The organism is Rhizobium sp. Leaf311 (assembly GCF_001423445.1).
Taxonomy (GTDB): Bacteria; Pseudomonadota; Alphaproteobacteria; order Rhizobiales; family Rhizobiaceae; genus Agrobacterium.
Map to the genome: position 1 here is coordinate 183,463 of NZ_LMNZ01000020.1, position 115,343 is coordinate 298,805.

Consider the following 115,343-nt stretch of genomic DNA (forward strand, 5'->3'; position numbering starts at 1 on the left):
TCCAAACAAAAAAGCCGCCCGCCAATATTGCTGGCGAGCGGCTTTCAAATTCTAATGTCACCGAATGGTGCCTAGAGGTCGACGTCGAGGATCGCCATGGAGAAATTGTAGGAGCGGTCGCCGTCTTCGTCATCGAGATATACGACGCCGAGGAATTCTTCGCCGATATACACTTCCGCCGAATCGTCCTTGCGCGGACGAGCCTTCACAACCATTTTGTCGCTGAAGGTGCGCTTGAAATAGGCGTCGAGCTTTTTGATTTCTTCGGCTTTCACCACTGTTCTCCTGTGCGGTTCACGTTGCGCCGCTTTTGGCATGGCTTAAAGGCGAAAGTAAAGTCTAGGCGAAAAAACGTCGCTGTGATCCACCGACGCGAAGCGATTGTCCGCAGGCCTAGATGTCTGCGCCGACGATCTGGTCCATGATGCGCGAAGGCTCCCTGCAGCCAGCCTCACCAACCACCTTGGCCGGTACGCCTGCAACCGTGGCATTGGGCGGTACGGGCTTGAGCACGACGGAGCCTGCGGCGATGCGCGAGCAATGGCCGATCTCGATGTTGCCGAGAATTTTGGCACCGGCGCCGATGAGAACGCCGCTGCGGATTTTCGGATGGCGATCCGAGCCCTCCTTCCCGGTGCCGCCCAGCGTGACACCATGGAGGATGGAGACATTGTCGCCGATGACTGCCGTTTCGCCGACCACCAGACCGGTGGCGTGATCAAGGAACATGCCCTTGCCAAGTTGCGCAGCCGGATTGATGTCGGTCTGGAAAACGCTTGAGGACCGGCTTTGCAGGTAAAGCGCAAAATCGCGTCGCCCCTTGTTCCACAGCCAGTGGGCCAGACGGTGTGTCTGGATGGCGTGGAAACCCTTGAAGTAGAGGACCGGCTCGATAAAGCGGGTGCAGGCGGGGTCGCGGTCGTAGACAGCCTGAATATCGACGCGCAGGATAGCGCCCCATTCCGGCCAGTCTTCGAGCATCTCCTCGAAAGTCTGTCGCAAGAGGACCGACTGCATGTCGGGATGGTCGAGAAGCTCACAGATACGGTAGATGACGCATTCTTCCAGGGAATGATGGTTCAGAATGGTCGAGTAGAAGAAAGCGGAGAGGAGGGTATCCTGCGCTGCCGCTGCCCTTGCCTCATTCTGCAAACTTCCCCAGATGGGATCGACAACGGAAAGCTGATCCTGCTGGCGTGCCTCTGTGCGTGCGACCATGACTGGTCTCCCTTGATTGGTGCCGTTCTTTTATACAGAAAAATGCGTCACCTTGAAATGGTGATTTAATAACGCGGTTAAAGACGCGAAAGCATCAGTTTTTCTGAAAGCTTTTTGGAAAATGATTCGCCTGACAGGCAATTATTCAGCAATACCCCGGTAAAACTCCAGAACCGCAGCCTTGAACACACGATCACCCACGGCCAGCATATGGTCGCGGCCGGGAATATCGATGGCCCTGGCATGTGGCATCAGATCGGCAAGCTCCTGGCCCGAACCGGCAATATCATCCTTCGTGCCAACGGCAATCAATGTCGGGACATCGATTTTTGCCGCCTCTTCGCGGGTGACGAGAACGCGCGACGTTTCGATGCAGGCGGCAAGCGCAATACGGTCGCTCCTGGTCTGGTCGGCAAAGGCGCGGAACATGCGGCCACGTTCATGGGTGACGACATCGAGCGAGGGCGCGCGCAGGGCCTCGGCAATCGGGTCCCAATCGCCCACGCCATCCACCATGCCGATGCCAAGACCACCGAAGACCAGCGACTGAACGCGCTCAGGATGCGCCATGGCGACGAAGGCGGATATGCGTGCGCCCATGGAGTAACCCATGACATGCGCCTGAGGAATGCCGAGATGGTTCAACAGGCCAACCGCATCATCCGCCATGATGGCTGGGTAATAAGCGCCTGGATCATGCGGCTTGTCGCTGTTGCCATGTCCGCGATTATCGATACCGATGACCCGGTAACCGGCTTCTCCCAAAGTCTTTACCCAGCCGGGGTGCACCCAGTTGACGGCGGCGCTGGAGGCAAAGCCGTGAATCAGCAGCACCGGCGCACCGGAAGGGTCGCCCTCATCGAAGTAGGAAAGCTGAACGCCATCGCGAAGGAAGTGAGAATAGTGCGGAACATTGAGATTCATCAAGGACATCCTTTTTGGCGCAGCATATGTCAGGAAATCGCAAGGTTGAACAGATTCTGCAATGTTTTCTGTGGAGGTGGCGCGCATTTGGCGCTACATATCCGCAAAAGCAGAGCATCGCTCAATCACGATTTTGCATTTGGAGACGAACATGGCCGGTCATACCATTCCCCACTTCCAGAACGATGGCGGACACAGCGCGATCGAAATCGGGGTCAAGGAATTCATGTGCACGGGCGCGTCCGTTCCTTTCGATCATCCGCATATCTTCATCGATATGGGCGATGACAACGAAAAGGTCTGTTCCTACTGCTCGACGTTGTACCGCTACAATCCGTCGCTGAAGGCAACGCAGACAAACCCGCCCGGCTGCGTCTTCCACGTTAAGGCAGCTTAACTCACATTCAAGACTTGGGGCTTTCCATGCCCGTGAAATCGGTTGCGATCATCGGTGCCGGCGTTGCCGGATTGACCGCCGCTCTTTCTTTTGCCCGCTATGGCGTGCGCTGCGATATCATAGAGCAGGCGGAAAGCCTGGAAGAGGTTGGGGCGGGCCTGCAGGTCTCTCCCAACGCAGCGCGCATCCTTTCTGCGCTGGACGTGCTGCCCACGCTCGAAGCCCAGTGGCTCGAGCCGGAAACGGTCGATCTTCAATCCGGACGTTCGCTGAAGCGTCTTGTATCGTTGCCGATGCGGGAAGTTGCACGCAGCCGGTGGGGGGCGCCCTACGGCGTGCTGCACAGGGCAACGCTGCAGGCGGCACTTCTTCGCGCCGTGCAAGGCAATCCACTGTGCACCCTGCATCTGGGCAAGCGCCTGGATGCCGTCAATAAATCGATCGTTGCCGCCATCACCTTTCAGGAGCATGACCTGATTGTCGGAGCAGACGGGGTCTGGTCCTGCGCACGTTTTGCCGTGCCCGCAAGTCCGGTGGCCACCTTCTCTGGCAACATCGCCTGGCGCTTCACGGTTGCCCAGAGCGATGTGCCTGACTTTCTGTTAAGTCAATCGGTCAAGGGTTTCCTCGGGCCCTCCGCGCATCTGGTGGCTTATCCACTGGCGGAAAAGAGCGGCTTCAATATTGTGGCAATCGCCGCAGGGGCCAATCCGGGAGATACCTGGAAGGCCGAAGCCCAGGGCAAGCAGCACACGCTTCTTCTCAACCAGTTCCGGCGCTGGAACCCGGCCTTTGCCGAAATGCTGAAGACCATTTCAAGGCCCACCTTCTGGCCGCTGTTTCACGCGGGGCAGGGCAGGTGGCATAATGGTAGCGATACGGTGATCATCGGCGATGCCGCCCACGCAATGATGCCCTTTGCCGCCCAGGGTGCTGCCATGGCCATGGAAGATGCCTTCGAGCTTGCGGCTTTCGTCCATCGCCACGCCTCGCTTGGCGAAGCGCTGCAACGCTTCGAAGCGCATCGCCTTCCACGCATCGAAAAAGCGCGCAAACGGGCAGAACTCAACAAATTTGCCTATCATGCCAGCGGCCCATTGCGTCTGGGCCGCGATATTCTGCTGTCGATAAGACCGCCAGAAGCGTTTCTGGCGGACCTCGACTGGCTTTACGGATATCGCGCGGAAGGGCTTTAAAGAGCGCTTCCTTCAGGCCAGCGCTGCAGCGGCAAAGCCCGCCTCCAGATCGCGCTTGATGTCTGCAACATCTTCAAGGCCGATTTGCAGGCGGATAAGCGGACCGTCCGTCGGTCCTTTCGCAACTGTGCGGTCGCGCAATGAGACCGGCACCGCAAGCGATTCGTAACCGCCCCAGGAAAAGCCAAGTCCAAAGATCGACAGAGCGTCGAGAAAGGCGTGCGATTTTTCCCTGAAGCGACCTTCTGGTGCCTTCAGCACGAAGGAGAATACGCCGCTCGAACCCTTGAAATCGCGCTTCCAGAGATCGTGGCTGGCGAAGCTTTCCAGCGCAGGGTGCAGAACCTGCGCCACGTCATCGCGCCCTTCCAGCCATTGCGCAATATCGAGCGCGCTCTTGCGGTGGTGTTCCAGCCGCACGCCCATGGTGCGCATACCGCGCAGCACCTGGTAGGCATCGTCGGACGTCACGCACAGGCCAAGGTCGCGGTTCGCATCGTGAAGCTTCTGCCAGTGCTTTTCATTGGATGAGACGAAGCCCATGAGGACATCCGAATGGCCAGCCGGATATTTCGTGGCGGCGTGGATGGATACATCGACACCGTGATCCAGAGGTTTGAAATAAAGCGGTGTTGCCCAGGTATTGTCCATGGTCACCACGCAATCATGGGCGTGGGCGATGGAGGTCATGAGCGACACATCCTGCATCTCGAATGTGTTGGAGCCGGGTGCTTCCAGATGGATCAGACGCGTGTTCGGCCGGATCAGGGTTTCGATGTCCGCACCGATAGCCGGATCGTAATATTCCACCTCGACACCGAGCCGTTTCAGCATCGTGTTGCAGAAGCGGCGGGTGGGAAAATAGACGGAATCAACGATCAATGCGTGGTCGCCTGCCGACAGATAGGCAAGGAACGGCACGGTGACGGCAGCGAGCCCGGATGGCAGAAGAATGGTGCCGGCTGAACCTTCCAGACTGTTGACCATGTCGCACAGCGCATCCGTTGTCGGCGTGCCATGCGTGCCATAGGTATAGGCCTGATCCTCCGCAACCAGGGTTCGGGCATCGGGAAACAACACGGTGGAACCGCGCGCGATAGGCGGGTTTACAAAGCCGTGGTAGCTGGCCGGATCGTTGCCAAGATGAGCCAGGCGGGTATTGGTGCCGGCGGCGTTCAGGATCGCGTCTTTATGTGTCATGCTCACTTCATCTTTCACTCATCGATGCAGCGGAAGATGGTCTTCAAAACCGCTTGCGGTCAAGACTTCGTTATTTCGAACGTTTGATGTGCACACAGAAGCCGGAATTGATACTCAACATTGTACCGGCTCCAAATTTCGCTCCCGTTTGCTACTTCAGGAGGAGTCGGGAGGGGATATTTCAGTCTACCTGCCTGACAGCCTGAGCAGATTTTAGCCCTTTTAAGCGTAAATATTGGACATTTGCCCATAAAAAGGTCGTTTTTTGAAAAAATCCGTTTTTTGGACACAATTCTTGTGGGCGAGACTTGACCGTGACGGCAATTGCGATTGTGATAGAAACGCGCACCGGGAGGTGAAGCGGGGAGCCGGTCGTATGCGACAAGATATGCGGCATCTTCTATTACGAATAAGAAACAAAGGTTGGGAAAAAATGAAAAAGGCACTTCTGACAGCCGCCATTGGCGCAGCGGTTTTCGCGGCTGCATCGGCTGCATCTGCCGCCACGCTCGCAGACGTCAAGGCAAAGGGTTTCGTCACATGCGGCGTGAGCTCTGGTATTCCAGGCTTCTCGAACCCTGACGACAAGGGTGAATGGTCCGGTATCGATGTTGATTACTGCCGCGGTATCGCTTCCGCCGTCTTCGGTGACCCATCCAAGGCGAAATTCGTCGCCCTGTCTTCCAAGGACCGCTTCCCTGCGCTTCAGTCCGGCGAAATCGACGTTCTCACACGTAACACTACCTGGACGATCAGCCGCGACACATCGCTCGGCTTCAACTTCCGCACCGTCAACTACTATGACGGCCAGGGCTTCATCGTAAAGAAGAGCCTGAACGTGAAGTCTGCGCTTGAGCTGTCCGGCGCTGCCGTCTGCGTTCAGCAGGGCACGACGACCGAGCTCAACCTTGCCGACTACTTCAAGACCAACAACCTTCAGTACAACCCGGTCGTGTTCGAAAAAGAATCCGACGCCACTTCCGCTTATGACAGCGGCCGTTGCGACGTTTACACCACCGACCAGTCGGGCCTCTATGCCATCCGTCTGAAGATGAAGGCTCCGGACGAGAACGTCGTTCTGCCTGAAGTCATCTCCAAGGAGCCGCTTGGACCAGCCGTTCGCCAGGGTGATGAGCAGTGGTTCGACATCGTCAGCTGGGTTCACTACGCGATGATCAACGCTGAAGAACTTGGCGTAACATCCAAGAACGTTGACGAACAGAAGAGCGCCAACAACCCCGACCTGAAGCGTCTGCTCGGCACGGAAGAAGGCACCAAGATCGGTACCGATCTCGGCCTGACCAACGAGTGGGCTTACAACATCATCAAGAAGGTTGGTAACTACGGCGAAGTCTTCGATCGCAACGTTGGCGCCGGTTCGCCGCTGAAGATCGAACGCGGCCAGAACGCTCTGTGGACGAAGGGCGGCCTGCAGTACGCTCCGCCAATCCGCTAATAGCCGCTTCACGGCAGCTTTATGCGGGAGGCGGGACGAATGTCTTGCCTCCCGAATAGCATTGGCATGATGGTCGAGAGCTGTTTCCGTACCGCTCGACCCGCAATGCAAAAAAGTTAAAAGAAGCTCGCAAAGAGCACACAGAGGGAAAGGTGCCGATGGCAGGCAAAGCGCTCCACCCGGAGTCCAGCTCAAAAAGCGCGACATCCATTATCAATGATCCGCGTATGCGCGGGATATTCTATCAAGTTGTGACCCTGGCTATTCTGGCTTTCTTTGTCTGGATAATCACGAGCAACACCATTCATAATCTTCAGCGGTCCAATATTTCTTCGGGCTTCGGCTTTCTAAACGGCAGAGCGGGCTTCGATATCGGTCAGTCGTTGATTGACTACAACAATGACAACACCTTTGGCCGGGCCTTTCTCGTTGGCCTGCTGAACACGTTGCAGGTCGCTATTCTCGGTATCATAACGGCATCGATTATCGGTTTCATCGTTGGTATCGCCAGACTGTCGCACAACTGGCTGATCTCGAAACTGGCGCAGGCCTATGTCGAAATCTTCCGTAACCTGCCGCCGCTGCTTGTCATCTTCTTCTGGTACAAGGGCGTCATCACCATCCTGCCTCAGGCGCGGGACTCTGTGGCCATGCCGCTTGGGACATTCGTCAACAATCGCGGCCTGTTTTACCCGAAGTCCGTGTGGGGCGAAGGCGCGTGGCTTATTCCGGTGGCGTTTCTTGTCGGCATCGTCATCACCTATTTCGTCTATCGCTGGGCAAAGGCGCGGCAGATGCGGACAGGCCAGCCATTTCGCACCGGACTGGTCGGAACGGCGATCATCATCGGCCTGCCGGTGCTGACATTTCTGGCGCTCGGCGCACCGCTGACCTTCGACTATCCTGTCGCTGGCCGTTTCAACCTGACGGGCGGTGCGGTTGTTGCACCTGAATTCCTGTCGCTCTACCTGGCACTTTCCTTCTACACGGCCTCCTTCATCGCCGAAATCGTGCGCGGTGGCATCAAGGCTGTGCCAAAGGGACAGACAGAAGCCGCCAATGCGCTTGGTCTGCGCGGCAACACCACGACGCGCCTGATCATCGTACCCCAGGCCATGCGTATCATCATTCCGCCGCTGACCAGCCAGTATCTCAACCTGACCAAGAACTCGTCGCTCGCGGTTGCCGTCGGCTTTTCGGATCTGGTCGCGGTTGGTGGTACCATCCTCAACCAGACTGGGCAGGCCGTCGAAGTCGTGGCCATATGGTTGCTGGTCTACCTTTCATTGTCGCTTACGACTGCGCTGATCATGAACTGGTTCAACGCGAAGATGGCGCTGGTGGAGAGATAAGCAATGACAACCAATCAAATCTCCTATGTTCGCCCGACCATGGTTCAGCCAGAGCCCGCTCCGTCCAGTCAGGTCGGCGTCGTGCACTGGCTGCGTACCAAGCTGTTCGCTACGCCCAAGGACGTGATCTTCACGTTGCTGGCGATTGCGTTTCTGGTCTACATCATTCCGCCGATGATCCAGTGGCTGTTTCTTCATGCCACATGGACCGGCACGGACCGTACTGCCTGCCTGACGGTTGCGCAGGGCGGAGCCTTGCCGGACGGCCAGTCCGGGGCGTGCTGGGCCTTCGTCAATGCCAAGTTCGAACAGTTCATGTTCGGCCGTTACCCGCTCGAAGAGCGCTGGCGTCCGCTGCTGGTTCTCGCAGCCTTCGTCGTTCTGCTCATTCCGATGCTGATCCCCAAGGCGCCGCACAAGTCGCTGAACGGCATTCTTCTGTTCATCGTTCTGCCCTTCGTTTCGTTCTTCCTGCTTGTCGGCGGCTATTTCGGCCTGCCACAGGTGGAAACGCAGCTCTGGGGCGGCTTGATGGTAACGCTGATCCTGTCGTTTTTCGGGATTACCGTGTCTCTGCCTCTCGGCATTCTTCTAGCGCTCGGTCGTCGTTCGACCATGCCGGTCATCAAGACGCTTTGCGTGACCTTCATCGAAGTCATCCGTGGCATTCCGCTGATTACGGTGCTGTTCTTCGCCAGCATCATGCTGCCGCTGTTCCTGCCCGATGGCTGGACCTTCGACAAGTTCCTGCGCGCGCTTGTGGGTGTGTCGCTGTTTGCGTCTGCCTATATGGCGGAAGTCATTCGCGGCGGCTTGCAGGCCATTCCGAAGGGACAGTATGAAGGTGCGGATTCGCTCGGCCTGAACTACTGGCAGAAGACGCGTCTGATCGTTCTTCCGCAGGCGCTGAAGCTCGTCATCCCGGGCATCGTCAACACCTTTATCGGTCTGTTCAAGGATACATCGCTCGTGTCGATCATCGGCATGTTCGACCTCTTGGGCATCGTCAACCTCAACCAGTCTGATGCGAACTGGGCCACCCCCGTGACGCCCGTCACCGGCTACATCTTCGCCGGCTTCGTATTCTGGATCTTCTGCTTCGGCATGTCGCGTTACTCGCTGTTCATGGAACGGCACCTCGACACCGGACATAAAAAATAAGGGAAAAACTCATGGCAGAAACCCAAGCAAAGAAACTGGCCGTTTCCACGACCGACGTTGCAATCGAAATCACCGGCATGAACAAGTGGTACGGCGATTTCCACGTGCTGCGCGACATCAATCTGAAGGTCATGAAGGGCGAGCGCATCGTTATCGCCGGTCCTTCGGGTTCGGGCAAATCCACGATGATCCGCTGCATCAACCGTCTGGAAGAGCACCAGTCCGGCAGGATCGAAGTCGATGGCATCGAGCTGACGAACGACCTGAAGAAGATCGATGAAGTGCGCCGCGAAGTCGGCATGGTGTTCCAGCACTTCAACCTCTTCCCGCATCTGACCATTCTTGAAAACTGCACGCTGGCGCCGATCTGGGTTCGCAAGACGCCCAAGAAGGAAGCAGAAGAAATTGCGATGCATTACCTCAAGCGCGTCAAGATTCCCGAGCAGGCTCACAAATATCCGGGCCAGCTTTCGGGCGGTCAGCAGCAGCGCGTGGCAATTGCCCGTTCGCTCTGCATGAAGCCAAAGATCATGCTGTTCGATGAGCCGACATCGGCGCTCGACCCGGAAATGGTCAAGGAAGTGCTCGACACCATGGTGAGCCTTGCCGAAGACGGCATGACCATGCTGTGCGTGACGCATGAAATGGGCTTTGCCCGCCAGGTCGCCAACCGCGTGATCTTCATGGACCAGGGCCAGATCGTCGAGCAGAATTCGCCTGCCGAGTTCTTCGACAACCCGCAGCATGAGCGTACAAAGCTGTTCCTCAGCCAGATCCTTCACTAGGATTACAGGCGGCCATTTCGGTTAAGTACCGAGGTGGCCGACCGCTTGAGCTGAGCTGCGCCGACAGGCACAGCATTTGTCTCGGGTGACGCGCGTGACGAGAGTGGAAAGGGTCGCCTGTTCGGCTTTTTTCGAAAAGGCGCCTCACTTATGTGTCGGGCCTGAGAATGCCGAGAAAGCCCTGTCGAGATGCTCCATCGCCGATATCTGGCGCCGGATCAGAGACCATTGGCGGCGCTTTTGAGGTCCACAAATCTGTCGCGATCGAGGACTTGATCGCACTGAATCCCGCATCAAGTGGGGGATGGCGGAGGACTTGGAGACTTGTTTCACTGCCATATTCGCCGATGCGAAATGAGAAAGTTTGAAGACCCGTCAGTGCTCTGGCGGGTCTTTTTTGTGGCGGTTCCGGGTTTCTTTACCTGGAGAGCAGGGTGAGGGCGGTTGTCTTTTCGAGAACCGAGCGGGTTACGCCGCCAAACAGCATTTCCCACCACCGCGAGTGCCCGTAAGCCCCCATGACCAGCAGGTCGATGCTGTTGTCGAAGAGGCGTTGCTCTATGGCCTTTTCAGCGGACATGCCGTGGGCCTTTTCCTGTGACGTCACAGACACGTTGATGCCGTGGCGGGCGAGGGTGGATGCGATTTCCGTGCCTGCGAGCGTGTCCGACTGGTCGTCGCCCTCTTCCTTGCCGACCGTGAAAATCTCCACGCTTTTGGCGGCAATCATGAATGGCAGGGCATCGAAGACGGCACGAGTCGCTTCTCGCGAGCCGTTCCAGGCAACGAGCACGCGTTCAATGGGCTTCGGCTGCTGGAGGACGTGGGGCACGAGAAGGACGGGACGGCCGCTTTCGTAGAGAAAGCTGTCGAATTCGGCGCGGCTGTCGGACATGGCGGCGGCTTTGGTCTGACGCACGACGACAATATCTGCGCAGCGGGCGCTTTGAACGGCGCTGTTGGATGAGTAGCCGATCGACGAAACGAAGCTGCGCCACTCGTGCGAGACGCCCTCACTCGCCATCTTCCGCTCGAAGATGGCGCCGATATCGGAGGTTTCCTTCTGCGCGACTTCCTGCATGGCCTGAACTGTTGCCGGATCCGGCATTTCCATGGGCGCGACAAGCGGAACGGCGGCGAATGCCTCCATGTGCAGCCCGATGACGTGAGCAGAAAAACTATTCGCAAGAGACGTCGTAAATTCGCCCAGCGTCCTCGCATTTTCGGCGGTGTCCATGACGGCAAGTATCGTTCTGTAACCCATGGTCGGGCTCCTCGTTGTGGCAAAGCGAGAAGGCATGGCCGCCTTCCGCTATTGTTTACGCCTGCAGAGTGCTTTCCTTGGCAAGACGTCACCTTGATTGTGATCAAATGCCGCTGCGAAAGCTGCCTGCGTGAGAATCAACGCCCGAACGATACAAGCGTTCAATTGGCCTGTGCGGCCTTCTGACGGCCGATGCTCTCTATCATGGCCGCCACGTCTTGCGCAGCGGCGTCCACAGCCGCAATATCGCGCGCACGCACCACGATTTCGGTTGAGAATTTCTTCCCGTCATATCGTGGGTATGAACCAATGCTGGTTTCCGGATGCGCCTTTTGCACATTTGCGAGCAAGGTGCCAATATCGCCTTCACCATAGGGCGACGACACCGCGTGCGAGAGGATTTTAGAACCCGTCTTCAAAGTCGGAATGACATTGTCCAGCATGGCCTGGAACACCTGTGGGACGCCCGCCATCACATAGACATTGTCCACGATGAAACCCGGCGCGACTGAAACGGGGTTTGCGATATGGGCCGCGCCGCGTGGCATCCGTGCCATTCGTTTGCGCGCATCGGTAAACTCCATCTCACGCGTGCGGTACATATCGCCAAGCAGACGCATGGCCTCGGCATCGTGTTCGCAGGGCAGACCAAAGGCCGCTGAAACGGCATCTGCCGTGATGTCATCATGGGTGGGGCCTATGCCGCCGGAGGTGAAGACATAATCATATCGCTTGCGCAGCGCATTGAGCGCTTCAACGATGTCTTCCTCTTCATCCGCAACAATACGGACTTCCTTGAGATCGATGCCGGACATGGTCATCACATCGGCCAGATGCCCGATATTCTTGTCTTTCGTCCGTCCTGAGAGAAGCTCATCGCCAATGGCGAGCATGGCAGCAGTAACGACGGATGCGGGGGAGGTAGGTGCGGACATGGAGGTCACTCACAAGGGGATATCTGCTGAAGTTAGCGCCCGCAGCGCCGAATGCAAGAAGCCAGCGCGGGAAAAAATCCATGCGACACGCGTTTCGTTTCCGCAGCATGGTTGCGAGGAATAGCCAGCGCCCTGCGCTATCTGCGACCTTTAAACCTGTCCATCGAGTGATAAATCCCAAGCCACTCGCCACCGATCCTGTCGAACCACCGCACGGGCAAGATGCCGCGGAGCAGGGGCACGAAATTGATGATGGAAGGCAGCCGCAGGAAAATGCGATCAGACTTCACCGCCGCAATGATGCGGCGCGCAACGTAATCGGCGTCGAGTATGGGGATGAAGGGCGAGCGGACCCCGTCGAACATGCCGGTGTTGATGTAAAACGGGTTGACGGTGGTGACCTTCACGCCGGTTTTGGCCTGCTCCATTTCTATCCGCAGCGAGTCCGACCAGCCCGTGACCGCCCATTTGCTGCCGCAGTAAACGGACATTTTCGGATTGGAAACGAGTGCTGCTGCCGATGCAATGTTGACGATGTGCCCTCGCTTGCGGGCGATCATGTTGGGCAGGAATTGCTTTGTCATGTAGATCGGAGCGAGGACGTTCACGTCGATGGTCAATGCAATATCGGCATCGGTATGGTCGACAAATGTTTTGCCAACGATCACACCGGCATTGTTTACCAGTATATCGACGGTAATTGCCTTAGCCTTCATTTCCGCTGCGGTCTTTGCGATGGCTTCCGGGTCTGCGAGGTTAACCACATAACCGCTCGCGCCATAACCGGCGGCACTCCACTCGGCTATAGTGTCGTTCATGGCCTGTTGGTTGACATCCCAGATGACGATGTGGGCTGCGCCATCCTCCAGGAATTTGCGCCCCATGAGACGCCCGATTCCCGATGCCCCTCCGGTGATGAGAACCGTTACGCCATCCAGTTGCCTCATGCTCACCCCGCCGCGAGACTTTAAAGCACCCGTTATCGGATCTTGCTGGTGAGCCGTCACCCTTCAGATTAAGGGGGCTAGCGAGAATTTACGGTGGGAGTGGCCTATGCCGAAAAAGCAAAATGCGGCTGAAAAGCCGCATTTTTGATTCTGCCGTTTTACATTGGCAGCAAATCTGGTTCTGTGAGAAAATATCAGATGATAGGATTAACCATCATCAAGCAGGTAATGACAACAAAACCTAGCAATGAAACTTCAAGAATACTGTTGAGACCGTCGCGCATCGCTTTACCCTCCATGTTTGTGGAAGAAGAACGTGCAAATCTTAACGGGGTTCCGTGACGTGAGCGTGAATTGTTGGGAAAAGAGGCGCGTGTCGCCAAATTTGGTTTTCAGTCCTCATCAATCCCGGCAATCCAAATCTCACGTCACAAGAAGGGCAAAGATCCAGTGGCCGACGATGCTGAGCAGCAGGCAGGCAACGAGCAGGATGAAAATAAACTTCTTCATTCGGGAATGGGCCTCAGCAATCTTGATTTTCGTCATATCCTATAGCTGTTCACAGCGGAGGATAAGCCGACAACTTCACCTGCGTCACTATGACTTGACGTCAAGGCCTGCTTCGATTGCGGCATCGACAAAGGCTTTTCGCGCCTCTTCCGGTGTTTTCTTGCCAGCACCGACAGCCGCAAACACAAGAAGGGCGCGGTCCAGCATCTCGCCGTCTTCCTCGGGCCAATCCTCAATGAGCGCCCAGGATGCCGCCTGGGTCGACTCGATGCTGACATAGACGCCCGGCTCTTCCAGAGCGATAAGGACTGGCTTCTTCCAAGGCGTTTGCAATGGCTTTTCCCGTAACAGTGGACAATCAGCGCGGTTTAAAAGGTTACGGACCGCTGTTCAATGCCAATCTGTGCCGTGTCCGCCTGGCTGGCGAAAATCTCAATCATCCCGTCCGAAGAACGACCAGTCTCTGATGATGCGGCGGTCGATAATCTTGAGCGAGCGGTCCGGCTGGATCTGATAGGTTTCGATGACGCGATCGTCGAAACGACGGAAATTATGCGTGAATGTGCTGCCGATGGGCGATTTGGTCAGTTTGGTGCGCGGCTGGCCGCGATAGGTGATGCTGCCGGGAATAGGCTCCAGGCTGTAGGACGAGATGGATCTTTCGGCAAACCCACTCGCTGTACATCCCGCCAGGCCCAGTGCCAGACCTGCACTCAAGGCTGCAACGATCAATTTCATGATGCTCTCCAGATATAATGCCTTTGCGGCAAATCGATTCTCTGAGGCTTTAACTCCTCGATATCTCCGATGTTCCGCACCGGGAAGCCTGCGCTCCGGGGGACGATGTCTCAAAAGCGCCCGATCTCACCAGCTTGACGATGAGACGGCTCGCGCCTGGCAGTCAAGCCTCGTCTCCGGTAACGGCGCGCTCTGCATCCGGCACCCATCCTCTTGTATATCCTCGTCCCATAGCGACCACCGCGAGATTCAGCTGGTGCTGAAGATGCTCGATCTCATCCTGCATCGCCTGAATGGCAGACTTTGCGTTGCCGTCGTGGCAAAGCAAAATATAGTCTGCAACATCTACCAGTGTCTGTCCTGTTTTCGGGCGCACGTTCTCATTCTCCATATTCCAGAGCCATAAATGCCGCATGATGTGAACAAGGTACCCGCCCCGGCACCCGCTATGTTCTTATTATGTTCTTCTCATGAAGGGAGTCAATACGGGTAGGAATACAGGCTGTGAAGAAAGGCATCTTTTGTCACGCCGAAGCCCAGATACTAAGCAGCCAAATTGCGATCACACGGAGGAGACTGCTAGCTAGCGGACATACGGGCAATTCGAAAATCTGGGGGAGTGGCTTTAAGTTTGGAGGCCTCGCCCGGAATTGAACCGGGGTACAAGGATTTGCAGTCCTCTGCGTCACCACTCCGCCACGAGGCCTCACGGGCTCGATGTCTCGAGCCGTGGCGGGGATTTAGAACGAATCCATTTTCCACGCAATAGGGTAGGTTTGAAAAAGCGGAAGAAGTTTTGTGGAAAAGCCGCGCTCCAGCAATGCTGCGCGCGGCTTTTCCAGATGCGTCAAATTCGGCCGAGAAGGACCAGGATCAGCACGATGACGAGGACGAGGCCGAGGCCGCCCGAGAGGCCATACCCGTAATTGTGGTAGCCCCAGTTTGGCAGGGCGCCGATGAGGAAGAGTACGAGCAGGATGATGAGGATTGTGCCGAGCATTCTGGCCTCCTGATGTTGTTGAGCGTTTCCAGTCGCTTATAAATGATTAGGCGGATAAAAAGTTCCTGATCGAAGACGTTTCGCAGGTGTGAAGCGCAAAAAGGCGGGTGGTGAATGCCGCAGCGCGTCTTTTTCCACGATCTGCGGCTTGCTTGCGCTTGAAAGCCAACGCTGACGCAATTAAGACGGTAGCCCACGGCACCCGGAGTTCCGGGCTGCTCTCGAGCTTGTATTTGAGGCGAAAACGACATGATGGATTTCGAGACCGCACGCGGCAAGATGGTGGACAGCCAGTTGCGCACCACCGATGTGACGTCACATTCCGTGCTGAAGGCATTTCTGGCCGTGCCGCGGGAAGAGTTCGTGCCCGCCAACGTCAAGCAGATTGCCTATGCGGACGAGGACCTGCAGATCTGTCCTGCAAAGGACGGGCTTGGTGCCCGTTACGTCATGAAGGCATCGCCACTGGCCAAGCTGCTTCAGCTGGCCGCCATTACCAAGGATGATGTCGTACTCGAAATCGGTGGCGGACTGGGCTATGTCACGGCGATCCTTTCGCAGCTCGCCGGTTCCGTCGTTTCGCTCGAGTCGGACGAGGAATTGAGCGCTGCTGCGACGGCCACCTTGTCATCGCTGGGCTATGACAATGTCGCGACCGTCACGGGCCCGCTGAACAAGGGACATGCGGCGGAAGCGCCATATGATCTCATTTTCATCAATGGTTCTGTCGAGGACGTTCCTGCCGCGCTGCTGGACCAGTTGCATGATGGCGGACGCCTGATTGCTGTCGTCGGCTATGGCAATTCGGCCAAGGCGACCGTTTATCGCCGGGACGGGAAGGGCACATCCTCCACGTCGTTCTTCAACGCTTCCGTCAAGCCGGTTCCAGGCTTTGCCAAGGCCCGCGATTTCGTATTCTGATCAAGCCACCTCATAGAGGTCGATGCGATGCCGGGCCGCTCAGCCCGGCACTTTTGTTTTGTGACACGCGAATAAAGCTGTGTAACAAGCCACTTAGTGCGCTTCACCCGATTCAATTCCGTTCCCGACTGCCCTACACTCATGGTGATTCGGAGTGCGTATTTTGCTCCGTGCCCTCTTGAACGTGAAACCGGGGATAAAAATGGCTCAGCCAAGTGTAGCGCGCGAACCATCCATGGAAGAAATTCTGGCGTCCATTCGCAGGATCATTGAAAGCAATGAACCTGCGTCTCCCGATGCCTTCTCAGCGCAGTTGCCCCCGGTTTACGACGAGGAAGAAGAAGAGGGGTCGCCCTTCTCTGCCGAGCTTGCTAGCCCTCCGGCGCATGTGCCTCCGGCTGCCAATCAGGGTTATGGTGCACGCCAGCCTGAGTTCTCCTATGCTGAGCGCCAGGATGCAGCATCCGTATCGGACGGCGCGGACAAGTCCATGTCGCTTGCGGATGTCGCGGCCCGTGTGCGCGCCGCCGCCGATAGAAATGCTGCCCTCGGACCCCAGGGCTATGCAGCCCAAAGGCTGGTTGAGCCTGCGCCTGTTTCGCACCCCCCGTTCCAGCAGGAACGCGCGGCTGCAGCGGCTGCCACGCCCATCCGGCCAACGGATATGCGCCCGCTTCTGAATGCTGCGCAGGCACCTTCGCGACCACAGCAGGAGTTGCCGGCTGCACCGGTGCCGGCTTCGAATTTTGCACGTCCTGTCGCGGTTGCACCAGAGCCCCAACAGCACGCGCCCTTGTGGGAAAACATGGCGCTTCGCGGTGCCGTCGAGCCTGAGCAGCCGGTGTCTGCGCCGATTCCAGCTGCTGTGCAGAGAGAGCCGGTCGCCGAAGAACGGATGCCGCAGCCGATGATCGCGGAAGAGCCGCGCCGCCAGTCGGAAGAGAGTGGCCTTTCGCTCAACCTCATCTCGGCCGCCGCTGGCGCCCAGATCGCACAGTCCTTTGGTGAGCTGGCTGATATTTTTGATGGTGTGGAGCGTCCAACCGTTGAGGAAATGGCGCAGGACATGTTGCGTCCGATGCTGAAAGACTGGCTGGAAGACAACCTTCCAACACTGGTCGAGCGCCTTGTGCGTGAAGAAATCGAACGCGTGGCGCGCGGTCCACGCCGCTAAGCCAATCGCAGATATATTGGCGGTTCGTGCCGCCAATATATGCCCTTCGTGCAGATCCACACCTTCCGATGGGTCAGTGATCTGTTGGATGTTTTTCAACATTCCCGCTGAGCTTTGCCAGAGGCGACTGTCAACCTCCACGCCGATTCTCTTTATGGCCGACGCTGAGCAAAGACGGGGTCACTTTTGCGCCACGTCTGGTGTCTCAAGCCCGCGAATCGGGGTGGGGACACTATATCGCATCCGCACCGTGCGGCGTTTGGCGGGCTTTACCGTTGAAATATCCGGTTTCTGTTGACTCTCCCCCGCCCATCCTTATTTAAAAAATCAAGATTACGGCGCATCGCGATCTCCAGCGGTCGGGGCGCGCCGTGAACAGATCCTATTGTCGCATGTCGTTTTCGCAAAACCGCTGCACATTTTGCGCGATATGCTCCAGAACTCTAAAATTCAGGTCAGTAAATGCTCGAAAAGACCTACGATTCCGCATCTGTAGAACCGAAAATCGCCAAAGCCTGGGATGATGCCAACGCGTTTCGCGCTGGCGCAAATGCCAAGCCGGGCGCGGAAACCTTCACGATCGTCATTCCGCCGCCAAACGTGACGGGCTCCCTGCATATGGGCCACGCGCTCAACAACACGCTTCAGGACATCATGGTCCGGTTCGAGCGTATGCGCGGGAAGGATGTGCTGTGGCAGCCGGGCATGGACCATGCCGGTATCGCAACGCAGATGGTTGTCGAGCGCAAGCTGATGGAAAACCAGCTTCCAGACCGTCGCACGATGGGACGTGAAGCCTTTGTCGAGAAAATCTGGGAGTGGAAGGACGAATCCGGCGGATTGATCTTCAATCAGCTGAAGCGTCTGGGCGCGTCCTGCGACTGGTCGCGTGAACGCTTCACCATGGACGAGGGGCTTTCGCAGGCCGTTCTCGAGGTCTTCGTTACGCTTTACAAGCAGGGTCTGATCTACAAGGACAAGCGCCTTGTGAACTGGGACCCCAAGCTGCTGACGGCGATTTCCGATCTGGAAGTCGAGCCGCAGGAGATCAAGGGTAATCTGTGGCACTTCCGCTATCCGCTGGAAAAGGGCGTAACCTACCAATACCCGTGTGCTTGGGATGACCGTGGAGAGCCAACAGAATACGAGACCCGCGACTATATCGTCGTTGCGACCACCCGGCCCGAGACGATGCTGGGCGATACCGGCATTGCTGTCAATCCGGAAGACCGGCGTTACATGGGTATCGTCGGCAAGCATGTCATTCTTCCAATCGTCGGTCGCAAGATCCCGATCGTCGCGGATGACTACGCCGATCCGGCTGCCGGAACCGGCGCGGTCAAGATCACGCCTGCGCATGACTTCAACGACTTTGAGGTCGGAAAGCGCACGGGTCTTCGCGCCATCAACATCATGAATATCGATGGCACGATCTGCATCAAGGAAAACGAGGATTTCCTCGAAGGGCTGGATCATCCCGCCGCGCTGCATGGCGCATGGGACCGTCTGGAAGGGCAGGACCGTTTTGCCGCGCGCAAGATCATCGTTGAAATCTTTGAAGAGGCCGGTCTTCTCGACAAGATCGAACCGCACAAGCACATGGTGCCGCATGGCGACCGTGGCGGCGTGCCGATCGAGCCGCGCCTGACGGAGCAGTGGTATGTGGACGCCAAGACGCTGGCAAAGCCTGCGATTGAAAGCGTGCGCGAAGGCCGCACCAATTTCGTGCCGAAAAACTGGGACAAGACCTATTACGAGTGGATGGAAAACATCCAGCCGTGGTGCGTTTCCCGCCAGCTGTGGTGGGGGCACCAGATTCCCGCATGGTATGGTCCCGATGGTCAGGTTTTCGTTGAGAAAACGGAAGAAGAGGCGCTGAACGCAGCAATCCAGCACTATATTTCCCACGAAGGCCCATGGAAGGCCTGGGTCGAGGAGAAGCTTGAAAACTTCAAGCCGGATGAAATCCTGACCCGTGATGAAGACGTGCTGGATACGTGGTTCTCGTCTGCGCTCTGGCCGTTTTCGACGCTCGGCTGGCCGGACAAGACGCCGGAACTGGCGCGCTATTATCCGACCAATGTTCTCGTTACCGGCTTCGACATCATCTTCTTCTGGGTTGCCCGCATGATGATGATGGGCCTTCACTTCATGAAGGACGATGCAGGCCACGCTGTTGAGCCGTTCAACACGGTCTATGTTCATGCGCTGGTTCGCGACAAGAACGGCCAGAAGATGTCGAAGTCCAAGGGCAACGTCATCGACCCGCTGGAGCTGATCGATGAGTACGGTGCCGATGCGCTGCGCTTTACGCTGGCTGTGATGGCCGCGCAGGGCCGCGACGTGAAGCTGGACCCGGCCCGCATCGCCGGTTACCGCAACTTCGGCACGAAGCTGTGGAACGCAACGCGTTTTGCCGAGATGAACGGCGTCAAGCGCGATCCGCATTTCCTGCCGGAAGCGGCAACGCTGACAATCAACCGCTGGATTCTGACGGAACTCGCCAATACGGCAAAGGACGTCACGACCGCGATCGAGAACTATCGCTTCAACGATGCCGCAAGTTCTCTGTACCGCTTCGTCTGGAACCAGGTCTGCGATTGGTATCTGGAACTGCTGAAGCCTGTTTTCAGCGGCGACGACGAAGTTGCCAAGGCAGAGGCGCAGGCCTGCGTGGCCTATGTTCTGGAAGAGATCTACAAGCTGCTTCATCCCTTCATGCCGTTCATGACGGAAGAGCTGTGGGCGCATTCGGCAGGTGAGGGCGAAAGCCGTGCGGACCTGCTGTGCCACACCGACTGGCCAGCCCCGCAGTTCCGCGATGATGCGGCTGCGGCGGAAATCAACTGGCTTGTGGATCTCGTCTCGGGCATTCGCTCGACGCGATCGGAAATGAACGTACCTCCGGGTGCGACAGCGCCGCTGGTTATCGTGGCTGCCAATCCGACGACAGAAATGCGTCTGGATCGTCATTCTGCTGCTATCCGCCGTTTGGCGAGAGCAGACGAAATTCTGGCGGCCGACGTGGCTCCCAAGGGTTCGGCACAGCTGGTGCTGGGTGAGGCGACCGTGTGCATTCCGCTCGGCAATCTCATCGATATCGCTGCTGAAAAGTCGCGCCTTGAAAAGGCGATTGGCAAAGCAGACGCCGAACTGGAGCGGATCGACAAGAAACTGTCGAACGAGAAGTTCGTGGCCAATGCCGATCCGGAAGTCGTGGCTGCAGACCGCGAGCGCAAGGCCGAGCTTGAGGTCCAGATCAAGAGCCTGAGAGTGGCGCTTGAGCGCGTCAACGAAGCGGGCTGAATTCATCGCCAGACCAGAATTGGAGCCGCCCTTGTTTCAGGGGCGGCTTTTTTGTGTCTCCACGACCGTTCGATCCGTGTGAAATGGGATGGATTCGAAGATGCAAAGCTGGGAGATGGTCAGGTATCTCTGACCGTTCCGTTCCAAAAAGGCGAATGCGGTGTTTTTGCGTGTGAAAATTGTGGATGTTGTGAGATGGTCACACTAATTCGCGGGATTGATATATCTTTCTCCGAAATAAGGATTAATCCGTAGGAATTAGAAAAATCGCCTATATTAGACAGATGTCCCTATGTTCATCAGCATTTTACGTAAATTCTTTTTGCACTGCAAAATCAATGCACTGTCCTGCGACAGATTGTCTTTTTTTTCAAAGCCCTTCAGTTTCACTGCCACGACATTGCCTTGATTGGGGAGAGAGATGGCAACACAAAATCATATCATAAAAGGCGCATTGAGCCTTGCTATCGGTATCACGTCGATCACACCTGCTTTCGCGGGCGGTCTGGACAGAGGCGGATACAATATCGACCAATTGTTCGATGCATCGCCTTTCACATTTTCCTCCGGCGTTACTTACGTAATGCCGCAGCGGAAGCTGAAGAACGCACGTGACACCAATCCGTTTGACGGATCTGGCACAAACGGATTGGGTGCAGGCACCACCTATGCTGATGATTCCGAGAATTATGCGATTCCCTATGTAGGGATAAAGGGCGGCTATGACGCCATTGACTGTTTGGTGGATTACTCGCAACCTTTCGGTGCGCATCTGGAGCCCGGTGCGGGATGGATTGGCGTACAAAGCAACATCGAAACAAAGGTTCGCACCGATAATTACGGTCTGACCTGCTCTTACAAGTTTGATGTCGGTCCGGGACAATTCCGCGTTATCGGCGGCGGTTTCTATCAGGAAATCGAAGGTTCCAAGACGAGGTTGGTCGCCCCAATTCCCGCGCCGGCGTCAGCCATTTACAACGGTGTCGGCCGACTGGAGATGAGTGATGAAGCGCCGGGCTGGCGGGCCGGCATCGCTTATGAGATTCCCGAATACGCATTGAGGGCGAGCCTAGTTTACAACAGTCGCGTCAAGTATGATAATCTTTCCGGTACCTTGGATCTGACCCAGATACCTCTTGGTACTGGCGGTAGCCCGTGGGCAGGTCGCCGGTTTAACGTTGTGGGCTCGGCCGAGGCTCCGGACTCTCTCGAACTGAAGGTACAAAGCGGCATTGCACCCGACTGGCTTGCTTTTGGATCCGTTAAGTGGACCAATTGGAGCCTGATTCAGTCCATCGGATTCTGCCCTGTAGCGTCCTCCGGTCTACCATGTCGTCCAGGCGGAGTGACGTCGCTCGACCTGCTTTATCGTGATGGCTGGACCGTATCTGGCGGTATCGGGCACAAGTTCAACGATCAATGGTCTGGCGCTGTCAGCCTGACGTGGGACAGAGGCACGAGCACTGGCGTTGGTACGCAGACCGACAGCTGGACCCTCGGTACAGGCGTGTCCTATGCTTTCAACGAGAATGTGGAACTGCGTCTTGCTGGCGCTGTCGGCCTTCTTACGAGCGGAAGCTCTGGTGCGGTCACTCGTGGCGGCGTCGTCTATGGTAATGACGTTTCATACGACTTCGGCAATGATATCGTCACCGCAGTATCGACCTCGCTCAAAGTCAAATTCTGAGGCAATTCCGAGAAAATTCAACCCGGCCTTTCGAGGCCGGGTTTTTTGTTGCCTGCTCGCAATATTGTGACGATTTGGCAACATATTTCTGCAACCTTCACGTAGCGTAAGAATGCGGGCTTATTTGTCCATTTCCCGCCACAAACAAGTTGCTTGCTTGTTTTTGAGATCGCGGGAATGGGAAGAATATGCAGGCTTCGAAAGTGGTTCTGCGGAAGTGGTTAATGTGAAAACTGGTGTAGATTCAGTATCTAAGCAAGTAGAAACGGGAAAGGTTCTCCCTCTATTGCTTGGATCGATTCAAACGGCTGCTAAACGCCGTGATGTTGCCGGAAACGGCGCTTACATTCGTTCTCATGCAAATACTGATCGACCGCCGCAAATGATCACTGGCAGCACGATGAAAAGTGCGGCTGGAAAGACGCAGTGTGTTCTAAATTCGCAGCCCGGCCTCGAATTGGCTTTGCAGTATCGCGCAAGTATTCGCTATACGCCGGGAAGAGTGAGAGAAGTCCGTTGAAATGCTGAAATGTGACATCAACGTTTTTAGGCCACTGTGTACGGGCATGTTGCTGGCGGTGCTTGCAATGCCCGCTGCGGCTTTCGATATCAATTCCGGCGTGACGAAGGAATCCGGCCCTTTCGACCTGTTCAAGTTCGGCTTCAAGTCCTACAAGAGCGGCAAGAAGGAAGATGCTGTCGAGGCCTATCGTTACGCGGCGGAAAAGGGTCATACCGGCTCTCGCTGGGCGCTGGCCAATATGTATGCCTTCGGCGACGGCGTGCCGAAGAATGATTTTGAAGCCTTCAAGATTTACAGCGAAATTGCCAGCCAAGGCGTGGAGCCCGGTTCCGAGGATACCGGCTTTTTCGTCAACGCGCTGCTCTCGCTGGCCGACTACTATCGCCATGGCATTCCTGGCAGCCCGGTCAAGACCGACCTGTCGCAGGCACGCCAGCTCTATTTCCAGGTTGCTTCCACCTTCGGCGTGGCTGAGGCCCAGTTCGAACTCGCACAGATGATACTGGCGGGCGAGGGTGGGCGCGCAGACGCGCAGCAGGCCAAGAAATGGCTAAACCAGGCGCGCAAGCACGGCCATGCCGGTGCCATGTCCATCTTCGGCAATCTGCTGTTTCAGGAAGGCCAGACCGTGCGCGGGCTCGCTTTCATGACGGCTGCGCTGGACAAGTGTTCCGCCGTCAATTGCAAGTGGATACAGAACCTGCAGGAACAGGCCTTCTCTGTTGCAGCCGAAGACGATCGCCGCGTGGCGATTTCGCTAGCGCAGAATATCGCGCTGGGTGATGCGGACTGACGCTACGCGAGGTTAGCCAGCACTGGCACCGTGTGCCGCTGGCTGTGCTCCTCAGACGGGCTTGAAATCGAAATAGCCACAGACGGGAACATGGTCTGATGGCTTTTCCCATGCGCGGACATGCTTCTCTACCGAAACGGATTGCAATCTGTCCGCAGCCTCCGATGACAGCATGAGGTGATCGATGCGGATGCCGTTGTTCTTCGGCCAGGCCCCGGCCTGATAATCCCAGAACGTATAAAGACCGGCCTCATCCGTTGTGGCGCGGGCAGCATCGGTAAAGCCCAGATTTTCAAGCTTGCGGAAAGCGGCGCGGGTTTGCGGCAGGAAGAGTGCGTCTCCCTCCCATGCGCGCGGATCGTAGCAATCGAAGGGTTCTGGGATGACGTTGTAGTCTCCCGCGAGGATCAGCGGTTCCTCGAGCAGCAGCCGGTTCTCGGCAAATCGTCTCAACCGTTCCATCCACGCCAGCTTGTAGGGGTATTTGACGGGATCATCCGGAGGATTGCCATTGGGAAGGTAGAGCGAGCACACACGGATGACGCCACCGGACACAGAGAAGACGCCTTCGATGAAGCGCGCCTGTTCATCGCTCTCGTCACCCGGCAAGCCGCGATTGACCTCGTCCGGCGTCATCTTGGAAAGCAGTGCCACGCCGTTGAAGCCCTTCTGGCCATGCGTCTCCACATGGTAGCCAAGCGCCTCGATTTCCTGGCGCGGAAAATTCTCATCGACGGATTTGATTTCCTGAAGGCAGGCGATATCGGGGTCGGAATCCTTCAGCCATTGGCAAAGGTTTTCGATGCGCGCCTTGACGCCGTTAATGTTCCAGGTGGCAATCTTCATCGGATGTTCCATTCTCAGATAGAAACCGTTTTAACCGATGCGCAGCCGAATGCCACCCGTTTTCACGGTATCAACAGGCGCGATATGTATTTGGCTCAGATGGAAAAGCTGGTTCCGCAGCCACAGCTTGCAACGGCGTTGGGGTTCTTGATCTGGAAGGACTGGCCGAGAAGATTGTCGACGAAATCGATTTCGGAACCTTCCATGTAGATCACGGACATGCTGTCGATCAGCACCTTGGCGTTATCGCGCGCGATGACGAGGTCGTCCTGGGTCGGTTCTCCGTCCAGGTCGAACTTGTAGGAAAAACCGGAGCAGCCGCCGCCCTCGACGGAGACGCGCAGGGAATGCTTGCCCTCTTCTGCGGCGACAATCTGGGCGATTCGCTTTGCGGCGGATTCTGAAAGTGTAATGGCTGTGGTCATGTCGTTTCTCCAACCGGGGTCAAGAACCGGAGAGCTGTGTTTTGTATAAAGTCGATTATAAACCAGTCAAATTAACGGTCTATAGCCTTGTTGCGCTGCGATGACGCTTTGCGGCAACCTTCGGGATAGGTATGAAGGGTAGATGAAAAGGTCAATGGCAAGACCGCGTGATAAAAGTCAGCAGGATATGGAATGATAATCGATCAGCGTGCATTGGGGTTCGGAAGCGGAGAGAGGGCGGTCTATGCCACCGATCCATGGACCACGCGCGGCCGCCTGTTCCCGGAAGCCTCCAGCCTGACACGGTCTGAATTTCAGCGCGACCGCGACCGTATCGTTCACACGACGGCTTTCCGTCGCCTGAAGCACAAGACGCAGGTTTTCATCAGCCCCGATGGCGACCATTATCGCACCCGGCTGACGCACACGATCGAGGTTGCGCAGATTGCCCGCGCTCTCGCCCGCGCCCTGCGGCTGGATGAAGATCTTGCCGAAGGCGTGGCGCTGGTTCACGACTTCGGCCACACGCCCTTCGGCCATACGGGCGAGGACGCGCTGGATGCCGTGCTGAAGCCCTATGGCGGGTTCGACCATAACGCCCAGTCGCTTCGCATCGTCACGAAGCTTGAGCGGCGTTACGCGGAATATGACGGTATCAACCTGACATGGGAAACGCTGGAAGGCTTGGTCAAGCACAACGGTCCGCTGGTAAGCAGAAGCGGGCAGGGCACGCATGGGGCCGTGCCGCTGCCCATCCTTGAATATTGCGAGATGCAGGACCTCGAGATTGGCACCTTCGCGAGCCTGGAAGCGCAGGTGGCGGCCATTGCCGATGACATCGCCTACAACACCCATGACATCGATGACGGCCTGCGGGCGGGATATCTGACCTTCGACATGCTTGAGGAAGTGCCTTTCCTTAGCGGGCTGATGGCGGAAGTGCGCGCGAAATACCCCAAACTCGATGATGACCGGTTTGCCCATGAAATCATGCGCAGGCAGATTACCCGCATGGTCGAGGATGTGATTGGCGTCGCCCAGCACAATCTTTCCCTGCTGAAGCCGACATGCGCGGCAGACATTCGCGCGGCCGACCACACGATCGCGACATTTTCCCCCGCGATGGCGGAAACGGACAGGCAGATCAAGAAGTTGCTGTTTGCACATATTTATCGCCATGCCGAAATCATGCGCATCCGCGCAGGCGCGACGCAGATCGTGACCGACCTTTTCCACCGCTACATGGAAACGCCAGCCGAAATGCAAAGTCACTACTGGGTAGACAGCATTCCGGGCATGACTTCGCCCGCAAAAGCCCGGCATGTAGGCGATTACCTTGCCGGCATGACCGACAGTTATGCACTGAAAGCCCATCAGCGCCTGTTTGACCACACACCCGATTTGCGATAGGCAGCGCCAACCGCGAACCGACTATCCGGATTGCCCGGAATGAGATGCAAGCCTTTCGCGCAGGTATATGATCATGAACCTTTTTGCCGATTTCGACACCAGAATCAAAAACGCGCTCGAGACGATAGACCTCGTCAAAGCCCATCGCGATACTGTCGATTTCGGGCGCATTACGGTGGAATCTCCACGCGATCCCAGCCACGGCGATGTTGCCACCAATGCCGCCATGGTGCTGGCGAAGTCGCTTGGCACCAACCCCCGGGCGCTGGCCGAACTGATCGTTCCCGCACTTGAGCAGGATGCGGACGTGGACAGCGTCAATGTTGCGGGCCCCGGCTTCATCAATATCCGTGTCTCGGTTGCCTACTGGCAGCGTCTTCTTGCCGGCATGATAGAGCAGGGCGTCGATTACGGTCGCTCCACCGTTGGAACCGGCAAGAAGATCAATGTCGAATATGTTTCCGCTAACCCGACCGGACCCATGCATGTCGGCCACTGCCGCGGCGCTGTCGTGGGCGATACGCTGGCCAATGTTCTGGCCTTCACCGGCTATGAGGTGACGAAGGAATATTACATCAATGATGCGGGCTCGCAGATTGACGTGCTGGCACGCTCTGTATTCCTGCGTTACCGCGAGGCGCTCGGCGAAGATGTCGGCGCCATTCCGCCGGGTCTTTATCCGGGTGACTATCTGGTGCCCCTTGGCAAGTCGCTGGCCGAGGAATTTGGTATCAAGCTGCGCGCCATGCCGGAAGAGCAGTGGCTGCCAATCGTCAAGGATAAGGCCATCGACGCGATGATGGTGATGATTCGCGAGGATCTGGCCGCCTTGAACGTAAAACACGACTTGTTCTACTCCGAGCGGACGCTACACGCTGGCAATGCCGGGCCCATTCTGTCTGCCATCAACGATCTGACCTTCAAGGGCCACGTCTACAAGGGCACCCTGCCGCCACCAAAGGGCGAATTGCCGGATGATTGGGAAGACCGCGAGCAGACATTGTTCCGCTCCACCGAGGTCGGTGACGATATGGATCGCGCGCTGATCAAGTCAGACGGTTCCTATACCTATTTTGCCGCAGACGTTGCCTACTTCAAGGATAAGTATGATCGTGGCTTCGGCGAAATGATCTATGTTCTGGGTGCCGACCACGGCGGTTACGTGAAGCGTCTGGAAGCGGTTGCGCGCGCGGTCTCCGAGGGCAAGTCAAAACTGACGGTGCTTCTGTGCCAGATGGTCAAACTTTTCCGTGATGGCGAGCCGGTAAAAATGTCGAAACGCTCCGGCGATTTCGTGACATTGCGCGATGTCGTCGACGAGGTCGGCCGCGACCCGGTGCGATTCATGATGCTCTACCGGAAGAATTCCGAGCCTCTGGACTTCGATTTTGCCAAGGTTACGGAGCAATCCAAGGACAATCCCGTATTTTATGTGCAGTATGCACATGCGCGCTGCAAGTCTGTTTTCCGCCAGGCTAATGAAGCGTTTCCAGATCTTGACGTATCGCAAATCAACATGGCGGCCAGCACTGCTTTGATTAGCGATGTCAATGAGTTGCAGCTGATTGCTAAACTGGCTGAGTACCCTCGTCTGATCGAGTCCGCGGCCCTCAATCATGAGCCGCACCGCCTGGCATTTTACCTGTACGATCTGGCCAGTTCTTTCCATGGCCATTGGAATAAAGGTAAAGATCAGCCAGAATTACGTTTTGTTAACGATAAAAACCGAGAATTAAGTGTTGCCAGACTCGGGCTGGTGAATGCTGTCGCTAATGTACTGAAGTCTGGACTGACGCTCCTTGGGGCAAACGCACCTGACGAAATGCGATGACATCTCACCATTATTTGCTCACAATACGCTGGCAAGTGCTGTGATGCGTAGATGGTGGAACACGTAATGGTCGAAAAAAATGTCGCGTATAACCGGGATAACCGGGCAGATGAATTCGCTGACAACGATCCCTTGGCGCAGCTTGCGCGCCTAGTCGCTCAAGAGGATCGTCCTTCCCATGTCGCTTCCCCGGCTGCGCCACAACCGGGCGCACGTCGGGAGCCGGAGTTCAATCTCGAAGACGAGTTGCTTCGCGAATTCGCGATCTATGATTCGCCCCGTCATGAGCCGGTCGTGCTGGATGCCGCCAACGATGTTCGTTCGCCGGTTCCTGCCGGTGAGTTCATGCAGCGGGTCGAATCTGTTTTCGCTCGCAGAGAGCCCGAGGTTGCGGAACCTGCTGCTGCGCCCGCCGAGCACTATGCACCGGCTGAGACAGAAGATTACCTCGTTGCAGACCATGCCGCAGTCCCGGCTTCCAATCTTCGCGACGATTTCAGTGACGATCCAGAATCGGTTGCGGCCCTGTTCGATGTCGCGCATCGCAATGCGCCATCGCATGATGAGGTTGAGCGCGTTGCTTCACATGCTCCCGTGCACGTCGAGGCACCAGCTCACATCGAGCCTGAGGCCTATATCGAGCCGGTCAGCTACGCCGACGTTCCAGAGCCGGTAGCAGCCTATGAGCAGCGCATCGATGCGGCTGCTGTGGAGGTTCCTGCCGAGGCCTACGTGGAGCCATCGGCATCCTACCAGCCAAACTGGGAGCATATGGCCGAGACCTCCGGCGAAGTGGCCATAGATCTTGCCAGCGAACTGGAAATGTCGGTCGCTGACGAAGCTCCAGCGCCGCTCCAGTCATCGCCGCCCATCGCACGACGGTCTTCGCTGGATTACTCCAGCCTTCGCCTGCCGCTTGCCAATTTCGGTGCGCCACGTGCGACGCCGGTTGCGCCGAAAGTCGAGCCTGCAATGGCTGCTCCCGCACCCGTAGCCGCGCAGTTCACGCAGCCCATCGAAGCGCCCGTCAGCCATGCCGAACCTGCAGCGCCCGTCGGTCAGAAGCTGTCGGCCATGGACGAGCTGATCTACGATGTGTCCAAGTATGAAATCGGAACGGTGACTGCTCCGGCAGCTCGTTTCGAGCCCACAGTGCCTGTTGCGCCGCCCGTCGCTGCTGCAAAGCCAATGGTTGCTGCACCAGTCGTCGCTGCTGCTCCCGCGCCTGTGGCTGCGCAGCCGGTCGTTGCCAAGCGTGCCGAGCCCGAGTTCCAGCCCGCAGCCGTAAAGCAAGAGCCTGATCTCGATCTGGGCGACTTCGACGGCTTCAAGGATGATGATTTCGAGCTTGCTCTCGATGATATCGACTTTGATATCGATCTTTCCGAAATTGCCAATATCGACGTGCCCGTGGCGCCAGCACCGGCACCCGTTGCCAAGCCTCAGCCTGCACCGGTAGCGCAGGCCCCTGTCGTGGCACCAAAGCCTGTCGTTGCTCCAGCACCCGTTGCGGCTGCTCCGGCCCGTCCGCAGCCTGTTGCGGCAGCTCCTGTCATGCGTCAGGAAGCACCACGGCCCGCCGCGCCGGTTGTCGCTGCACCGCCAGCCACATTGGAAAGCTTGCCATTCGATCCTTCGCAGATCGGCGAAACGGAAGACCAGCCCGAGACCATCACGGAGATGGAAGTTCCGGAACTGCCGGTCGGCGTTTTCGAACCGAAGCCTGCGCCGCGCCGTCAGGAAGAGGATCTCGATCTGGACACCGAGCTTGCGACCCTGTTTGCGCCGGTCGTTTCTGGTGGGCTTGATCGCAACCGAAATACCGCGCCGCGTCAGCCTCAGCCAAGCCAGGAAGAGGTCGACGAATTCGAGCGCGCTCTGGAGCAGGATTTCCGCCGCAGCATGCAGGAAGCCGCAGAAACGCGCGCGTCCGGCGAAAGAATGGCGCCAACCGATCTGGCAAGCCAGGTGCGTTACACAGATGAAGATCGTGGCGGTATGCGCCGCTGGTTCGTTCCAATGGCTGCCGTTATCGGCGTTGTCCTTGTCGGTGGCGGTACATACGCTCTGATGTTCGGCGGTGCGGGAAGCCAGGGTTCCAGCGGAGCGCCCGTCATCATTTCTGCCGATAGCGAACCAACCAAGGTCGTGCCGGAAAATCCCGGCGGTCGTGTTGTGCCTAACCAGGACAAGGCGGTTTATGACCGTGTTGCCGGTGGCGCGCCCGCAGACCCCAAGCAGCCTTCGCTGATTTCCACCAATGAGCAGCCTGTGGATGTCGTCCAGCGCACGCTCATTCCGGAGCAGTTGCCGCTTGAAGGCGAAAACGAAGATATGGAAGCTGCGACGTCTACTCCTGTTGGTGAGACGGAAGATCCACGTCTGCTCTCGCCGGAAGAAAAGGCGCAGGAAGCACAGAACAACGGCGGATCGCCCGTCAATGTTTCGCCTCGCAAGGTCCGCACCATGATCGTCAAGCCTGACGGCACTCTGGTGGCGCAGGAAGTGCCTGCACCGGCAGCTTCTGCCCCACAGGCCGAAAAGGTCGAGGAACTGGCGGCACCGCAGGCAAATACGCCAGCAGAAAATGCTCCGGCTGTCATCGCTGCATCGCGTGTGCCGGTTGCTCCAGAACAGCCAGTGGCGCAGGCACCTGCGCCCGCTGCTGCTACCCCGGCTGCGCCCGTAGCCGCCGCGCCAAAGCCAACCCAGACGGCGGCACCGATGCCTGCATCGCGCCCGGCCTCGCAGCCTGCCAATGTGGTGGCGACTGTGACCAACCAGGGTAATGTCCGCCCGGCGCCTGCATCGCAGCCCGCACAGGAAACTGCAGCCGCTCCGACGGCTGCGACGAACAGCTCGTCTACCGGAGGCTACTTCGTGCAGGTCGCATCCCTGCCAAGCCAGGCTGAAGCGCAGAAGTCCTATGTGAACCTCTCCGCGAAGTTCGGCTCCGTCATTGGCGGACGCGGCGTCGACATCAAGGCAGCGGAAATTGCTGGCAAGGGTACGTTCTACCGCGTTCGCATCCCAGCAGGCGACAAGAACGAAGCCGCCGCATTGTGCGAGCGCCTCCGCTCTGCAGGCGGCAGCTGCCTGATTGCGCGCTGATTTTTAGGCCTTACAAGAATTGGAGCCGGGATAGTTCTGCTGTCCCGGCTTTATTGATGGCAGGTCTCGCCGCGTCTCCCCAACTGCGACGTCATCCTCGGGCTTGTCCCGAGGATCCGACCACGTTGAATGTTGTGGTTCGTTAGATCCTCGGGACAAGCCCAAGGGATGACGGGACAAAGGGAAAGGCCTTGGGCCCGGATCGCTATCGCTCTCGACACTTACGCCCCAGAACCAGCAGGACACATCCATGACCGACACGAAAGCTATGATCCTTGGCTGTAGCGGCCTGACACTGACGCAGGACGAAATTGCGCTGTACAAGGCAGAACGTCCGTGGGGCTTCATTCTGTTCGGACGCAACATCGGCGATGCGCAGCAGATCACAGACCTCGTGGCTTCGATGCGTGATGCTGTCGGTCGCCCCGACGCGCCGGTGCTGATCGATCAGGAGGGCGGGCGCGTTCAGCGCATTCGGCCACCTCTGCTGCAATCCTATCCCAACGCCCAGGCGCTGGGAGAAATCTTTCTGCGCGACAAGGTTCAGGGCCTGCGCGCCGCATGGCTGATGTCGCGCCTTCACGCCTTCGATCTGATGAAGTTCGGGATCAACGTCGATTGCCTGCCGGTTCTGGACGTGCCGGTGGAGGGTGCAAGCAATGTCATCGGCAACCGCGCCTATGGTTTCGATCCGGCGCTTGTTGCCGCCATGGGGCAGGCGGCAGCGGACGGGTTGAAGGCAGGCGGCATGTTGCCTGTGATGAAGCACATGCCCGGCCATGGCCGGGGCCTTGTCGATTCGCACCATGAGCTGCCGGTGGTGGATGTGAGCATCGACGATCTGGACGCCCACGACTTCGTGCCGTTCCGGGCACTGAACCGGGAACTGATGGCCATGAGCGCGCATCTTGTCTTCACCGCAATCGATGCGGAACGCCCGGCAACGACCTCGCCAACGGTCATCGATGAGATCATCCGTGGAAGGATCGGCTTTGACGGCCTGCTCATATCGGACGACAGCTCGATGAATGCCCTTAAGGGCACACTGGGTGAACGCGCCGCCAATATTGTTGCGGGTGGTTGCGATATAGTCTTGCATTGCAATGGCGTGATGAGTGAAATGCTTGAGGTCGTGAAGGAAGTGCCTGTTCTTTCCGGCAAGGCTCTGGAGCGTGTTCGGGCTGTCGAGGCCGGTTTCCCGGCGGTTGACGGTTCCGATGAAGCGGCGCTCAGGGACGAATTCAACGCCATGCTGGCGGTTGCCTGATCCGCAATCCAGCCGGGCGGTATCCAAGATTCAGGCCCGGTGGACAGGTGAATGGCAGCAGATAAATCGCGCGGCGGCGCGCCGATGGAAAAGCTCTGGGAAGATATCAAACCTGAGCGTGCCACCGGCGAATCTGCCCTGATGATCGATGTTGCGGGCTTTGAAGGCCCGCTCGATCTGCTGCTGCATCTTGCCCGCACGCAGAAGGTGGACCTTTCGCGTATTTCCGTGCTGGCGCTGGCTGAACAATATCTCATTTTCGTTGAGCGGGCGCGGCGGGTGCGCATTGAGCTTGCTGCCGATTACCTCGTCATGGCCGCATGGCTGGCTTTTCTCAAATCCAAGCTGCTCATCCCACAGCAAAGCAAGGGTGACGGACCAAGCGGCGAGGAAATGGCTGCGACGCTGGCCTTCCGGCTGAAGCGGCTGGAAGCCATGCGCGAAGCAGCCGAAAGGCTCGTCAACCGCCACCAGCTGGGCCTGGACGTGTTTGCGCGCGGTGCACCGGAGCATATTCCCCACAAAAGCCGCTCCTCCTTCGAGGCCAGTCTTTATGACATGCTCAGCGCCTATGCGACGCTGCGCCAAAGGCAGGCCATTACCCAGGTCACGATCGAAAAGCGACAGGTCTGGTCGCTGGTCGATGCGCGCGAATTGCTGACCTCCATGTTGGGCGACATCGGGGACTGGACCGAGCTTGACCGCTACCTTCTGCAATATGTCCCGGAACCCGCCATGCGTGCCACGGCCATGGCCAGCGCCTTTGCCGCATCGCTCGAGCTGGTACGGGAAGGCACGCTCGAGATTCGCCAGGACGGCGCCTTCCAGCCCATCTATATGCGCAAGGGAACGCGCGCGGGCGAGCGCATGACGAAAAGGACACAGGATGTCGATTGAGACGGAAGCGGACCATTTCGCCGCACCGAACGAGGAAAACGCAAGGGCATCAGGCATCGGCGAACGGCAGATGCGCGAAGCAGAGCGCATTGCGGAAGCGCTTGTGTTTGCCTCCGCACAGCCCGTGACCGAAGCATTTCTTGCTGAGCGACTGCCGAAGGGCGTGGATGTCGCGGCGATTATGGCGAGGCTCAAGGCGCTCTATAGCGACCGTGGCGTCAACCTTGTGCAGGTGGGTGGAAGCTGGGCGTTCCGGACGGCGGGGCATCTCTCCTTCGTCATCCGGGCGGACGAAAAGGAGCCGAAGAAGCTCTCTCGCGCAGCCTTGGAAGTTCTGGCGATCATCGCCTATCACCAGCCGGTGACGCGTGCCGAAATCGAGGATATCAGGGGTGTCCAGACGTCACGCGGCACGCTGGATGTGCTGATGGAGGCTGGCTGGGTGAGATTTCGCGGACGCCGCAGGACGCCGGGACGGCCTGTGACGATGGGAACGACCGTGGAATTTCTGGACCATTTCGGCCTTGAGGAATTGCGCGATCTGCCGGGTCTCGATGAATTGAAGGGGGCAGGGCTTCTGTCCGGCCGTATCCCGTCCAATTTCGGGATTCCCCTGCCGTCGATGAGCGACGAACTGACAGAAGACGAGGATCCCATCACCCAGCTCGATCTGGAGGAGCTGGGCCTGCTTGCACCACGTGGTGATGAACCGGACAGATGATCTCGCCCCGATTGCAGCATGATCACAAAGAGTTGCCAACATTTGACAATCTGCCGATTTATAGTGCGCCATCGTTTGTTGAATAGCCATTTTGGTGTTTGAAAAACCTCCGCAAACGTCTTACATCGGTTCAAAGCAAAATTCAGGGAGTTTGCGTTATGGGTTCTTTTAGTGTGTGGCATTGGCTGATCGTTCTGGTCATCGTGCTGGTCCTTTTCGGTCGCGGCAAGATTCCCGAACTGATGGGCGATGTTGCAAAGGGCATCAAGAGCTTCAAGAAGGGCATGGCCGACGAAGACACGACTCCTCCGCCGGCAGACCCTAACAGCAACGTCAATTCCAGAACGGTCGACCACAAGGCTGACGAGATCAAGTGATGGATCTTTCGGCGCGGCCTGTTCAGCAGGCCGCACCCTCAGGCGTGTCAGGAGCTTTGTGATGTTAGATATCGGCTGGAGCGAGCTGCTTGTGATCGCGGTCGTGCTGATCGTGGTCGTGGGCCCAAAAGACCTGCCGCCCATGATACGCGCCTTCGGCAAGACGATGGCCGGGCTGCGCAAGATGGCGGGCGATTTTCGCTCCCAGTTCGATGAGGCCTTGAAAGAGGCCGACATGGACGATGTGCGCCAGACGATCTCGGACGTTCGCAATCTCAACCCTACGAACTCGCTGCGCGATGCCATGAACCCGCTTCGCCAGCTGGGAAATGAAATCCGCTCCGATCTGCAGGGTGCAACGACACCGCCAAGCTCGCCAGCAACCAGTGCTCCAGCTGATCTATCCGCTGTCAGCCTCTCCGAGCCTGAAATGAAGCTGCCGGATGGTCCCCCGCTGATTGCGACAGAGGCTTCGACCGCAAGCGCCACGCCTGCAACGGGTCCGGCCACGGCTGCTCCTGCCACGGTCCCGGCGACCGTTGCGCCCGCAGCCGTCGCCGCAGCCACAGCCCAGGTTCAGCCCGGTATTGCGGAAAAGCCAAAGGCTGTGCGCAAGCGCGCTCCCGCCAAATCCGTGCAGGAAGTCGAGGCTGAAAAGGTGGCAGCAAAGCCGAAGCGGGTGGCGAAAACCGTTTCCGCCAAGGCCGATGCTCTGGACACGACAAGTGCAAAGACGGTCGTTCCCAAAAGCAGCAAACCGAAGACGCTGACTGAGGCCGGTGCGAAGCTTGGCAAGGTCAAGGCCGCCAAGGCAACGGTCGCGGCTGGCAAGCCGATGGTTGAGTTGGCCAAGGCCATTGTCGATCAGGGCAGTGCGGAGACAATAGCGGGTTCGACGCCTGCGAAAACAGCAAAGACGGCGAAGGCCAAGAAGGGTGAAGCATGAGTGAGGACACCGAAGATAAGCCACAGCCGCTTATCGAGCACCTCATGGAATTGCGCACGCGACTGATCTGGTCGCTCGGCGCTTTCTTTGTCGCTTTCATTGCCTGCTTTGCGGTGGCCAAGCATCTCTTCAACCTGCTTGTCATTCCCTACAAATGGGCCGTGATATGGGCCGGGCTGGATGTTGCCAAGTCTTCGCTGATCTATACCGCGCCGCAGGAATTCTTCTTCACGCAGATCAAGGTCGCCATGTTCGGCGCTTTGGTGATTTCATTTCCTGTCATCGCCTCGCAGCTCTATAAATTCGTGGCGCCGGGCCTTTACAAGAACGAGCGGGCGGCATTTCTGCCGTTTCTCATTGCATCGCCGCTTCTTTTTCTGTTGGGCGGCGCGCTGGTCTACTTCTTCTTCACGCCCATGGTCATGTGGTTCTTCCTTGCCATGCAGCAGCTGCCTGAGGACGGCGAAGTTGCCATTTCGCTGATGCCGAAAGTATCGGAATATCTCAGCCTCATCATGACGCTGGTTCTGTCCTTCGGTCTGGTGTTCCAGTTGCCCGTGGTAACGACGCTTCTTGCGCGTGTTGGACTTTTGACCAGCCAGTGGCTGCGTGAAAAGCGCAAATTCGCGATCGTTGCAGCTTTCGTCGTTGCCGCTGTGCTGACGCCGCCGGATCCGATGTCCCAGATCGGTCTTGCTTTGCCAGCGATCCTTCTCTACGAGATTTCCATCTATTTGGCTCGACTCGTGGAGAAAAAGCGCGCTGAGGAGATCGCAGGCCGGGAGCTTGAAAGTCCCGCTGACGTCTGACGGTCAACCATCCGCCAGCTTTTCTCCAGACGCCGGGTCCATTGCCCCGGCGTTTTGTTTTTAAAGCATGATGCAAATTACGGTCTGGAACCACAATGCACGACATTAAATGGATACGCGAAAACCCAGAAGCTTTCGATGCAGGCCTTGCTCGCCGCAATGCCGAGCCGCAATCCGCAAGCCTGATTGCGCTCGATGAAAAGCGCCGTTCCGTCATTCAGACCCTGCAGGACATGCAATCACGTCGCAACCTTGCCTCCAAGGAAATTGGCGCTGCCATGGCGCAGAAGAATGCCGAGTTGGCTGAAAAGCTGAAGGCAGAGGTTTCCGATATCAAGGAGACCATGCCCCGGCTTGAGGAAGAGGACCGCCAGGTTTCGGCTGAGCTGACCGATGCCCTGTCGCGCATTCCAAACATTCCCCTTGATGATGTTCCCGTGGGCAAGGACGAGCATGACAATGTCGTTGCCCGCGTTGTCGGCCAGAAGCCCGGCTGGAACCATGCAGCCAAGGAGCATTTCGAAATCGGTGAAGCACTCGGTTACATGGATTTCGACCGTGCCGCCAAGCTTTCCGGTTCGCGCTTTACCGTTCTGACCAGCCAGATTGCGCGTCTGGAGCGTGCGCTGGGCCAGTTCATGATCGATCTGCACACAGGCGAGCACGGTTATACGGAAGTGTCGTCGCCGCTGATGGTGCGCGACGAGGTGATGTATGGAACCGGCCAATTGCCAAAATTTGCCGAAGACCTGTTCAAGACGACGGACGGTCGCTGGCTGATCCCGACTGCCGAAGTGACGCTGACAAATCTCGTTGCCGGCGAAATTCTGGAAGGCGAAAAGCTGCCTCTGCGCTTTACCGCCTTGTCGCCGTCCTTCCGTTCCGAGGCCGGATCGGCGGGTCGCGACACACGCGGCATGTTGCGCCAGCACCAGTTCTGGAAATGCGAACTCGTATCGATCACGGATGCCGAAAGCTCGATCGAGGAACTGGAACGCATGACGGCTTGCGCTGAAGAAGTGCTGAAGCGTCTGGGCCTGCATTTCCGCACCATAACACTGTGCACCGGTGACATGGGCTTTAGCGCACGCAAGACCTACGATCTCGAAGTGTGGCTGCCCGGCCAGAATACCTACCGGGAGATTTCGTCCTGCTCGGTCTGCGGCGACTTCCAGGCACGCCGGATGGATGCCCGTTACCGTGCCAAGGGTGAGAAGGCGACGAAGTTCGTCCATACGCTCAATGGCTCCGGCACGGCTGTCGGTCGCTGCCTGATCGCGGTTCTCGAGAACTATTTGAATGAAGACGGATCGGTAACGATCCCTGACGTGCTGCTGCCTTATATGGGCGGACTCAAGCGCATTGAGAAGGCTGCGTAGCGAACCCAGTCTCGTCATCCCGCACTTGATGCGGGATCCAGTCAGACCAAGTCTTTGGTCTGGTAAGAACCTTCTCGCTGCGCAGACGCGCAGCGGCTGGATTCCGGCTCAAGGCCGGAATGACGGAAGGTTGGGAATGCTGCTGAAAGAACTGAAGCGGGAGAACACCATGCGGATATTGCTGACGAACGACGATGGTATTCATGCCGAAGGTCTGGCGGTGCTAGAGCGTATCGCCCGCACGATTTCCGACGATGTCTGGATCGTGGCGCCGGAAACGGACCAGAGCGGTCTTGCGCATTCGCTGACGCTGTCCGAGCCGCTACGGCTTCGCAAGATTTCCGACAAGCACTTCGCCTTGCGCGGCACGCCGACGGACTGTGTCATCATGGGTGTGCGGGAAGTGCTGCCGGGCAAGCCGGATTTGATCCTGTCCGGTGTCAATGCCGGTGCGAACATGGCCGATGACGTGACCTATTCCGGCACCATAGCCGGTGCCATCGAAGGAACATTGCAGGGTGTGCGCTCCTTTGCGCTGAGCCAGGCCTTTGCCTATGCTGGCCACGCGGAACGAGTCGTCCCCTGGGAAGTGGCAGAGACCCATGCGCCCGATCTCATTCGCAAACTGATCGATGTCGATCTTCCCAGCGAAACCTTCCTCAATCTCAACTTCCCGAATTGCGCGCCCGCCGATGTGAAGGGCGTGAGCGTCACCGAGCAGGGCAAGCTGGATTTTGGCCTGACTGTCGACCAACGGCAGGATGGCCGTGGCATTCCCTATTACTGGCTACGCTTTGGCGAACGTCTCGGCAATTTCCGTGATGGCACCGATATTCACGCGGTCAAGGATGGCAAGATTTCCGTTACCCCGCTCAAGCTTGATCTGACCGATTACACGGTCAAGGATCGCGTTGCGGCAGCCCTTGGTCTGGGAGTGAAACAGTGAAATCGGCGATGGTGGAGAAGGAGGGGTTCGCGTCCCTCGTGCTGCGGTTGAGAGCCGAAGGCATCTCCGATATCGACCTGTTGACGGCGGTAGAGCAGACGCCACGCTCGCAATTCGTGCCAGCACAGTTCGCCGCCGATGCCTATTCCAGCCGCACCATCCCCATAGACTGCGGTGCCTTCATGGAAAGCGCCGACATGGCGGTGAAGGCGGTTCACCGGCTTCAGGTCAAGCCGGGCCAGCGCGTGCTGGAAATCGGTACCGGCAGCGGTTTCATGACGGCCGTTCTGGGAAGACGCGCGGAACGCGTGGTTTCGATCGACCGCTACAAGACACTCGTGCTGCTGGCACAGAACCGGATGGACGATCTGGGTATCCGCAATGTTGTCATTCGTCAGGCGGACGGCACCAACGGCCTTGTCGGCGAGGGCACCTTTGACCGAATCATCTCTACGGCTGCGTTTACCGCCATGCCCCGCTTCTTTACCGAGCAGATCGTCTCCGGTGGAATGATGATAGCGCCCATCATTCTGGAAGACGGACGCTGCGTGATGACCCGCTTTTCCAAGACCGGCAGCCGTTTCGAGCGCGAGGAAATGTTCGAAACGCCCTATCTGCCCATCGAAAGCCACATCGCGCGCTATTTATGATAAATCGCAATTTCCCATGGCGATGTGGAACGAAGGTTGGTTTTTTCCAACTACCTGATTTATAACTGTTTTAGCAGATTTACGCGCGCCAAAGGCCCGTTTCATGGGCGTTTCATGGTTATCGAAGTGTCAAAAAAATCGCAAACGGCTTAACGCTTTAACGGCGTGGTAACACTAACGCGCTTTAATCATATCCATCGACGCATGGTTTTCCCGATCTGGGAGAGGGGCCTTGCAGAGTGTGGTTAGAGCCGGATCGATCCCGATGCGGCGGTTGGCGTCAGTGTAGATCGAGTCATGCGTATGAGTAATTCGCCCAAAATCGGAAAATCAATCGCAAAGATGCTCGCAGCGGCATTGCTGGCAAGCGTCGCAACAGGTTGTAGCTCGGACGCCACGCGATTTGGCGGCCTCTTCTCCAGTGGACCGGACCAGATGACGACGGCTTCCATACCCAACCGTACAGCCGGTGGCGCGTACGGTCAGGCTCCTGTGCCGCAGGGTGATGTCAATAGCGGCGGCTATGCGGCGTCTGGCCCGCAGGGCGGCTACGCGAACCAGAATATGGCTGGCAACCAGCAATATCCTGCCTCTTCGGGCGGCTACGGTTCGGTGCAGCCATCATCGGCGCGGGCAGCTTCTTCTTCGGCGCCTGTGCAGCGTGCGGAACTTTCACCGCCATCTCCTTCTTCCAGCCGCGATTCCTCGTCTCGCAGCCAGGCCATGTCGCAGCCGCTGCCTTCGGCAACAGCAAGCGCAAGCCCATCGATGGCTTCGGCACGCAGTGCGGCTCCAGTGGCAGACAAGCTTTCCACCGGCTCGATCAAGGCCGATGGAAATGGCTGGCATACCGATGGTGCGTCGTCTGTTACCTTGAAGTCCGGCGAAACGATTGCAACGCTGTCGAAGCGTTACGGCGTTCCTGAAAAGGCGCTCGTAGAGGCCAATGGTCTTTCCAGCGCGTCTGCAGCGGCACCCGGCCAGTCGATCATCATTCCTAAGTTCGGTCAGTCCCGCAACGCGGCCCGCGCTGCATCGGGCAATATCGATCTGAGCAAGAACAACAACGGCCCGACGCCAACGCGCGGTCCGGAGCAGAACGTGGCCGTACTGCCTTCACAGGGTGCTGCGCGTGACAAGGCTTCGGCAGAAGCAGGCAAGTTGACGCCTCCCGGCGGCAAGCCACTTCCGCCAACCGGAGGCTACAAGGTTCAGACCGGCGACAGCCTTGCCAAGATTGCACGTGCAAATGGCGTATCCGTTGCAGACCTGAAGGCGGCTAATGGTATTACGGATGGCAGCATCCGCATCGGCCAGACGCTGAAAATTCCTGGTGCTGCGACAGATGGCATCAAGACGGCATCCGTGCAGCAGCAGCCGGCAGCCCAGCCTGCAGCACCAAAGGCTGCTGAAACTCCAGCCGTTGCAAAGGCAGAAGTGCCGAAGGCGCCTGCGGCCGAAGCAAGCGTCAGCGATGTCGAGAAGAAGTCCGACATGGCTTCTCTTGCACCTGAATCCACCGGCATCGGCAAATATCGCTGGCCAGTGCGCGGCGCTGTAATCTCCGGCTTCGGCGAAAATGTCGATGGCAGCCGCAATGACGGTATCAACATCTCCGTGCCTGAGGGTACGCCGATCAAGGCTGCGGAAAATGGTGTCGTCATCTACTCCGGCAACGGTCTGAAGCAGCTTGGCAACACGGTTCTGATCCGCCACGACGACGGCCGCGTCACGGTTTACGGCAATGCCGCGAACCTTGATGTCCAGCGTGGCCAGAAGGTTCAGCGCGGCCAGACCATCGCCACATCAGGCATGACCGGCAGCGCCAAGCGTCCACAGGTTCACTTCGAAGTCCGCAAGGATGCGACACCGGTGAACCCTTCCTCTTTCCTTGAATAGGTTTTGCGTCTCAAGGGTCGAAAAAGCCGGGTAATTGCCCGGCTTTTTTGCGTTCAGCCGCGCGAAAGGCCGACGGTCTTTTCGATGAAATCAGCAATGGAGGATGTGTCGTCCAGATCAAAAAGCGGTAGCGTCGCGTCCGGTATGGCATGATCTGCGGCAATTGCGACAATGTGCGGATCGCTCGGTGCAAGCGGCTCGGTCTTGGCAGCCTCCAGCCGCCGCGCCTCGATCTTGGGCACCGGCTCGTATTTGTATCCTTCGATGAGGACAAGGTCGCAGGGTGCGATGCGCGCGAGAATATCCTCGAACGAGGGTTCCGGGCCGCCGCGAAGCTCATGCATGATGGCAAATCGCGTGCCGGATACGATTGTCACCTCATGGGCGCCCGCCTGCCTGTGACGCCAGCTATCAGCGCCCACCTTGTCGATATCAAAGTCGTGGTGGGCGTGTTTGATGGTGGAGACGCGATAGCCGCGCGCCGTCAGTTCGGTAACGATGCGGACGGCAAGGCCTGTTTTGCCCGAGTTCTTCCAACCGGAAATTCCGAATACTTTCTGGGTCATGCGGTCATGCTCTTGAGGAATGTTTCGGCTGTCGCAAGTTCGTCCGGCGTATTGATGTTGTAGAACGGGTCGATGCTGGCGGTGGCGCTTTCAAGCGGAGAGAAGGAGACGCCAAGCGTCGCGTGCCGGGCCAGAAAGCTGCGGATGCGGCGGTTGTTGTCATCCGTTAGCCAAAGCTCCAGATCATCGGCAATGGAGACGGGCCAAAGGCCGATGACCGGGTGGACATGGCCGCTGGATGCGGCGATGACGATGGCGTCTTGCCCGGTCACATGCTCGCCAAGGCGCGATGCCAAATCCTCCGGGAAAAACGGGCTGTCTGCCGGAACGGTGAGAAAATGCGTTGCCTGCGCTGCGTTGACCGCAAAGTGGCGCATACCCGCCAGAATGCCCGCCAGCGGACCGGCATGACCGGTCTTGGTGTCTGGCACCAAGGGCAGGTTGAAGGTTTCAGCCCAGCCCGAGGGCGCGTTGAGGGCGAGTCGGGAGACCTGCGGGGCAATGCGTTCAATGACATGCGAAAGAAGCGGTCTGTCGCCAAGCACGCTCAGCGCCTTGTTCGTTCCCATGCGTCTGGAAAGGCCGCCGGCCAAAATGAGGCCGGGCGTTTCTGGTCTTGATGTCATCATGCTTTGCCTTGCTGCATGGCTTCCTGGTGTCGGCGTTCCTGAATGCCGGTATAGGCACTTGCCATAAGGGCAAGAACAGCATTGAGCAACATCACCATGAGGAGCGGCATGGTGCCCGCCTCTTTCGACAGCAGCGAGGAGGCGAGGACAGACAGTGCCGCGCCGCCGCCAATGGTCAGCGCACCGCCAAGGCCAGACGCGGAGCCCGCCAGATGCGGCTGGACATTGACCATGCCTGCATTGGCGCTTGGCAATGTGACGCCATTGCCGACGCCAATCAGCGCAAGCGGCAGGAAGAACTCGTAGTGGCTGTTCAGACCGAGAAAGGGCAGGGCGATGGCGCCCATGATGCCGATTGTGGAGATGACGTTTCCGGCCAGCATCATGACGGGAATGCCGATCTGCCGCGCATAACGCCCCGACAGGAAGTTTCCAAGCATGTAACCACCGGCCATGAAGAAGAACTGCATTCCAAGAATGGCAGGCGTCAGCTCATACAGGACCGAGCCGACAAAGGGCGCGCCACCGAGAAAGGAGAAGAACAGCCCTGACGTGAAGGTCGAGGTCATGGCATAACCCCAGAAGCGGGCAGAGCGCAGCAATTGTGGCCATGCCTGAAACTGTTCCGAAAAGCTTGCGGATTTCTGGCGGTTGGTTTCCCCAAGATCGAAGAAGACCAGAAAGAGGATGGCCAGCCCGCAACAGGCGACGAGCAGGAAACTGGATTGCCAGCCGGAGAAATCATTGAGAAAGCCGCCAATGGTGGGGCCGATCATCGGCACGACGGACATGCCCATGGTGACATAGCCTATCATCGAGGCCGCACGATCCGCAGGCACCATATCGCGAACAATTGCGCGCGAAAGCACGAAGCCGGATGCAATGACCGCCTGGGAAACGCGGCCAATCATGAAGACGGTGACATTGGGAGCCAGCGCACAGACAATGGTGGCTGCAATCATGATGACCAGTGCGGCCAACAGCACCGGGCGACGGCCAAACAGGTCCGAGAGCGGGCCGATGACGAGCTGCAGGATGGCCGTCGCTGCCAGATATCCGGAAACGGCAAATTGCATGACGGCGTAATCCGTCTCGAAATAGACGGCCATTGCCGCCAGCGAGGGCAGGAAGATGTTCACGCAAAGGGCGGCGACGCCCGAGACGAGCACCAGCGTTGCGATGTGCGGCGGCGTAGTGCGATCGAGAAACTTGACGCCGGTCATTGAATTCTCGTCGCTGTCTTTGCCAGTGGCGGCTGTTTGCGGCGGCTCTCGCGATAGAAGGTGTAAAGGCCAGACGCAACAATGATGACCGTGCCAAGCAGGATCCACGCCGTCATCTTTTCTCCAAACACGAAATAGCCGATGGAAAATGCCCATATCATGCTGGTGTAGCGGAAGGGCGCGACGAAAGCGATATCACCGCTGCGCATGGAAAGAATGACGGCCTGATATCCGATGACGACCAGAATGGCGGCCATGAAAAGGTGAGACCACACATAGCTGTCCATCGGCTGCCATCCACCAAAGGGCAGAATGAGGGCTGCGCCGAACAAGGTGTTGACCACAGCTGTCGTCATTGTCACCGTCAGTGACGGCACATCGGTATACATGCGCCGCGTCAGGAGATCGCGCCCGGCGGTGACGAAGACGGCGCCCACGACCAGAAGGGCAGCCGTCGTAAAGCCATCCGGGCCAGGCCGCAGAATGATCAGTACGCCGATAAATCCGACGAGGATGGCCGTCCAGCGCCGCCAGCCGACCGGTTCCTTGAGGAAGATGGCGGCACCCAGCGTAACCGCCAGCGGCAGCGATTGCATGATGGCCGACACATTGGCAAAGCCCATGGACGCAAGTGCACTGAGATAAAGGATGGATGCCACGACTTCACAGAGGCAGCGAAGCAGGATGATGGGGCGCAGGATCGTCTTTAGCGGACGCAGCGCGCCCATGTGGCGTGCGATGAAATAGACCAGAACACAGGTCATGACGCCACGCACAAAAAGGATCTGGCCGGTGTTGATGTAGGGCGTGACGGACTTGGTGAATGCGTCGTTGATCGTAAAGCAAGCCATCGCGAGCGCCATGAGCAAAGCGCCGCGCATATTCTCCGTCAATGCCATTATTCCAAATCCCAGATCCCAAACGGGGCTGCCAAGACGCGCTAAATGCACATATGACGACTCCGCCCACTCCTCTTACAGTGAATGGGTCGCACGTGGCTACCGGGATTTCAATCGAATAATTTCAGCAACATCGAATAAAGCAGGCTCACCCGCCCGTCACGCTCATATGGCGTGCGACGGCGGGGCGCTTGTGGGTGCGGTCGATGATGAAGTCGTGCCCCTTCGGCTTGCGCAGGATCGCATCATCGATCGCCTGAGACAGCAGTGCATTGTCCTCGGATGCCCGCAAGGCGGTGCGAAGGTCTGCGGCATCGTCCTGACCCAGGCACATGTAGAGCGTTCCCGTGCAGGTCAGGCGCACGCGGTTGCAGCTCTCGCAGAAATTATGGGTCATCGGCGTGATGAAGCCCAGCCTGCCGCCGGTTTCCTTGACGTGGACGTAGCGGGCAGGGCCGCCGGTCTGATAGCCGATATCATCGAGTGTGAATTGCTGCGCCAGCGAGGCCCGGACCTGCGACAGAGGCAGATATCTGTCGGTGCGATCTTCCTCAATCTCACCCATGGGCATGGTTTCGATGACCGTCAGGTCCATGCCACGTGCATGGGCGAAACGCATGAGTTCAGGGATTTCGTGCTCGTTGAAATCCTTGAGCGCCACCGCGTTGAGCTTGATCTTGATGCCTGCGGCCAATGCGGCGTCGATGCCGGCCATGACTTTGGAAAAGTCGCCCCAGCGGGTGATCTGCTTGAACTTGTCCGGGTCCAGTGTGTCGAGCGAGACATTGATGCGGCGCACGCCGCAGTCATGCAGCTCGGCTGCGTGGTTTGCCAGTTGCGAGCCGTTGGTCGTCAGCGTCAGTTCATCGAGCGTACCCGCTTGAACATGGCGGCCGAGATCACGCACCAGATGCATGATGTTTTTGCGAACCAAGGGCTCACCGCCCGTCAGACGGATCTTGCGCACGCCCTTTTCAATGAAGGCGGAACAGAGCCGGTTGAGCTCTTCAAGGGTAAGCAAGTCCTTCTTTGGAAGGAACGTCATATGCTCGGACATGCAGTAGGTGCAGCGAAAATCGCAGCGATCCGTTACCGAGACGCGCAGGTAGGTGACAGCGCGACCAAAGGGGTCCACCATCGGCGCCTTGCTTTCCGTCAGGGTATCCGCCTTGGGAAGCGATCCGAGGAAGCTGTTCAAGCTGTAATCTCCAGTGCATTCTTGGGGTGCGTGCGCGCTGATGTCTTCATGTAGTGGCTTGCCCGGGGGCGGGCAAGGTCATAAGTGTGCAGTATATTATCATGTTGCGGAAATGAAAAATGAGTGAGCCCTGGCCAACGGAACTGCGCATATCGAAAGACAGGAAGAACATGGTGGTAACGTTTGACACCGGTGTTTCGTTCGACCTGCGCGCCGAAATGATGAGAGTTCTTTCACCGTCAGCCGAAGTGCAGGGGCACGGACCCGGCCAGAAGATCACGGTTCCGGGCAAACGGAATGTCGGCATCAAGGCCGTTGTCGCGACCGGAAACTACGCCGTCCGCATAGCCTTCGACGATGGCCACGACAGCGGCATCTTCACCTGGAGATATTTGTTCGAGCTGGGCGAGCGTGGTGACGCACTGTTCACAGCTTACGAGCAGGAACTTGCCGAAAAAGGCTTGAGCCGAGAGCCTAAAATCCGTTAGCAGAAATGCATATTCAGGCAAAGACAGGGGTGGCACTTGGCGGTCGAGGGAAATGCGAATGATCTGGCGCAAGTTGTCGTGCTGTTGGCGGCGGGCGTCGTTGCGGCCCCATTGTTCAAAAGAATTGGATTAGGGTCGGTTCTGGGCTATCTGGCTGCCGGTCTGGTGATTGGCCCATTCGGTCTTGGCGCATTCTCCGATCCGCAGGCCATCATCCACATTGCCGAACTGGGCGTGGTGATGTTTCTTTTCATCATCGGGCTTGAAATGCAGCCTTCGCGCCTGTGGTCGATGCGCAAGGATATCTTTGGCCTTGGCGCGCTTCAGGTCGTCACCTGCATGGCGGGGCTGACGTTGATCGGCCTTGCGCTGGGCTTTTCGCTGATACCGTCCTTTGTGGCCGGCACCGGTTTCGTGCTCACCTCAACGGCCATCGTCATGCAGATGCTGCAGGAGCGCAACAGCATGTCGACGCTGAAAGGTCAGCGTATCATTGCCATTCTCCTGTTCGAGGATTTGGCCATCGTGCCGCTTCTTGTGCTGGTCGCCTTCCTGGGCGCTGGTGGTGAAGCAGTCACGCTGAGTGAGCGACTTCTTTCGATTGGTATCGCACTGGCCGCAATCGTTGCGCTCATCGTTGCGGGCCGCTACCTGCTCAATCCCTTTTTCCGACTTCTGGCTGCGTCCGGTGCGCGAGAAGTCATGACGGCGGCAGCGCTGCTGGTCGTGCTCGGATCGGCACTCTTGATGCAGGTCAGCGGGCTTTCCATGGCCATGGGCGCGTTTCTGGCGGGTGTGCTTTTGTCGGAATCGTCGTTCCGGCATCAGCTGGAAGCGGATATCGAGCCTTTTCGCGGCATCCTGCTTGGCCTGTTCTTCCTCGGCGTCGGCATGGCGATCGACCTGACGGTGATTGCCGCAAACTGGCAGCTGGTGATGATGAGCGTCGTTGCCTACATGCTGGTCAAGGCGCTGCTGATCTATTGTGTCGCGCGCGTTCTGGGCACCTGCCAGCGCGAAAGCATCGAACGCGCCGTGCTGATGGCGCAGGGCGGCGAATTCGCCTTCGTGCTCTATTCTGCGGCTGCTGCCGCCGGTATTCTCGATGCCGAAGCCAATGCCGTGCTGACGGCAACAATCATCATCTCGATGATTCTCACACCGTTGATGGTCATTGCGCATGACCGCATCATGCCGAAGAAGCTACCCGAGACGGGCGACCTTGACCTGCCGGAAAATGTCGAGGGCAGCATATTGATGATCGGCTTTGGCCGCTTCGGCCAGATTGTCAGCCAGCCGCTTCTCGCGCGGGGCTACACGCTCTCACTGGTCGACAAGGATGCCGACTTCGTTCGCGATGCCTCGAGCTTCGGCTTCAAGGTCTACTACGGCGACGGGTCGCGTGCGGAAATCCTGCACGCTGCAGGCGCCGGATCAGCCCGCGCGGTGCTGATCTGCGTCGATGACAAGGAAGCGGCAATTCGCATCGCCGAGATCGTCAAGCACGAGTTTCCTCTGGTGCCCGTTCTTGCTCGTGCCTATGATCGCGGCCATGCGCTCGACCTTTTGAAGGCCGGCGTGGACTACCAGATCCGTGAGACGTATGAGTCCGCTCTCAATTTCAGCGAAAAGGTGCTGACCGCGGTTGGCGAGGAAATCGAGCTGGCAGAACGGCTGGTGGAAGAATTCCGGGACGTGGACAAGGAGCGTTTTGCGCTTGAGGTTGTCGGCGGCGTCTATGCCGGTCGCTCTCTCATCCGCGGCAACGCCCAGCCTGCCGATATCGTCGCTGCCCGCACCGCGCGTGAACGTGCCGAACGGGAAGCGCGGGAAGAGGCGGCACAGGAAAGTTAGGCCGCCATGCCGGTCTGATGTTGAACTGAAGAGCAAGGAGACTCTGGTGACAATTATCCGTTCGGTTGATGATCTGAAGGCGATTTATGGCTCTGGCTCGGAGGCCTCCAACCTCAAGGTAACGCCTTTCCTGACGCCCGAATATCGCAGGATGATCGAAGCGGCGCCTTTCGTGGCGCTGGCAACCGTTGGGCCGGAAGGTGCCGATTGTTCACCGCGCGGTGACAAGGGTGGCGTCGTGCGGGTTGAGGATGAAAGGACAATTTTGCTGCCGGACTGGCGCGGCAATAACCGGGTCGATTCCCTGATCAACATCGTGCGCGACCCGCGTGTTGCCCTGATGTTTCTGGTGCCCGGATCGAACACCACGATGAGGATCAATGGAAAGGCGGTCGTTTCCATCGCTCCCGAGCTTTTGCAAAGCTTCGAGATGGATGGAAAGCATCCCCGCACGGTCATCGTGATTACCGTAGACGAGGTTTACTTCCAATGCGCGCGGGCATTGATGCGCTCAGAACTCTGGAACCCGGATAATTTCGTGGATCCGGCTTCGCTGCCCACTCCGGGGGCGATGCTCAAAGCCGCAAAGCAGGATTTCGACAAGGACACCTATGACCGCGAATGGCCCGCACGTGCGGTGAGTACCTTGTGGTGAGCAATCGCCCGGTACCCTGCTGACGTCATCACTGCTTGTAGATCAGCCAGCTTTTTCCGGTGTAGTTCTTTTGCATACCGTCTTCGAAGAATACGGTTCGGTTACGTCCAGTTTCCTTTGCGTGGTACATGGCGGTATCTGCAAGCGCGTACAGCTCTCCGGCGTTCTGTGCCTGTGATGCAAGCGCGTAGCCGATGGATATCGTCACCTGACCGTAATCAACGCCAGACTTGGAGTTGCGGAAAGGCGTCCTTTCGAGCGATGTACGGATGCGCTCGCACATGACGTGAATCTCGTCCTGGGTATTGTTTTCGAGAACGATGGCGAATTCCTCGCCGCCGCTTCGGGCGACGAAGACATCCTTGCGCACGTTTGATTTGATGACCGACGCCACACTTGCAAGGATCTTGTCGCCGACAGGATGTCCGAACGTATCATTGATGCGCTTGAAGTTGTCGACGTCCAACAACACCAGAGACGTCATGTGAAGTCCTATGCTGACGTCATAGATGGAGGACAGCTTGTCGTCGAAGGCCCTGCGGTTGGAAAGTCTGGTGAGTGAATCGGTGTTGGCGATGCGCTTGTATTCGTCGAGTTCGAGGCGAACCTGTTGCATTTCTTCCGCGTGGCGGTCGAAGTCTTTGGAGGCGCTCTCGTTTTCGGCGATCTTGTTGGTCGTCGCCTCCACCAGCATCGAGATGGCGGTACGAAGCAAATGGGTGCTCGTATGGTTCTTGTCGGCGATACCGGCGCGGGTCTCATCCAGAATACGGTTGTAGTTTTCCAGACATGTCTGCTCGTTCTGCAGAACCATGAGCACCGTGCTCAATTCCGAATGGAGCCGGTCCCGCGCAGCCTCGATCAACTGGATATGCGTGTAGTCGAAGTAGCGAGCGCTCAGCTCGTCCAGCTCCTCCTGCGTTGCTCTACCGCCAAGTGCGGCCAGATCACGCGTAAGCGCAGGATTGGAGCCGATATAGGCCTCGTAAAAGAGATTGTAGTTTCGGGGAATGGGCACGACCCCCATATTGCGCATCGCAAACAATATTTGCGCCGCAATATCCGTACCCGGCGCCTTGGGTATTGATGTCGGACTCATCAAGTCACTCCCGAAAAAACAGATTTGGTATCTTGCTACCTGATCCTACAAATTCAGTAAAAATCTTACCTGACGGAATAATTTTTTTATTTTGTAAAAGAGATAGCCCAGTACATTTCCCCCCGTGCTTTAGTGCTGTTTTTATTTAGAATCGACTAAAGCAGGAAACTGCGCCTCCATAGCACTTCGTGGGTAAGTTTGTAGAGGTAAATTCTTATATTTAAAAAAATTCCGTAGTATTTCTTTCCCTTTTTACGAGAAAGATCATGCCGGCCGGTTCTGATTTTAGGCCGTGGCGGGAGATGGCACATTCATGCCATCTCCGCAACCATTAGTTATCTAGGGCCGATCATATTTTCCGGGCGGACATACTGATCGAACTCTTCATTGGTCAGGTATCCACCGCCAACCGCTTCGTCGCGCAGGGTCGTGCCGTTCTTGTGCGCCGTCTTTGCGATCTTTGCGCAGGCGTCGTAGCCCAGCTTGCTGTTGAGCGCGGTGACCAGCATGAGCGAGTTTTCGACGCCCTTCTTGATATTGTCTTCGCGCGCTTCGATGCCGACCACGCAGTTGTCTGTGAAGGACACGGCTGCATCACCCAGAAGTTGCACGGACTGGAGGAAGTTATACGCCATCATCGGGTTGTAGACGTTCAGTTCGAAATGACCCTGGCTTCCGGCGAAGGTGATCGCCGCCTGGTTTCCGAAAATATGGGCGCAAACCTGCGTCAGTGCTTCCGACTGCGTGGGGTTGACCTTGCCCGGCATGATGGACGAACCGGGCTCATTTTCCGGCAGGGCAAGTTCACCGAGGCCAGCGCGCGGGCCAGAGCCCAGGAAGCGGATGTCATTGGCGATCTTGAAGAGTGCTGCGGCTGCTGCGTTGATGGCGCCATGCGCAAACACCATGGAGTCGTGTGCAGCCAGCGCTTCGAACTTGTTCGGCGCGGTGACGAAGGGCAGGCCGGTGATCTTGGCGATCTCTTCTGCCACCTGTTCTGCAAAGCCGATCGGCGCGTTGAGGCCGGTACCGACTGCGGTGCCGCCCTGCGCCAGTTCGCACAGACCCGGCAATGTCATTTCGATGCGCTTGATGGAAGAGGCAACCTGAGCAGCGTAACCTGAGAATTCCTGGCCGAGCGTCAGCGGTGTTGCATCCTGCGTGTGGGTGCGGCCGATCTTGATGATATGCGCAAAGGCCTTCGCCTTGGCATCCAGCGCCTGGTGGAGATGCTTGAGGCCGGGAAGAAGGTGGTGGACGATCTGTTCGGCGCAGGCGATATGCATGGCCGTCGGGTAGGTGTCGTTGGACGACTGGCTCATATTGACGTGATCATTCGGGTGGACGGGCTTCTTGGAGCCCATCTTGCCGCCGAGCATTTCGATTGCGCGGTTGGAGATCACTTCGTTGGCGTTCATGTTGGACTGTGTGCCGGAACCCGTCTGCCATACGACGAGGGGGAAGTGGTCGTCGAGCTTGCCGTCGATGACTTCCTGTGCAGCCTTGATGATGGTTTCACCGATCTGGCTGTCGAGCCCGGCCAGCGCCATATTGGTGCGGGCGGCTGCCTGCTTGACGATGCCCAACGCACGGACGACCGATGCGGGCTGTTTTTCCCAGCCGATCTTGAAGTTTCCGAGCGAGCGTTGTGCCTGAGCGCCCCAGTAACGGTCGCTTGCAACTTCAATCGGGCCAAATGTATCGGTTTCGGTGCGTGTGGCTGTCATCAGTCCTGCCTCTCCTGTGTGTCCTCCGGCAAGCCGGCGTCCCCGCCAGCCTTGCGCGCGCCGACATATAAAGCCATCCCGCAGCCATGGAAAGCCTGTCGAGCGGGCTATCGCCATATTTCGCAAGAGTTTCGGAGCGTCGATGCCTGTTTTCGAAAAACGATCCTAGTGGCTTTTGCGCCACGCGCGAAAATGGCTGTGAAAAGCGGGTCTTTACGTGATCGTTGTCAAAAACTTGTTCTGTCAATATTAGGAATTTAAAGAGAAATTTAACTATTCTCGCCAAACGTGGAGCTCATGCCAAAACGATTTCTGTCGTGATGGAAACCCATGTCTGGCACCCTATTGGACTTCGTGCGTTTCTTCCCAAAAGAAGACCAATCAGCTAGACAGACACAGACCCTTTATATGCGCCTCGATGAATGATGGCGCGGACGCGGCGAGGACCAAATTGCATATTACATCAGGAAAAACGTCGGCAGCATGGATACTGGCTCTCGGTCTTTCCGTCTCTGTTGGTGCGCCGGGCACGGCTGGCGCGGTGACGCTCATGGACCTTCTGCGTGGCGGCCCAGGCAAGGTCGAGCGTGAGCGTCAGGACCGGGGCTTCCCGGGTGTGACCCAGCAGGGCAATGCCGCCGCCGCTGCGCGTGATGTCGACCCGGAGCCGCTGCCGCGCGTTTCAGGCCCTCGCTATTACACCTACAAGACGGACGCTACCCGCGCTGTCGATACCTCCAAATTCTCCTCCGGTCTTTCCGGCGTGAAGATGTCCGCCACGCCTGACGTCGCCAAGGCGCTGGAGGCTTATTACAATGCCGGTGGCCAGCCGATCTGGGTTTCGAATGGCGATCTGAACGAGCGCGCCAGCGCTGTTCTCGCCTTCTTTGAGACCGTTGGTGACAGCGGGCTGAATCCTGCCGATTACAGCATCTCCGCACCGTCTCAGGATGTGACTGCCAGCATTTCGTCCGAGCCGCAGGCCCAGGTGCAAAATGCAGCACTTGCGCAAGAGCAGAACATTCCGCCAGCCATGATGCAGTTCGAACTGGCTCTTTCGGCCAAGGTGCTTGCCTATGTGCAGGATACCGCCCGTGGCCGTGTCGATCCGAACAAGCTTTCCGGCTACCACGATTTCAAGCGCAAGACCGTCAATCTCGCGCCGGTGCTCAAACTCGCCAGCATGAGTCCGGATGTTGCCGCCTACCTGCGCAGCCGTGAGCCTTCCAACCCAGAATATCAGGCGCTGAAGGCCGAACTGGCAAAGCTGCGCAACGAAGACAAGGATACCGGCAACAAGCCTGTCGTTCCCGGCGATCTGGTGCTGAAGCCGGGTGAGAACAATGTGGAGATGGCAACGGTCGTCAAGGCGATCGAGCACCGCTCTTCCACCGGATTGAAGACTGACCATGCGGCGACGCTTGCTGGATATCAGCAGACATCGGAATACACGCCTGAGCTGGTCGATCTTGTGAAAGCGTTCCAGAGCGAGAACGGCCTGAAGGCTGACGGCGTTATCGGCCGGGCAACCGTGCGGGCAATGACCGGCGACAGCAACGAAGCCAAGATTGCCAAGCTGGAAGTGGCAATGGAGCAGGTGCGCTGGCTGCCAGCCGATCTGGGCGACCGTTTCGTCTTCATCAATCAGCCCGCTTTCATGGCCTACTACCATAATGAGGGCAAAGAAGACTTCGGCATGAAGGTTGTCATCGGCTCCAAGGCCAACCAGACATACTTCTTCCAGGATGAAATCCAGACCGTTGAATTCAACCCCTACTGGGGCGTGCCGCAGTCCATCATCATCAACGAGATGCTGCCGAAGCTGCGCAACGATCCTTCCTATCTGGATCGTCTGGGATATGAGGTTTCGGTCAATGGCCGTCCGGTTTCGTCGTCCAGCGTCAACTGGTATGGCTCCACGCAGTCGGTATCGGTACGTCAGCCACCAAGCAGTGACAATGCGCTCGGTGACCTGAAGATCCTGTTCCCGAATGCCCACGCGATCTACATGCACGATACGCCTGCCAAGAGCTTCTTCAACCGCGACATGCGCGCGTTGAGCCATGGCTGCATTCGTCTGGTCGATCCACGGCGCATGGCCGCCGCGGTGCTTGGCACAAGCCTTGATAACGTCAACAAGCAGATTGCCGCTGGCGAGAACCGCGCCGTGCAAGTGCCAGCCAAGATTCCGGTCTATGTGGCCTACTTCACCGCCTGGCCGGACAAGGACGGGAAGGTCCAGTATTTCGATGACGTCTATGACCGCGACAGCTATGTCGTAAAGGCCTTCGACGCAACGACGAAGGCGCGGGCCTCTTCCATCTGACGCACGTCAACACATCTCAAAAGCGCCTTCACGGGCGCTTTTTCTTTATCAGGGGCGGGCAATGCAGGACATTCAGGCGGTCATCGATTCCATCTATGAGGTGATGCAGCCCAGGCTGGGTGAGGGCAAGGTTGCCGACTATATTCCCGAACTTGCCAAGGTTGATCCGAAGCAGTTCGGCATTGCCGTTACCACCGTGGAAGGCGACACCTTCGTGGCTGGCAACGCGCAGACACCCTTTTCCATCCAGAGTATTTCCAAGGTTTTCATGCTGACGCTGGCGCTTGGCAAGACCGGCGAAAATGTCTGGAAGCGTGTTGGGCGCGAGCCTTCCGGTTCTGCCTTCAACTCCATCGTCCAGCTTGAGCGCGAATCCGGTATCCCGCGAAACCCTTTCGTCAATGCTGGTGCCATCGTGGTCACGGATATGGTTCTGGCAGGCCACCAGCCGCGCGAGGCGATTGGTGAGTTGCTGCGCTTCATCCGTTATCTTGCCGATGATGAAACCATTTCAATCGACGACACGGTAGCAAAGTCCGAGCAGGCGACGGGCTATAGAAATCTTGCGCTGGCCAACTTCATGCGCAGCTTCGGCAATCTGCACCATCCGGTGGAACACACGCTGGGTGTCTATTTCCACCAATGCGCCATATCCATGAACTGCGTTCAGCTGGCGCGGGCAGGGCTGTTTCTCGCCAGTCGCGGGCGCAATCCTATAACGGGACATTCGGTCGTTTCCGAGCGACGGGCACGACGCATCAATGCCCTGATGCTGACCTGTGGCCATTACGATGGCTCCGGCGATTTCGCCTATCACGTCGGTCTGCCGGGCAAGAGCGGCGTGGGCGGCGGCATTCTGGTGGTGGCGCCGGGCAAGGCTTCCATCGCCGTCTGGTCTCCGGGGTTGAACGAGGTGGGCAACTCGGCGCTGGGGTCCGAAGCGCTGGAAATGCTGGCCAACGAAATGGGCTGGTCGGTATTCGGGGCTTGATCTTGAGGGCATATGAGGGCATTCCCTCAGGCTGAAACGCCGATACGCGTTCTGGAACGAGCGAGACCACCCATGAACATTGCCGCAGATATCGATGACATGCCTGATGGCGTCGAGCCCGAGGAGCAGGGTGGCGCGCATCCGCTGTTTGCCAATGCGCCGCGTTCCGTGTCGTTCAACAAGCTGCGCAAACGGCTGCTGCGCAATGTGCGTCAGGCCTTTGACGATTTCGACATGTTGAAGGGCCAGAAGCGCTGGCTTGTGGGACTTTCGGGCGGCAAGGACAGCTACGGACTTCTCGCGCTGCTGCTGGACCTCAAATGGCGCGGGTTGCTGCCTGTCGAACTCATTGCCTGCAATCTTGACCAGGGCCAGCCGAACTTTCCCAAGCATATCCTGCCGGATTATCTGACCAAGATCGGCGTGCCGCACCGGATCGAGTATCGCGATACCTATTCCATCGTGAAGGAAAAGGTGCCGCAGGGCGGGACCTATTGTTCGCTCTGTTCGCGGCTTAGGCGGGGCAATCTCTACCGCATCGCCCGCGAAGAGGGCTGCGATGCGCTGGTTCTCGGCCATCACCGCGAGGATATTCTTGAAACATTCTTCATGAACTTCTTCCACGGGGGCAGGCTGGCCGCAATGCCACCAAAGCTTTTGAATGACGAGGGCGACCTGATGCTGCTGCGTCCGCTGGCCTATTGCGCAGAAGACGACATGGCGAAATTTGCTGCGTCCATGGAGTTCCCGATCATCCCCTGCGATCTCTGCGGCTCGCAGGACGGCCTGCAGCGTAACGCGATGAAGGACATGCTGGCTGATATCGAGCGCCGGATGCCGGGTCGCAAGGACGTGATGTTGCGCGCCATGGCGCATGTCAATCCGTCGCATTTGCTCGACACCAAGCTTTTCGATTTCTCAGGCCTGACTGTCACCGATCCGTCACGCTAGGGGATTAGGTCGTGAAGCTCATGTCCCACCTTTTCAAAGAACCCCTTGATGACCCTTTCCGATACCGATCTTGATTTCCTCGTCGCAACGGTTGCCGAGGCCGGCGAAACCGAAATTCTTCCGCGTTTCAGAAACCTCAGCGCATCCGACATCGCCGAAAAGACCTCCGTCGTGGATCTTGTGACAGAGGCGGATATCCAGGCGGAAAAGCGGATCACAGCTGCTTTGCTCTCGCGTTTTCCGAAAGCGCATATTGTTGGCGAAGAGAGCTATGATGCCGACAAGTCGGTCATCCCCGCTCTGACCACCGCGGAACTGGCCTTTGTGATCGACCCCATCGATGGAACATTCAACTATGCCTCCGGTTTTCCTGCTTTTGGCACGCTGCTTGCGGTAACGGTCAAGGGTGAGACGGTCGCGGGCATCATTCATGATCCGGTCATGGGCGACACCATTCTTTCCGGCAAGGGCGCGGGCGCGGTGTTGAAGCGCAAGAGCGGAAGCGAAGCGAAGCTGCGTGTGGCAGATGCCGTCAATCTCTCGCAGATGGTGGGCGTCTTTTCCTGGGGGCACAGTTTCGAGGAGCGCCGCCCTGTCATTGCCGCAAATATGACCAAGGCCAAGATGGCGCTGTCGCTGAATTGCTCGGCACATGAATACTGGCTGGTCTCAGCGGGCAAGCTGCATTTCATCGGCCATGAGAAACTCATGCCGTGGGATCACCTTGCTGGCGTGCTGACCCATCAGGAAGCGGGCGGATTTACGGCAAAATTCGATGGTACGCCCTACCGTCCCGGCGACCTGACCGGCGGAATTCTGTCCGCTCCCGACAAGGAGAGCTGGAAAATGCTCCGCCGTGAAATCGTCGGCCTTTGATTTTGACATACAGGAAGGAATACCCATGAGCGTGGAAATCGACATCGCATCTCTTGCCAATGCCCTGCAGGAGGCAGCAGCCGTGGAGATTCTTCCGAGATTTCGCAATCTCGGCGAGGGCGATGTGCGCGTGAAGACCGAGGCGATCGATCTTGTCACCGAGGCGGACGAAGCGGCGGAGCGGTTGATCCGCGCCCGCGTTGCAGAATTTATGCCGGACGCCCTGTTTGTGGGGGAGGAAGCGGTCGCCGCAGACCCTTCGCTTCTGGAAAAGATCGGTGATGCCGATCTCGCTGTCATCGTGGATCCCATCGACGGCACCTTCAATTTTGCCTCCGGCCTGCCGCTGTTCGGCGTGATGCTGAGCGTGGTCTCCAAGGGCGAGACCGTTGCCGGACTGATCTACGATCCCATGGGCAATGACTGGGTGATTGCTGAAAAGGGCTCCGGCGCATGGATGTGCAGCGCCGATGGCTCCCAGACGCAGATGAATGTCGTGCCAGCGCCAGAACTTTCACAGATGGTCGGCATCGCCAATACCGGCTATTTCGAGGGCGATATACGTCGCCGTCTGCTCAACAATCTGGCCGATGTGCGTCTGTTTACCAGCTATCGATGTGCTGCGCATGAATACCGCATCTTCTGCGGCGGCCACATGCACTTCCTGATGTATAACAAGCTGATGCCTTGGGATCACCTTGCGGGAACGCTGATTTCGCAGGAAGCGGGTGCCTATGCCGCCCGTTTCGACGGCTCGCCTTATCTTCCGCACCATACGAGCGGCGGTCTTCTGCTGACGCCGGATCAGGAAACCTGGGAACTGCTGCGCGAGAAGATCTTCACGGTCTGAGCGGCCGCCTTGCAGGCATAAAAAAAGGGCGCGGATGCTATCATCCGCGCCCTTCCTGTTTGTGACGAGGATCAATGAGTCGGCTTGTTCTGCGGCTGGAAAAGCACGCCCTTTTCACCGATCAGCACGAAGATGAGGCCAAGGACAGACACGACGCAGAAGCCTGCAACCATGGGCAGGGCCGTGCCGTTGAACGCCTGGCCGATGACCGCGCCGATCAACGAGCCGCCAATGGTGCTCATGAAGCCGATGACGGAGGACGCCGTACCGGCAACGTGGCCAAGCGGCTCCATGGCCAGCGAGTTGAAGTTGGAGCCAATCAGGCCGAACTGGAACATCGACAGCGCAAACATGGCAATGAACAGCACGAATGGCATGGGCTGCGGACCGAAGATCTGTGCCATGAGCCAGATGAAGGTGATCGCGATGAACAGTAGGAGTGAGCCGTGGGACAGCTTTCTCATGCCGAAGCGACCGACAAGCCGGGAGTTGAGGAAGGACGATGCGGCCATGAAGATGGCCACGCCGGCGAAGGCCGCGGCAAACCATGCGCCGAGATCGTAGATGCCCTTATAGACCTGTTCGGCAGAATTGATGAAGCCGAACAGGGCGCCGAAGATGATCGTGCTGGCGATGGTGTAGCACAGCGCCACCCGGTTGGTCAGAACGATCTTGAAGCCCTGGAGGACAGAGGCCAGCGTGAGCGGACGAACGTCTTTTTCGTGCAGCGTTTCCGGCAGACGCACATACATCCAGACCGTAACGACAGCGGCGATTGCTGCCATGAAACCGAAAATCAGGTGCCAGTCCCCGAAGAAGAGCACGATCTGTCCTGTACCGGGCGCGATGACCGGGACGACCATGAAGACCATCATGATCAACGACATGACTTCGGCCATCTGCCTGCCGCCGTAAATGTCACGAACGATCGAAATCGTGATGACGCGCGTCGCAGCCGACCCGATGCCCTGAATGAACCGCAGGATGAGCAGCCCCGCGAAGGACGGAACGAAAACCACGGCGATTGAAGATAGAATGTAGATGGCGAGGCCGAACAGCATTGGCTTGCGGCGACCGAACCGGTCAGCGATGGGCCCGTAAAAGAGCTGCGCTACGCCAAAGCCGATAAGATAGGCCGAAACCACATACTGGCGGTGATTTTCATTATCAACGCCGAGCGCCGCCCCGATCTCCTGCAGGCCGGGAAGCATGATGTCGATTGCCAGAGCGTTCAACGCCATCAGCGCTGCCGCGAGGCCAATAAATTCCGTACGCCCCATGGCAACTTTTGGGGTCGACTCTGTTTGTGAAGGATTTGTCACAGGCTTGGTCCTGAAAGAACGGCAAAGGCGTTGCTTGGGGCAACGCCTGTACAAGTTTTAGAAAAGTAGGGGGGCCGGTTTCCCGGCCGAAATCATGCCGCGCCGCGGACGCTGATACCCTGTTCCTGAAGTTGTTCCTGAAGTTCGCCGGACTGGAACATCTCTCTGATGATGTCGCAGCCGCCGAGAAATTCACCCTTGATGTAGAGCTGTGGAATGGTTGGCCAGTTGGAGTAGTCCTTGATACCCTGGCGCAGATCAGCATCCGCAAGAACGTTTACGCCCTTGTATTCGACGCCGAGGTAATCAAGAATCTGGACGACCTGACCGGAGAAACCACATTGTGGGAATTGGGGGGTGCCCTTCATGAAGAGAACGATATCGTTGCCCTTCACTTCGCCGTCGATCATATCGTGAATGCCGCTCATGGCCATTTCCTTTCACATGCGGTTCAAGGCCGCTGCTTCGTTTGTCCTTAGATAACATGGTGGCGCGTGATTTCCAGCCATGATTGGCAAAAAATCAAGGCAGTGGCGACATGTTGTTCCCGAGGCATTGTGTGAAAGACGCATATGAGCGGCCGGGAAAGCCGCTTAGGCGAAGGCCATGTCACCACATGGTGTATCCGCCATAAAAAATGGCCCGAAACTTTCGTTTCGAGCCACACGAGGATTTTTCAAATCCTAGAATACAGCGAGATATTTCAGCAGCGAAATGATACCGATGATGATCACGATGACCTGTGCGATCTGCTTGGCGCTGCCGCCGACGGGCAGGCGGTTGATCAGCCACAGAATAAGTACGATGACCAGAAATGTAATCAGAATGCTAACGAGTGTCCCAGTAACCATATGTCCCAGCTCCTATTTCAAATCTATAACGGTTGATCACCGTTCCGTGAGTAAAACCGAAAGCCGGGAATTTGGTTCCATTGTGCAAAATGTAATTTTTGCAATTTCTAAATTTAGGAGTTGGTGTGGTCGAGGCAAGGGTGAAAAAGCGCGCCACGGGCGCAACCGCGATACTGGGGCGCAATGGGCATCCGACCATCGAGACGCCAACCGGCGGGTCTCTTGCCGTCGTCACTGCCGCGTCCGAGCCGGGCTTCAACCCGCTCGATCTTCTCTACTCCTCACTGGCCGCCTGTCTCGTGCTCAGCGCCCGGATTGCCGCAAGCCAGATGGGTGTGCTCCACCGGTTTCACAGTGTCGAGGCGCGGGTGTCGGGTGAAAAATCGGAAGGTGAGCCCGCACGTATCACGCGCTTTGAGATGCAGCTGACGATATCGGGCGATTTCGATGATGGGGTCCGACAGGAGATCGCCCACAGGGCCGAGGAAATCTGCACGGTCAGCAACACATTGCGCGGCAATGCGGATTTCAATCTGACTGTCAAATAGTCAGGCCCGCGCCTTGTCCCATTTGCGTATGAGACGGTCGCGCTTCAGTCTGGACAGACGCTTCAGCCAGAAGATGCCATCCAGCTGATCGACCTCGTGCTGGATGCATATGGCGTGGAAGCCGTTGGCGTCCTCTTCGTGCCACTGGCCGGTGATATCCTGAAAGCGCAGGTGCACCGAAGCGGGTCGTTCCACCTCTTCGGTGAAGCCCGGCATGGATACGCTGCCTTCCATATGCCGCATGGTCTGCCCCGACACATCGAGAAGCTGCGGATTGACATAGGTTCCGACATCGCCCGGTGTCAGTTCCAGCACGAAGATGCGCTTGAGGATACCAATATGGGCGGCGGTGATGCCGACGCCGGGCGCGGCCCGCATCGTTTCCAGGAGATCATCGGCAAGCTGCGCGAGGGCAGCGTCGAATTCCGTGACTGGCTCGCACGGCGATGCGAGCGCCGGATGTGGATATGTCACGATAGAACGAAGTGCCATGGGGCGTTCCATTTATTCCATTTGGCTATGGGCAGCATCTTCAAGCGACGGTTTCAGGAGAACGTTCGAGGCTGCGAGCGCCAGCGCCGACGCTTCATCGGTTAGTTTGACCCATGTGCGCTGCGTGCGGGCATCCCGTTTCTCTGTTGTCATCATCCGACCGTCAAGAGCATTGATTTCGCGCAGGACAAGGGCGTGGGCGATGCCGAGTTTGTTGGCGAGGCTGCGACTGTCGCTGCCGACGCCCAGATGTACGGCCGCAATCAATGCGGCCCCGGTTGCATCGAGAGCAACCGGGGCCGTCTGGCTGATCCGGTCCGCCACGGCCAGAAAGCGCGCGGCGGGATCATCGTCACGCATCAGGCAGCCTCTGCGTCTTTGCGCAGGCGAACCGACACGAGAACGGACTTGGACGTTGGCGTGAAGCTGCCTTCGCCATAGCTGTGCAGCGGAACGAGAACGTTGAGTTCCGGATAGTAGCCGCCGACGCTTCCTTCCGGAATGTTATAGGGCACGAGACGGAAGTTCTCGGCAATGCGCTCTATGCCATCGCCATATTCACCGATGACATCGACGCGTTGCTTGGCGTGGGCGCCCAGCGCTTCCATGTCCTTGGGGTTCATGAAGATGACCTGCCGCTCGCCATAGACACCGCGGTAGCGGTCATCCATGCCGTAAATGGTGGTGTTGTACTGGTCGTGGCTGCGGAAAGTTTGCAGAACGAAAACGCCTTCCTTGCCGAGTGCTTCCTGATGTTCCGTCTTCTCCGGCAGCGGGCCGGTGAAGAAGGTTGCCTTCTTGGCTGGCGTGTTCCACTCACGCTCGGCTGCGGCATTGCGCAGGTGGAAGCCGCGCGGCACGCGCACACGCTCGTTGAAGTCCTGGAAGCCGGGCAGAACACGCGAGATCATATCGCGGATGAGGTCGTAATCGTCGGCGAGCTTGGCCCACTGGACACGCTCATTGCCAAGCGTCGCTTCGGCCATGCCGGCGATAATGGCGACTTCCGAGCGCAGTTCCGGCGAGGCGGGTTCGTTGATACCACCGGAGCCGTGAACCATGCTCATGGAGTCCTCGACCGTTACGATCTGCGACTTGCCCTGCGAGTTACGGTCGATTTCCGTGCGGCCAAGGCAGGGCAGGATGAAGGAGACTTCACCCGGCACCAGATGCGAGTGGTTGAGCTTGGTGGCGATGTTGACCGTCAGCTTCTGCTTTTCGAATGCCTTGATGATAAGCGGGCTATCAGGCGTGGCGCGCAGGAAATTGCCGCCGAGCGCGATGAATGCCTGCGCCTTGCCATCCAGCATGGCGCTGATGGCTTCCACGGTGTTGTGGCCCCGGTTGCGGGGCATCGGCACGCCGAGTTCCTTTTCCAGCGCATCGAGCAGGGCAGGCGGGGCCTTTTCATCGATGCCGACCGTGCGGTCACCCTGCACGTTGGAATGGCCGCGCACGGGGCAGAGGCCAGCGCCGGGACGTCCGATATTGCCGCGCAGCAGCATGAAGTTGGTGATTTCACGGATCGTGATGACCGAGTGCTTGTGCTGCGTCACGCCCATCGCCCAGGTGGTGATGACGGCGTTGGACGCCATGTAGATGGAAGCGGCTTCCTCGATCTGCTCGCGGGTCAGACCCGACTGGTCGAGAATGGTTTCCCAGCTGGTTGCCTCCACGGCGGCGCGATAGGCCTCGAACTCCACCGCATGTTCGGCGAGGAAGTCGTAATCGATAATGGCAGGCTTGCCAGCAGCACGCGCGGCATCGTCAGCCGCAAAGACTGCCTTGCTCATGCCGCGCACGGCAGCCATGTCGCCGCCCTGGCGCGGCTGGTAATAATTGGTGGCAATCTTGGTGTTGCCGCCGGTGATCATTTCCAGCTTGTCCTGCGGGTCGGTAAAACGCTCCAGGCCCTTTTCGCGGATCGGGTTGAAGACAGCGATGCGCGCACCGCGAATGGCGGCGCGGCGAAGATCGCCCAACATGCGCGGGTGGTTGGTGCCGGGGTTCTGGCCGATGACGAAAATCGCATCCGCCTTTTCGAAATCTTCCAGCAGAACCGTGCCCTTGCCGACGCCGACGGAGGCCTTCAGGCCAACGCCGCTGGCTTCATGGCACATGTTGGAACAGTCGGGGAAATTGTTGGTGCCGTAGAGACGCACCATCAATTGATAGAGGAACGCAGCTTCGTTGGAGGCGCGGCCGGACGTGTAGAACTCGGCACGATCAGGGCTGTCGAGGCTCCTCAAAACGCGACCGATTTCATTGAAGGCATCGTCCCAGGATACGGGCAGATATTTATCGGTCGCACGGTCGTAGCGCAGCGGATCGGTCAGGCGACCCTGCTTTTCCAGATCGTAATCCGACCATGTCCGCAATTGCGAGACCTTATGGCTGGCGAAGAAATCCGGTGGCACGCGTGCTTCCGTCGCTTCCCAGGCAACTGCCTTGACGCCGTTTTCGCAGAATTCGAAGGACGAGCCGTGCTCCGGGTCACCCCAGGCGCAACCGGGGCAATCGAAACCATCGGGTTGATTTGCCTTAAGCAGGGTCCGTGCGCCGGAAATGGGCGCGCCCGATTCCAGAAGGCGCTTTCCCACGCTCTTGAGTGCGCCCCAACCGCCTGCTGCGGAGGAGGCCTTGCCGATGAAATCCATCTTGCCCATTTGACAGGTCTCTTTCTGATCTTGTTCTTGTCGTGCTGCTCGCTTGCGGTGCCATCCGCAGCGATTGTTGGCGCAGCTCTTTGCTTCAGATTCCTGTATAACTGCCATATGTCAACTTGTAACTTTACGATGGCATCCGCATCGCGTTCAATTCGCTGAGACTGTTTCATGACAGGTTAACGTCAGGCTCAGCCAGAAAGCGAAGCAGAGATAGGAATTTGCAACTTCTTTTGTCCTATCCTGTTGTTGACATTGTGCTTTTAAAAGCCATTCTCCTGCGCTTTCGCATAGCACCGCACTCAGCCGGAAAAGGGACGCAAGTTGACACAGACCGACGACCATCATTCCGTGCGCGAAGATGCCAAAAGGCCGGAAATCATGGCCGACATCTATGCCGAGGACGGTTCGATCAGGTCTGATTTCCTGGCGATGGTCGGTGCTGCAATCGCCGATCGGGATGTGCTTTTCCTGCGTCAGAATGTGGCAAGGCTGCACGAATCGGAGCTGGGCGATCTGCTTGAATCGATCCTGCCGGAACAGCGCCACTCCATGGTGCGGCTGCTGGGCTCAGACTTCGACATGACCGCGCTGACCGAGGTGGATGAAGCGATCCGCCTCGATATCGTCGAGCAGATGCCGAATGACCAGATTGCCGCCGGTATCGGCGAAATGGATTCGGATGACGCCGTCTACATTCTTGAAGACCTAGACCGGGAAGACCGCGAAGACATTCTCTCGCAAATGCCGTTTACGGAGCGGGTGCGGCTGTTGCGCGCGCTGGATTATCCGGAAAGCTCGGCTGGACGCCGTATGCAGACGGAGTTTGTCGCCGTCCCGCCGTTCTGGACGGTGGGCCAGACAATCGACTACATGCGCGAAGAGGAGGAACTGCCGGAATCGTTTTCGCAGATTTTCGTCGTTGATCCCACCTTCAAGCTGGTGGGTGCCATGGATCTCGACCGGCTGCTGCGCTCCAAGCGGCAGGTGAAGGTCGAATCGATCATGCACGAAACCAACCATCCGATTGCCGCCGAGATGGACCAGGAAGAGGCGGCGCAGCTGTTCGAGCAGTACGACCTTCTGTCCGCTGCCGTGGTGGACGATAATGGCCGGCTCGTCGGCGTGTTGACCATCGATGACGTCGTTGACGTCATTCAGGAAGAGGCGGAAGAAGACCTTCTGCGCCTTGGCGGCGTGGGCGATGAAGAACTTTCCGACACCATCGCTGTAACGTCGCGTTCACGCGTGCCCTGGCTGGCGGTCAATCTGATTACTGCCTTCATGGCAGCCTCGGTCATCGGTCTTTTCGATGCGACGATCGAGCAGATCGTGGCGCTGGCCGTTCTCATGCCGATTGTCGCGGGCATGGGCGGCAATGCGGGGTCTCAGACCATGACCGTTTCGGTGCGGGCGCTTGCGACCAAAAATCTGGACATTCACAACGCGGCCAGAATCATTCGCCGTGAGGCGGGCGTCGGTTTGCTCAATGGTGCCCTGTTCGGCTGTGCCATCGGTATCATTGCGGGCCTGTGGTTCAAGGATGTCAATCTGGGCGGGATCATTGCCACCGCCATGCTGATCAACATGTTCGCCGCTGCCATCGCCGGTATCATTATTCCGCTGCTGCTGGACAAGTTTGGAGCAGACCCTGCGGTTTCCTCCGCCGTCTTCGTGACCGCCGTTACCGACATTGTCGGCTTCTTTTCCTTCCTCGGCCTTGCGACATGGTGGTTCGGCGTTCCCATCTGATCTCGGCAAAATTGACTTTTACGTGAAGGTCAATCATAGTGAGATCAATGAGGGAGAGTTTTGAGGCGGCCTTCGCTTCTCATTCTATCCTGTTGTTTGAGCTGCGAATGTTCCGGAACCTGTCTGTCGTTTCCGGTTCGATGCTCCAGAATCGGATGAAGCCTTGAATAAGTATTATAGCATAACGGAACTGACGCGTGAATTCGGGGTCTCCACTCGCACTCTTCGCTTTTATGAGGACGAGGGGTTGATCCACCCGGAGCGGCGCGGGCGGACCAGACTGTTCCGTATGGCTGATCGCAGGCTTATTCAGGAAATCCTGCGCGGACGCCGCATTGGCTTCACCATTGCTGAAATCCGCGAGATCATTCAGGTCTACAAGGAGCCGCCGGGCGAGTCCGGGCAGTTGGAGCTCCTGATGAAAAAGGTGGACGAAAAGCGCGCAGATCTGCGCCAGAAGCGCAAGGATATCGAGGAAACCCTTGCCGAACTCGACAATGTCGAGGAAGCCTGCCTGACGCGTCTGGCCGAAATCGGCGTCGGGACGTAAGCCTTACTGAAGCGACGCCGAGCATTGGGCGGCGATCTCGCCGATCCGTGACTGCTGTTGCGCCGCAAGTGCGTTTGCCATCATGGGGTCGAACAGGTTTTCGGCCTGCAGCGTTTCCAGCGTGCAACCACAGAAAGCCTGGCATAACTCGACACCGTTCTGCTGTTGAATGCAGCTTGCCTCACAGCTCTTCTTGTAGGCTTCCACCTGGTCTATCGGTGGAGGCGGCGCGATGAGCGTTGCCAGATAGACGATGCCGATCAGGATCGGCTGGTGCACCAGATAGAACAACAGGCTGTGACGACCGAAAAGTGCGAGGACATTGCCCCTGCCGCTCGGCTTGCGGAACCGGTCCAGCCAGCCGCGAGGCGTGACGAATTGCGATGTTGCCAGTCCAAGCAGGAAGGGCGCTAGAAACGGCAGCACCGGAACATAATCATTGGAGCGCGGCGGCACCGTCGAGAGCCCGATCCACGACAGCCAGACGGGATTGAAGGCGTCCGAACTCAGATATTGCGGGGCTATGAGGGCAAGCGCCGCGCAGCCCAGCGTGATGAAAAAGGGCAGACGCAGGAATAAAAGCCCGATCAGGCTCGCGGCGGCGATGTTGTGGAGAATCCCGAAGAAGATCCAGCCATCCGGCACGGCAAAATAGGTGGCGACCGATATCAGAAGCGCAGCGCCCGCGACCATTGCGAAACGCTTGCCGAAGGACGGCCAGTTGATGCCGCGGCGATGGGCGAGGTAGAGGCTGAAACCGGCAAGAAACAGGAATGAGCTGGCGATGGCACGGGCGTAGATTCGCCACCAGCCCTGCGTGGCCGTACCCGGTTCGAGATAGGCGAACATCTCCAGATCCCAGGTGAAATGATAGCTGGCCATGGCCAGAAGGGCGATGCCCCGCAGCGTGTCCAGTGCGCCGATCCGGCCTTTTGGCTGTGTCATCGTCGCGTTTGCCGACACGTCACTCATTCATCCGTCCTTTGCAACGGTTACTTTTCGCTGCCAGCGCTTCGCCCTTCAACTGCGGCGATTTCATGGCCGTTACTGGTTGTCCATGATGGCGCGGCGGGCTTCGGAGAAAAACTGCCTGCGCAGCAGGGCAACGGTTATGATGACCGTGGAGGCAATGAAGACATAGGGGCTTATGAACCAGCCGAGATAACCGATCGATAGAAATATGGTGCGCAGGCCATCATTGAAGTTTTTGGCGGCGATGATGTTCATGCGGATGACGTTTTCTGCCGCGCGTTCCGCTGCCTCCCTGTCTGCATTTGTCTCATGCAGCATCGGCATCGCACCGAAGAGGATGGTGCAATAGTTAAACAGTCGGTAGGACCAGCCGAACTTGAAAAAGGCATAGCCAAACAGGCAGGTCAGGCCGATGACCTTCATTTCGAAGGCGGTGCGGCCAGCATAATGCACGAAGGGCATGTCGCGGAACACCGATTCGACCTGATCGGTAGCACCCAGCAAGGCAAAGCATCCGCCAATGGCGAAAATGGAGGTGGAGGCAAAGAATGCCGTGCCGTTCTGAAGTCCCGCCATGATCTGCGTGTCGATCATCTTCAGATCGCGCGTCAGCGAATTATAGATCCATTTGCGACGGCGTTCAGCCATGGCCTGATTGAGACTGGTGCGGGAGAAGGGCCGGCGCTTGGTGGTGATGTGCGTGTAGGATGACCAGAGCACCACGAACACGACAAGTGCTACATAATCGATGGTCGTCATGGTGTCAGATTACCTTTGGTCACATGCATTTCGAATCTCGGTGCCTGCCAATATTGATGCGATTTCGATCTATGGCAATCTTGCCGAAAAATTCCATCTCTCAGGCAAATTTATTATGTGTGCTAACGATCCGGTAACAATGTACCGCTATGACTATGCCTGCACGCCGGATTGGTTTTGCGTACCGGTGTTGCCATTGCCTTTTTCAAGTTGAAAAGGCTACCAAAGCCGCGTTTGTACCTTGTGCAGCGCGGTTTTTGCTTGGGCGGAAATTGACAATCGGCCTGTCCGTATCTACCTTCAGTCATACGATCCGGCGCTTTTCTATCGAATGCGTTTGTCGACATGCCTGCATGGTGCGGGCGGGTAAACGAGGCCGATAGACAACCGAACCAGAACGGCATGATTGACCGGGAGAACGCCTCCATATCTACGAATCGTTCTCTTTTCATGCTGGGTTCTGCAAGGCTTGCGACGCATATCGCATTGGCGGCCGGATCGTTCTTACCTTACCTTTGTGATCATCCTCATGTCTGATGTTTCTCGCGCCGTTCTTGTGCTGGGCGGAGCACGCTCCGGCAAGTCGGCCTTTGCCGAACGCCTTGTTCTCTCGGGCGAGGGGCGGGCGCATTACATCGCCACCGGTCGCGCCTGGGACGAAGAGATGCGGGATCGAATCTCGCAGCATCGCGAAAGGCGTGGCGAACTCTGGACGACGCATGAAGAGCCGCTGGCACTGACCGCACTTCTGAGCCAGCTCGACTCGCCTGAAAACGTCATTCTTGTCGATTGCCTGACATTATGGGTCACCAATCTCATGATGGAAGAGGGTGCCGATATCGATGCGGCTTACTCAGCGCTTGCGCAACACGCGGCCTCTGCCCGTGCGAAAATCGTGTTTGTTTCCAATGAAGTCGGGCTCGGCATCGTGCCGGATAACCGGATGGCGCGGCAGTTCCGCGATCTTGCCGGGCGGCTTCACCAGGACATCGCCGCCATGTCTGCGCAGGTATATTTTATCGCTGCAGGTCTACCCCTCAAAATGAAGGGGTAATCCGGGTCTTCCCGTCCCGGGATTCAGCTTCGGAAGCGCCTCCCGCCTGACTTGATATGGATCAAGGCTGCTTGCCCCTTGCGGTGGCAAAGCTGCAAACGACGCGAAAGCACGTTTGCCGCCTTCAGAGTGGTTCGTCCAGCCGCGTCGTATCTGCGATGACGTTGGGGGAAACCAACAATGAACTCTGTTTTAGGAATAGCGATGGTGGCCGTGGGGGCCTTCCTCGCCTTGCTCGGGGCGGCCTTCGCTCACGACAATCTTTTCGCCGCCCATATGTGGGTGCTGTTTTTCGTGCTTCTCGTGGGCACGGTCCTGATGCTGCGCCGCGTGTCCTTCGCTCCCGCCAAGGCCGTTTCGAAAGAGCAGCTGCAATCTGAATATTTCGACGAAGTGGTGCGTTACGGCGTCATCGCCACGGTGTTCTGGGGAGTCGTGGGCTTCCTGGTCGGCGTTGTCGTTGCGCTGCAACTGGCCTTTCCCGACCTCAATATCGAGCCCTGGCTCAATTTTGGTCGCGTCCGTCCGCTCCATACCTCTGCCGTTATCTTCGCCTTCGGCGGAAATGCGCTCATCGCGACGTCCTTTTACGTCGTTCAGCGCACATCCCGCGCGCGTCTCTTCGGCGGCGATCTGGGCTGGTTCGTGTTCTGGGGATACAATCTGTTCATCGTGATGGCCGCAACCGGCTATCTGCTGGGGATCACCCAGGGCAAGGAATATGCCGAACCCGAATGGTATGTCGATATCTGGCTCACCATCGTCTGGGTGGCGTATCTGCTGACCTTCCTCGGCACGATCCTGAAGCGCAAGGAACCCCATATCTATGTGGCGAACTGGTTCTATCTGGGCTTCATCGTTACCATCGCGATGCTGCATATCGTCAACAACCTGGCGGTTCCGGTTTCATTCCTTGGCGTCAAGAGCTATTCGGCCTTCTCCGGCGTGCAGGATGCATTGACGCAATGGTGGTACGGCCACAATGCCGTCGGCTTCTTCCTGACCGCTGGCTTCCTTGGAATGATGTACTACTTCATTCCCAAGCAGGTGAACCGTCCGGTCTTTTCCTACCGTCTGTCGATCATCCACTTCTGGGCCCTGATCTTCATGTATATCTGGGCAGGTCCTCACCACCTCCACTACACGGCTTTGCCTGACTGGGCGCAGACGCTGGGCATGGTGTTCTCGATCATGTTGTGGATGCCTTCCTGGGGCGGCATGATCAACGGACTGATGACGCTTTCGGGCGCATGGGACAAGATCCGCACCGACCCGATCGTTCGCATGATGGTGATGGCTGTTGCCTTCTACGGCATGGCGACCTTCGAAGGTCCGATGATGTCGATCAAGGCGGTCAATTCGCTCAGCCACTATACTGATTGGACCATTGGACACGTTCATTCCGGCGCACTTGGCTGGAATGGCATGATCACCTTCGGTGCCATCTATTATCTCACACCAAAGCTCTGGGGCCGCGAGCGTCTCTACAGCATGGCGATGGTCAACTGGCACTTCTGGCTGGCGACACTCGGCATCGTCGTCTACGCCGCCGTCATGTGGGTTGCAGGCATCCAGCAGGGGCTGATGTGGCGCGAATATGATGCTCAGGGCTTCCTGGTCTACTCGTTCGCCGAAACCGTGGCTGCACTCTTCCCATACTACGTGTTGCGTGCGGTGGGCGGTGCCCTGTTCCTCTCTGGCGCACTGATCATGGCCTACAACGTCACGATGACAATTCTCGGCTACCAGCGCGACGAAGCGGGCTTCAAGGCGGCAACACCCAAGCTGCAGCCTGCAGAATAAGGAGTTTCAACGATGTCTATTCTTGAAAAACACGGCGTCATCGAACGAAACGCGACCTTACTGCTTGTTGGCTCACTGGCTGTGGTTGCCATCGGCGGTATCGTGGAAATCGCTCCGCTCTTCTACCTCGAAAACACCATCGAGAAAGTGGAAGGGATGCGTCCTTACGCACCGCTGGAACTGGCCGGTCGCAACATCTACATCCGCGAAGGCTGTTATGTCTGCCATAGCCAGATGATCCGTCCATTCCGTGACGAGGTCGAACGCTATGGTCACTACAGCCTTGCTGCGGAAAGCATGTACGACCACCCGTTCCAGTGGGGCTCCAAGCGCACGGGGCCGGACCTTGCGCGCGTTGGCGGTCGCTATTCGAACGAGTGGCATGTTCAGCATCTGGTGGAGCCTCGGGCCGTCGTGCCTGAGTCCGTCATGCCAAGCTATTCGTTCCTCAAGACGACGCCTTTGCAGATCACCGATGTTGCGATGGAGTTGAAATCCAACCGTGCCGTTGGCGTGCCCTATAGCGACGAGATGATTGAAAACGCATCTGCCGACCTTAAGGCGCAGGCTGATCCCAATGCCGATGCATCGGGACTTGAGGCGCGATACCCCAAGGCGAAAGTCGGTGACTTCGATGGCGATCCATCAAAGGTCACGGAGATGGACGCGCTGGTGGCCTATCTGCAAATGCTCGGCACGCTGGTCGATTTCTCAACCTATGACGATGCCGCCGGTTATCGGTAAGGGGAAGCATCATGGAAACCTATACCGCCATGCGGCACTTCGCCGATAGCTGGGGCCTGCTCGTCATGACCCTGTTCTTTGCCGGTGTCGTGGTCTTCACGCTGCGACCCGGATCGAAAAAATTCGCTGACGATGCCGCCAGCATCCCGCTCAAGGAGGACTGATCATGTCCGAAAAACACATTGACGATATCAGCGGCGTCGAAACCACCGGTCACGAGTGGGATGGCATCCGCGAGCTCAACAATCCCATGCCACGCTGGTGGGTGTGGACCTTCTACGCCACGATCCTGTGGGGTATTGCCTATACCATCGCCTTTCCGGCATGGCCTCTGATCAGCGGCAGTACCCAAGGGCTTCTTGGCTGGCACAGCCGGGCGGAGTTTGTCGCGGAAAGCGCCGATGCGAAAGCTGCGCAGAATGTCTATCTGGACAAGATCGCGTCGTCTTCGCTCGAAGAAATCCAGGCCGACAGCGAACTCATGCAGTTTGCCGTTGCGGGCGGCGCCGCTGCCTTCAAGATCAACTGCATCCAGTGCCATGGCTCGGGTGCTGAAGGTGGCAACGGTTATCCCAACCTCAACGACGATGACTGGCTCTGGGGCGGAAAGGTTGGCGACATCCAGACCACCATCACCCACGGCATTCGTTTTACCGAGGATAGCGATACGCGGCTTTCTGAAATGCCGGCCTTTGGAGAAATGCTGAAAAATGACGAAATCCGTGAGGTTGCAGCCTATGTGGTCAGCCTGAACGGAACGCCGCACGATGCTTCTCTGGTCGCGCCTGGTGCCCAGATTTTCGCTGACAACTGTGCGTCCTGCCATGGTGAAGATGCCAAGGGTAACCGCGACATGGGTGCGCCCAATCTTGCGGACTCGATCTGGCTGAAATCTCACGGTGAAGAGGGCATTGCTGCACAGGTGCGCTTGCCAAAGCACGGCGTGATGCCCGCCTGGGGCGCAAGACTTGGCGATACCACAATCAAGCAGTTGACATTGTTCGTACATTCTCTGGGTGGTGGAGAATAACGAGGATCACCCGGAACAGAAAGGGCCGCCACGTGCGGCCCTTTCCATATTGCTCTTATGGGTGCTCAAGCATGGCCTTTAACGTGTTGAGGTCCGCCAGTACTGCCGCCGCATCCTGCTCGAAATCGGCCTGCGTCATCTGTGGTTGCCTCAGCAGCGTGAAGGCGATCTCCGCACCATCCCCATTCGGCATGACACGCAGTGCGTTGAAGACCTTCGATCCATTTGGCAGCGTGACGATGTGGTCGATCACGCCGTAATCATTGAGTGGCGCAAAGGCGATGCGCGCCGCGCCAAGCGGACCCGTCGCTATCCATTCCTCGCCGTCCTTTCTCAAGCCATTGGCAAGACCGCCTGCCCATTCCGGCATCCTGACAGGGTCGGATGCGAAGGCATAAACCTCTTTCCACGGACGCTCTATCGAGAGGTGAATGATTTTCGATTCCATGACGGACATGCGTGTTCCTCCGGCGACCTGGCGGCCTGCGCTACTTTGTCTCGATTTGACCTAAGTCAAGGATGGTTGCCCGGCGAAGTGTCAGAACGCAAGGGTACAAAACCGGACCCCCGAAACAATGAATATATATAGCGCCGGACAGGACGAAATCACCGCAGGCACAATCGAAAGATTGAATGCCCAGCCTGTGAACTCTGCAAAGATCAGGCAACCGCTTTACGAGGCGCGGCGAAAGATATTTCCGAAGCGGGCGGAAGGCCGGTTCCGGCGGTTTAAATGGATCGTGATGCTGATCACGCTTGGCATCTACTATCTGACGCCCTGGATCCGCTGGGATCGTGGGCCTTACGCGCCGGACCAGGCGGTGCTTGTGGATATTGCCAACCGCCGGTTTTATTTCTTCTTCATCGAAATCTGGCCTCAGGAATTCTATTACGTCGCCGGATTGCTTGTGATGGCGGGTTTCGGGCTGTTTCTGCTGACATCGGCCGTCGGGCGCGCATGGTGCGGCTACACCTGTCCGCAGACGGTGTGGGTCGATCTGTTTCTGGTGGTCGAGCGCGCGGTGGAGGGTGACAGAAACGCCCGCATGAAGCTGGATGCCGGGCCGTGGACATTCGACAAGGTCAAGAAGCGTGTGCTCAAGCATTCGATATGGCTCGTCATCGGCGTTTTGACCGGCGGCGCGTGGATCTTCTATTTTGCGGATGCGCCGACGCTTGCCATGCAGTTCATGACGGGGCAGGCGGCTATGATCGCCTATTACACCGTCGCCACGCTGACCGCTTCGACCTATGTGCTCGGTGGGCTGATGCGGGAACAGGTATGCACCTATATGTGCCCCTGGCCGCGTATCCAGGCGGCGATGCTGGATGAGCATTCGCTTGTCGTTACCTATAATGACTGGCGTGGCGAGAACCGCTCGCGCCATGCGAAAAAGGCGATTACCGCTGGTGAACCGGTGGGCGATTGCGTGGATTGTAACGCCTGTGTCGCGGTCTGTCCCATGGGTATCGACATCAGGGACGGGCAGCAGCTGGAATGCATTACCTGCGCCTTGTGTATCGATGCCTGTGACAGTGTGATGGACAAGCTTTCCAAGCCGCGCGGGCTTATCGCCTATGCGACGCTCAACGAATACGAATCGAACATGGCGCTGGCGACCGGTGGCGGCGCCCACGAAATCCGCCCCTCCAATGTGCGCAACGCCGATGGCAGCTTTGTCGATGCCATCAGGCATTTCGACTGGCGCATCATCTTCCGTCCACGCACGGTGTTTTACATGACCGTGTGGTGTCTGGTCGGCGTTGTCATGCTGGTGACGCTGGCAACGCGTGAACGCCTGTCCGTCAACGTTCTGCATGATCGCAATCCGCAATATGTCATGGAATCCGATGGCTCTATCCGCAACGGCTATACCGTTCGGCTGCTGAACATGATTGCACAGCCACGCACCATCACGTTTTCGCTGGATGGATTGCCGGAGGCGGTGATGAAGATCAACGGGCTGTCCAACACGCCTTCGCGGTCCTTCACGATCGACGTCAAACCAGACGAAGTCACCAATCTGCGGGTTTTCGTGACGCTGCCGAGCGGCGCTTCCGTGAAGCCGACAGAGGATTTCAACTTCATAGCGGTGGACGGGGAATACTCCGAAACCGCCCATTACAAGGCCGTATTCAACGGTCCGGGAGCAAAGAAATGAGCGCTAAGCCAAGCGAAAAGCAACATTTCGTCTTCACCGGCTGGCACATGCTGATCATCATGCTGCTGTTCTTCGGCACCGTGATTTCTGTGAATGTAACGATGGCCTGGAATGCGGTGACAAGCTGGAGCGGCCTTGTGGTGCAGAACACCTATGTCGCCAGCCAGCAATTCAACGGCAAGGCAGAAGCCGCAAAAGCGCGTGCTGCAAGCGGCATCGTCGGAAAGTTGCAGATAGACGGAACAACAATCGAATACATCGTTTCGCATCCGCAGCGCGGGGCAATCGATACGGACGCCGTGACACTGAACTTTCGGCGGCCTGTGGGTGAACGGCAGGATTTTTCGCTCAATATGGAAAAGAAATCCTCCAACACTTTCATTGCGCAACATGAGCTTGCCGCCGGGGACTGGATTGTCGAGGCGACAGCCGTCAAGAACGGCGCCATCATCGTCCACGAGGGAACGCGCATCGACATTGCCGGAGGTGTGAGATGAGCTGCTGCGCGCCCGGCACCGAGATGGCTCTCGAACAGGCGGGACTGAAGCGGGCCCTGCCTTCCTCAGAAGAACTGATGCTGGCAAGCCGCGATCTGGGGCAGGGGTTGCGGCAGACGGATCTTTCCGTCCCGGCGGTCTATTGCGGTGCCTGTATCACCACGCTTGAGAGTGCTCTTGTCCGCTTGCCGCAGGTGGAGCGCGCCAGGGTCAATCTTTCGTCAAAGCGGGTTTCCGTGGTCTGGAAGGAAAAGGTGGACGGTCTCAGCACCGACCCCGCCGATATTGCCCGCGCCGTCGCATCCACAGGTTATGAAACACATCTTTTCAGTTCCGCCGAGGAAGCTTCGGATGAATTGCGCAATCAGTTGATCCGCGCTGTCGGACTTACCGGCTTTGCTGCCGTCAACATCATGCTTCTTTCGATCTCTGTCTGGTCCGGCGCGGATGCGGCAACGCGGGACATGTTTCACTGGATATCGGCACTTATTGCTGCGCCCGCCCTGATTTACGGTGGCCGTTTCTTTTACAGCTCCGCCTATAATGCGTTGAAACACGGCCGCACCAACATGGATGTGCCGATTGCTCTGGCGATTACGCTGTCCTACAGCGTTTCGATCTGGGAGACGATGCACAGCGGTGCCCATGCCTGGTTTGATGCGACGGTATCACTGTTGTTTTTCCTCCTGATCGGGCGCACGCTGGATCACGTCATGAGAGACAGGGCGCGCTCGGCCATTGCCGGGCTGGCGAGGTTGTCACCGCGTGGTGCCACGGTGCTTCTGCCCGACGACAGCAGGGAATATCGCCCCGTCAGCGATATTATGCCGGGTGACCGGGTGGCAATCTCCGTCGGTGACCGGATACCGGTTGACGGGAAGATTGTCAGCGGCAGCAGCGATCTCGACGTGTCCATCGCCAATGGTGAGAGCGCACCGCGCATCGTGCGGCCGGGAGATATCGTTCAGGCTGGAACGATGAACCTGACCGGACCGCTCATCATGGAGGCGACGGCGCTTGCCCGCGATTCGTTTCTTTCCGAAATCATTGGCCTCATGGAAGCGGCGGAGGGTGGACGCGCGCGCTATCGCCGTCTGGCGGACCGGGCCGCGCAATATTATTCGCCGGTGGTGCATCTGCTGGCCATCGTTTCCTTCATCGCCTGGGGCGTTCTCGGTGGAGACTGGAAGCAGGCAATGCTGATTGCGATTTCGGTGCTGATCATTACCTGCCCCTGCGCACTTGGTATTGCGGTGCCCGTGGTGCAGGTGGTTGCCGCCGGACACCTGTTCAAGAATGGCATCATGGTGAAGGACGGTTCCGCCATGGAGCGACTGGCCGAGGCCGATACCGTTCTGTTTGACAAGACCGGCACGTTGACGCTTGGCCAACCACAACTGGTGAACGGTGGCCGGATTTCTTCGGAGACGATGCGGCTTGCTGCCGGCATTGCGGTTCATTCCCGCCATCCGCTTTCGCAGAGCCTTTGCCGTGAAGTCACCGGCACCTATGCAGTGTTTGACGATGCCAGCGAAATTCCGGGGTCGGGCGTCGAAGTAAAGACGCCATCCGCGCTCTACCGCCTTGGCAATCGCCGCTTTGCATGTCCCGATGTTCCCGTGAAGGAAGATGACCGGGCTTCGACATCAGAGGTGGTGCTGTCGCGCGACGGGCAGGAGATGGCGCAATTCCTGTTTGAAGACAGTATCAGGCCGGGTGCGGCAGCAGCCATCGCGCAACTCCATCAGGACGGGTTCGCAACGCAGATCGTATCTGGAGACAGGCCCGCAGCCGTCGCAGCACTTGCGTCGCGCGTCGGGGTCGATGCCGGGCAGGGCGCGCTGTCGCCTGCAGACAAGGCCAATCGCTGTGCCGAGCTTGCAAGGGCAGGGAGCAAGGTTTTGATGGTAGGAGATGGCATCAACGACGCTCCGGCCCTTGCCGCTGCGCATGTGTCGATGGCGCCTGCGACCGCCGCAGATATTGGCCGACAGGCGGCGGATTTCGTTTTCATGCGGGACGATTTGCGGGCTGTGGCGCTGGCGATCGATACGTCTAAGAAAGCGGGACAGCTCATCCGTCAGAACTTCGCGCTCGCCATCGGCTACAACGTGCTGGCCGTGCCGATCGCGCTTGCCGGCTACGCCACGCCCATGATCGCGGCCATTGCCATGTCCACGTCTTCAATCATCGTGGTTGCCAACGCGCTGCGCCTCAACAGTGCAAGAAACCTGACAGCTCCGGAAGAGGCGGTGGCCACCAACGCCGCTGGAAGCCAAAATGCGGAGGCGCGTTTCGCATGAACATGCTGGTCTATCTCATTCCCGTTGCGCTTTTCCTTGGCGGGCTGGGGTTGTTTGCGTTCCTGTGGTCACTGAAGAGCGGCCAGTATGACGACATGGATGGCTCTGCCTGGCGGGCACTGGATGATGGAGATGACAGGCCAGCACTGTGAGGGAGCATCTTATTGCAAAGCTGACCTGCGTCATCAAAATTTAATCGTTTGAGATCGCTGTAGCCTTGCCGTTTTCACATTAGAGTGCCACAACATCCGCCGTTATATGAAATATGGAGGCACATCCGTGGAACAGGCAGAAATCGGTTTGATCGGTCTTGGCGTAATGGGGTCGAACCTCGCGCTCAACATCGCGGAAAAAGGCAACAAGATTGCTGTTTTCAACCGAACCCCGGAAGTCACGAAAAAATTCTACGCTGATGCAGGCGCGTTGCAGGGGCAGATCATTCCTTGCGAAACCATCGAGGAATTCATTGCTGCCATTCGCCCTCCGCGCCCGATCATCATCATGATCAAGGCTGGCGATCCGGTCGATCAGCAGATGGAAATGCTCAAGCCGCATCTCGAAAACGGCGATATCATGATCGATGCGGGCAATGCCAATTTCCGTGACACGATTCGCCGCTTCGAAACCCTTGAAGATACTGACCTGACCTTCATCGGCATGGGTGTCTCCGGCGGTGAAGAGGGTGCGCGCCACGGACCATCCATCATGGTCGGCGGTACCGAAGAGAGCTGGAAGCGCGTTGAAAAGGTGCTTACCTCCATTTCGGCCAAGTACGACAATGAGCCCTGCGTTGCATGGCTGGGCAATGACGGTGCCGGTCACTTCGTCAAGACCATCCACAACGGCATCGAATACGCCGACATGCAGATGATTGCCGAAATCTACGGCATCCTGCGCGATGGTCTGAAGCTTAGCGCCGCAGAAATTGCCGATGTATTCGGTGAGTGGAACAAGGGTCGTCTAAACTCCTATCTCATCGAAATCACCGAGAAGGTTCTTCGCGCCGCAGACCCCATCACCGGCAAGCCGATGGTGGACCTCATTCTGGACAAGGCTGGCCAGAAGGGCACCGGCAAGTGGTCTGTCATCGAAGCGCAGAACATGGGTGTCGCCGCAACGGCAATCGAAGCTGCTGTCGCTGCCCGCATCCTGTCCTCGCAGAAAGACGAGCGTGTTTCCGCTGAGACCATTCTGGGTCTGCCTGCTGCGCTGCCTGCACCTGCCGACAAGAAGGCATTCATCGCCGACCTCGAAAACGCGCTTCTGGCCGCAAAGATCGGCGCCTATGCGCAGGGCTTTGCCGTTATGTCGGCTGCTTCCAGGGAGTTTGGCTGGGATCTTCCCATGCCGACCATTGCGCGCATCTGGCGCGCAGGCTGCATCATCCGTTCGCAGTTCCTGGATGAAATCACCTCCGCCTTTACCAAGGACCCGCATGTCGCAAACCTGATCGTCACGCCTGCCTTTGCGCAGATGGTGAAGGATACGGATGCGCCTCTGCGCCGCGTTGTTTCGCACGCCGTGCTATCGGGTCTGCCGGTTCCGGCGCTGGCATCGGCTCTCGGCTATTTCGACGCTTATCGCCGTGCACGTGGCAGCGCAAACCTCATTCAGGCACAGCGTGACTTCTTTGGCGCGCATGGTTTCGAGCGGACCGACGGCGTAGACAAGCCGCACGGCCCATGGGGCAGTGGTCTGGATATCTTCCAGTCCTGAGTGAAAGTCACCTGAAAACAAGAAGCCCTCGATGCCGCAAGACATCGGGGGCTTTTTCTTTTCTGAAAGCTGCGCCTTTGGCGACAGGCGCGGTTAAGGTCAACGGATGGTTAAACAAATGCGGCTAATGTGATTCCCAGTAACGCGTTTGAAGGCTGTTTGAAGAGTATGTGGACCAAGCATCACAAGAAGAGACGTTTTGGCCGTCTTGTCGTACCGGCAATCACCGTCGCTTTTCTTTCCTATTTCGGTTATCATTGCATTCATGGCGATTTCGGGCTTCAGGCCACGGAGCGGCTGGAGCGCCAGCGCATTGCCAGAACTGCCGAGCTTGCGAAGCTTACAAAGAGCCGCGTCGCCTTGGAGCGGCAAGTCGAGTTGATGAGTGATGGATCGCTCGAGCGTGACATGATCGATGAGATATCCCGCTACCAGCTGAACATGTCTCGTGCCGATGAAATCGTCATCATGAACACCTATTTCTGATTAACCGGATTCTGGTTAATCGAGTTTTATAATTTATTCACAGCAACTTAGGCAGAATACGAGCCATGCGTTTATGGCATTGCTGCTTTCACTTTTCTTGCATATGGTGCCCCCCAATCCAACCATTCTAATGGCAACTCAGGGAGGGATGAATGGCGCCGCGAAAAACCGCGACCGTATCCGGCCGCAAGACCACGGCAAAGACTGCCGGCAAGGAATTTACCGGCAAGAATACGCCGGACTTCGGCCAGGATGAGGAGCTGCACGCATATCGCGAGATGCTGCTGATCCGTCGATTCGAAGAAAAGGCCGGCCAGCTTTACGGCATGGGCTTCATCGGCGGCTTCTGTCACCTCTACATCGGCCAGGAAGCTGTTGTTGTCGGCATGCAGATGTCGCAGAAGGAAGGCGATCAGGTCATCACCGCTTACCGTGACCACGGCCACATGCTGGCTGCTGGCATGAGCGCGCGTGGCGTCATGGCCGAGCTGACCGGACGCCAGGGCGGCTTGTCCAAGGGCAAGGGCGGCTCCATGCACATGTTCTCCAAGGAAAAGCATTTCTACGGCGGCCATGGCATCGTTGGTGCACAGGTTTCGCTCGGAACCGGTCTTGCCTTCGCTAACAAGTATCGTGGCAATGACAATGTGTCCGTCGCCTACTTTGGTGACGGTGCGGCCAACCAGGGCCAGGTCTATGAGAGCTTCAACATGGCTGCTCTCTGGAAGCTTCCGATCATCTATATCGTCGAAAACAACCATTATGCGATGGGTACGTCGACAGCCCGCGCCACGGCGCAGTCCAACTACTCGCTGCGCGGTTCCGGCTTCGGCATTCCCGGTATGCAGGTCGATGGCATGGATGTCCGCGCCGTCAAGGCTGCGGCCGACGAGGCGCTGGAACATTGCCGTTCCGGCAAGGGTCCGATCATTCTGGAGATGCTGACCTATCGCTACCGCGGTCACTCCATGTCCGACCCGGCCAAGTACCGTTCCAAGGACGAAGTGCAGAAGATGCGCGCGGAACATGACCCAATCGAGCAGGTGAAGGCACGACTCCTTGAAAAGGGTTGGGCCACTGAGGATGAGCTGAAGGCAATCGACAAGGATGTCCGTGACATCGTGGCCGATAGCGCCGAGTTCGCCCAGAACGATCCGGAGCCGGATGTATCCGAGCTCTACACCGACATTCTGCTCTGATTTGGGAAGGGAGATATCATGCCTATAGAAATTCTCATGCCCGCCCTTTCCCCGACCATGGAGGAAGGCAAGCTTTCCAAATGGCTGAAGAAAGAGGGTGACAAGGTTACCTCCGGCGACGTGATCGCTGAAATCGAAACCGACAAGGCAACGATGGAAGTTGAAGCCGTCGATGAAGGAACGATTGGCAAGCTGCTGATCGAAGCCGGCACCGAAGGCGTCAAGGTCAACACTGCCATTGCCGTGCTGCTTCAGGAAGGCGAAAGCGCTGACGACATGTCGTCCTCTTCCGCAAGCAAGGAAGCGCCGAAGGCGGACGCTGCCAATTCCGGTTCTGACGCTGCTGGCGGCAAGACCCGCGAAGCCAGCGAAGAACCTTCTGCATCCAAGGAAGCAGCCAAGGTTCCGGCTGCGCCGAAGATCGAAGTTGCTGCCGATCCTGATATTCCTGAGGGCACCGAGTTCGTGACGCAGACAGTGCGTGAAGCGCTGCGCGATGCGATGGCCGAAGAAATGCGCTCTGACGAAAACGTCTTCGTCATGGGTGAAGAAGTTGCTGAATACCAGGGTGCCTACAAGATCACTCAGGGGCTGCTGCAGGAATTCGGCGCCAAGCGCGTTATCGATACGCCTATCACCGAACACGGCTTTGCCGGTATCGGCGTCGGTGCGGCGATGACGGGTCTGCGCCCGATTGTTGAATTCATGACATTCAACTTCGCCATGCAGGCGATCGACCAGATCGTCAACTCTGCTGCCAAGACGCTCTACATGTCTGGTGGTCAGATGGGTGCGCCGATGGTGTTCCGTGGTCCTTCGGGCGCTGCTGCCCGCGTGGCCGCCCAGCACTCGCAGTGCTACGCCGCATGGTACAGCCATATTCCTGGCCTCAAGGTCATCATGCCCTACACGGCTGCTGATGCGAAGGGTCTCTTGAAGGCTGCTATCCGCGATCCGAACCCGATCATCTTCCTCGAAAACGAAATTCTGTATGGTCAGAGCTTCGAAGTTCCGAAGATGGACGATTTCGTTCTGCCGATCGGCAAGGCGCGCATTCATCGCAAGGGCAAGGATGCAACCATCGTTTCCTTCGGTATCGGCATGACCTACGCCGTCAAGGCTGTTGCCGAACTCGAAAAGCTCGGCATCGATGTCGAACTGATCGATCTGCGCACCATCCGTCCGATGGATCTTCCAACGGTTATCGAATCCGTCAAGAAGACCGGTCGTCTGGTGACCGTGGAAGAAGGCTTCCCGCAGTCATCGGTCGGTGACTTCATTTCCAACAGTGTTCAGCGCGCTGCATTCGATTATCTTGATGCACCGATCCTGACGATTGCTGGCAAGGACGTTCCGATGCCCTATGCTGCGAACCTCGAAAAGCTGGCTCTGCCGAACGTCGACGAAGTCGTTCAGGCCGTCAAAACCGTCTGCTACAAATAAGGGGAGGGCGTTTCGATGCCTATCAACATTACCATGCCTGCCCTTTCGCCGACGATGGAAGAGGGCAATCTGGCCAAGTGGCTGGTCAAGGAAGGCGATAAGGTTGCTCCCGGCGATGTGATTGCCGAGATCGAGACCGACAAGGCGACCATGGAAGTGGAAGCCGTGGACGAAGGCACCGTTGCAAAGCTCGTCGTTCCAGCCGGTACGGAAGCGGTCAAGGTCAATGCCCTGATCGCCATTCTCGCCGCTGAAGGCGAAGACGTAGCTGACGCCGCCAAGGGCAGCGATGCTGCGCCTGCAAAGGCAGAAGCCAAGGCAGAGGCTCCGAAGCAGGAAGCTGCCAAGGCCGAAGCGCCGAAGGAAGAGAAGGCGGAAGCTGCGCCGGCAAAGGCTGACAAGCCCATCGCCGACCAGGGGCCAGCACCTTCGACGCCAGCGCCTGTCTCTAAATCCGGCGAGCGCATCTTTGCGTCTCCGTTGGCGCGCCGTCTGGCAAAGGATGCCGGCCTTGATCTCTCCGCCGTGTCCGGTTCGGGTCCGCATGGCCGTATCGTCAAGACTGATGTGGAAAAGGCTGCTGCTTCCGGCGGTGCAAAGGCTGCTCCTGCAGCTGCACAGTCCGCTGGTGCCGCCGCTCCGGCTCCTGCCAAGGGTGCATCCGACGAAAACATCCTCAAGCTGTTTGCAGAAGGTTCCTATGAGCTTCTGCCGCATGACGGCATGCGCAAGACGATCGCGTCGCGCCTGACGGAGTCCACCCAGACCGTTCCTTCCTATACGGTTTCGATGGAATGCGAACTCGATGCGATGCTGAAGCTGCGCGCCGAGATCAATGCGTCTGCGCCGGTGAAGAAGACCGAAAAGGGCGAGGTTCCGGCCTTCAAGCTTTCCGTCAACGACTTCATCATCAAGGCAATGGCGCTTGCGCTGCGTGATGTTCCAATGGCGAACGCCTCCTGGACATCTACGGCCCGTGTTCTGCACAAGCACGCCGATGTCGGTGTTGCCGTGTCGATCCCAGACGGTCTGATCACGCCGATCGTCCGCAACGCCGAGACAAAGACGCTCTCCGCCATCTCCAACGAGGTCAAGGATCTTGCCAAGCGTGCGCGTGACAAGAAGCTGAAGCCGGAAGAATATCAGGGCGGCACGACATCCGTGTCCAACCTCGGCATGTTCGGCGTTTCTTCCTTCACCTCCATCGTCAACCTGCCACAGGCATCCATCGTCTCCATCGGCGCTGGCGTCGAGAAGCCGGTTGTCCGTGGCGGCAAGATCGAAGTGGGCACGGTCATGACAGCGACCTTCGCCTTCGACCACCGCGTCATCGACGGTGCGCTGGGTGCAGAACTTGCGTCTGCCTTCAAGCGCTACATCGAAAACCCGATGGGCATGTTGGTCTAAAAACCGGGGAGCCGAAAGCCGGATGACGGTTTTCGGCTCGCTCCAATCGAGGAGTTGGACGTGACGAAAACCGTTCTGTGCTATGGTGACAGTCTGACATGGGGTTTCGACGCCGAAAATCTTGGGCGTCATGCCTTTGAAGATCGCTGGCCCAGCGTTTTGCAAAAAGCGCTCGGTGCTGACGTCAATGTCATTGCCGAAGGGCTGAACGGTAGAACCACGGCTTACGACGACCATCTTTCCGATAGCGACCGCAATGGTGCGCGCATTCTGCCAACATTGCTGCACAGTCACGGCCCTCTTGATCTCGTCATCATCATGCTGGGCACGAATGATCTGAAACGCGGCATCGGCAGCGGCAATGCCATTGGTGCGGTGAAGGGTGTCGAGCGGCTCATCAATCTGGTGCGCAGCCACGTCTGGTCGTTCGACTGCGAACAGCCGGAAATTCTGATCGTGTCCGCACCGCATATTTGCGAAACCGGCAATGAGATGTTCGCGGCCATGTTCGCAGGCGCCATCGAGCAATCGCAGATGATGGGTTCGCTTTACCGCGATCTGGCGGATGAAAAGGGTTGCGGCTTTTTCGACGCCGCTTCCGTTGCGGTGACGACGCCCGTCGACGGCGTCCATTTGGATGCCGAAAATACACGTGCGATTGGTCGTGGGCTGGAGCCCGTCGTTCGCATGATGCTTGGAATTTAGTGCGTCGGCACGGAAACCGGAAGCGGTTTCTGGACAGCACGACGCGTCACGACATTACGACAAATCGACTGAAGCGGCGGCATGGTTTCGCCCTCAAGAAGACAAAGGCAGGAAACAGACATGGCTCAGTCTTATGACGTCATCATCATCGGTTCGGGTCCTGGCGGTTACGTTACTGCCATCCGCGCCGCCCAACTGGGCCTCAAGACGGCAATCGTGGAGCGCGAGCATCTGGGCGGCATCTGCCTGAACTGGGGCTGCATTCCCACCAAGGCGCTGCTGCGTTCTGCCGAAGTGCTTGATAATGCTCATCACGCCAAGAATTACGGCTTGAAGCTGGAAGGCACCATCACGCCTGACGTAAAGGAAGTCGTTGCCCGTTCGCGTGGCGTTTCCGCGCGCCTCAATGGCGGCGTCGCCTTCCTGATGAAGAAGAACAAGATCGACGTTATCTGGGGCGAGGCCAAGCTGACAAAGCCGAACGAAATCGTCGTCGGCAAGATTTCCAAACCAATCGTTCAGCCGCAGAACCCCGTTCCCAAAGGCGTTCTGGGCGAGGGCACCTATACGGCCAAGCACATCATCGTTGCGACCGGCGCACGTCCACGTGCACTGCCCGGCATCGAGCCGGATGGCAAGCTGATCTGGACCTACTTTGAAGCGATGAAGCCTGATTTCATGCCGAAATCCATTGTCGTCATGGGCTCTGGCGCAATCGGTATTGAATTTGCGTCCTTCTACCGCTCCATGGGCGTGGACGTGACGGTTGTCGAACTCATGGCCAATGTCATGCCTGTCGAAGATGCCGAAATCTCGGCCTTCGCCCGCAAGCAGCTGGAAAAGCGCGGACTGAAGATCATCACCGAAGCCAAGGTTTCCAAGGTTGAGAAGGGTTCGGACTCGATCACGGCCCATGTCGAGACCAAGGACGGCAAGGTTCAAAAGATTACCGCAGATCGCCTGATCTCGGCTGTCGGCGTACAGGGCAACATTGAAAATCTCGGTCTGGAAGCTTTGGGCGTCAAGACGGACCGCGGCTGCGTGGTCATTGACGGCTACGGCAAGACCAATGTTCCCGGCCTCTACGCCATTGGCGACGTCGCTGGCCCACCAATGCTGGCGCACAAGGCCGAGCATGAAGGCGTGATCTGCATCGAGAAGATTGCCGGTCTGCCGAATGTTCACCCCATGGACAAGCTGAAGATTCCCGGCTGCACCTACTGCAACCCTCAGGTCGCCTCGGTCGGCCTGACGGAAGCCAAGGCGAAGGAGCAGGGCCGCGAAATCCGCGTTGGCCGTTATTCCTTCGCGGCCAACGGCAAGGCGATTGCGCTCGGTGAAGATCAGGGCATGGTCAAGACCATCTTCGACAAGAAGACTGGCGAGCTGATCGGCGCGCATATGGTAGGTGCGGAAGTCACTGAACTCATTCAGGGCTTCGTGGTTGCCATGAACCTTGAGACGACCGAAGAAGAGCTGATGCACACGATCTTCCCGCATCCGACGTTGTCCGAAATGATGAAGGAAAGCGTGCTGGACGCCTATGGCCGCGTGCTGAACGCATAACAGCCTGGCCGTACTCGGCATTGCCTTGCGAGGCCGAGTACACCATATGTCGTCCAATGTCGGTTGACGGAGTTTGAAGATGGAAAGTGTAGGCTGGATAGCGGCAATATTCATCGGCGGTCTGGCCGGTTGGCTTGCAGGCAAGCTCATGGATATGCGCTTTGGCATTTTCATGAATATCGTACTGGGTATCGTCGGTTCGGTCGTTGCAGTTGCCGTGTTGCGGACGTTCGACGTGTTCGTTCAGGATAGCCGCCTCGGCTATTTCGTCACATCTTTCCTGGGCGCAAGCCTTCTGTTATTTCTGGCAAAGCTGGTAAGGCGTTAGACCGTATCGTTACGGTGGAAGCAGGTTTCTATGGTCACTATTCTCGACAGGACAGCACTGGACGAAAAGCGTATCCGTCACCCGGAGAAGGCGCATCGTCCAGACACGGAAGTCATGCGCAAGCCGGAATGGATTCGCGTCAAGGCGCCGACGTCCAAGGGCTACCATGAAACGCGCGAGCTCGTTCGTTCCCACAAGCTGGTCACGGTGTGCGAGGAAGCGGGCTGTCCAAATATCGGCGAGTGCTGGGAGAAGAAGCACGCCACCTTCATGATCATGGGCGAAATCTGCACCCGCGCCTGCGCCTTCTGCAATGTCTCGACCGGCAAGCCGAACGCGCTCGATATGCTGGAGCCTGAAAATGTCGCCAAGGCCGTCAAGCAGATGGGCCTGAGCCATGTTGTCATTACCTCCGTTGACCGCGACGACCTGGAGGACGGCGGCGCGGAGCATTTCGAGAAGGTGATCTGGGCTATTCGTGCCGCTTCACCCAATACCACGATTGAAATTCTGACGCCTGACTTCCTGAAGAAGCCCGGCGCACTGGAGCGTGTCGTTGCTGCAAAGCCTGACGTGTTCAACCACAATATGGAAACCGTTCCAGGCAACTATCTGACCGTTCGCCCCGGCGCGCGCTACTTCCATTCCGTGCGCCTGTTGCAGCGCGTGAAGGAACTGGACCCGACAATGTTCACCAAGTCGGGCATCATGGTTGGCCTCGGTGAAGAGCGCAACGAAGTGCTGCAGTTGATGGACGACCTGCGCACAGCAGATGTCGACTTCCTGACCATCGGCCAGTATCTGCAGCCGACCCGCAAGCACCACAAGGTCGAAAAATTCGTCACGCCTGAGGAATTCAAATCCTACGAGACGATTGCCTATACCAAGGGCTTCCTCATGGTTTCGTCCAGCCCTCTGACGCGTTCTTCGCACCATGCCGGCGATGACTTCGAACGGCTGCGTGCCAACCGCGAGAGAAAGCTTCTGGCTGCGGCTGAGTAAGGTTTTTTTCTCCGTCATACCGGCCTTGAGCCAGTATGCAGTCGCGCCACGTCTGCGGCGCGACTAAGTCTTTTGACCTGACAGACGTCCGGTCACTGGACCCCGCATCAAGTGCGGGGTGATGTAGCCAAGGAAATCACCCATTTGCCTTGGGTGGCCGGTGCGCCCGCATACATAGCAACACACTCACCACAACAGACACAATCGCTCCACTCTCGATCAGCGTCGGCCCGCGCTGCTCCCAGATGAAACCGTAGAGCAGGGCGAACAGCGTTTCGAACAGGATCATCTGCCCGACCATGGTCAACGGCAGCAGGCGGCTCATCCGGTTCCAGAGCGCATTGCCGAGGATGGATGCCGTGATGCCGAGGCCGATGGCGACGGAGGTGAATTGCAGCCAGTCCGCGCCGCTGTGAATATCTGTGCTGAAGCCGAAAGCGGGGATGGCGAGCAGCAGGGCGAGGCCACCTGTCACGACGCCGGTCATCAGGTTCCATTCGTCGGCGCTGACATCATGCAGCCGCGTCAACCAGCGCGCATTGCCGACTGCAAAGGCTGTCCAGGAGGCGAGCGCCCCGAGCGCGCAGGCAAGGCCGACAATGCGCGTCAGATCGAAAGCGCCTTGGCCCTGCGAGAGCGACTGCCAGGAAATGCCAAAAATGCCGATGGCTCCGAATAGAAGAGAGGGCCAAAGCCGTTTGAGCGAGACTGCGCCATGGTCGCGGCTGCCGATAATGGTAACGGCCACGGGCAAAAATCCGATGATGATGGAGGTGAAGGCGACGCCGCTCAGTTGCACCGCTGTCGAAATCAGGACGTAATAAACGAGATTGCCGATGAGACTAAGCCACCCCAGAGCGATCCATTCGGCTTTGCCAAAACGCGATGCGACACGCCGGATCTTCGGGCCGATCAGGATCAGCGCGAAGAGGCCGTAAGTCAGGTACCGCGCGGTTGAGAGCTGCAAGGGCGTAAAACCGTCTGGGATCAGCTTTGGAGCCAGAAAAATCCCGCCCCAGAGCGCGCCCGCCAGCATTCCGTAAAATACGCCCAGTCCTGTCTTGTTCATGTCATGTCCATTCGTTGCCGGGCGTTATCTGCCATGGCGGCGATGGGCTGTCTTGACATAAACTACTGCGGTCGTTGCGAAAACGCGCGACGATAGGCGGCGGGCGTGGTGCCCATGGCATTTTTCATAGCGCGGGTCAGCGCGGTCTGATCGGAAAAGCCTGCCCTGTCTGCAATCTCTGCGATGGGCAAAGGCGAGTTGGACAGAAGTCTGCAGATTTTTTCCATACGTAGATTGGCGAGCCAAAGATGCGGCGTTTCATCGAACTGGTCGCGGAAGACTGCCTGCAAGCGGCTTAGGCTGACGCCGACTTGATCTGCCATGCGTTCGATGCTCCACGGCATGAAGGGATCGATTTCGATCATCGCCCTCAGCGAGCGAAGCCGCGTGAGTGTGTCGGCTTTTCCATCCACCAGGCTTTCGATAAGGATTGGCGCCCAGGCTTTGCCGGATGTCTTGTCCTGCTCACCTTTTTGAAGGACATCAGCCATATGCCGTGAAAGCATGGCAGTGCGCTGCCCGATCTCGAAAAAAGGGCTCGAAGAGAATTTGTCCAGAAGCTGTGCTGAGATGGCCCGTTCATCGATATCGAGAATGAGCGAACGGTTGAAACCGCTCGAACTCAGCTCATGTGATGTCTGCCTGTAAATGAGAGTGCCAATGGAGCGCGAAAGGGCGCTCTGGCGGCCGCCGACGTCTATTTCAAATGTCCCGGCAACGGGCAGGACGATCTGCACAAAGGGGTGGCTTTCATCCGGCGGATTGCCGCGATAGGAGCGCAGGTGGACGGACGCATCGTGCATTCGTTATTCCTCCCAGGCCCGAATGAAAGATGGCCGCGATGCGGCCACGCTTTCCTTAATGATTTCATGCCGTCGCCAAAAGCGCCAGCCGGAATCTCAGGCTTCTGCTTCCTGCTTTACCGTCGACTCGCCTCGCTTGCGTTTGCGCAAAACTGGCTTGTTCTCACGCGCCTCGCACTTCGCTACGTCTATGAGGTATGCCAATACCGGCATACTGTTCATGGATGCGAGTTGCTTTGCGGATTCGAGAAGGTTGATGATATTGGAAAAGTCGTCCATCTTGTCACTCTGCATGGCGCTGTGGCCTGGTTGTTCGGTTGCATCGCGCGGCTGCAATCAATCTTGCGTCTAGATAGCAACCGCCCCAATAAGGTTGCAATAGTCAATTTCTAGAAACTGCTATGCAACGGAGGCGGGATGCTGGAAATCGACACCATCGAAGAAGCTGCGGCCCGTGTTGCAAGCGCATCGCGCATCATGGTTGTCGGCTCGTCCGGCGCGGGGAAATCGACACTTTCGCGGTACATCGCAGCACACCGAGATCTCGACTACGTCTCAATCGACCGTGATGTGCGCTGGATTTCAGGCTGGGCGCAAAGAGGCAGAGATGAACAGCACCGCATTCTCCAAGAGATTGTGTCTCGCGATCGCTGGGTGCTGGATGGATCCAACCCATCTACCTTCGAGATGCGGCTTCCACGCACGCAGCTGGTCATCTGGATGCGTCTTCCGCGCGTCTCCTGCATGATGGGTGTCGCGAAGCGGGTTGCCAGACATTACGGAACGGTGCGACCTGAAATGGCCGATGGCTGCCGGGAAAAACTTCCCGATATGGAGTTTCTTGGCTACATCTGGCATTTCGAGAAGCGCCACGCTCCTGTCTTCATCCGCAATTTTGATCTTTACGGCCCCGACGTGCCGATATTTCAGGTGAAATCCAGAGCGCAGGCCAGTGCGCTTCTTGATCTTATTGGCGCAGCACATTAACTGCGCGTCATGCCGCAATTTGAAACCCGCCGTCCCGTCAGACATTCTCCAGAACAGATGTTCAATCTCGTTGCCGATGTGGAGAAGTATCCCGAATTTTTGCCGCTCTGCGAAGGGCTGAGTATCCGTTCCCGCAAGGAGCGTGACACCAAGACGCTTCTGGTGGCAGACATGACAGTTGGCTACAAGGCTTTTCGCGAGACCTTCACCACGCAGGTTCTGCTGAAGCCGGAAGAGCACGCCATAGACGTCAAATATCTCGATGGGCCGTTCAAATATCTCGATAATCGCTGGCGCTTCGAGCCGACCGACAACGGCGGATGCTCGGTCTATTTCTTCATCGACTACGAATTCAAGAGCCGCATTCTCGGTGCGGTCATGGGCTCGATGTTTGACCGCGCGTTCCGCATGTTTGCCGAAGCCTTCGAGGCGCGGGCAGACAAGATCTACACGGCCTGAGACAGTTCCAGCAGCATTTCCAGCGCCGTTCTGACAGTGGCAAGCCTGACATTGTCACGACCGATATCGCCATAGAGCATCTGACGATGGATGATACGACCGGAGCGCCGTTGTGCCGCAAGGTGCACGAGGCCGACCGGTTTTTCAGACGTGCCACCGCCTGGCCCTGCAATGCCCGTGACAGCCACGGAAAACTCTGCCTTTGAGCGAAACAGCGCCCCATGTGCCATCTGCAACGCCGTCTGCCGTGACACCGCGCCATAAGCTTCAAGCGTTGCCGCGGTGACGCCGAGCATCTCCATCTTCGCGTCATTCGTATAGGTCACGAAACCTCGGTCGACCACGGCGGAGGAGCCGGAGATGTCGGTGAGTGCTCCGGCGATCAAGCCACCGGTGCAGCTTTCCGCCGTCGAGAGCATGTGCCCCCTCTGCGTGAAGTCCGTGACGATCTTTTGCGCCAGAAGGGCAGTCTCTGCGGGAAAGAGGCTCACAGCGGTCTCTTTCGATAGACGACTGTTGCCGTTGCAATGGCGGCGATGCCTTCGCGACGCCCGACGAAGCCAATCGTTTCGTTTGTCGTTGCCTTAACCGAGCAACGGTCAAGCGTGATATCGAGGATGGCTGCAAGATTTTCGCGCATGGCCTGCCGATGCGGGCCCACACGTGGGGCTTCGGCTATCAGCGAGACATCGGCATTCATGATCGTGCCGCCATTGTCACGAACGAGCCGGGCGGCATGTTCCAGGAAGATACGCGATGCGGCACCCTTCCATTGCGGGTCGGATGGCGGGAAATGGTCGCCGATGTCGCCCGCTCCGCAGGTGGCCAGAAGAGCATCCGTCAAGGCATGAAGCGCCACATCCGCATCAGAATGGCCCATGAGCTTCTGGTCGTGGGGAATGAAGATGCCGCACAGCGTTACGCCGTCGCCTTCACCCAGCTGGTGCACGTCATAACCATTGCCGGTGCGAACGTCCGGCAATGCGGAGGATAGTTTTTCGTCAGCCATGGCAATATCTCTCTTCAAGGTCAGCTTCACATTGTCGGCCATGCCTTCCACAAGCTTTACGGCCAAGCCTGCCCATTCTGCAATCGAAGCATCGTCGGTGAAATCACTGCGGCCCGTGGAGGCGGCCTGGCGATGGGCCGTCAAAATGGAAGAGTAGTGGAAGGATTGCGGCGTCTGTGCCGCATAGAGGTCACTGCGCGATACCGTTTCGGTCACGAAGCCCTGCGCGCCTCGTTTCAAAGTATCGGCCACCGGCATCACCGGCAGAACAGCATTCTCACCCTCGCGCAGGCAATGGGCAATGCGGTCAAGCAGGCTTGAGTCGAAGAACGGGCGCACGGCATCATGGATCATGACATGGGTGACACCCTGATCTTCCAGATCTTCAAGGCCGGTAAGAACCGATATCTGGCGCGTTGCGCCACCCTCGACCACCCGTATGCGGTCCTTTGCGCCCAGACGCTCGATGATAGGCTGGAAAAGCGCCTTGTCATCCGCGTGGATGACGACCGTAATCGGGCCTGCATGTGGCCAATCGAGAAAGCGGGCAAGCGTGTGTTCAATGACGGCTCTGCCGCCAATCGACCGGTATTGTTTTGGCCCTTCTTCGGTTGCGCCAGCGCGTTCACCACGCCCGGCGGCAACAATGACAATACCGATCTTCATAGCCACTTCCTGCATTGGACCCATGCTATCTATGCATTTCTTCAAAGGTTTACAGCTTTGCTCTAGCGCTTTAAAAAACGAATAGCCAGCGTGAATGCGCTATTCCAAAGGCTCCCCACCGCTTTGATGCAGCCCTTTTTCACGCTCTGGACGCCGTAAAACGCAGTTGCGAAAAACACGGAAATTCTGTGCGAAAGTGCTTGGCAACGACGCAAACGCTGTCTAAAAATAATGCAATATTCAAAAATGCATGAAAGATCACCATTTGACTTTGCCCGCGCTCTCAGACCCCTTCGATATTGGTTCCGTTACCATTCGTAACCGGTCTGTGCTTGCGCCTATGTCCGGGGTGACGGATCTGCCGTTTCGCCGGCTGGCATGGCGGTTTGGGGCAGGGCTGGTGGTAACCGAAATGGTTGCCAGCCGCGAGCTGGTTGCCAACCGTGGTGAGTCCTGGGCGCGGCTGAAGAACGCGGGCATGGTTCCGCATATGGTCCAGCTTGCCGGGCGAGAAGCCTACTGGATGGCGGAAGCGGCCAAGATTTCGGCGGATAATGGCGCAGGCATCATCGATATCAATATGGGTTGTCCGGCAAAGAAGGTGACAGGCGGATATTCCGGATCGGCGCTGATGCGCGAGCCGGATCACGCGCTCAGCCTCATCGAGGCGACGGTAAAGGCCGTGGATGTGCCGGTGACGCTGAAAATGCGGCTTGGTTGGGATAGCGATTCCATCAACGCTCCGGAAATTGCAGCGCGCGCGCAGGCGGCTGGCGTAAAGCTCATCACCATCCACGGGCGCACGCGGATGCAGTTTTACGAAGGGCGTGCGGACTGGGACGCCATCAAGGCCGTTCGTGACGTCATTTCCGTTCCGCTGATCGCCAATGGCGATGTCGAGACATCGACGGATGCATTGGAAATATTGCGCCGCTCCGGTGCGGATGCCGTGATGGTGGGGCGAGGGGCGCAGGGGCAGCCCTGGCTGCCTGCTGTTCTTGCCGGTCACGCGCCACCTGCTCCCGGAGAGATCGCGGATATCGCGGTGGAACACTATGAAATGATGCTGGAGTTTTACGGCATCGAAGCCGGGCTTCGTCACGCGCGCAAACATTTAGGCTGGTACCTGGATCGCTTTGCGCCGGACATGAAGACAGATGACAAGGTTGCTATCATGACATCGAAAAACACGGGGCAGGTTGTCGCGTTGCTGCGAAGTGCCCTGCAGCAGGGCGCGGAACGTCTGTCCGCGAGGAAGGCCGCATGAGCGCCGAACCCACAGCGCCCGGCGGCAACGCGCTTGCGATGGCCGTTCTCAATGCGGTTCAGAACCCCGTCATCCTTGTGGATGGCGAAGGTTTCGTGGCCTTTGCCAACTGGGAAGCGGAAGCTTTTTTCGGTGCAAGCGCGACGCATCTTGCCCGCTACCGTATCTCCACCTTCATTCCCTTCGGCAGTCCTTTGCTGGCGCTGATCGATCAGGTACGGGAGCGCCGCGCGCCCGTCAACGAATACCGGGTCGATCTTTCGTCGCCACGTCTGGGGCAGGACAAGCTGGTGGATCTCTATGTCGCGCCTGTCGTCAGCGAGCCGGGTTCGGTCGTGGTGGTGTTTCAGGAACGCTCCATGGCAGACAAGATCGACCGGCAGTTGACGCATCGCGCGGCAGCCCGTTCGGTGACCGGCCTTGCCTCCATGCTGGCGCATGAGATCAAGAATCCGCTCTCCGGCATACGCGGTGCGGCCCAGTTGCTGGAAACCTCGGTGCCGGACGAAGACCGTGCACTGACCCGGCTGATCTGCGACGAGACAGACCGCATCGTCTCTCTGGTCGACCGCATGGAGATATTCTCCGACGAGCGACCGGTCGACCGAATGCCCATCAACATCCACTCTGTTCTTGATCACGTCAAAGCCGTGGCGAAGGCCGGCTTTGCTCGCAACATCAAGATCAGCGAGAACTACGACCCGTCCCTGCCGCCGGTCTATGCCAACAGGGACCAGTTGGTGCAGGTCTTCCTCAACCTCGTGAAGAATGCTGCCGAAGCCGTGGGCAATCAGCCAGACGGCGAAGTCATGCTGACGACGGCCTACCGTCCGGGAATAAGGCTTTCCGTGGCGGGAACGCGGGAGCGCATTTCGCTGCCGCTGGAATTCTGCGTTCACGATAATGGCCCAGGTGTGCCTGCGGACCTTCTGCCACATCTGTTCGATCCGTTCATTACAACAAAGACCAACGGCTCCGGCCTTGGCCTGGCACTTGTCGCCAAACTCATCGGTGCCCATGGCGGCATCGTGGAATGCGATAGCCAGAACCACCGCACGACCTTCCGCGTATTGATGCCCGTCTCGACCGAGGTCGTGGCAGACGACAGCATTTTGCCGAACCCGACAGGACCAAATCGATGACAGCAACGATTCTTGTGGCCGATGATGATGCGGCAATCCGCACCGTCCTCAATCAGGCGCTCAGCCGTGCCGGGTACGACGTGCGCATCACCTCCAACGCCGCAACGCTGTGGCGCTGGGTGTCTGCCGGTGAGGGCGATCTGGTTGTTACCGATGTCGTCATGCCGGACGAAAACGCGTTCGATCTTCTGCCGCGCATCAAGAAAGCGCGCCCGGATCTGCCCGTTCTTGTCATGAGCGCGCAAAACACCTTCATGACAGCCATCAAGGCCTCTGAAAAGGGCGCCTATGACTATCTGCCAAAGCCCTTCGATCTGACCGAGCTCATCGCCATCATTGGTCGAGCCCTGTCCGAGCCGAAGCGCAAACCGGCCAAGCTTGACGATGATATGCAGGACGGAATGCCGCTTGTGGGCCGTTCCGCCGCAATGCAGGAAATCTACCGCGTGCTGGCCCGCCTGATGCAGACGGACCTGACGCTGATGATTACCGGCGAGTCCGGCACCGGCAAGGAACTGGTAGCACGCGCGCTGCATGATTACGGCAAGCGTCGCAACGGTCCCTTCGTGGCGATCAACATGGCCGCTATTCCACGTGACCTTATTGAGTCGGAACTTTTCGGCCATGAGAAAGGCGCGTTTACAGGCGCACAGAACCGTTCCACGGGCCGCTTTGAGCAGGCGGAGGGCGGAACGCTGTTTCTCGATGAAATCGGCGATATGCCGATGGATGCGCAGACGCGGCTCTTACGTGTTCTGCAGCAGGGCGAATACACGACGGTTGGCGGTCGCACGCCCATTCGCACCGATGTCCGCATCGTCGCCGCGACCAACAAGGACCTGAAGACATCCATCAATCAGGGTCTTTTCCGTGAAGATCTCTATTACCGCCTCAACGTGGTACCGCTTCGTCTGCCGCCCTTGCGGGATCGTGCGGAAGACATTCCGGACCTCGTTCGCCATTTCATCCAGACTGGCGAGAAGGAGGGGCTGGAGGGCAAGCGCTTCGAGACCGAAGCCCTGGAGCTGATGAAAGCCTATGCCTGGCCGGGCAACGTGCGCGAGCTGGAAAACCTCATCCGTCGTCTGATGGCGCTTTATCCACAGGAAGTCATCACCCGCGAAATCATCGAGCAGGAGTTGCAATCTGATGTGCCTGACAGTCCTATTGACCGCACCGCCGTGCGCAATGGATCGATGACCATATCCCAGGCTGTCGAAGAAAATATGCGGGACTATTTCTCCGGTTTCGGGGAAAGCCTGCCGCCCCCGGGCCTCTATGATCGCGTCTTGCGCGAAATGGAGTATCCGCTGATTCTCGCTGCATTGACGGCTACACGCGGGAACCAGATCAAGGCAGCCGACCTGCTTGGCCTGAACCGCAACACGCTTCGCAAGAAGATCCGGGAGCTGGGCGTATCTGTGTATCGCAGTTCAAGAACCGCCTGAGCGTGTTGACAAGTTATAGGTGTCGTTGCATTTTCGCCACAAAGTGTTGCTTGAAAATCACGGGAGCGTAGATTCGTCAGGGTACGGATCGCGTTCTCTCTCTTCAAGAAAATGATGCCGCACAGAGTGGCATGGGAAAATGATCGATGCGCAAACCTGTCACCGATAGGGCTTCGGACCGTGCGGCGGCCGATATAGTCATTGCTGACCGACGCATGTCGTTTGCTTTCCCGGGGCTCGTGCTTGCCGGTGTTGCGCTGGTCTGCGCCATGCTCACGCTTTTCGTGCTGCTTGGCCTGACCCCGATTGCGCCGACGACAAATGTCGTCATCGCCTCTGTTGTCATCAACTCTCTCTTCGTCATCGGCCTGATGTATCTGATCGGGCGTGAGATCAGCCGGTTGATGAAGGCAAGACGCCGGGGCAGGGCGGCGGCCAGACTGCACGTTCGCATCGTTGCTCTGTTCTCCATCGTCGCCATCACGCCAGCCGTTCTGGTGGCTATCTTTGCGAGTATCACGCTGAATGTGGGGCTGGATCGCTGGTTTGCGCTTCGCACACAGGCAATCGTGGATTCCTCCAGCAATATTGCGCAAGCCTACATGCTTGAGAATGCGGGCTATCTGCAGGGCCAGACGCTGTCCATGGCAACCGACCTCGACCGCAATCGGGCGCTTTTCTATCTGGATCGCACCGGCTTCGTTGAGTTGATGACCCGGCAGGCCAAGGGGCGCGGGCTTCTGGGTGCGTTTCTTGTGCAGGAAGATGGCGATGCCGTGGTGCAGGCCGATATCAAGACAGAGCGGCCGCTTCCCGCTATCCCGCAGGATGCATTGGAAAAGGCGGGCGCAGGCCAGCCAACCCTTATTCCTCCCGGTGTGACCAATCTCGTGGGGGCCATCATCAAACTTGAGGGCATTGGCGGCACGTTTCTGTATACCGTGCGCGCTGTTGACCCCAAGGTCATGTCTGCCATGCGGCTGATGGAAGAAAACCGCGCCGAATATAACGCCATGGAGGCCGGGCGCGCGCCGCTGCAGATCGCCTTCGCCATTCTCTACCTTGGCTTTGCACTGATCGTGCTTTTGGCCGCAATCTGGACGGCGATTGCCGTGGCCGACCGCATCGTGCGCCCCATCCGGCTGCTGATCAGCGCCGCAGACAGTGTTGCCATGGGCAACATGCACGTGCTGGTTCCCGTGCGCGCCGTGGACGGCGACGTTGGTCGTCTGGCCCGGACATTCAACAAGATGATCTCCGAAATCCGCAGTCAGCAGGACGAAATCATCGAGGCAAAGGATGACATCGACAACCGCCGCCGCTTCATCGAAGCGGTGCTGTCGGGCGTCACGGCTGCCGTCATCGGCGTTGACGAGCATCGAAACATCACCATCGCCAACCCGTCTGCCGAGGAGTTCCTGGCCGTGTCTTCAGAGAGGCTGGTAGGGTCTCCGCTGGTGGAGGTCGCGCCGGAAATCGAACATGTCGTGACCGAGGCGGCTGCGTCTGCGCGCATGGATTTCCGCCACCAGATCAACATCATCAGGCGCGGCAAGGAGCGTACGCTCAATGTGCAGGTAACGCGCGAAGATGCGCGTGATGGCCATGAGTCCTACGTCATCACGCTTGACGATATCACCGACCTCGTGATCGCTCAGCGCTCGACTGCATGGTCTGAGGTTGCGCGACGCATCGCGCATGAAATCAAGAACCCGCTAACGCCCATCCAGCTGTCCGCAGAGCGCATCAAGCGGCGCTTCGGCAAGCAGATCACTGACGAAGCGGATCGTACCGTCTTTGATCAATGCACGGATACCATCGTTCGGCAGGTCGGTGATATCGGACGTATGGTCGATGAGTTCTCGGCTTTCGCACGAATGCCGAAGCCGACGAAGGAAATGTCCGATCTGCGCGTCATTCTCAAGGACGCCACATTCCTGCGGGAAATGGGTGCGGCGCATGTCAGCTTCAGCACCGAGCTTGGGGATGAGCCGCTGGAAGGCATGTTCGATGCGCGTATGCTGGGGCAAGCCTTCGGCAACCTCATCAAGAATGCGACCGAGGCCATCGATTCCGTCGAAACGGGCGACGACCCGCGCGCGGGCAAGATCCTTGTGAAGGCGTTCTTTGACGAAGAGAACAACCGCTTCGTGGCCGAGGTGATCGATAATGGTCGCGGCCTGCCCGTCGAGAACCGTCACCGCATTCTGGAACCTTACATGACGATGCGGGAAAAGGGCACGGGTCTCGGTCTCGCCATCGTCAAGAAGATTATTGAAGAACACGGCGGTCATCTGGAGCTGCATGATGCACCCGCCGATTTCGATCATGGCCACGGCGCCATGATCAGAGTGCTGTTGCCGCGCATTGAAGTGGCGAGCAGCGAACTAGACAAGGAAGTTGCATATGGCGTCTGATATTCTGGTCGTGGATGACGAAGCGGATATTCGCGAGATCGTCGCAGGCATCTTGTCCGACGAGGGCCATGAGACACGCATGGCGTTCGATAGCGACAGTGCGCTTGCGGCCATTTCGGAGCGCGTTCCGCGCCTGATATTCCTCGACATCTGGATGCAGGGCAGCAAGCTGGACGGTCTGGCTCTGCTTGACGAGATCAAGAGCCGTCACCCCGAGCTGCCTGTGGTGATGATTTCCGGTCACGGCAATATCGAAACTGCGGTCAATGCCATCAAAAGAGGCGCTTTCGACTTCATCGAAAAGCCGTTCAAGGCTGACCGCCTCATTCTGATTGCAGAGCGTGCACTCGAAAATTCCAAGCTGAAACGCGAGGTTTCCGAGTTGAAGAAACGCACCGGCGATGCCGTTGAACTGATCGGTGCATCGCTGGCTGTATCTCAGCTGCGCCAGACCATCGACCGCGTTTCGCCCACCAACAGCCGCATCATGATTTTGGGTCCATCCGGTTCCGGCAAGGAACTTGTGGCGCGCATGATTCACAAGAAGTCTTCGCGCGCGACGGGACCATTCGTTGCACTCAACGCCGCAACCATCACGCCTGATCGCATGGAGATTGCCCTTTTCGGCACTGAGGGCCTGCCGGGACAGCCGCGTAAGGTTGGTGCACTCGAGGAGGCGCATCGGGGTGTTCTTTACCTCGATGAGGTCGGTGAAATGCCGCGAGAGACGCAGAACAAGATCCTGCGCGTTCTCGTTGACCAGCAATTCGAGCGTGTCGGCGGCGGCAAGCGCGTGAAGGTCGATGTGCGCATCATCTCATCGACGGCGCATAATCTTGAAGGGCTGATCGCTGACGGCCTGTTTCGCGAGGATCTGTATCACCGGCTGGCCGTCGTTCCAGTCAAGGTGCCGGCCCTGTCCGAGCGCCGTGAGGACATTCCCTTTCTCGTGGATATGTTCATGCGGCAGATCTCGGAGCAGGCGGGCATCCGTCCGCGCAAGATTGGCGATGATGCGATGGCCGTGCTGCAGACCCATGACTGGCCTGGCAACATCAGGCAGTTGCGCAACAATATCGAGCGCCTGATGATTCTGGCACGTCCGGAAGGCGGCGATGCGCCGATTTCCGCCGATATGTTGCCCGCCGATATCGGCGACATGTTGCCCAAGATTGCCGCGCAGGGTGACCAGCACATCATGACTCTTCCTCTGCGCGAAGCGCGGGAAATGTTCGAGCGGGACTATCTCGTTGCGCAGATCAACCGGTTTGGCGGCAATATTTCGCGAACGGCGGAATTTGTCGGCATGGAACGCTCGGCCCTGCATCGCAAATTGAAATCGCTCGGCGTATAACGATCCGCAGTTGCGATTCACGGTCTAGAGAGAGCGTATGAAAGTCATCATTTGCGGCGCAGGCCAGGTGGGTTACGGCATTGCGGAGCAATTGTCTCGCGAAGACAATGACGTGTCGGTCATTGATACTTCGGCGGCGTTGATTTCGGCGATCACCGAAACCCTCGATGTGCGCGGCTATGTCGGCCATGGCGCGCATCCCGACATGCTGGCCAAGGCCGGGGCCGATCAGGCCGACATGATCATCGCCGTCACGCTCTATGACGAGATCAACATCGTTGCCTGCGAGGTGGCTCACGCCTTGTTCAGCGTGCCGACGAAGGTCGCGCGTATCAGGGACCAGAGTTATCTGGCGCCTGAATATGGCGACCTGTTCAGCCGTGAAAACATGTCCATCGACGTGACGATTTCGCCAGAAATCGAGGTCGGCAAGATGGTCTTGCGGCGCATCGCCTTTCCTGGCGCAACGGATGTCGTTCGCTTTGCCGATGACAACGTCTATATGCTGGCAATCGAATGCATGGAGGATTGCCCGGTCGTCAACACGCCGCTGCAGCAGCTCAGTCATCTGTTTCCGGACCTCGTGGCGACAGTCGTTGGCGTCTATCGCAACGGCCATCTGAAGGCGATCGACTCATCGGAGCAGTTGCGGACCGGCGATCTCGCCTATGTCATTTGCCAGCAGCAACATGCGCGCCGAACGCTTGGCCTTTTCGGTCATGAGGAAAAGGAAGCGAGCCGCATCGTTATCGCCGGCGGTGGCAACATCGGACAATATGTCGCCCGTTCCATTGAAAGCCTCCAGCCAAAGACGCGCGTCAAGATCATTGAGTCGGACCGCGAGCGAGCAATCGCCGCATCCGAGAAGTTGAACACGACCATCGTGCTGAACGGCTCTGTGCTCGACCAGAAAATCCTTCATCAGGCCGATATCCAGGATGCCGATCTGATCGTGACGTTGACGAACAATGATCAGACCAACATTCTGGGTGCCGTCATGGCAAAGCAGATGGGCTGCAAATCCAACCTGGCGCTGCTCAACGGACCATCGTTTCATGATGTGGCAAAATCGCTTTCGCTCGATGCCTACATCAATCCCCGGGCGGTGACGATCTCGCGCGTGCTGCAACACGTCAGAAAAGGGCGCATCCGTTCCGTCTATGCGGTGCAGAGGGGCAATGGCGAGATCATAGAGGCGGAAGCCTTGGAAACGTCACCGCTGGTAGGCCAGGCCCTGCGTGATCTGGATCTGCCAGAGGGAATCCGCATCGGCGTCATCTACCGCGACAAGAAAGTCATTCGTCCGGACGGAAACACGAAAATCAAGGCGAAAGACCGTGTCATCCTTTTTGCCTCGGCCCATGTCGTGCGGGAAGTGGAACAGCTATTCCGTGTATCTATTCAATATTTCTAATACATTGGGTTTGAAAGGGAAAAAGCCTATCCCACTAAATCCGGGTAAGTTTTTCGACATTGCGGAACAGATCGTGATTTGATACCAGAGTTTCAGATCGGCTGACGGGGGGCAAGGTTCAACCGGTCCTATTATTGATTGTTTATTTCCCGGTCTCCCATCCGGGCAAAAAAGAAAGAATCGGCGCCATGGCGGAACGTTCTCAAAACCTGCAAGATCTTTTTCTCAACACTGTACGCAAGCAGAAGATTTCGTTGACTATTTTCTTGATCAACGGCGTCAAGCTCACCGGTGTTGTTACATCTTTCGACAACTTCTGTGTTCTGCTGCGCCGGGACGGGCACTCGCAGCTTGTTTACAAGCACGCGATTTCCACGATCATGCCGGGCCAGCCAATGCAGATGTTCGAATCGGAAGAGGGCGCGGCGTAACAGCGCGTTCAACCACAGGTCGTTCAGCACAGTATTGAACTTGCGAGCAACGGAACCTTAGCGAGGGTCCGTTGTTTTGCGTAATAGGCTTTCATCGTAACGGCATCCGTTCGGCCTATTGATTTCTCAAATATCGGAAAGGTGCGGGCACATTTCTACGCGCGACACATCGAATGAATCCATTATTCCTGAGCTCGAAAAGCGCCGGGACGATATGCGCGCGGTGGTCATCATCCCGGTTTTGAAACAGGGACGTAACCCGAAAGATGCCTCCGCCACCACGCCGCCGCGCTCCATGGAGGCAAAGCTCGAGGAAGCCAAGGGTCTGGCGCTTGCCATCGACCTGCATATTTCCGAAGGCTTGATCGTGCCTGTCAATCAGCCGCGGCCAGCAACGCTTTTCGGTACGGGCAAGATCGAGGAAATCGGCCATCTTCTTGAAGAGACCAATTCCGGCCTTGTGATCATCGATCACCCGCTGACCCCGGTCCAGCAGCGCAATCTCGAAAAGCAGTGGAACTCCAAGGTTATCGACCGCACCGGTCTCATCCTTGAAATCTTCGGTCGCCGTGCTTCCACCAAGGAAGGCACGCTGCAGGTGGACCTCGCCCACCTCAATTACCAAAAGGGCCGCCTCGTCAGAAGCTGGACCCACCTTGAGCGTCAGCGCGGTGGCGCGGGCTTCATGGGTGGTCCCGGTGAAACCCAGATCGAGGCCGACCGTCGGCTGTTGCAGGAGCGTATCGTTCGGCTTGAACGAGAGCTGGAACAGGTCGTGCGGACACGCCAGCTTCACCGTGCCAAGCGCCGTAAGGTTCCGCACCCCATCGTGGCACTGGTAGGATATACGAACGCTGGCAAATCCACGCTGTTCAACCGCATCACCGGTGCAGGCGTATTGGCAGAAGACATGCTGTTTGCCACGCTGGACCCGACCTTGCGACGCATGAAGCTGCCACATGGCCGCACAGTCATCTTGTCGGATACGGTGGGCTTCATTTCTGATTTGCCGACCCATCTTGTTGCCGCGTTCCGTGCCACGCTGGAAGAGGTGCTGGAAGCCGATCTCATTCTCCATGTCCGCGATATGGCCGACCCTGACAACGGCGCACAGTCTGCCGATGTCATGCGGATTCTCAGCGATCTCGGCATTGACGAGAAAGTGGCAGATGAGCGCATCGTCGAAGTGTGGAACAAGGTCGACAGGCTGGATGCGGAAACCCATGACGCCATCATGCACAAGGCAGAGGGCCGCGCCAACGTGCGCGCCGTCTCCGCCATCACGGGCGAGGGCGTCGATGCGTTGATGGAGGAGATTTCGCGCAGGCTTTCAGGTGTGCTGACGGAAACGACGGTGGTCCTGACTGCCGATCAGCTGCAATTCCTGCCATGGGTCTACAACAACGCTGTTGTCGACGCCCGCGAAGACAATGAGGATGGGTCCGTCACGCTTGATGTGCGGCTTTCCGAAGCGCAGACGCTTGAGCTCGAGCAGCGACTTGGCAAGAATCAGAAGCCTGTTGTCGAGGACTGGGAACGGTAGCGCCCTTGAAGGGCCGTTGGCTTGATATGCATGGTTATGGACCCGCGCTGTAGGTGAGGCCACTCCTCGGATCATTTTATTGCATATCAGTTATGCGTTAGATGCAATCAATTGTCCCTTTCTTGTTAGGGTTCCGTAATCGTCGGCGTGTGATAATGTGATCGAATTCTCATGAGCCGACGTACATGCTGCACCCCCTTGATTTGCCGACAGTTTTGCTTCTGCACAAGCTTTCCTTTTTCGTGGCTGCGCTGTGCTTTCTATATGTTCGGTCTCAATCGCGAGAAAGCGTCGGCCTCGGTTTTCTGGCCATCGGCTTCTTTCTCGTTGCGATGTCATCGACCTTGGTCAGCGTTGGCAAGGCATTCCAGGGACTTGAATATGTGTTAGCGCTTGCCGGCAATTTTGCCGGGCTTGTGGGCTATTCGCTTTTCTGGATCGGCATGTGCAGGATCAGCACACAGGCCCGCAAACGCAGGGAGTGGCTGGTGCTGTTGCTACCGGTCTCAGTGTGTGCGGGATTGTTCTTCTCGGGTCTCTATGTATCCATGCAGGTGAGAACCTGTGTCTTCCAGATTACCGCTGCATCCCTGCTTTTTGCCGCTGCCTACACGGTTTATACCGACAGGCTGATCGAGCCGCTTCCCGTCAGAAAGGCGTTGGCAGGCACGATTGCGTTTGCTGCATTTTTGAGTGCGCTCGTGTTCGTGGGTATCCTCTTTCCGGATATCACCTTCGTTTCCGCCAGAAACGCATTCTTCGTTTCCATCGTCTGCCATTTCGCGATCGCCGTGTTTGTTCTGGCGCTGGTAAAGGAGCGGGCGGAGGAGGGGCTGCGGCGGCTGGCCGATCTCGATGTTCTGACCGGTGTACACAACCGGCGCTCCTTCTCTCTGCGCCTTCCGGAGCAGATGCGGCAGGGCGATGCGATCGTGATGATCGACATCGATCATTTCAAACGCATCAATGATGGCTTTGGTCATCTGGCTGGCGATGAGGTGCTTGTGCGTGTTGCAAGGGAATTATCGCAGCGGATAAGGCCAAATGACAGTTTCGCGCGGTTTGGCGGCGAAGAATTCATCCTCTTCATGCCCGCAACGGGGCTGGAAGACGCGATGTCACTGGCTGACAGGGCTCGACAGTCCGTTAGCGCCATACGACATCCCATAGAAGATCAGAAGGTCGTGGCCACCTTGAGCATGGGCCTGGCGGTTTGCGAAGAAAAGCACTGCACGCCACATGCTTTGATGAAGCTGGCGGATATGGCGCTGTATGCTTCCAAGGCCTCCGGGCGAGACAGGCTGACCGTGTACCGGCCCGAAGATTTTTCGGCAGATTCCTCGGCAACAACGAGGGTTCGCCACGCAAGTTAAGGCGAAGTCAGCCTCAATCGCCGAGCTGCCGTTCAATTTCCTTTGCCGCCTGCCAAAGATCTTCCATTCTCTCAAGCGTCGCGCCTTCCAGTGTTTCGTCTGATTGCGCGAGCGATGTTTCGATGTGACGGAAGCGGCGGCGGAACTTCGTGTTGGTTCCGCGAAGGGCATTTTCCGGATCAGCCTTCACGTGGCGGCCGATATTGACGAGTGCGAAGATCAGGTCACCCAACTCGTCTTTCACCTTTGCAGGGTTGCCGCCCGCCATGGCCTCGCGCAATTCCCTGATTTCCTCCTCGATCTTGTCGAGGATCGGTTCAGGTTCGGACCAATCGAAGCCGACACGCGCCGCCTGTTCCTGCAGTTTCAACGCTTCCGTCAGCGCCGGTTGCGTGCGGTGGACCGAGCCCAGAAACCCGGCCTTGAAATCCTCGCTGATGCCGCCTGCGGCACGCCGGATTGCACGGTCGCGCTTTTCCTGAGCCTTGATCTCATCCCATTGCACCTTCACGGTTTCGGGCGTGTCGGCATCAGAAGCGGCAAAGACATGCGGGTGACGACGGATCATCTTTGCGGTCACGGCTTGAACGACATCTCCGAACGAAAATTTTCCCTCTTCCTCGGCGATACGCGAATGAAACACGACCTGCAGCAACAGGTCGCCGAGTTCCTCGCACAGATCATCCATATCCTTTCGCTCTATCGCATCGGCCACCTCGTAGGCTTCCTCGATGGTGTAAGGCTTGATGGTTTCGAACGTCTGGACAATGTCCCACGGGCAGCCAGTATCCGGCTGCCGCAACGCTTTCATGATCTCGATGAGGCGAGAGATATCCTTCGAGGCTTCCATATTGTCGTGCTTTCTGTTGCCGGTCAGTTCAAGGGAATGGCGTTGTCGTCTTTGGATGACTGATAGGTGCTGGAAAGCGCATTATAGGCGGCCTTTATTCGGGCAGTCTGTGCCAGAAGTCCGGATTTGAGCGGCTCATTCTCGGTTTCCACCAAATCGGCGATAAAGAAGGAATTCCAGAACGCGTTGTTGCGGCGATAGCCGCCGGGCTCAAGACCGAAAACCTCTTTCAGAATCTTCAGATCGTGCGGAATGGCAAAAGCATCACGGGAATCTTCATGGCTGAAGAAGGAATAGAAATTGTCGAAACCTGCCCAGGTTATCGCCGACATGCACATGGTGCAGGGTTCATGGGTGGACAGGAAAATGAGGTCGCGCGTGGCGGGCTTCTCTCCCAGTTCGTAGAAACGCTTCAGCGCATGGACCTCTCCATGCCAGAGTGGATTTTCCAGCTCGTTGTTGGTTTCAGCCAGCACCAGCGACAGATCGGATTTGCGCAGGATCGCCGCTCCGAAAACCTTGTTGCCCTGTGCAACGCCCTGCGTGGTGAGGGGCAGAATGTCGTTCTCGATGACGTCAAGCAATCGCGATGCTATTGTGTTCTCAGCCAAATTTTCTTTCCACTTCCGTGATGCCTGTTTGTTGGACGGTTTATTGCCGAAACTGCTGATAAAATAAACAATATTTGAAGAATATGTGTGGAATTACAACAGCGTGACGAATACGTCACCGCGGTTTGTTTTCCTCCAAATCAGCGCTTGCCGAGAAATAAAAATCTACTGCAATATGGCAAGCGAATTTCTGTACCTTCATTCCTCATGCTTGATCGGACATATTATGGGAATGCTGCAAGACCCCTCAGATAAAGCTGACCATCGGCTTACGACTTTTCCTGCCTTTTTCAAGGTGGAGGGAAAGCCTGTGGCCGTTTTTGGCAATGGCGATGAGGCCTTTGCGAAGGTACGCCTGCTGCTCAATACGAGCGCCGATATTCTTGCGTTCTCGGATGCGCCGCAGGACGATTATGCCGCGCTGCTGGGGCAGGGCAAGGTAAAGCATCACGCCATACCGTTCTCTGCCGATCTGCTGGACGGGATGGTGCTCGTATTTGCGGCAACGGGCGATGAAGCGCTTGATCGCGAGATCGTGGACGCCGCGAGGGCACGGTCTATCCCGGCAAACGCCGTCGACCAGCCCGGCTACTGTGATTTTTACACGCCTGGCCTAGTCGCGCGTGCGCCGCTTTCCGTTGCCATTTGCACGGAAGGGGCGGGCCCCGTGCTCGGCCAGATCGTTCGCGCGCGTATCGACCAGATGCTGGCGCCGTCGCTTGGCCGGCTTGCGCGTCTGGCTGTCGAGTATCGGGATGCAGCCGAACAGAATATCACCAAAGGAGCCTTGCGCCGCAATTTCTGGCGTCGTTTCTTTTCGGGCAGCGTCGCCGATGCTGTTGCCCTGAATGATATCGAAGCGGCGCATAAGGCGGCAGAGCAACTTCTTGCCACTCCTGAACGGCCGGAAGGCTATGTCTGGCTTGTCGGTGCAGGCCCGGGTGCCGAGGATCTGCTAACGTTGCGGGCGCAGCGCGTCCTGATGCAGGCGGATGTCATCGTCTATGACGCGCTGGTGCCGCTGGAGATCGTCAATATGGGCCGCCGCGACGCGGAGCGGCTGTCGGTCGGCAAGCGCAAGGGCTGTCATTCCAAGTCCCAGTCCGACATCAACAAGCTTCTGGTGTCGCTGGGACAAGAGGGCAAACGCGTCGTGCGTCTGAAGTCCGGCGACCCATTGGTGTATGGTCGTGCGGCAGAAGAGATGGCGGCGCTTCGGGAAGCGGGTATCGGTTATGAAATCGTGCCGGGCATCACCTCCGCCTTTGCTGCGGCAGCAGATTTCGAGCTTCCGCTGACATTGCGCGGCGTTGCATCCTCGCTGATTTTCACGACCGGACATGATCTGGCGGGTGACATCCTGCCCGACTGGGCGCGCCTTGCTGTGTCCGGCGCAACGATTGCTGTCTATATGGGGCGTTCCGTGGCGGCCTCGGTTGCGACCCGATTGATGAGTGCCGGATTGAACGCTGATACGACGGTTGCGGTTATCGAGAATGCCAGCCGCTCATATCGCCGTCTGATGCACGGCACCTTGAGGGACTTGCCTGCTCTCGAGCATCGCGATGAATTGACCGGCCCGGTCATGGTCATCATCGGAGATGCCGTGGCAGGCGCGAATTTAGGCCGGTCGGAAGCGCTGTCCCTCGCAGGGGCGCCATCTGACCTGAAACAGGAGTATGCAAATGGTTGACAAGGTTTTGACGGCCAATCGTCTGAGCGATGGCATCGCCGTCTGGCTCGACGCAAGCGGCCAGTGGTCGGAAGATCTTCAGTCGGCCCTGGTTGCACGCCATGCCGAGGCAGAAGCTTCGCTGGAAGAAATCGGCAAGCGCGATTTCTCTGCCAACAAGGTGGTGGATGTGAACATCGTCGATGTGTCCGAAGAAAACGGCCAGCTCTGGCCAATCAGGCTGCGCGAACGCATTCGCGCGGCGGGCCCAACCATGCATTATGCCGATGGCTTCAAGCCAGCGGACGCAGCTTTTATCGCAGTCTGAGGAATATCATGTATCGCTACGATGAGTTCGACCACGCTTTCGTTCAGGGCCGCGTTGAGCAGTTCCGTGATCAGGTGGAACGGCGCCTGTCCGGTGAACTCGCCGAGGACGCGTTCAAGCCGCTGCGCCTGATGAACGGTGTCTATCTTCAGCTTCACGCCTACATGCTGCGCGTCGCCATTCCCTATGGCACGCTCAATTCGAAGCAGATGCGGATGCTTGCCCATATCGCGCGCAAATATGACCGTGGATACGGCCATTTCACCACGCGGCAGAACATCCAGTACAACTGGCCGCGGCTTTCCGATACGCCGGACATTCTGGCCGAGCTTGCTAGCGTCGAGATGCACGCACTTCAGACATCGGGCAACTGTATCCGCAACGTGACGGCAGACCATTTTGCCGGTGCGGCAGCTGACGAGGTTGCCGATCCGCGTCCTTACGCCGAGATATTGCGCCAATGGTCTTCCGTCCATCCGGAATTTTCCTTCCTGCCGCGCAAGTTCAAGATTGCCGTGACGGGTGCCGAGCGCGACCGCGCGGCCATCCAGGTCCACGACATCGGGCTGCATCTGAAGAAGAATGACAATGGCGAGATCGGCTTTGCCGTTTACGTCGGTGGCGGGCAGGGCAGAACGCCAATGATCGCCAAGAAGATCAAGGACTTCCTGCCGGAAGAAGATCTCTTGTCCTACACGACTGCCATCATGCGCGTTTACAATCTACATGGCCGCCGCGACAACAAGTACAAGGCACGCATCAAGATTCTCGTGCACGAAACCGGTGCTGAAGAACTGGCGCGTCAGGTCGAAGCCGAATTCGCCCAGTTGAAAAACGGCGAGTTGAAGCTGCCGGATGCCGACATCGCCGCAATCACATCCTATTTCGCGATGCCTTCGCTGAAAGAGCGTCCGGAAGGTTGGGAGAGCGTTGCGCGCTGGAAAAAGGCGGATGCCGAGTTCGCGCGCTGGGTGGACCAGAACGTGCAGCCGCACAAGCACCCCGATTACGGCATGGTCACGGTTTCGCTGAAGCCCATCGGTGGCATTCCGGGTGATGCGACCGACGAGCAGATGGAGATCGTTGCTGATATTGCCGAGGAATATGCGCTGGATGAGCTGCGCATCAGCCATGAGCAGAATATCATCCTGCCGCATGTTGCGCTGGCTGATCTGGAGCCGGTCTACCGTGCGCTGCAGGGCGCTGGCCTCGCTACCGCCAATGCAGGTCTGATCACCGATATCATTGCCTGTCCCGGGCTGGATTACTGCGCGCTTGCCAATGCGCGCTCCATTCCGGTTTCGCAGGAAATCTCCAACCGCTTTGGATCGCCTGAGCGGCAGGCAGAAATCGGCGAGTTGAAGATCAAGATTTCCGGCTGCATCAATGCCTGCGGTCACCACCATGTCGGCCATATCGGGCTTCTGGGTGTGGAGAAGAAGGGCGCGGAACTCTACCAGATCACGCTTGGCGGATCAGGCGATGAGAACTCGTCCATCGGCGAAATCATCGGGCGCGGGTTTGAGCCGGAGAAGGTGACGGACGCGGTGGAAACCATTGTCGATACCTATCTCGGCTTGCGTCTTTCCAAAGAAGAGACCTTCCTTGAAGCCTATCGTCGCGTTGGCGCGCAGCCTTTCAAGGAAGCGCTCTATCCGGCAACCGCCGCAGCCGCGTAAGGACCAGTATCATGACGAAGATTTGGAACGAGAGCGGCTTCGTGGGCGATGATCCATGGATCGTCGAAACAGAGGAAGTCAAGGCGCAGGACGGGCAAAAGGCCATTCTTGACCTGGATGCGTTTGTTGCCCGCGCAGAAGAAAGCAATGATGTCGGCCTTGGTGTTCTCATCAAGCCAGCCGATGATGTAGAGCGGCTGCGCCCCTTCATTGACCGCGTTGGTCTGGTTGCGGTCAGCTTCCCGGCATTCAACGATGGCCGTGGGTTCAGCCATGCGTCGCTGTTGCGCACGCGCCTGAATTATACGGGCGAATTGCGTGCGGTGGGAGATGTCCTGATTGACCAGGTGCCACTGATGTTACGGACGGGCTTCGACAGCTTTGCCGTGACCAATGAGACAGCGATCCGTCGGCTTTCGCAGAACCGGCTTCCCGGGATTGACGAGCATTATCAGCCTGCTGCAAAGGCAGCGCCTGCGGGCGAGGGATATAGCTGGCGTCGCCGCGCTGCGGTGTGAGCTGATCGCCATGCGGCGATATGCGACATTGTGCGGAAATATGAGTTTTGAGTACATATTTCCGCGCGCATGGCTACAATGATTTTCCTGTGCCTTCAAAACCCGGTTCGGATGGTATATTTCCCATCTGCTCAATATGGCACAGAATGTGAAAACGGACGGATAGAGAATGAACGCTCCAGCCAAGACGGAAGAATTTGCAGCGAAAATCCCTGACGGCGTCTATGCCGAAACAGTGCTTTCCGTGGAGCACTACACCGATCACCTGTTCCGTTTTCGTATGACACGCCCCGCCGGTTTCCGCTTCCGGTCGGGTGAATTTGCGATGATAGGCCTGATGGTTGGCGACAAGCCGATCTATCGGGCCTATTCTATTGCCAGCCCTTCCTGGGACGAGGAACTGGAGTTCTTCTCCATCAAGGTGCCCGATGGCCCGCTGACATCGCATCTGCAACAGATAAAGCCCGGTGACACGGTCCTCATGCGCAAGAAGCCAACAGGCACCCTTGTGCTTGACGCGCTGACCCCCGGCAAGCGTCTCTACATGTTCTCGACCGGCACCGGGATAGCGCCTTTCGCAAGCCTGATCCGCGATCCGGAAACCTATGAGAAGTTCGAGGAAGTCATCCTGACGCATACATGCCGGGATGTGGCCGAACTGAAATATGGCTTCGATCTGGTTGACGAAATCAAGAACCACGAGTTCCTAAGCGAGCTTGTGGGCGACAAGCTGAAGCATTACGCGACTGTTACCCGGCAGGACTACGCTTTTACGGGCCGCATCACCGATCTTATCGAAAATGGCAAGATGTTTGCGGACCTTGGCGTTCCAGCTTTCGATCCTGCTGTCGATCGCGGCATGATCTGCGGCTCATCGGCCATGCTCAAGGATACGAAAGCGCTGCTTGAAAAAGCCGGACTAACCGAAGGTGCAAACAACAAGCCAGCCGAATTCGTCATCGAGCGCGCATTCGTCGGTTGATCGTTCACCGCAGACAGAAATTGGGAGGCCGCAAGGCCTCCTTTTTGTTTCAGCCGTCTGTGGCCTGTTTTGGCGCAATCTCGTGCCGGTAGATCAGGAACATAACGATGGCGATGGCAGCAATGCCGCCTCCCACGAGATGCGATAGCGCATAGCCGCCCTTGGTGGTCAGCCAGCCGGCCACGCCATTGCTGAGAGATGCGCCAATGCCCTGAACGGTCATGACGCTTGCAAGCCCGACATTGAAGCGGCCGGTGCCTTTCAATATGCGTTCCACCGCAACCGGCGTGGCAATTCCAAGAAGACCAGCGCCGATGCCATCCAGAAGCTGTACAGGGTAGATGACCCAGAAGCTGTCGAAGGATGCGGCGAGGACACCGCGTATGGGCAGTGCCATCAACGCCAGAATGAAAACGGAAGATAGCCCGAAGCGACGGATGAGCCATGGCGCAAGGGCCGCGACGAAAATCATGGCGAACTGGGCAACGCCGGTGATGATGGCTGTTGTGCGAAACGGCGTGTTCAGTTCTATGGCGAAATCCTGCGCGAGCAGGCGGCCCATCGGTGCGTTGCCGAAATGGAAGATCAGCAGGATGATTGAGAGAAAGATCAGTCCGCGCTCTTTCACCAATACCCTGAAGCCGGAAGGGCCCGGCTCGCCCTTGTCCTGGGCAAGACCGCGGGCCACCTTGTGATCGATCCGGTCAGGATCGATTGCGGAGATGGCTGCGAGGGCACCAAGCGCGGTGACGATCATCAGTCCGATGACGCCATTGATACCGAATGCGGTCACCGCAAAATAGGTCGCAAACAGCGACACGAAGTTGCCGCCATGATTCCAGAACTCGTTGCGGGATATCTGCCCGGAAAACATCTTTTCGCCAACAAGGCCAAGCGTCAGGCCTGCGAGTGCAGGTCCGATGACCGCGCCGACAACGGCGGTCATGATCTGCCCCGTCCAGACCACCACCTCATTGGTGAAGATGAGAGTGATCAGTGCGCCGATCGTCACCAGCACCACCGGCAGCGCGATCAATGCCCGCTTCCAGCTTGAGCCATCCACCAGCGCGCCACAAAGAGGCGTCGCAACCAGACCGACCAATCCGCCAACGGTGGCGATGAGGCCAAGCTGCATGGCCGACCAGCCGTTGGTCGCGAGGAAGGCGTCGAGGAATGGTCCAAGGCCGTCTCGCGCGTCTGCGAGGAAGAAATTGAGCAGTGCCAGAGCAAAAAGCGAGCGGTCCGAAATCCCTCGCTGAGGTGATCCCTCAGCGGGGCGACCGGCCGCATGGACAGGTTTGGTGATTGTTGTCACTGAGGATCTCCGGGAGACAGGTGGGGCGGGCTGCCGAAAAACGCGCCTGCCCGATTTAGGTTGCTAGCCCCTATAACTTTCACCGTTGCGGAACATTCGAGACTGCAGGGCGTTCGGACCTCACAACAAGGAACACGCGCATGAATCGCAGACTGATATCCATCATTGCACTCGCGACGGCGCTTGTCGCGCCTCCTGCCATGGCCGACGAGGCCCAGTTTCTGTCTACATTGAAAGGCAGCTGGAAAGGCACGGGTACCGTTACAACCCGCATCGGTGCGCGCCCCATCAAGGTGAACTGCACGTTCGATTCCGCCGCTTCTGGTCCATCCTTGCGCATGAACGGAACATGCCGGGGACTGGTCGTGGTACGGCGGGCGATTTCGGCCGACCTCAGTGCCAACGGACCGCGCTACCGCGGAAACTATGTCGGACCGTCCGGACGTCCATCGGCGCTGTCGGGCAGCCGCAACGGCAACTCCATCAACCTCGCCATTCGCTGGACGCGGGACATTAATGGAGACCGTGAGGCTGCCATGACGATTACGAAGGTTGGTAACAGCGGACTGCGATTGCGCACGACCGACAAGGATGGCGCAGGTGGTCCGACGGTGGTGACGGCAGACATCAATCTGACCCGCTAACCGCACCATATGTTTGAACTGGCCCGCCAATGGCGGGCCAGTTTTATTTTGGCTTTACTCTGCGGCTTCCGCGTATTCGCTCATCGGCGGGCAGGTGCAGACGAGGTTGCGGTCACCGTAGACGTTATCGATACGGTTGACGGGCGACCAGTATTTGTCGATGCGGAAAGCGCCGGGTGGGAAGCAGCCCTTTTCCCGAGAATACGGACGGTCCCATTCACCGACGAGATCTTCGACAGTGTGTGGGGCGTTCTTCAAGGGATTGTTGAGCTTGTCCGAGCGGCCTTCCTCGATGTCGCGTGCTTCCTCGCGAATGGCGAGAAGCGCATCGCAGAAGCGGTCGAGTTCGGCCTTGGTTTCGGATTCCGTTGGCTCAACCATCAGCGTTCCCGCAACCGGCCAGCTCATGGTGGGTGCGTGGAAACCGCAGTCGATCAGACGCTTGGCTACGTCATCCACCGTTACGCCACAGCTTTCGTTCAGCGGCCGTGTGTCGATGATGCATTCATGCGCCACGCGTCCGGCCTGAGACTTGTAGAGAACGTCATAGGCGCCCTTCAGGCGGGCGGCGATGTAGTTCGCATTCAGGATCGCGACCTTGGTTGCCTGCGTCAGCCCTTCGCCACCCATCATCAGGCAGTAGCTCCAGGAGATCGGCAGGATCGAGGGCGACCCGAAGGGTGCGGCGGAAACCGCGCCTGTGCGTCCGTCGCTGGCCGGATGGCCGGGCAGGTATGGGGCAAGATGTGCCTTGACGCCGATTGGGCCCATGCCGGGACCACCGCCGCCATGCGGAATGCAGAAGGTCTTGTGCAGGTTGAGGTGGGAAACGTCCGAGCCGATGTCGCCGGGGCGGGAAAGACCGACCATGGCGTTCATGTTGGCGCCGTCAAGATAGACCTGTCCGCCGTGCGTGTGCGTGATATCGCAGATCTCGCGCACGGTTTCTTCAAACACGCCGTGAGTGGACGGATAGGTGATCATGCAGCACGAGAGGTTTTCCGCGTACTGCTCTGCTTTTGCACGGAAATCCTCGATATCGATATCGCCGTTTTCCATGGCGCGAACAGGAACCACACGCATACCCACCATCTGCGCTGAGGCAGGGTTGGTGCCATGCGCCGAGGTTGGAATGAGGCACACGTCGCGATGGGTATCGCCACGGGCAAGGTGGTAGTTGCGGATGGTCAGAAGCCCCGCATACTCGCCTTGCGCACCTGAATTGGGCTGCATGGAGAAGGCGTCATAACCGGTGACCTGGCAAAGCTTGGCCGAGAGGTCATCGATCATTTCCTTGTAGCCCAGCGCCTGATCGGCTGGCACGAAGGGGTGGATGTCGGAAAACTCCGGCCAGGTGATGGGCAGCATTTCAGCCGTCGCATTCAGCTTCATAGTGCATGAACCGAGCGGGATCATAGAGCGGTCAAGCGCCAGATCGCGGTCCGAAAGACGGCGGATATAGCGGGTCATCTCACTTTCGGCGCGGTTCATGTGGAAGATCGGGTGCGTCATGTAAGCACTTGTACGCAATAGATCTTTTGGCAGTCTGTATTCGGGCTCGAAATCTGAAATCGAGAAGTTTCCGCCGAATGCACGCCACACTGCCTCTAGCGTGGCAGGCCGTGTACGCTCGTCAAGGCTCATGCCGATCTTGGTGGAGCCAACCTTGCGAAGGTTTACACCTTCGGCCACGGCTGCCCGCAAGATGAGAGCCTGCATGTGACCGACATCGACCGTAATGGTGTCGAAGAAGGTTTCAGGTTCAATTTTGTAGCCGAGCTTTTCGAGACCCTTGGCCATCAGCACGGCCTTCTGGTGGGTCTGCTGGGCAATGGCCTTGATGCCCTGCGGTCCGTGGAAAACGCCGTACATGGACGCCATGACCGCCAGCAGCACCTGCGCGGTGCAGATGTTGGAGGTGGCCTTTTCGCGGCGGATATGCTGTTCGCGAGTCTGCAGCGACAGGCGGTAAGCACGGTTGCCACGTGCATCGACCGACACGCCGACGAGACGGCCGGGCATGTTGCGCTTATGGGTGTCCTTGACCGACATGTAGGCGGCGTGAGGACCGCCGTAGCCGACCGGAACGCCAAAGCGCTGGGACGAGCCGATGGCGATATCTGCGCCCATTTCGCCGGGAGACTTCAAAAGCGTCAGAGCCAGAAGATCTGCGGCCACGGCGGCAATGGCACCTGTCTGGTGCAGACGGGCAATCAGGCCCGAGAAATCGCTGACATGGCCGTGGGTGCCCGGATACTGGAAGATGGCGCCGAAGACATCGACAGGATCGAGATCGGTGAAGGGATTGCCGACAATGACCTTCCAGCCGAGAGGCTCTGCGCGCGTTTCGATGAGGGCAATCGTCTGAGGATGACAATTTTCATCCACGAAGAAGGCGGTTGCCTTGGACTTGGCAACGCGCTGGCACATCGCCATGGCTTCGGCAGCGGCGGTCGCCTCATCCAGAAGCGATGCATTGGCAACATCCAGGCCCGTCAGATCGGTAATCATGGTCTGGAAGTTCAGGAGCGCTTCAAGGCGACCCTGCGAGATTTCCGGCTGATACGGAGTATAGGCCGTGTACCAGGCCGGATTTTCCAGAATGTTGCGCTGGATGACTGGTGGCGTGATCGTGCCGTAATAGCCCTGACCGATGAGCGAGGTCAGAACCTTGT

The 115,343-nt window shown here is 57.8% G+C and carries 110 protein-coding genes and 1 tRNA gene (1 of these 111 running past the window's edge); 71 read left to right on the top strand and 40 right to left on the bottom strand.

Features of this window, described 5'->3' with window-relative positions; all coding sequences use genetic code 11:
- Positions 1-71: 71 nt before the first annotated feature.
- The 3 genes from ASF69_RS17695 to ASF69_RS17705 form a co-directional block, all read right to left on the bottom strand.
- Positions 72-275 carry a DUF3126 family protein gene (locus ASF69_RS17695; protein WP_062589522.1) on the bottom strand — a complete coding sequence of 68 codons (204 nt, stop codon included), beginning with the start codon at positions 273-275 and terminating at the stop codon, positions 72-74.
- A gap of 118 nt (positions 276-393) precedes the next feature.
- Positions 394-1,218 (bottom strand): serine O-acetyltransferase, encoded by an 825-nt coding sequence (cysE, locus tag ASF69_RS17700; RefSeq protein ID WP_062589523.1) that lies wholly within the window; start codon positions 1,216-1,218, stop codon positions 394-396.
- Positions 1,219-1,359: 141 nt separating this feature from the next.
- Complete coding sequence (locus tag ASF69_RS17705; RefSeq protein ID WP_062589880.1) at positions 1,360-2,142, bottom strand: alpha/beta hydrolase; 783 nt, start codon at positions 2,140-2,142, stop codon at positions 1,360-1,362.
- Between the two features lie 151 nt (positions 2,143-2,293).
- On the opposite strand from ASF69_RS17705, the gene ASF69_RS17710 reads away from it, so the two are divergent.
- Entirely contained in the window at positions 2,294-2,539 is a 246-nt protein-coding gene (locus ASF69_RS17710) for a zinc-finger domain-containing protein (protein ID WP_062589881.1), read from the top strand.
- 26 nt (positions 2,540-2,565) lie between these two features.
- Positions 2,566-3,735 (top strand): FAD-dependent monooxygenase, encoded by a 1,170-nt coding sequence (locus ASF69_RS17715; protein WP_062589524.1) that lies wholly within the window; start codon positions 2,566-2,568, stop codon positions 3,733-3,735.
- A 12-nt stretch (positions 3,736-3,747) separates the two neighbouring features.
- Here the strand turns inward: ASF69_RS17715 and ASF69_RS17720 are convergent, their stop codons facing one another.
- Positions 3,748-4,935 carry a cystathionine beta-lyase gene (locus ASF69_RS17720; protein ID WP_062589525.1) on the bottom strand — a complete coding sequence of 396 codons (1,188 nt, stop codon included), beginning with the start codon at positions 4,933-4,935 and terminating at the stop codon, positions 3,748-3,750.
- Between the two features lie 433 nt (positions 4,936-5,368).
- Between ASF69_RS17720 and ASF69_RS17725 the strand changes: the two genes are divergently transcribed.
- From ASF69_RS17725 to ASF69_RS17740, 4 genes are all read left to right on the top strand, one after another.
- Positions 5,369-6,391 (top strand): amino acid ABC transporter substrate-binding protein, encoded by a 1,023-nt coding sequence (locus tag ASF69_RS17725; protein WP_062589526.1) that lies wholly within the window; start codon positions 5,369-5,371, stop codon positions 6,389-6,391.
- A 158-nt stretch (positions 6,392-6,549) separates the two neighbouring features.
- Positions 6,550-7,743, top strand: coding sequence for an amino acid ABC transporter permease (locus ASF69_RS17730; RefSeq protein WP_062589527.1), 1,194 nt, complete (start codon positions 6,550-6,552; stop codon positions 7,741-7,743).
- A gap of 3 nt (positions 7,744-7,746) precedes the next feature.
- On the top strand, positions 7,747-8,904 hold the full coding sequence (locus ASF69_RS17735) for an amino acid ABC transporter permease (RefSeq protein WP_062589528.1): 1,158 nt from the start codon (positions 7,747-7,749) through the stop codon (positions 8,902-8,904).
- A gap of 11 nt (positions 8,905-8,915) precedes the next feature.
- Positions 8,916-9,689: an amino acid ABC transporter ATP-binding protein gene (locus ASF69_RS17740; RefSeq protein WP_062589529.1), complete on the top strand. Its 774-nt coding sequence runs from the start codon at positions 8,916-8,918 to the stop codon at positions 9,687-9,689.
- Positions 9,690-10,107: 418 nt separating this feature from the next.
- On the opposite strand, the gene ASF69_RS17745 is transcribed toward ASF69_RS17740, so the two are convergent.
- From ASF69_RS17745 to ASF69_RS22855, 9 genes are all read right to left on the bottom strand, one after another.
- Positions 10,108-10,953: a universal stress protein gene (locus ASF69_RS17745; RefSeq protein ID WP_062589530.1), complete on the bottom strand. Its 846-nt coding sequence runs from the start codon at positions 10,951-10,953 to the stop codon at positions 10,108-10,110.
- Between the two features lie 161 nt (positions 10,954-11,114).
- Positions 11,115-11,888: a competence/damage-inducible protein A gene (locus ASF69_RS17750; RefSeq protein WP_062589531.1), complete on the bottom strand. Its 774-nt coding sequence runs from the start codon at positions 11,886-11,888 to the stop codon at positions 11,115-11,117.
- Between the two features lie 137 nt (positions 11,889-12,025).
- Positions 12,026-12,835, bottom strand: coding sequence for an SDR family oxidoreductase (locus ASF69_RS17755; protein WP_062589532.1), 810 nt, complete (start codon positions 12,833-12,835; stop codon positions 12,026-12,028).
- 423 nt (positions 12,836-13,258) lie between these two features.
- Positions 13,259-13,381 (bottom strand): hypothetical protein, encoded by a 123-nt coding sequence (locus ASF69_RS23770; protein ID WP_280136392.1) that lies wholly within the window; start codon positions 13,379-13,381, stop codon positions 13,259-13,261.
- Positions 13,382-13,432: 51 nt separating this feature from the next.
- A complete protein-coding gene (locus ASF69_RS17760) occupies positions 13,433-13,678 on the bottom strand; it encodes a DUF982 domain-containing protein (RefSeq protein WP_062589533.1) in 246 nt (81 codons plus the stop codon).
- A 99-nt stretch (positions 13,679-13,777) separates the two neighbouring features.
- On the bottom strand, positions 13,778-14,083 hold the full coding sequence (locus tag ASF69_RS17765; RefSeq protein ID WP_062589534.1) for a hypothetical protein: 306 nt from the start codon (positions 14,081-14,083) through the stop codon (positions 13,778-13,780).
- A 163-nt stretch (positions 14,084-14,246) separates the two neighbouring features.
- Positions 14,247-14,474 carry a hypothetical protein gene (locus ASF69_RS17770; RefSeq protein ID WP_062589882.1) on the bottom strand — a complete coding sequence of 76 codons (228 nt, stop codon included), beginning with the start codon at positions 14,472-14,474 and terminating at the stop codon, positions 14,247-14,249.
- A 241-nt stretch (positions 14,475-14,715) separates the two neighbouring features.
- A tRNA-Cys gene (locus ASF69_RS17775) sits at positions 14,716-14,789 on the bottom strand.
- A 141-nt stretch (positions 14,790-14,930) separates the two neighbouring features.
- Positions 14,931-15,083, bottom strand: coding sequence for a DUF3309 family protein (locus ASF69_RS22855; RefSeq protein WP_082469772.1), 153 nt, complete (start codon positions 15,081-15,083; stop codon positions 14,931-14,933).
- A 249-nt stretch (positions 15,084-15,332) separates the two neighbouring features.
- Here ASF69_RS22855 and ASF69_RS17785 point away from each other — a divergent pair, with 249 nt between their 5' ends.
- The 6 genes from ASF69_RS17785 (at position 15,333) to exoR (ending at position 23,487) form a co-directional block, all read left to right on the top strand.
- The gene (locus ASF69_RS17785) at positions 15,333-16,004 is read left to right on the top strand and encodes a protein-L-isoaspartate O-methyltransferase (RefSeq protein ID WP_062589536.1); all 672 of its coding nucleotides are present in this window, start codon (positions 15,333-15,335) and stop codon (positions 16,002-16,004) included.
- A gap of 202 nt (positions 16,005-16,206) precedes the next feature.
- The gene (locus tag ASF69_RS17790) at positions 16,207-17,178 is read left to right on the top strand and encodes a DUF2497 domain-containing protein (protein WP_062589537.1); all 972 of its coding nucleotides are present in this window, start codon (positions 16,207-16,209) and stop codon (positions 17,176-17,178) included.
- 462 nt (positions 17,179-17,640) lie between these two features.
- Positions 17,641-20,484, top strand: a complete 2,844-nt coding sequence (locus ASF69_RS17795) for a valine--tRNA ligase (RefSeq protein ID WP_062589538.1) — start codon at positions 17,641-17,643, stop codon at positions 20,482-20,484.
- A gap of 421 nt (positions 20,485-20,905) precedes the next feature.
- Positions 20,906-22,171: an OmpP1/FadL family transporter gene (locus ASF69_RS17800; protein ID WP_062589539.1), complete on the top strand. Its 1,266-nt coding sequence runs from the start codon at positions 20,906-20,908 to the stop codon at positions 22,169-22,171.
- A gap of 124 nt (positions 22,172-22,295) precedes the next feature.
- Positions 22,296-22,691, top strand: a complete 396-nt coding sequence (locus ASF69_RS22860; protein ID WP_244475514.1) for a hypothetical protein — start codon at positions 22,296-22,298, stop codon at positions 22,689-22,691.
- A 1-nt stretch (position 22,692) separates the two neighbouring features.
- A complete protein-coding gene (exoR, locus tag ASF69_RS17805; RefSeq protein WP_062589540.1) occupies positions 22,693-23,487 on the top strand; it encodes an exopolysaccharide production regulator ExoR in 795 nt (264 codons plus the stop codon).
- 51 nt (positions 23,488-23,538) lie between these two features.
- On the opposite strand, the gene xth is transcribed toward exoR, so the two are convergent.
- Positions 23,539-24,333, bottom strand: coding sequence for an exodeoxyribonuclease III (xth, locus tag ASF69_RS17810; protein WP_062589541.1), 795 nt, complete (start codon positions 24,331-24,333; stop codon positions 23,539-23,541).
- A 95-nt stretch (positions 24,334-24,428) separates the two neighbouring features.
- A complete protein-coding gene (gene erpA, locus ASF69_RS17815) occupies positions 24,429-24,758 on the bottom strand; it encodes an iron-sulfur cluster insertion protein ErpA (protein ID WP_062589542.1) in 330 nt (109 codons plus the stop codon).
- A 192-nt stretch (positions 24,759-24,950) separates the two neighbouring features.
- Here erpA and ASF69_RS17820 point away from each other — a divergent pair, with 192 nt between their 5' ends.
- From ASF69_RS17820 to ASF69_RS17880, 13 genes are all read left to right on the top strand, one after another.
- Positions 24,951-26,168, top strand: coding sequence for a deoxyguanosinetriphosphate triphosphohydrolase (locus ASF69_RS17820; RefSeq protein WP_062589543.1), 1,218 nt, complete (start codon positions 24,951-24,953; stop codon positions 26,166-26,168).
- A 73-nt stretch (positions 26,169-26,241) separates the two neighbouring features.
- Complete coding sequence (gene argS, locus ASF69_RS17825; RefSeq protein WP_062589883.1) at positions 26,242-27,999, top strand: arginine--tRNA ligase; 1,758 nt, start codon at positions 26,242-26,244, stop codon at positions 27,997-27,999.
- A gap of 66 nt (positions 28,000-28,065) precedes the next feature.
- Positions 28,066-31,110 carry an SPOR domain-containing protein gene (locus ASF69_RS17830; protein WP_062589544.1) on the top strand — a complete coding sequence of 1,015 codons (3,045 nt, stop codon included), beginning with the start codon at positions 28,066-28,068 and terminating at the stop codon, positions 31,108-31,110.
- Between the two features lie 250 nt (positions 31,111-31,360).
- Positions 31,361-32,377, top strand: coding sequence for a beta-N-acetylhexosaminidase (gene nagZ, locus ASF69_RS17835; RefSeq protein ID WP_062589545.1), 1,017 nt, complete (start codon positions 31,361-31,363; stop codon positions 32,375-32,377).
- A gap of 51 nt (positions 32,378-32,428) precedes the next feature.
- A complete protein-coding gene (locus tag ASF69_RS17840; RefSeq protein WP_062589546.1) occupies positions 32,429-33,274 on the top strand; it encodes a ScpA family protein in 846 nt (281 codons plus the stop codon).
- Positions 33,275-33,344: 70 nt separating this feature from the next.
- Positions 33,345-33,995 carry an SMC-Scp complex subunit ScpB gene (scpB, locus tag ASF69_RS17845; RefSeq protein ID WP_244475522.1) on the top strand — a complete coding sequence of 217 codons (651 nt, stop codon included), beginning with the start codon at positions 33,345-33,347 and terminating at the stop codon, positions 33,993-33,995.
- Between the two features lie 158 nt (positions 33,996-34,153).
- Positions 34,154-34,372 (top strand): twin-arginine translocase TatA/TatE family subunit, encoded by a 219-nt coding sequence (locus ASF69_RS17850; RefSeq protein ID WP_062589548.1) that lies wholly within the window; start codon positions 34,154-34,156, stop codon positions 34,370-34,372.
- Positions 34,373-34,433: 61 nt separating this feature from the next.
- Positions 34,434-35,318, top strand: a complete 885-nt coding sequence (gene tatB / locus ASF69_RS17855) for a Sec-independent protein translocase protein TatB (protein WP_062589549.1) — start codon at positions 34,434-34,436, stop codon at positions 35,316-35,318.
- Positions 35,315-36,127, top strand: coding sequence for a twin-arginine translocase subunit TatC (gene tatC, locus ASF69_RS17860; RefSeq protein ID WP_062589550.1), 813 nt, complete (start codon positions 35,315-35,317; stop codon positions 36,125-36,127). Before tatB ends, tatC begins: the two co-directional genes overlap by 4 nt.
- A gap of 95 nt (positions 36,128-36,222) precedes the next feature.
- Entirely contained in the window at positions 36,223-37,506 is a 1,284-nt protein-coding gene (gene serS / locus ASF69_RS17865; RefSeq protein ID WP_062589551.1) for a serine--tRNA ligase, read from the top strand.
- A gap of 169 nt (positions 37,507-37,675) precedes the next feature.
- Entirely contained in the window at positions 37,676-38,452 is a 777-nt protein-coding gene (gene surE / locus ASF69_RS17870; RefSeq protein ID WP_062589884.1) for a 5'/3'-nucleotidase SurE, read from the top strand.
- Positions 38,449-39,102 (top strand): protein-L-isoaspartate(D-aspartate) O-methyltransferase, encoded by a 654-nt coding sequence (locus ASF69_RS17875; protein WP_062589552.1) that lies wholly within the window; start codon positions 38,449-38,451, stop codon positions 39,100-39,102. The genes surE and ASF69_RS17875 overlap by 4 nt, the downstream gene beginning before the upstream one ends.
- A gap of 342 nt (positions 39,103-39,444) precedes the next feature.
- Positions 39,445-41,001 (top strand): peptidoglycan DD-metalloendopeptidase family protein, encoded by a 1,557-nt coding sequence (locus ASF69_RS17880; protein WP_062589553.1) that lies wholly within the window; start codon positions 39,445-39,447, stop codon positions 40,999-41,001.
- 53 nt (positions 41,002-41,054) lie between these two features.
- Here ASF69_RS17880 and mobB read toward each other — a convergent pair whose 3' ends face one another.
- The 5 genes from mobB to moaA all read right to left on the bottom strand — a co-directional run bounded on the left by mobB (position 41,055) and on the right by moaA (position 45,456).
- Positions 41,055-41,567 carry a molybdopterin-guanine dinucleotide biosynthesis protein B gene (gene mobB / locus ASF69_RS17885; RefSeq protein WP_062589554.1) on the bottom strand — a complete coding sequence of 171 codons (513 nt, stop codon included), beginning with the start codon at positions 41,565-41,567 and terminating at the stop codon, positions 41,055-41,057.
- A complete protein-coding gene (gene mobA, locus ASF69_RS17890; protein ID WP_062589555.1) occupies positions 41,564-42,193 on the bottom strand; it encodes a molybdenum cofactor guanylyltransferase MobA in 630 nt (209 codons plus the stop codon). The genes mobB and mobA overlap by 4 nt, the downstream gene beginning before the upstream one ends.
- On the bottom strand, positions 42,193-43,419 hold the full coding sequence (locus ASF69_RS17895; protein WP_062589556.1) for a multidrug effflux MFS transporter: 1,227 nt from the start codon (positions 43,417-43,419) through the stop codon (positions 42,193-42,195). Before ASF69_RS17895 ends, mobA begins: the two co-directional genes overlap by 1 nt.
- The gene (locus tag ASF69_RS17900) at positions 43,416-44,318 is read right to left on the bottom strand and encodes a DMT family transporter (protein WP_062589557.1); all 903 of its coding nucleotides are present in this window, start codon (positions 44,316-44,318) and stop codon (positions 43,416-43,418) included. Before ASF69_RS17900 ends, ASF69_RS17895 begins: the two co-directional genes overlap by 4 nt.
- Positions 44,319-44,466: 148 nt before the next feature.
- The gene (moaA, locus tag ASF69_RS17905; protein ID WP_244475523.1) at positions 44,467-45,456 is read right to left on the bottom strand and encodes a GTP 3',8-cyclase MoaA; all 990 of its coding nucleotides are present in this window, start codon (positions 45,454-45,456) and stop codon (positions 44,467-44,469) included.
- A 179-nt stretch (positions 45,457-45,635) separates the two neighbouring features.
- On the opposite strand from moaA, the gene ASF69_RS17910 reads away from it, so the two are divergent.
- The 3 genes from ASF69_RS17910 to ASF69_RS17920 are packed head-to-tail and all read left to right on the top strand — an operon-like array spanning position 45,636 to position 48,513.
- Entirely contained in the window at positions 45,636-46,004 is a 369-nt protein-coding gene (locus ASF69_RS17910; RefSeq protein ID WP_062589559.1) for a DUF971 domain-containing protein, read from the top strand.
- A gap of 36 nt (positions 46,005-46,040) precedes the next feature.
- A complete protein-coding gene (locus ASF69_RS17915) occupies positions 46,041-47,858 on the top strand; it encodes a monovalent cation:proton antiporter-2 (CPA2) family protein (protein ID WP_062589560.1) in 1,818 nt (605 codons plus the stop codon).
- A 46-nt stretch (positions 47,859-47,904) separates the two neighbouring features.
- Positions 47,905-48,513, top strand: coding sequence for a pyridoxamine 5'-phosphate oxidase family protein (locus tag ASF69_RS17920; RefSeq protein WP_062589561.1), 609 nt, complete (start codon positions 47,905-47,907; stop codon positions 48,511-48,513).
- Positions 48,514-48,541: 28 nt separating this feature from the next.
- Here the strand turns inward: ASF69_RS17920 and ASF69_RS17925 are convergent, their stop codons facing one another.
- Positions 48,542-49,612: a GGDEF domain-containing protein gene (locus tag ASF69_RS17925; protein ID WP_062589563.1), complete on the bottom strand. Its 1,071-nt coding sequence runs from the start codon at positions 49,610-49,612 to the stop codon at positions 48,542-48,544.
- Between the two features lie 335 nt (positions 49,613-49,947).
- Complete coding sequence (gene fumC / locus ASF69_RS17930) at positions 49,948-51,339, bottom strand: class II fumarate hydratase (RefSeq protein ID WP_062589564.1); 1,392 nt, start codon at positions 51,337-51,339, stop codon at positions 49,948-49,950.
- Between the two features lie 418 nt (positions 51,340-51,757).
- On the opposite strand from fumC, the gene ASF69_RS17935 reads away from it, so the two are divergent.
- The 5 genes from ASF69_RS17935 to ASF69_RS17955 all read left to right on the top strand — a co-directional run bounded on the left by ASF69_RS17935 (position 51,758) and on the right by ASF69_RS17955 (position 57,333).
- Positions 51,758-53,665 carry a murein L,D-transpeptidase gene (locus ASF69_RS17935; protein ID WP_156462109.1) on the top strand — a complete coding sequence of 636 codons (1,908 nt, stop codon included), beginning with the start codon at positions 51,758-51,760 and terminating at the stop codon, positions 53,663-53,665.
- Positions 53,666-53,726: 61 nt separating this feature from the next.
- Positions 53,727-54,656: a glutaminase gene (locus ASF69_RS17940; protein WP_062589565.1), complete on the top strand. Its 930-nt coding sequence runs from the start codon at positions 53,727-53,729 to the stop codon at positions 54,654-54,656.
- Positions 54,657-54,728: 72 nt separating this feature from the next.
- Positions 54,729-55,607 carry a tRNA 2-thiocytidine(32) synthetase TtcA gene (gene ttcA, locus ASF69_RS17945; protein ID WP_062589566.1) on the top strand — a complete coding sequence of 293 codons (879 nt, stop codon included), beginning with the start codon at positions 54,729-54,731 and terminating at the stop codon, positions 55,605-55,607.
- Positions 55,608-55,655: 48 nt separating this feature from the next.
- On the top strand, positions 55,656-56,483 hold the full coding sequence (locus ASF69_RS17950) for an inositol monophosphatase (RefSeq protein ID WP_062589567.1): 828 nt from the start codon (positions 55,656-55,658) through the stop codon (positions 56,481-56,483).
- Between the two features lie 25 nt (positions 56,484-56,508).
- Entirely contained in the window at positions 56,509-57,333 is an 825-nt protein-coding gene (locus tag ASF69_RS17955; RefSeq protein WP_062589568.1) for an inositol monophosphatase family protein, read from the top strand.
- Positions 57,334-57,404: 71 nt separating this feature from the next.
- On the opposite strand, the gene ASF69_RS17960 is transcribed toward ASF69_RS17955, so the two are convergent.
- From ASF69_RS17960 to ASF69_RS23410, 3 genes are all read right to left on the bottom strand, one after another.
- Positions 57,405-58,613 carry a multidrug effflux MFS transporter gene (locus ASF69_RS17960; RefSeq protein WP_062589569.1) on the bottom strand — a complete coding sequence of 403 codons (1,209 nt, stop codon included), beginning with the start codon at positions 58,611-58,613 and terminating at the stop codon, positions 57,405-57,407.
- A gap of 134 nt (positions 58,614-58,747) precedes the next feature.
- The gene (gene grxD, locus ASF69_RS17965; RefSeq protein WP_062589886.1) at positions 58,748-59,083 is read right to left on the bottom strand and encodes a Grx4 family monothiol glutaredoxin; all 336 of its coding nucleotides are present in this window, start codon (positions 59,081-59,083) and stop codon (positions 58,748-58,750) included.
- 255 nt (positions 59,084-59,338) lie between these two features.
- A complete protein-coding gene (locus ASF69_RS23410) occupies positions 59,339-59,506 on the bottom strand; it encodes a Thivi_2564 family membrane protein (protein WP_042619558.1) in 168 nt (55 codons plus the stop codon).
- 125 nt (positions 59,507-59,631) lie between these two features.
- Between ASF69_RS23410 and ASF69_RS17970 the strand changes: the two genes are divergently transcribed.
- The gene (locus ASF69_RS17970) at positions 59,632-60,054 is read left to right on the top strand and encodes an OsmC family protein (RefSeq protein WP_062589570.1); all 423 of its coding nucleotides are present in this window, start codon (positions 59,632-59,634) and stop codon (positions 60,052-60,054) included.
- Here ASF69_RS17970 and ASF69_RS17975 read toward each other — a convergent pair whose 3' ends face one another.
- From ASF69_RS17975 to ASF69_RS17985, 3 genes are read right to left on the bottom strand one after another with little or no spacing between them, the layout of a single operon-like run.
- The gene (locus ASF69_RS17975; protein WP_062589887.1) at positions 60,055-60,546 is read right to left on the bottom strand and encodes a peptide deformylase; all 492 of its coding nucleotides are present in this window, start codon (positions 60,544-60,546) and stop codon (positions 60,055-60,057) included.
- 12 nt (positions 60,547-60,558) lie between these two features.
- Positions 60,559-60,906 carry a hypothetical protein gene (locus ASF69_RS17980; protein WP_062589571.1) on the bottom strand — a complete coding sequence of 116 codons (348 nt, stop codon included), beginning with the start codon at positions 60,904-60,906 and terminating at the stop codon, positions 60,559-60,561.
- A complete protein-coding gene (locus tag ASF69_RS17985; RefSeq protein ID WP_062589572.1) occupies positions 60,906-63,212 on the bottom strand; it encodes an FdhF/YdeP family oxidoreductase in 2,307 nt (768 codons plus the stop codon). The genes ASF69_RS17980 and ASF69_RS17985 overlap by 1 nt, the downstream gene beginning before the upstream one ends.
- Before the next feature lie 378 nt (positions 63,213-63,590).
- Here ASF69_RS17985 and mgtE point away from each other — a divergent pair, with 378 nt between their 5' ends.
- Positions 63,591-64,961: a magnesium transporter gene (gene mgtE / locus ASF69_RS17990; RefSeq protein WP_062589888.1), complete on the top strand. Its 1,371-nt coding sequence runs from the start codon at positions 63,591-63,593 to the stop codon at positions 64,959-64,961.
- A 163-nt stretch (positions 64,962-65,124) separates the two neighbouring features.
- Positions 65,125-65,511, top strand: coding sequence for a MerR family DNA-binding transcriptional regulator (locus ASF69_RS17995; RefSeq protein ID WP_062589573.1), 387 nt, complete (start codon positions 65,125-65,127; stop codon positions 65,509-65,511).
- Positions 65,512-65,514: 3 nt separating this feature from the next.
- Here ASF69_RS17995 and ASF69_RS18000 read toward each other — a convergent pair whose 3' ends face one another.
- Entirely contained in the window at positions 65,515-66,483 is a 969-nt protein-coding gene (locus ASF69_RS18000) for a DUF1624 domain-containing protein (RefSeq protein ID WP_062589574.1), read from the bottom strand.
- Between the two features lie 72 nt (positions 66,484-66,555).
- On the bottom strand, positions 66,556-67,242 hold the full coding sequence (locus ASF69_RS18005; protein WP_062589575.1) for a DUF599 domain-containing protein: 687 nt from the start codon (positions 67,240-67,242) through the stop codon (positions 66,556-66,558).
- A 529-nt stretch (positions 67,243-67,771) separates the two neighbouring features.
- Here ASF69_RS18005 and cobU point away from each other — a divergent pair.
- The 5 genes from cobU (at position 67,772) to ccoP (ending at position 71,873) form a co-directional block, all read left to right on the top strand.
- Entirely contained in the window at positions 67,772-68,296 is a 525-nt protein-coding gene (cobU, locus tag ASF69_RS18015) for a bifunctional adenosylcobinamide kinase/adenosylcobinamide-phosphate guanylyltransferase (RefSeq protein WP_062589577.1), read from the top strand.
- Positions 68,297-68,476: 180 nt separating this feature from the next.
- Positions 68,477-70,099 carry a cytochrome-c oxidase, cbb3-type subunit I gene (gene ccoN, locus ASF69_RS18020; RefSeq protein ID WP_062589578.1) on the top strand — a complete coding sequence of 541 codons (1,623 nt, stop codon included), beginning with the start codon at positions 68,477-68,479 and terminating at the stop codon, positions 70,097-70,099.
- 12 nt (positions 70,100-70,111) lie between these two features.
- Positions 70,112-70,843, top strand: coding sequence for a cytochrome-c oxidase, cbb3-type subunit II (ccoO, locus tag ASF69_RS18025; RefSeq protein ID WP_062589579.1), 732 nt, complete (start codon positions 70,112-70,114; stop codon positions 70,841-70,843).
- An 11-nt stretch (positions 70,844-70,854) separates the two neighbouring features.
- Complete coding sequence (locus ASF69_RS18030; protein WP_062589580.1) at positions 70,855-71,007, top strand: CcoQ/FixQ family Cbb3-type cytochrome c oxidase assembly chaperone; 153 nt, start codon at positions 70,855-70,857, stop codon at positions 71,005-71,007.
- 2 nt (positions 71,008-71,009) lie between these two features.
- Entirely contained in the window at positions 71,010-71,873 is an 864-nt protein-coding gene (gene ccoP, locus ASF69_RS18035; RefSeq protein ID WP_062589581.1) for a cytochrome-c oxidase, cbb3-type subunit III, read from the top strand.
- A gap of 55 nt (positions 71,874-71,928) precedes the next feature.
- Here the strand turns inward: ccoP and ASF69_RS18040 are convergent, their stop codons facing one another.
- The gene (locus ASF69_RS18040) at positions 71,929-72,330 is read right to left on the bottom strand and encodes an SRPBCC family protein (RefSeq protein ID WP_062589582.1); all 402 of its coding nucleotides are present in this window, start codon (positions 72,328-72,330) and stop codon (positions 71,929-71,931) included.
- A 118-nt stretch (positions 72,331-72,448) separates the two neighbouring features.
- Between ASF69_RS18040 and ccoG the strand changes: the two genes are divergently transcribed.
- The 13 genes from ccoG to lipA all read left to right on the top strand — a co-directional run bounded on the left by ccoG (position 72,449) and on the right by lipA (position 86,687).
- Positions 72,449-74,035 (top strand): cytochrome c oxidase accessory protein CcoG, encoded by a 1,587-nt coding sequence (gene ccoG / locus ASF69_RS18045; RefSeq protein WP_062589583.1) that lies wholly within the window; start codon positions 72,449-72,451, stop codon positions 74,033-74,035.
- Positions 74,032-74,532, top strand: coding sequence for a FixH family protein (locus tag ASF69_RS18050; protein WP_062589584.1), 501 nt, complete (start codon positions 74,032-74,034; stop codon positions 74,530-74,532). The genes ccoG and ASF69_RS18050 overlap by 4 nt, the downstream gene beginning before the upstream one ends.
- Positions 74,529-76,835: a cation-translocating P-type ATPase gene (locus tag ASF69_RS18055; protein WP_156462110.1), complete on the top strand. Its 2,307-nt coding sequence runs from the start codon at positions 74,529-74,531 to the stop codon at positions 76,833-76,835. The genes ASF69_RS18050 and ASF69_RS18055 overlap by 4 nt, the downstream gene beginning before the upstream one ends.
- Entirely contained in the window at positions 76,832-76,987 is a 156-nt protein-coding gene (ccoS, locus tag ASF69_RS18060; protein ID WP_062589585.1) for a cbb3-type cytochrome oxidase assembly protein CcoS, read from the top strand. Before ASF69_RS18055 ends, ccoS begins: the two co-directional genes overlap by 4 nt.
- Positions 76,988-77,114: 127 nt before the next feature.
- On the top strand, positions 77,115-78,551 hold the full coding sequence (gene gndA / locus ASF69_RS18065) for an NADP-dependent phosphogluconate dehydrogenase (protein WP_062589890.1): 1,437 nt from the start codon (positions 77,115-77,117) through the stop codon (positions 78,549-78,551).
- A gap of 168 nt (positions 78,552-78,719) precedes the next feature.
- Entirely contained in the window at positions 78,720-79,037 is a 318-nt protein-coding gene (locus tag ASF69_RS18070; RefSeq protein WP_062589586.1) for a septum formation initiator family protein, read from the top strand.
- Positions 79,038-79,189: 152 nt separating this feature from the next.
- Positions 79,190-80,236, top strand: coding sequence for a pyruvate dehydrogenase (acetyl-transferring) E1 component subunit alpha (gene pdhA, locus ASF69_RS18075; protein WP_062589587.1), 1,047 nt, complete (start codon positions 79,190-79,192; stop codon positions 80,234-80,236).
- A gap of 18 nt (positions 80,237-80,254) precedes the next feature.
- Positions 80,255-81,679, top strand: a complete 1,425-nt coding sequence (locus ASF69_RS18080) for a pyruvate dehydrogenase complex E1 component subunit beta (RefSeq protein WP_062589588.1) — start codon at positions 80,255-80,257, stop codon at positions 81,677-81,679.
- A 15-nt stretch (positions 81,680-81,694) separates the two neighbouring features.
- On the top strand, positions 81,695-83,086 hold the full coding sequence (locus ASF69_RS18085) for a pyruvate dehydrogenase complex dihydrolipoamide acetyltransferase (RefSeq protein WP_062589589.1): 1,392 nt from the start codon (positions 81,695-81,697) through the stop codon (positions 83,084-83,086).
- A gap of 60 nt (positions 83,087-83,146) precedes the next feature.
- The gene (locus ASF69_RS18090) at positions 83,147-83,791 is read left to right on the top strand and encodes an SGNH/GDSL hydrolase family protein (protein ID WP_062589590.1); all 645 of its coding nucleotides are present in this window, start codon (positions 83,147-83,149) and stop codon (positions 83,789-83,791) included.
- A 120-nt stretch (positions 83,792-83,911) separates the two neighbouring features.
- Complete coding sequence (gene lpdA / locus ASF69_RS18095) at positions 83,912-85,357, top strand: dihydrolipoyl dehydrogenase (protein WP_062589591.1); 1,446 nt, start codon at positions 83,912-83,914, stop codon at positions 85,355-85,357.
- Positions 85,358-85,436: 79 nt separating this feature from the next.
- Entirely contained in the window at positions 85,437-85,685 is a 249-nt protein-coding gene (locus ASF69_RS18100; RefSeq protein ID WP_062589592.1) for a GlsB/YeaQ/YmgE family stress response membrane protein, read from the top strand.
- Positions 85,686-85,715: 30 nt separating this feature from the next.
- On the top strand, positions 85,716-86,687 hold the full coding sequence (lipA, locus tag ASF69_RS18105) for a lipoyl synthase (RefSeq protein WP_062589593.1): 972 nt from the start codon (positions 85,716-85,718) through the stop codon (positions 86,685-86,687).
- A 136-nt stretch (positions 86,688-86,823) separates the two neighbouring features.
- On the opposite strand, the gene ASF69_RS18110 is transcribed toward lipA, so the two are convergent.
- The 3 genes from ASF69_RS18110 to ASF69_RS18120 all read right to left on the bottom strand — a co-directional run bounded on the left by ASF69_RS18110 (position 86,824) and on the right by ASF69_RS18120 (position 88,838).
- Positions 86,824-87,756, bottom strand: coding sequence for a DMT family transporter (locus tag ASF69_RS18110; protein ID WP_062589594.1), 933 nt, complete (start codon positions 87,754-87,756; stop codon positions 86,824-86,826).
- 62 nt (positions 87,757-87,818) lie between these two features.
- Positions 87,819-88,559 carry an AraC family transcriptional regulator gene (locus tag ASF69_RS18115; protein ID WP_062589595.1) on the bottom strand — a complete coding sequence of 247 codons (741 nt, stop codon included), beginning with the start codon at positions 88,557-88,559 and terminating at the stop codon, positions 87,819-87,821.
- 96 nt (positions 88,560-88,655) lie between these two features.
- Positions 88,656-88,838, bottom strand: a complete 183-nt coding sequence (locus tag ASF69_RS18120) for a hypothetical protein (RefSeq protein WP_062589891.1) — start codon at positions 88,836-88,838, stop codon at positions 88,656-88,658.
- 138 nt (positions 88,839-88,976) lie between these two features.
- On the opposite strand from ASF69_RS18120, the gene ASF69_RS18125 reads away from it, so the two are divergent.
- Complete coding sequence (locus ASF69_RS18125; protein ID WP_062589596.1) at positions 88,977-89,546, top strand: AAA family ATPase; 570 nt, start codon at positions 88,977-88,979, stop codon at positions 89,544-89,546.
- A 9-nt stretch (positions 89,547-89,555) separates the two neighbouring features.
- Positions 89,556-90,005: a type II toxin-antitoxin system RatA family toxin gene (locus tag ASF69_RS18130; RefSeq protein ID WP_062589597.1), complete on the top strand. Its 450-nt coding sequence runs from the start codon at positions 89,556-89,558 to the stop codon at positions 90,003-90,005.
- Here the strand turns inward: ASF69_RS18130 and ASF69_RS18135 are convergent.
- Positions 89,993-90,496 carry a CinA family protein gene (locus ASF69_RS18135; protein WP_062589598.1) on the bottom strand — a complete coding sequence of 168 codons (504 nt, stop codon included), beginning with the start codon at positions 90,494-90,496 and terminating at the stop codon, positions 89,993-89,995. The two genes, ASF69_RS18130 and ASF69_RS18135, sit on opposite strands and share 13 nt — an antisense overlap.
- Entirely contained in the window at positions 90,493-91,680 is a 1,188-nt protein-coding gene (locus ASF69_RS18140) for a bifunctional 2-C-methyl-D-erythritol 4-phosphate cytidylyltransferase/2-C-methyl-D-erythritol 2,4-cyclodiphosphate synthase (RefSeq protein ID WP_062589892.1), read from the bottom strand. The genes ASF69_RS18135 and ASF69_RS18140 overlap by 4 nt, the downstream gene beginning before the upstream one ends.
- Positions 91,681-91,930: 250 nt before the next feature.
- Between ASF69_RS18140 and dusB the strand changes: the two genes are divergently transcribed.
- The 9 genes from dusB (at position 91,931) to ASF69_RS18185 (ending at position 104,069) form a co-directional block, all read left to right on the top strand.
- Complete coding sequence (gene dusB, locus ASF69_RS18145) at positions 91,931-92,947, top strand: tRNA dihydrouridine synthase DusB (RefSeq protein ID WP_062589599.1); 1,017 nt, start codon at positions 91,931-91,933, stop codon at positions 92,945-92,947.
- Positions 92,944-94,089, top strand: coding sequence for a nitrogen regulation protein NR(II) (locus ASF69_RS18150; protein ID WP_062589601.1), 1,146 nt, complete (start codon positions 92,944-92,946; stop codon positions 94,087-94,089). Before dusB ends, ASF69_RS18150 begins: the two co-directional genes overlap by 4 nt.
- Positions 94,086-95,537, top strand: coding sequence for a nitrogen regulation protein NR(I) (gene ntrC / locus ASF69_RS18155; RefSeq protein WP_062589602.1), 1,452 nt, complete (start codon positions 94,086-94,088; stop codon positions 95,535-95,537). Before ASF69_RS18150 ends, ntrC begins: the two co-directional genes overlap by 4 nt.
- A gap of 146 nt (positions 95,538-95,683) precedes the next feature.
- The gene (locus ASF69_RS18160) at positions 95,684-97,954 is read left to right on the top strand and encodes a PAS domain-containing sensor histidine kinase (protein ID WP_062589603.1); all 2,271 of its coding nucleotides are present in this window, start codon (positions 95,684-95,686) and stop codon (positions 97,952-97,954) included.
- Positions 97,944-99,308, top strand: a complete 1,365-nt coding sequence (locus tag ASF69_RS18165; RefSeq protein WP_062589604.1) for a sigma-54 dependent transcriptional regulator — start codon at positions 97,944-97,946, stop codon at positions 99,306-99,308. Before ASF69_RS18160 ends, ASF69_RS18165 begins: the two co-directional genes overlap by 11 nt.
- A 37-nt stretch (positions 99,309-99,345) precedes the next feature.
- The gene (trkA, locus tag ASF69_RS18170) at positions 99,346-100,722 is read left to right on the top strand and encodes a Trk system potassium transporter TrkA (RefSeq protein ID WP_062589605.1); all 1,377 of its coding nucleotides are present in this window, start codon (positions 99,346-99,348) and stop codon (positions 100,720-100,722) included.
- Between the two features lie 188 nt (positions 100,723-100,910).
- Entirely contained in the window at positions 100,911-101,153 is a 243-nt protein-coding gene (hfq, locus tag ASF69_RS18175; RefSeq protein ID WP_003496145.1) for an RNA chaperone Hfq, read from the top strand.
- Between the two features lie 214 nt (positions 101,154-101,367).
- Positions 101,368-102,696 (top strand): GTPase HflX, encoded by a 1,329-nt coding sequence (gene hflX, locus ASF69_RS18180; RefSeq protein ID WP_062589606.1) that lies wholly within the window; start codon positions 101,368-101,370, stop codon positions 102,694-102,696.
- A 185-nt stretch (positions 102,697-102,881) separates the two neighbouring features.
- On the top strand, positions 102,882-104,069 hold the full coding sequence (locus ASF69_RS18185; RefSeq protein ID WP_062589607.1) for a GGDEF domain-containing protein: 1,188 nt from the start codon (positions 102,882-102,884) through the stop codon (positions 104,067-104,069).
- 13 nt (positions 104,070-104,082) lie between these two features.
- Here the strand turns inward: ASF69_RS18185 and mazG are convergent, their stop codons facing one another.
- Both mazG and ASF69_RS18195 read right to left on the bottom strand, forming a co-directional pair.
- On the bottom strand, positions 104,083-104,919 hold the full coding sequence (mazG, locus tag ASF69_RS18190) for a nucleoside triphosphate pyrophosphohydrolase (RefSeq protein WP_062589608.1): 837 nt from the start codon (positions 104,917-104,919) through the stop codon (positions 104,083-104,085).
- 23 nt (positions 104,920-104,942) lie between these two features.
- On the bottom strand, positions 104,943-105,530 hold the full coding sequence (locus tag ASF69_RS18195; RefSeq protein ID WP_062589609.1) for a nucleoside deaminase: 588 nt from the start codon (positions 105,528-105,530) through the stop codon (positions 104,943-104,945).
- A gap of 232 nt (positions 105,531-105,762) precedes the next feature.
- Here ASF69_RS18195 and cysG point away from each other — a divergent pair, with 232 nt between their 5' ends.
- The 5 genes from cysG to ASF69_RS18220 all read left to right on the top strand — a co-directional run bounded on the left by cysG (position 105,763) and on the right by ASF69_RS18220 (position 110,709).
- The gene (cysG, locus tag ASF69_RS18200) at positions 105,763-107,223 is read left to right on the top strand and encodes a siroheme synthase CysG (protein WP_244475524.1); all 1,461 of its coding nucleotides are present in this window, start codon (positions 105,763-105,765) and stop codon (positions 107,221-107,223) included.
- Positions 107,216-107,530: a DUF2849 domain-containing protein gene (locus ASF69_RS18205; RefSeq protein WP_062589610.1), complete on the top strand. Its 315-nt coding sequence runs from the start codon at positions 107,216-107,218 to the stop codon at positions 107,528-107,530. Before cysG ends, ASF69_RS18205 begins: the two co-directional genes overlap by 8 nt.
- A gap of 8 nt (positions 107,531-107,538) precedes the next feature.
- Positions 107,539-109,209, top strand: coding sequence for a nitrite/sulfite reductase (locus ASF69_RS18210; protein WP_062589611.1), 1,671 nt, complete (start codon positions 107,539-107,541; stop codon positions 109,207-109,209).
- An 11-nt stretch (positions 109,210-109,220) separates the two neighbouring features.
- Complete coding sequence (locus ASF69_RS18215) at positions 109,221-109,727, top strand: DUF934 domain-containing protein (RefSeq protein WP_062589612.1); 507 nt, start codon at positions 109,221-109,223, stop codon at positions 109,725-109,727.
- Positions 109,728-109,896: 169 nt separating this feature from the next.
- Positions 109,897-110,709 carry a ferredoxin--NADP reductase gene (locus tag ASF69_RS18220; RefSeq protein ID WP_062589613.1) on the top strand — a complete coding sequence of 271 codons (813 nt, stop codon included), beginning with the start codon at positions 109,897-109,899 and terminating at the stop codon, positions 110,707-110,709.
- A gap of 49 nt (positions 110,710-110,758) precedes the next feature.
- Here ASF69_RS18220 and ASF69_RS18225 read toward each other — a convergent pair whose 3' ends face one another.
- On the bottom strand, positions 110,759-112,015 hold the full coding sequence (locus tag ASF69_RS18225) for an MFS transporter (protein WP_062589894.1): 1,257 nt from the start codon (positions 112,013-112,015) through the stop codon (positions 110,759-110,761).
- A gap of 149 nt (positions 112,016-112,164) precedes the next feature.
- Here ASF69_RS18225 and ASF69_RS18230 point away from each other — a divergent pair, with 149 nt between their 5' ends.
- Positions 112,165-112,668, top strand: coding sequence for a hypothetical protein (locus ASF69_RS18230; protein ID WP_062589614.1), 504 nt, complete (start codon positions 112,165-112,167; stop codon positions 112,666-112,668).
- A 54-nt stretch (positions 112,669-112,722) separates the two neighbouring features.
- On the opposite strand, the gene gcvP is transcribed toward ASF69_RS18230, so the two are convergent.
- A protein-coding gene (gene gcvP, locus ASF69_RS18235; protein WP_062589615.1) for an aminomethyl-transferring glycine dehydrogenase crosses the window boundary here: on the bottom strand, positions 112,723-115,343 show its 3' portion. It continues 244 nt past the right edge of the window; 2,621 of the gene's 2,865 nt are visible here — the last part of the coding sequence; its start codon lies off the right edge, out of view; its stop codon occupies positions 112,723-112,725.

Coding starts and splice junctions, on each gene's coding strand:
- lpdA (WP_062589591.1), top strand. CDS start 83,912: ATGGCTCAGTCTTATGACGTCATCATCATCGGTTCGGGTCCTGGCGGT.
- ASF69_RS17895 (WP_062589556.1), bottom strand. CDS start 43,419: ATGACCGGCGTCAAGTTTCTCGATCGCACTACGCCGCCGCACATCGCA.
- ASF69_RS17960 (WP_062589569.1), bottom strand. CDS start 58,613: ATGGGGCGTACGGAATTTATTGGCCTCGCGGCAGCGCTGATGGCGTTG.
- nagZ (WP_062589545.1), top strand. CDS start 31,361: ATGACCGACACGAAAGCTATGATCCTTGGCTGTAGCGGCCTGACACTG.
- mazG (WP_062589608.1), bottom strand. CDS start 104,919: ATGGAAGCCTCGAAGGATATCTCTCGCCTCATCGAGATCATGAAAGCG.
- ASF69_RS17795 (WP_062589538.1), top strand. CDS start 17,641: ATGCTCGAAAAGACCTACGATTCCGCATCTGTAGAACCGAAAATCGCC.
- ASF69_RS18185 (WP_062589607.1), top strand. CDS start 102,882: ATGCTGCACCCCCTTGATTTGCCGACAGTTTTGCTTCTGCACAAGCTT.
- ASF69_RS17985 (WP_062589572.1), bottom strand. CDS start 63,212: ATGGGCAAGATGGATTTCATCGGCAAGGCCTCCTCCGCAGCAGGCGGT.
- ttcA (WP_062589566.1), top strand. CDS start 54,729: ATGAACATTGCCGCAGATATCGATGACATGCCTGATGGCGTCGAGCCC.
- ASF69_RS18205 (WP_062589610.1), top strand. CDS start 107,216: ATGGTTGACAAGGTTTTGACGGCCAATCGTCTGAGCGATGGCATCGCC.
- pdhA (WP_062589587.1), top strand. CDS start 79,190: ATGGCGCCGCGAAAAACCGCGACCGTATCCGGCCGCAAGACCACGGCA.
- serS (WP_062589551.1), top strand. CDS start 36,223: ATGCACGACATTAAATGGATACGCGAAAACCCAGAAGCTTTCGATGCA.
- erpA (WP_062589542.1), bottom strand. CDS start 24,758: ATGACCACAGCCATTACACTTTCAGAATCCGCCGCAAAGCGAATCGCC.
- ASF69_RS18080 (WP_062589588.1), top strand. CDS start 80,255: ATGCCTATAGAAATTCTCATGCCCGCCCTTTCCCCGACCATGGAGGAA.
- ASF69_RS17720 (WP_062589525.1), bottom strand. CDS start 4,935: ATGACACATAAAGACGCGATCCTGAACGCCGCCGGCACCAATACCCGC.
- ASF69_RS18165 (WP_062589604.1), top strand. CDS start 97,944: ATGGCGTCTGATATTCTGGTCGTGGATGACGAAGCGGATATTCGCGAG.
- dusB (WP_062589599.1), top strand. CDS start 91,931: ATGAAAGATCACCATTTGACTTTGCCCGCGCTCTCAGACCCCTTCGAT.
- ASF69_RS17710 (WP_062589881.1), top strand. CDS start 2,294: ATGGCCGGTCATACCATTCCCCACTTCCAGAACGATGGCGGACACAGC.
- hfq (WP_003496145.1), top strand. CDS start 100,911: ATGGCGGAACGTTCTCAAAACCTGCAAGATCTTTTTCTCAACACTGTA.
- ccoG (WP_062589583.1), top strand. CDS start 72,449: ATGAATATATATAGCGCCGGACAGGACGAAATCACCGCAGGCACAATC.
- cysG (WP_244475524.1), top strand. CDS start 105,763: ATGCTGCAAGACCCCTCAGATAAAGCTGACCATCGGCTTACGACTTTT.
- ASF69_RS17955 (WP_062589568.1), top strand. CDS start 56,509: ATGAGCGTGGAAATCGACATCGCATCTCTTGCCAATGCCCTGCAGGAG.
- ASF69_RS17790 (WP_062589537.1), top strand. CDS start 16,207: ATGGCTCAGCCAAGTGTAGCGCGCGAACCATCCATGGAAGAAATTCTG.
- ASF69_RS17900 (WP_062589557.1), bottom strand. CDS start 44,318: ATGGCATTGACGGAGAATATGCGCGGCGCTTTGCTCATGGCGCTCGCG.
- fumC (WP_062589564.1), bottom strand. CDS start 51,339: ATGACAGCCACACGCACCGAAACCGATACATTTGGCCCGATTGAAGTT.
- ASF69_RS23410 (WP_042619558.1), bottom strand. CDS start 59,506: ATGGTTACTGGGACACTCGTTAGCATTCTGATTACATTTCTGGTCATC.
- ASF69_RS17740 (WP_062589529.1), top strand. CDS start 8,916: ATGGCAGAAACCCAAGCAAAGAAACTGGCCGTTTCCACGACCGACGTT.
- ASF69_RS17745 (WP_062589530.1), bottom strand. CDS start 10,953: ATGGGTTACAGAACGATACTTGCCGTCATGGACACCGCCGAAAATGCG.
- ASF69_RS18140 (WP_062589892.1), bottom strand. CDS start 91,680: ATGAAGATCGGTATTGTCATTGTTGCCGCCGGGCGTGGTGAACGCGCT.
- ASF69_RS18085 (WP_062589589.1), top strand. CDS start 81,695: ATGCCTATCAACATTACCATGCCTGCCCTTTCGCCGACGATGGAAGAG.
- surE (WP_062589884.1), top strand. CDS start 37,676: ATGCGGATATTGCTGACGAACGACGATGGTATTCATGCCGAAGGTCTG.
- ASF69_RS18115 (WP_062589595.1), bottom strand. CDS start 88,559: ATGCACGATGCGTCCGTCCACCTGCGCTCCTATCGCGGCAATCCGCCG.
- ASF69_RS17755 (WP_062589532.1), bottom strand. CDS start 12,835: ATGAGGCAACTGGATGGCGTAACGGTTCTCATCACCGGAGGGGCATCG.
- ntrC (WP_062589602.1), top strand. CDS start 94,086: ATGACAGCAACGATTCTTGTGGCCGATGATGATGCGGCAATCCGCACC.
- xth (WP_062589541.1), bottom strand. CDS start 24,333: ATGAAGATTGCCACCTGGAACATTAACGGCGTCAAGGCGCGCATCGAA.
- ASF69_RS18220 (WP_062589613.1), top strand. CDS start 109,897: ATGAACGCTCCAGCCAAGACGGAAGAATTTGCAGCGAAAATCCCTGAC.
- ASF69_RS18130 (WP_062589597.1), top strand. CDS start 89,556: ATGCCGCAATTTGAAACCCGCCGTCCCGTCAGACATTCTCCAGAACAG.
- ASF69_RS18160 (WP_062589603.1), top strand. CDS start 95,684: ATGCGCAAACCTGTCACCGATAGGGCTTCGGACCGTGCGGCGGCCGAT.
- ASF69_RS17770 (WP_062589882.1), bottom strand. CDS start 14,474: ATGGAGAATGAGAACGTGCGCCCGAAAACAGGACAGACACTGGTAGAT.
- exoR (WP_062589540.1), top strand. CDS start 22,693: ATGCTGAAATGTGACATCAACGTTTTTAGGCCACTGTGTACGGGCATG.
- ASF69_RS18070 (WP_062589586.1), top strand. CDS start 78,720: ATGTGGACCAAGCATCACAAGAAGAGACGTTTTGGCCGTCTTGTCGTA.
- ASF69_RS18040 (WP_062589582.1), bottom strand. CDS start 72,330: ATGTCCGTCATGGAATCGAAAATCATTCACCTCTCGATAGAGCGTCCG.
- ccoS (WP_062589585.1), top strand. CDS start 76,832: ATGAACATGCTGGTCTATCTCATTCCCGTTGCGCTTTTCCTTGGCGGG.
- ASF69_RS17730 (WP_062589527.1), top strand. CDS start 6,550: ATGGCAGGCAAAGCGCTCCACCCGGAGTCCAGCTCAAAAAGCGCGACA.
- ASF69_RS18050 (WP_062589584.1), top strand. CDS start 74,032: ATGAGCGCTAAGCCAAGCGAAAAGCAACATTTCGTCTTCACCGGCTGG.
- ASF69_RS17925 (WP_062589563.1), bottom strand. CDS start 49,612: ATGAGTCCGACATCAATACCCAAGGCGCCGGGTACGGATATTGCGGCG.
- ASF69_RS23770 (WP_280136392.1), bottom strand. CDS start 13,381: ATGACGAAAATCAAGATTGCTGAGGCCCATTCCCGAATGAAGAAGTTT.
- ASF69_RS17830 (WP_062589544.1), top strand. CDS start 28,066: ATGGTCGAAAAAAATGTCGCGTATAACCGGGATAACCGGGCAGATGAA.
- hflX (WP_062589606.1), top strand. CDS start 101,368: ATGCGCGCGGTGGTCATCATCCCGGTTTTGAAACAGGGACGTAACCCG.
- ASF69_RS17910 (WP_062589559.1), top strand. CDS start 45,636: ATGAGTGAGCCCTGGCCAACGGAACTGCGCATATCGAAAGACAGGAAG.
- ASF69_RS18215 (WP_062589612.1), top strand. CDS start 109,221: ATGACGAAGATTTGGAACGAGAGCGGCTTCGTGGGCGATGATCCATGG.
- mgtE (WP_062589888.1), top strand. CDS start 63,591: ATGGCCGACATCTATGCCGAGGACGGTTCGATCAGGTCTGATTTCCTG.
- ASF69_RS17725 (WP_062589526.1), top strand. CDS start 5,369: ATGAAAAAGGCACTTCTGACAGCCGCCATTGGCGCAGCGGTTTTCGCG.
- ASF69_RS17840 (WP_062589546.1), top strand. CDS start 32,429: ATGGCAGCAGATAAATCGCGCGGCGGCGCGCCGATGGAAAAGCTCTGG.
- ASF69_RS17935 (WP_156462109.1), top strand. CDS start 51,758: ATGAATGATGGCGCGGACGCGGCGAGGACCAAATTGCATATTACATCA.
- ASF69_RS17800 (WP_062589539.1), top strand. CDS start 20,906: ATGGCAACACAAAATCATATCATAAAAGGCGCATTGAGCCTTGCTATC.
- ASF69_RS17750 (WP_062589531.1), bottom strand. CDS start 11,888: ATGTCCGCACCTACCTCCCCCGCATCCGTCGTTACTGCTGCCATGCTC.
- ASF69_RS17975 (WP_062589887.1), bottom strand. CDS start 60,546: ATGGCACTTCGTTCTATCGTGACATATCCACATCCGGCGCTCGCATCG.
- ASF69_RS18110 (WP_062589594.1), bottom strand. CDS start 87,756: ATGAACAAGACAGGACTGGGCGTATTTTACGGAATGCTGGCGGGCGCG.
- ASF69_RS17880 (WP_062589553.1), top strand. CDS start 39,445: ATGCTCGCAGCGGCATTGCTGGCAAGCGTCGCAACAGGTTGTAGCTCG.
- ccoO (WP_062589579.1), top strand. CDS start 70,112: ATGTCTATTCTTGAAAAACACGGCGTCATCGAACGAAACGCGACCTTA.
- ASF69_RS17705 (WP_062589880.1), bottom strand. CDS start 2,142: ATGAATCTCAATGTTCCGCACTATTCTCACTTCCTTCGCGATGGCGTT.
- ASF69_RS18055 (WP_156462110.1), top strand. CDS start 74,529: ATGAGCTGCTGCGCGCCCGGCACCGAGATGGCTCTCGAACAGGCGGGA.
- ASF69_RS22855 (WP_082469772.1), bottom strand. CDS start 15,083: ATGCTCGGCACAATCCTCATCATCCTGCTCGTACTCTTCCTCATCGGC.
- grxD (WP_062589886.1), bottom strand. CDS start 59,083: ATGAGCGGCATTCACGATATGATCGACGGCGAAGTGAAGGGCAACGAT.
- ASF69_RS18005 (WP_062589575.1), bottom strand. CDS start 67,242: ATGACGACCATCGATTATGTAGCACTTGTCGTGTTCGTGGTGCTCTGG.
- ASF69_RS17765 (WP_062589534.1), bottom strand. CDS start 14,083: ATGAAATTGATCGTTGCAGCCTTGAGTGCAGGTCTGGCACTGGGCCTG.
- tatC (WP_062589550.1), top strand. CDS start 35,315: ATGAGTGAGGACACCGAAGATAAGCCACAGCCGCTTATCGAGCACCTC.
- ASF69_RS18125 (WP_062589596.1), top strand. CDS start 88,977: ATGCTGGAAATCGACACCATCGAAGAAGCTGCGGCCCGTGTTGCAAGC.
- ASF69_RS17785 (WP_062589536.1), top strand. CDS start 15,333: ATGATGGATTTCGAGACCGCACGCGGCAAGATGGTGGACAGCCAGTTG.
- mobA (WP_062589555.1), bottom strand. CDS start 42,193: ATGACATCAAGACCAGAAACGCCCGGCCTCATTTTGGCCGGCGGCCTT.
- ASF69_RS17950 (WP_062589567.1), top strand. CDS start 55,656: ATGACCCTTTCCGATACCGATCTTGATTTCCTCGTCGCAACGGTTGCC.
- mobB (WP_062589554.1), bottom strand. CDS start 41,567: ATGACCCAGAAAGTATTCGGAATTTCCGGTTGGAAGAACTCGGGCAAA.
- lipA (WP_062589593.1), top strand. CDS start 85,716: ATGGTCACTATTCTCGACAGGACAGCACTGGACGAAAAGCGTATCCGT.
- ASF69_RS18000 (WP_062589574.1), bottom strand. CDS start 66,483: ATGAGTGACGTGTCGGCAAACGCGACGATGACACAGCCAAAAGGCCGG.
- ASF69_RS18230 (WP_062589614.1), top strand. CDS start 112,165: ATGAATCGCAGACTGATATCCATCATTGCACTCGCGACGGCGCTTGTC.
- ASF69_RS17850 (WP_062589548.1), top strand. CDS start 34,154: ATGGGTTCTTTTAGTGTGTGGCATTGGCTGATCGTTCTGGTCATCGTG.
- ccoP (WP_062589581.1), top strand. CDS start 71,010: ATGTCCGAAAAACACATTGACGATATCAGCGGCGTCGAAACCACCGGT.
- ASF69_RS17940 (WP_062589565.1), top strand. CDS start 53,727: ATGCAGGACATTCAGGCGGTCATCGATTCCATCTATGAGGTGATGCAG.
- ASF69_RS17735 (WP_062589528.1), top strand. CDS start 7,747: ATGACAACCAATCAAATCTCCTATGTTCGCCCGACCATGGTTCAGCCA.
- moaA (WP_244475523.1), bottom strand. CDS start 45,456: ATGGTGGACCCCTTTGGTCGCGCTGTCACCTACCTGCGCGTCTCGGTA.
- ASF69_RS18100 (WP_062589592.1), top strand. CDS start 85,437: ATGGAAAGTGTAGGCTGGATAGCGGCAATATTCATCGGCGGTCTGGCC.
- tatB (WP_062589549.1), top strand. CDS start 34,434: ATGTTAGATATCGGCTGGAGCGAGCTGCTTGTGATCGCGGTCGTGCTG.
- ASF69_RS17820 (WP_062589543.1), top strand. CDS start 24,951: ATGATAATCGATCAGCGTGCATTGGGGTTCGGAAGCGGAGAGAGGGCG.
- ASF69_RS18120 (WP_062589891.1), bottom strand. CDS start 88,838: ATGGACGACTTTTCCAATATCATCAACCTTCTCGAATCCGCAAAGCAA.
- argS (WP_062589883.1), top strand. CDS start 26,242: ATGAACCTTTTTGCCGATTTCGACACCAGAATCAAAAACGCGCTCGAG.
- ccoN (WP_062589578.1), top strand. CDS start 68,477: ATGAACTCTGTTTTAGGAATAGCGATGGTGGCCGTGGGGGCCTTCCTC.
- ASF69_RS18030 (WP_062589580.1), top strand. CDS start 70,855: ATGGAAACCTATACCGCCATGCGGCACTTCGCCGATAGCTGGGGCCTG.
- ASF69_RS18150 (WP_062589601.1), top strand. CDS start 92,944: ATGAGCGCCGAACCCACAGCGCCCGGCGGCAACGCGCTTGCGATGGCC.
- ASF69_RS17715 (WP_062589524.1), top strand. CDS start 2,566: ATGCCCGTGAAATCGGTTGCGATCATCGGTGCCGGCGTTGCCGGATTG.
- ASF69_RS18210 (WP_062589611.1), top strand. CDS start 107,539: ATGTATCGCTACGATGAGTTCGACCACGCTTTCGTTCAGGGCCGCGTT.
- cobU (WP_062589577.1), top strand. CDS start 67,772: ATGTCTGATGTTTCTCGCGCCGTTCTTGTGCTGGGCGGAGCACGCTCC.
- cysE (WP_062589523.1), bottom strand. CDS start 1,218: ATGGTCGCACGCACAGAGGCACGCCAGCAGGATCAGCTTTCCGTTGTC.
- scpB (WP_244475522.1), top strand. CDS start 33,345: ATGCGCGAAGCAGAGCGCATTGCGGAAGCGCTTGTGTTTGCCTCCGCA.
- ASF69_RS17980 (WP_062589571.1), bottom strand. CDS start 60,906: ATGCGTGACGATGATCCCGCCGCGCGCTTTCTGGCCGTGGCGGACCGG.
- trkA (WP_062589605.1), top strand. CDS start 99,346: ATGAAAGTCATCATTTGCGGCGCAGGCCAGGTGGGTTACGGCATTGCG.